This is a genomic window from Methylomonas sp. Kb3, from assembly GCF_002834115.1.
Taxonomy (GTDB): domain Bacteria; phylum Pseudomonadota; class Gammaproteobacteria; order Methylococcales; family Methylomonadaceae; genus Methylomonas; species Methylomonas defluvii.
Genome location: NZ_PIZT01000068.1, coordinates 346,029 through 461,371, shown reverse-complemented (window position 1 = coordinate 461,371; position 115,343 = coordinate 346,029). Strand labels below are relative to the sequence as shown.

Below are 115,343 nucleotides of genomic sequence, written 5' to 3'. Positions count from 1 at the left end.
GGGAAGGACTTGAATGTCGGTGGTTATCAAGCACCGACATTCGTTTAAATAAGCCTGTATGCGCAAGCTAAAGCTCCCTTGGAAACGGCGTGTTTGTGGTCAGCGAAAGTCCTGAAGGGATAAAAGCAGGACAACGGCCGAGCAAACAGTATTGCGGGTTATAAAACCAGCAACGTTTCAACGCCGTTGTTGAAGGGAACCGAGGGTGCGCCATTGCACCGGGTAAATTCCAGCACGGATTGTGCCAGCGCTTTGAATGCAGGCTGACCTAGCTTTTTGTTGCCAACCTCAGCAACCCAAACCCGCATCGCGCACCAAAACGGACTGCCACCGCACCAAAACATGAAAACACCAATCTGAGACAAGCCCGGAGACAGATACGAAGCCAGTATCAGCAATCCGCTTCCCGCAACCGGCCACTCGCGGCTATTTTCAGCAAAAACATCGAGTAGCGGCTATGCTTCGCCGACGATTATCCAGCATCTAATTCCATCGCCCTATTTAGCCGAGCCTATGCCATCGTCGTCGCTTAATAAAAAACTGGTTCTTACTTACAGCGCTTGGAGACAACTGCTTGCTCTACTGGGATTTGCGCTGGCCTGCCTAATGGCTTGGGCGGGATTTCTAAGTAATTTTTTCATCGTCGAAGTTAGTTTTATTTTATTCGGCGCTTATGCCGCTTGGGCGCTGCTTGGCATCGTATCGACTCAATCGATTACGCTGTATCCCGACAAAATCGTCAAACGCAGCTGGATCGGCGAAACCACCATTCCAACCCATGCCTTGCTGGTGACTGATAGCCAGGATCAAGGAAATGCGAAATCCTGGCGCTTTTTTCACGGCTCTAACAAAAACCAACGCGAGTCCATTCAAATAGCAGGCAATTTTTTGTCTCCAGAGCTGCGACTATGGGTGGATTCGTATCGACGTAACATCTATCGGCTTGGCAGTTTCTCCAGCAGCCCGTTGAGCAGCAATAGCGCCGTCTGCGTGGAGTTCGATAAAGCGGTGTCATCCTTTCGTTTCATGGCCGTGCTGACCGGCGTCTATCTGCTGGTGTACGTGATTTATGCAACGATGCTGCACTGGCAATATCCGCTATTTGCCGGTTACGCGCCCCAATTGCCGGCCTGGCCGGTGCGCTTGTTGTTTGTTGCCATCGCCTTGGCGGCCTATCCGCTATTGCAAACGCTAGCCAAGCCGCCCATCGGCGTTTCGAACTATACGGTGCGCGTCGCACAGGCCCATCAGCGAGCCTTCCGTTCCGCATTGATAGCCAATGGCGTGGCCTGGTTGGGCTTACCGCTGTTTCTGCTGTGCGGTAACCGGCTGGATTTTTATCTGCTGTTGTCGATAGGCGCTCTTTATCACTACGACTTTTATCCTCGGCTATCCACCTGGGAAAGCGTGTTGCAAGCCGCACCGGAAACCCGGCCGGTGCAAGCGGCAGTCCCTCGGCGTTCCATGCAGGTATCCTTGGCGTTATTGGGCGGCTTATCGCTAGCCAATTATCACGGGAACCCGGACGATTTTCGGATCCGCCAACAAGATTGCGTCGACGACCAGGGCAATCCTATTGAATGCCGAAGCAGCGGTGGCCACGGCGGCGGCTCGAGCTCCCGTTATAGCGGCAACGGCAGCCCGGACAGCCATAGTTCGGTCAGGCGCGGCGGCTTTGGCTTCTTCGGCGGTTCGCACAGTTCTTTCGGCGGCTAAGCATGCAACGGATCGAACTAAGGCCCCGCGCCGATTGGCAGCAGCGGGTGGAAGCCGTGGGGATGAATTATCACACCCTGGACGGCGATGTTTATTGGGACGAATCGGCCTGTTACCGGTTCACGGCCAGCCAGATCGATATGCTCGACGACGTCACCGCCGAATTACATGCACTGTGTCTACAAGCCGTGCAGGCCATCATCGACCGCAAGTTATTCAAGCGATTGTTGATTCCGGATTGGGCCGTGCCTTATATCGTCGACTCCTGGGAACGCCGCGAACCCAGCGTTTACGGCCGCTTCGATCTGGCCTGGGACGGCAGCGGCCAACCCAAATTGCTGGAATACAACGCCGACACGCCCACCGCACTGCTGGAAGCCGGCGTGGTGCAATGGTTCTGGTTGCGGGATTGCTATCCGGACGCCGATCAATTTAATTCGATACACGAAAAACTGCTCGGCTTTTGGCAAGATTACCGGCAGCGCCAGCCCAGCCTGCATTTTGCCGGCGTCGATAGCAGCGACGAGGACAGCGGCAACTTGGAATATCTGCGCGATACCGCCGTGCAAGCCGGCCTGCAAACCCAACGTCTGGCTATCGAACAAATCGGCTGGGACGCCAGCGGGCACCGCTTTGTTGATCTGAACCAAGCCACGATTCGCGCATTGTTCAAGCTTTATCCCTGGGAATGGCTGTTGCAAGAAGAGTTTGGCCCTTACCTGCCGCAAGCCCAACCGGCGATGCTGGAACCGCCCTGGAAACTACTGCTCAGCAACAAAGGCCTGTTGCCTATTTTGTGGGAGCTGTTTCCCGGCCACCCCAATCTGCTGGAGGCCAGTTTCGCCGACCGACCGCTACTGGGCGATTATGTACGCAAGCCGCTGTATTCCCGGGAAGGCGCCAATATCCAGATTCGCCGGGGCGCCAGCCTCGTCGAAACCGGCGGCAGTTACGGGGGCGAGTCCTGCATTTATCAACGCTATACCCCGCTGCCCGAGTTTGGCGGCAATTTCCCGGTGATCGGCTCCTGGATCATCGCCGATCAACCCGCCGGCATCGGCATCCGTGAAGACAAAACCGAAATCACCGGCAACAATAGCCGCTTCATCCCGCATTATTTCGTCGAGAATTGACTATGGAATCGCTAGACCTCTCTCACATCCTGGCCGGCGCCAACGGCTTTTTTCTGCATTTCATCGCGGCCGCCGCGCTAACCGGCGCGTTTGCTTTTTGTTATCTGTGGATTACGCCGTACGCGGAATTTAAACTAATCCGCGAGGGTAAAACCGCGCCGGCCGTGGCGTTTAGCGCCGCGCTGCTGGGCTTTGTGTTGGCGCTGTCCGGCGCCGTCGCCAACAGCGTGTCGTTTATCGATATGTTGATTTGGGCCGGTATTGCTTTATTTTTGCAAGTGCTGGTATTTGTTGGACTGCGGCTGGCTTTCGCGGACCTGTGCAAACGCATTGCCGACGACGAACTGGGACCCGCCATCGTCCTGGCCGGCTTCGCGCTCGCGGCGGGCTTATTAAGCGCGGCCTGCATGACTTATTAACGCCGTGACTGCCAGCAAACGCATCTTAATCGTCGAAGACGAACCGGCGATTGCCGACACCTTGATTTATGTGCTGAACAGCAGCGGTTACCGAACCGAGCACGTCGGATTACTGCAAACCGCCTTGGTCAGATTGCAATCCACCGAGTTCTCTTTGGTGATTCTCGATGTCGGCCTGCCGGACGGTAACGGCTTTGACTTGTGCCGGCAGTTGCGTCGATTTTCGGATATTCCGGTGATTTTTCTGACCGCGCACGGCGACGAAATCGACCGTATCGTCGGCTTGGAAATCGGTGCCGACGACTATGTGACCAAGCCGTTTAGTCCGCGCGAAGTGGCGGCCAGAGTTGGCGTAATTCTGCGCCGACTTGGTACAGCGGATACTAATAAGCCAGCAGCGCCGCCTAACGCCCAGTTTGATTTGGATAGCCAAGCCGGCCGCATCCGCTATTACGGGCAATTGCTGGATTTGACCCGTTACGAATTTTTGTTGCTGAAACTATTCATCGAACACCCCGAGCGGATTTTCTCCCGCGAACAACTGTTGGAAAGAATCTGGCAAGACCCCGGCGATGTGTTCGACCGCACCGTCGATACCCACATCAAAACCCTGCGTGCCAAACTGCGCTTGGCCGCCGCCAACCAAGACCCGATACGCACGCATCGCGGCCTGGGTTATAGCTTGCAAAGCCGATGAAGTTATCGGTACGGCTGTTTTTAGGTTATTTCCTGCTGGTGGCCGTGACCGGGCAACTGGTGCTGTTACTGGTGGTGAAGCAGATCGACCCCGGCGTGCGCACCGCGCTGGAAGCCAGTTTGGTCGATACCGCCAACCTGCTGGCCGAACTGGCCGCGCCGGATTTGCGGCAAGGCAGCATCGCCGACGGCCATTTCGCTCAAGCGGTCAAGCGCTACAGCAAGCGGCCGGTATCCGCGACCATCTTCGGCTTTCCGAAACAAACGCTGGATTACCGGGTTTACGTCACCGACGCGGCCGGCATCGTCCAATTTGATTCGGCGGGAACGGCAATCGGCGAAAACTACTCGCGCTGGAACGATGTGTATCTAACCCTGCAAGGCCAATACGGCGCGCGTTCCTCGCAGGCCAATCCCGGCGATAAGGCCAGCTCGACCATGCATGTCGCGGCGCCGGTGCGCTACGGCGATAAATTGATAGGTGTGGTTACCGTCGCCTACCCCACCGCCCTGCTGCAACCCATTGTCGACGCCAGCAAGCATGCCATACAACGCGGGGCCTTCTGGTTGTTCGGCGGCGCTTTACTATTCGGCGCGGTTTTCAACTGGCGCTTGACCCGCGCCATCGAGCTATTGGTCCGTTATGCGCGCAGCATCGCGTCCGGCGGCAAAGCCAGCCCGCCCAAATTGCGCAGCGTCGAATTGTCCACACTGGCACACGCCTTGGAAAGCATGCGCCAGGAACTGGAAGGCAAACAATACGTCGAACGATACGTACAAACCTTGACTCATGAAATGAAAAGCCCGCTGGCCGCCATTCGTGGCGCGGCCGAATTGCTGGAAGAACCGCTGCCGGATGCCAACCGCCGCCGCTTCGCCGCCAATGCCCGCGAACAAGCCGAGCGCCTGGACCAGTTAATCGAACGGCTATTGGGGCTGGCGGAGTTAGAGCAGCGCCAGCAATTATCCGATCCACAACTATTGGATTTAGGTGAGATGGTCAATAGCGTCCTGGCGGAAAAAGCCCCGCAATTGCTGCAACTGCATTTGCAAACCGCCGTGTCGCTAGACGAACCGCTACCAGTGCTGGCGGAAGAGTTTTTATTGCGGCAGGCCATCTCCAATCTTTTGGATAACGCCTTGGCCTTTGCCCCTGCCGAGTCCACAATCGAAATCGACGGCCGCCGCGACGGCAAACAAATCATCTTGCGCATCCGCGACCACGGCCCAGGCATTCCTGACTACGCGCTGGCGCGAGTGTTCGAACGCTTCTACTCCCTGCCCCGCCCCAACAATGGCCGTAAGAGCACCGGCCTGGGACTGGCTTTCGTTCGAGAAGTGGCTGCGCTACATGGCGGCGAGATCAAGGTCGGCAATGCAGAGGGCGGCGGGGCGATGGCAGCGTTGAATTTGCCGGAAAGTGATTGAGAAACATTGCAATCGACGATCAATTTACCTTTGTCTGATCATCATTCCAAACTCCTGAATTCTGACTAGCCAAAGGAAGAAAAATGAAAACATCGATAATTGCAGTCGTCAATTTCAATGTCCGTATTCTCAAAACCAGCCAAGCGTGGCAAGCTGGCAAATATGATCTTTAAGGTCATAGTTTTCTGCTTGGCTGTATTGCCGATACAGGTATTTGCTTGCAGTTGTTGGGATCCAGAGCCGGAAGAGTATCTTCAAGCCAGCACATTGATTTTCAAAGGTATTGTTGAATCGGTTGAAAAAATTGTGCCGACATCCGTAGCGGACAAATATAGCATTGCCACAATACCCGATGAACTCGCATCAAGCCGCGCTAAATTTAAACTGACAACCTCCTATAAAGGACCGGAATCCAAAGAGATCGATATCGAATTTCATAACAATAGCGCGAGTTGCGGATGGGATTTTTCTGTTGGCAAGGAGGTAACCGTGTTTGCTGACGGCAATGCTCGGAATGGTTTCAAAACTAGCATGTGCATGATGTTCCCTTATGTATATTCTATTGAGCACGGCGATAATCGATATCAAAAAGCCATTGATGCTTACCGAAAAAAACGGAATTCCTTATTCTCCCTGTTACGAAACACACGTAAAAACCAAGTGTTATTACGAGAACCAGCCACCTTTTTCGTTCGAAATCAGGACTATGCTGCGGCAGAACTGGCGTTTAACCAAATACTTAAACTACGACTCAAAGACCTATCAGCCTTGGTAGGCCGGGCCGACGCCCGATACAAACAAGGCGCCTATGAACTTGCTTTGGCAGACTATCAGGCTATCCAAAAACTGGATATACAGAATAGTACTGCTCGACATGGAAAAACTTTTGCTTTGTTAAAACTTGGAAGAATTCAAGAACTTGGGGACGACAGAGACTTTAGCGGTTACGAAAATGATTTGGATCATTCGTCTTTCGCCGGCCTGAATTTGGCTGGTGCCAATTTCCGGGGCGCCAAACTTAGCAATACGGATTTCTCCGGAGCCGATTTGAGTAATGCCGATTTCTCTGAATCCGATATACATAGCTCTAATTTCAAGGGAGCGAAACTCAGTCATGCGAAATTTCGTAATCTAAAAAGCGCATCCGAAACACAATTCAATCACGCTGATCTTCGACACGCCGACTTTGGTGACACCGTTTTGTTTGCCACAAACTTCGACAACGCGATACTCGATGATGCCGATTTTTCTAGAGCCGACATGAGGCTCGCTTCCTTTGAGGGAGCTTCGATCAACAACACTAAATTGCACGGCAAACGTATGGTTTCAGCCAATCTACGCGGTTTGAAATTCGTTGATCAGGATTTATCTGGCGCGGACTTTCGAGGTGCCGATTTACGCGGCACGATCTTTCAATCCACGAATCTTAAGGGAGCTATTTTTGGCGTAGCAGAAGGGAAAATTACTAATCTACAAGACTCTGACTTGTCCAAGGCCAATCTCACCGATGTTGATTGGGGTCCCGTTATTGTCGACTGCCATACTAAGTTGCCGTATAACTTGGATATAGCAAAATTACTGGTCTTTCGTATATGGACTGGTTGCAAGGAAAATCCCCCGCGAACCGCTCCACCAACTACGTATCGCTTTCCATGGGGAATAGTACTGCAAGGTATAGATGCTTCGAATTCCTACTATGTTGACGGAGACTTGTCGAGATTTAGATTTCAGCACTCCAATTTCGACAACAGCGATTTTTCGCATGCCACGCTGATCGGTTTGGATATTCAAGGCGGAAGCTATCAAAAAGCTAACTTCGAATACGCCAATCTCACCAATGCTCATTTTACGGCAGTAAGCTTTAGCGAAGCTTCGTTTGCCCACGCCAATTTATCCAACGTCAAGTTAAGAGATGTGAATTTTTCCACAGCGAATCTGGAGGATGCGCAGCTTACAGGCCTGTGTTTCGACGTTAAGAGTAAATGGCCGGAAGGATTCGATCCGCTTGCCGCTGGCGCTAAGTTGTGCGAATAAGCTGCCGTGACCCACAACTGAGCAAAAGCCATCCGCAGTTAACGCCCCCAACGAATCCAATTCATCAAACAAACGCTCGATGCTCGCTTAGGTCCCCTCACAGCCTTTTAGGCTAGAGTGCGCGAAGTGTTCCCTAACAATTTAGCTTCTATTTGTCACGCAACCACTATCGCCAACCAGCCCTAAACATCACTTGTTTCCAGTCAGCAACAATCAAGTTTTTAACGTATATTTTCCGCATATTTGCAAAACCGGCGATCACTATCGATGGAAGACAATTACGCGATTTCCAGCCCAAAACACATGATCAATTACCTAACGGGAATCCCGCGGCGTCATTGCATTTTGTCCGCTCGCTATGCGGTTAATGATCAAGCGGTTTTAACCGTAATGTTACAAATTGACCTTAAGCAGAATGCTTTGGCGATAGACGCTCGAAAAATTAATAACACGATGGTTTGCGAGCTAATTCTCATAAGCCACAAATAAGCCGTGCAAAAAAATACCTAACAAAAAACCTGGTATATGCTTTCCTCGCTGAGTCTAACTAGCAAGACCATGCGGCCGCACTAAAAACACCCCCACAAAGTCGGCTGCAATTTTTTTAGTTCACGAGGAGAGTTTTTAATGTCATTGGATTTCGAAAAGCTGACCGTATACGGCAAATCGTTTAGCGGGTTTACCCCCGATAAGGAAGCTTTGTTGTTAGAGGTTGGGTCGCAAATTAAGCCGTATCTGGCGGCGGTAACCGACGAATTTTATCAACAGTTGAGCACCATACCGGAAACGGCTTCGTTTCTGGAAGGCCGAGTCGAGGGTTTGAAAAATACCCACCGCCTATGGATGGAAGGGCTATTCACAGGCCCCTATGATAAAGACTTTACCGCACAGATGTTCAAGGTCGGTGATGTGCATGTCAAGGTTAAGTTGCCTGTCGAATTCATGGCCGGAGCGATGACTTTGATCAATAACCGTCTTTTCACACTGATAGTTGAAACCTTTGGTGACGATAAGCAATATTGCGCTCGGACGATTGCCGCGGTTAACTCGGTAACCGGCTTTTCATTGCTGGTGATGCAGCAATCCTATCAAGCCTCGAGCCTGGCGGAAGAACTGGAAAAGTTTTTGAAAATTTCCGGCATGAGCCGCACGTTATTCACCAATCTGGCCTTGGCCTACAGAGACAAATAAGGAGATCACTATGCGCGCGGATTTATTAATATCTGTTTTGACGGAATTGAATGGTTCGTCGGCCGACATCGAAGCCAGTGGCGTGATATCGACTGATGGTTTAATGATGGCCTCGGTATTACCGGCTTCCATGGACGAAGACCGGGTAGGCGCGATGAGCGCCGCCATGTTGTCATTGGGTGACCGGACTGCGCAAGAGCTGGCGAGAGGCGAGTTGGAGCAAGTGCTGATCAAAGGCAAGGCCGGCTATGTGTTAATGACCTATGCCGGTTCTGAGGGTGTTCTCACCGTTTTAACCAAGTCATCGGCCAAATTGGGCTTGATATTTCTTGATGTTAAGCGAGCGGCGGTTCAGATCGCGGAGATGCTGTAAAGATTGAATTGGAGTGACGGGATTACGCCCGTCACCTCGATCTTACCACCGGTCAGACTGTTTTCCGCATCAGGCGGTCGATCCCCGCCTTCAAATACCTTTACCGCTCCCAGGGGGATGTCAATACCAAAGCTAGACAGATCAAGGTGCGCGCTATGCTTCCCTGACAACTTAGCCTGAATTTGTCACATCGGCACTCGCTCGTTGCTCCAGTGTCGCACCCACTAGACCTAAACGTCCCCGCCCTAAAAAGCTTAAGCCCCTACTTATTTCCAACAAGGCAACAATCCGGTTTTTAACGTATATTTTCCGCATATTTGCAAAACCGATGATCACTAGCAATGGAAAACGACTACGCGATTTTTAGCCCGAAACAGATTGTCAATTATTTAACGGAGATCCAGCAGCGTAATTGCATTTTGTCGGCTCGCTATGGCGCGGATAATCAGGCGTTTTTAACTGCGATTGTGCAAATCGACCCTAAACACAATACCTTGGCGATAGACATTGCGCCCACCCAGGAATTGACAGACCGTTTGTTACTGAGCAAGCGCGCGCATTTCTTCACACAGGTGGATGGGATTGATGCGGCTTTTCAAGGGGTGAACATCAAACTGGCGCAAAGCACGCATGGTGCGGTACTGACCATGCCCTTGCCCGATAGACTGTACTGGCGGCAACGGCGTAATTATTACCGGGTGAAAGTGCCGCAGTCGCATGCCGGCACGTATTGCCAATTCGGTTTTAAGCTAAGCGGTGCGGATGGCGAACAAATATCTGTCGTTAAAACCTTCAAACTGATCGATATTGGCTTGTGCGGACTGGCTTTATTGAATCCGGACCATGATTTGCAACAGGAATTGCTTAGTGTTGAAGTCGTCAGTTGCACCTTATTTCTGCAAGACCACGAACACCACCACGCCGACGTTGCGATGCGCGCCAAATACAGTATCGACGTCAAAACCAATACGATAAGCACTGCGCATCGCATAGGTTTTCAATTTACCGCCATTTCGCCGGCTTTTGAGAGTAGTGTGCAGATCTACATGCAATCTATCGAACGGATGCTGAAAAACATCGAGAGTCATTGAATCGGCGCTAACTCGCGCTGTTTCCGTTAATCTCCAAGTTTAGCTGGGCTCAAACTAAAAACGGCAATACCTTATTTACCAAAAGGTCCTAGGTTTGCCATTCCACCCGTTTAGACAATAGGCAATATATCGTGTCAGTCATCAGGTTATTGCTACCCGCGCAAGGGTTTGCAGAAATTAGCCTTAATCCGAAAGAATTGGAAAACCAAGGCATTGCCGTCATCACAATCGAGCCAAACACTACGGAACCGATGAATTTGTTGGCTTTAGACGTCGTCCTGATCGATGGTGACGCGGCGTTGCTAGACAATCTGGATCTGATCGATCAAATAAAAGGCATTACACCCACCTGTAAGTTTGTAGCCTTGCTTAGCCATTCCAGCGCCCATGCCCTGACGTATTTGCAGGTCGGAGTGACCGGGTTGCTGAGATGGTTTCCCGACGCGGCCAAGTTGGCTGAGATCATCCGCACGATTGTGCAGGGTGAATATTACCTGGACCAAGAGATTGCCCAATTGCTGGCCATGCGGCAAATCAAACAACAGTTAGAACCCTTTGTTTCTCTGAGCTCCCGCGAGTTTGATGTGTTTTGCCTATTAGCCGAAGGTTGTTCGTTGCAAACGGTAGCCGCGCAACTCGGTATCAGCAGTAAAACGGTCTCCAATTGCCAAACTCAAATCAAGCTGAAACTGGTTATCGACAGTCGGGACACACTGACAAAATTTGCCAATAGCCATGGCTTGATTATGCATAAAGGCGTATGATTCCCGATATTCGGGAATTTTTCCTATTTTTGCGAGGTGGTTTATGAAAAAGTCAGTGTTAGCATTATCTGTATTAGCCGGTTTTGGCATGTTGTCCGCTAATGCCTTAGCAGCCGATCAAGGCTTGGAAAATTGCATCCAAGCCGTCAAAAAAGAAAAAGCGGGTGAGCTGGTCAAACTGGAAAAGCTCAACGTAGCCGGTAAAGGCGCCTATGAACTGGAACTGCGCGACAACAACCGCCAGGAATGGGAATACATGTGCGATGCCGACAGCGGCAAGCTGACTGAAAAAGAAGCTGAAGTAGCCGACCCCAATAGCCAGGCATTCAAAAAGAATGTCAAAATCACCGAGGAAGATGCCGCGGCAATTGCGTTAAAAGCCAACCCCGGCAAGATTGAGGAAGTCGAATACGAAGTGGAGGAAAACGGCGGCTCGTCTTACGAATTCGACATCGTGAATGACAAAGGCTTAGAAACCAAAATCGAAGTGGATGCCGCCAGCGGCAAAATCATCGAAACCGCCACCGAGGAATGGGAAATCGGCGAAGAGGCTGACGAAAAACGTTAATTCCGGGGCCAGCAACTTCCACAACCCTGGCAGTTTTGGGGCTCTCACTATTAGAGCCCCAGCACCCGCCGCCGAATATACCAATTAACGCCGGGTATACCGGTGTTTTACCCCAACGGGGAAATAATCCGCATCCGCAAAGTTATGAAGGCTAATCATCGGCAGTTGTTTTTCGGCTGGGGTGTAATGGGCAAACTCGCTGTTCAGACGCAGTAGTTGTGCGCGGATAGAGGCGGCTATCGTCGGCGCCATCGCCGGTTCGGGCGCCACGCCAGGCAATAATTCCACGGCAATCTGCAGATACTTATCGCCCTCCGCATTTTCCTGAGTTTGCAATACAAACTTACCGGTCACCCAGGCCATGATCTCCGGCTGTTCCAGACCTACCGTGACGTTTTCCGGATAGATATTGGCGCCGTAGTAGGACACGGTAAAATCGGCGCGGCCGAACACATACACAAACGGCAAATTACGCGCTTGAAAACTGCTAGCCAAACCTAAATCCTCGACCGACTGCACGCCGTGCTGCCGCAAAAAATCCCACAGTTGCTCATAGCTCAGCACCCCGCCCTTGTCGGCGATGTGATAGCGCAGTAAAGGTACGCTGTTTTCGCCTGAAACCACCAGCGTGCCTTCGTGTACTTCAAAGAATCGGCTATACGGATCGTATTGCACCAGGGTGGGCAGCCGCGATTCGCCGAACAAAGCTCGGGCCGCTTCCGGTCGTTGCGCCAGCCAACGGCGAATGGCAATGCTAAGCGGCGTTTCGTTACCCAGCACGCCGCCGTCGGCGGTACCGTATAACGATGCGGAATCGAAACAAACCGACTGCGAGCCGATACGCTCGGACAGTAAGCTGCGCCATTCTTCACTGAATACTTCACCGGCAAACACAAGTTTGGGCTTGAATTGCGCCCAATTTATACCCTCGGCGGCACCGGCATCGATCACGTCTTTGACAAACGGCGGATACCCCAACAGCACGGTTTGCTCAAAGTGCGGCGCCAACTCGCGGACCACCCTAAAAATCTCGGCTTTATTATTGCCCGGCGTTGCCACCAGCAAGGGATAGCCCTTCTGCGCCAGATGCCAGCAGCAGGATGTGGTAAACAAGCCGCCCACCCAATTGCCCAAGGCAAAACACACCACCGCCAGCGTACTGCGTTTATCGGCCTGAAAACTGTCCTTGAACACTTGCTCGAAGCGCACCGCCACATCCAACTCATATGCCGCCGAACGCGGCCAGAAGGTCGGCACGCCGGTGGAGCCGGACGACACCGCAACCCTATCCACACCGATTAAACTACCGCCGAAGCAACGCGCCGGCAACGGGTAGGCTTGCATGTAGTTAGCTTTGCTGATTAACGGTAGCTTTTGAAAATCCGCGTAAGTATTAATCTGCCCTGGATCGATTTGCTGGGCTTGTAAAAACTGCCGATAAGCGGGAACCTCTGCCGCACAACGCTGAAATAGAGCCAGCATTTTTTGCTGCGGATTAAGCGCTTGATGCTTGGTAAGCTTGGTAAGCTTGGTAAGCAAGGTATCCAATGGCGTGGCCAGAAAATGTTGAAATGCTGCCGCAGAAGACGTCGTCGGTAAATCGCTCATTGCAAACCACCTGAAAAATGCTGGAAAAACCCTAAAGATATATTCTTGGATTGAATGTTTGGTAAAACGTTAATTCTGCACAACACCATGCCCATACCGATGCAAGCATTGAGATTAGACAAATCATTATCCTACCGCAACGATATGCCGATACCCGAATTAGCTGCCGGCGAAGCTTTGATTGCACTGCGCCTGGCCGGCATCTGCGCCACCGACCTGGAACTGGTGAAGGGTTATGCCGGTTTTTCCGGCATCCTCGGCCATGAATTTGTCGGTACGGTCATCGCCGTTGCCGATGACAAACACAGAGATTGGCTGAACCGGCGCGTGGTTGGTTCCATCAATATCGGCTGCAACGCCTGCGAGGTGTGCCAGCGCGACGGCCCCGAGCATTGCCTGAATCGTAAAGTGCTGGGAATACGCGGCAAAGACGGGGTATTCGCCGATTATTTCAGCCTGTCGATTGCCAACTTGTACACCGTGCCCGACGCTGTGACTGACCAAGCCGCCGTGTTTACCGAGCCGCTGGCCGCTGCTTTGCGCGTAGTAAAACAAATAGCCGCACTGCCCATCACCGACATCGCGGTCGTCGGCCCCGGCCGCTTGGGTTTGTTGATCGCCAAGGTGTTAAGTCTGGCCGGCTACCAGATCACGGTGTTGGGCCGGTCGGCGGCATCCTTGGCATTACCTAAACAGTGGCAACTGGCGACCGGCTTGACTAACGAGATTCCAGACAACAGCTTCGACTGCGTCGTCGACGCCAGCGGTCAGACCTCAGGCTTTACGCAAGCCTTGCGCATCGTCAAACCGCGCGGCACCTTGGTGTTGAAAAGCACCTTCGCGGCCGACGCGGCACTGGATTTAAGCAAAGTGGTGGTTTACGAAATCAACATCATCGGCTCCCGCTGCGGCCCCTTCGCGGACGCATTAGCGCTTCTGGCGGAAAACAAGCTGCCCGTGGAAACCATGATAGACGGCCAATACCCACTGAGCGATGGACTTGCCGCGTTCAATCACGCCGCCCAAGCCGGCGTCAGAAAAATTCTGTTACAGCCCGCACTGAATTCAGATTATTAACCCGCTTGAACTCACCAACACCGCCAGCGAGCGCAAGCTTAGAAGGCGTTAAGACGCCAGCAGCATATTATCCAAAGTCTTTTTCGCCAGCGCCGCCTGCTCGGCAGGCACGGAGACTTGGTTGACCACATGCCCGGCCGCCAGATTTTCCAGCACCCAACACAGATGCTGCGGGTCAGTGCGGAACATCGTCGAGCACATGCTTAAAGTGGGCGCCATGAAATGCACGCTTTTGCCTTGGGCTTTGCATTCCTGGTTCAGGCGATTAACCAGATTCAGTTCTGTCGCTACCAACCAACGGGTATTGGCTTCGGCTTCGCGGACGATTTTCAAAATCATTTCAGTGGAACCGATGTAATCGGATTTTTCGCACACTTCAAAACAGGCTTCCGGGTGAGATATGACGATGGTTTCCGGGTGTTTTTCCTTGAAGGCGTCGATTTGCTCCGGCTGGAAAGCTTGATGTACGGAACAATGCCCCTTCCAAAGAATAATCTTGGCATCGCGGATTTGCTGCTCGGTCAAACCGCCCTGCGGTTTGTTGAAATCCCAGGTCACCATGTGTTCCAGCGGGATGCCCATCCGGTAGCCGGTATTGCGGCCCAAATGCTGATCGGGGAAGAACAATACTTTTTCGCGTTTGGCAAAGCTCCATTTCAGGATTTTTTCGGCATTGGAAGAGGTACAGACAATACCGTCATGCTGGCCGCAAAACGCTTTTAAGTCGGCGGCGGAATTGATGTAAGTCACCGGGGTGACGGTGTTTTCCACGTCAATCACTTTCGCCAACTCGTCCCAGCATTGTTGGACTTTGACCTTATTGGCCATGTCGGCCATGGAACAACCAGCCGCCAAATCCGGCAAAATCGCGATTTGCTCCGGCCGCGACAAAATATCCGCCACTTCCGCCATGAAATGCACGCCACAAAAGACGATGTATTCGGCTTCCGATTGCGCCGCTTCCCGCGATAATTTCAATGAGTCGCCGAATATATCCGCATGTTTGAATACTTCGTCGCGTTGGTAATGATGGCCCAGAATAATGCAGCGTTTGCCGAGTTTGGTTTTGGCGGCTTCTATGCGCGCGGCACATTCGGCATCATCGAGCAGGGCGTAATCATGGATAGGTAAGGCTGCAGTCATTTTTTAACCTGAAAACAAAAAGCGAGAATTTCGAAAACTTAGGCCCGGCTTTTACAGCCGGTTCCATGGGTCATGCCGACAAAGCATGATTGAGTAAAGTGAGGCCAATCCAGCCAAAACCAAGGGTGGTGACGACAAAACTCAAAGCGGAATAGATCCGCCATATCGGCTTGGTCCAAAAATCCGGATCGAATGCCGCCACCACAAACACACCGGGATTGGTCAAGCCACCGATCACGACCAACCAACAAGCGGTGACCGGCAGCGGAACTTTTGTGCCGTAAAAGCCCAGGCAAAACAGCGCCATCAACGCAAAGTCCACATGCGCCCGAATCAGGGTTTTGTAGTCTTTTAAAAACTCGCCGTCTATGCCTTTGATCGGAAACCATTTGGCAAAAGTCATCAGCCATGCGGATAACAATATGGCGAAGATCATCAAAACGGCGCCTATCAATAATATTTCCATGATTTTTTAGTCTGTGATTGTAAAAATTAGATTGAGGTCCACGCCATTTCATTCACCAGGCCCTTATATCTTCTGGTGTCGTCAATCCCGCCTGAGCGCAAACGACGATATTCGCGGGCGGAGAAGCGGGGCCCAAACCGAAAAGTGGGCGCGCAGTTCAATATAAAGCGTGCTGAAGCAAACTCATAGCCCCAGCACCGCTTTGGTTTTGTACATATTGTAAAACCACCGGCACAAACTGGCTGACCATGGACGGATTCATACCCAAAGATTGAAACGATCCGGCTAAATTCGCCAGACTGCCGAGTTGCCCGCCCATTAACCCGCCCGCAGCGCCCAGCAACGATTGCGAGCCGGAAGCAGAAACCTGTTGCGGTACCGAGGACAAATAGCGGTCCATATCCGGTACGGCATTGCTCAATTGCGAAAAGTCACCGGGATTCATGCGTTGCTGCGCCACTGAAAAAATAGAACCCACGCCACCCAGCGCTTGCTGCGGGCTGATGCCCAATTGCCCAACCAGAATATCGATTAACCCTAATTGGTTGGCCTGCCCCACCGCACCGGCGATAGAACCTGCTGCACCATAGACGGCTGGCGACCCGCCCAAGGCAAAAGTCTGATCTGAAACCTGCTGTTGCACCGGTGCGCAAGCGCTGATGACCGCGAGAACACCGACTGCTGTAAAACCTTGCAAAACCTTCATTCTGTCGAACTCCTGAAAAACGCCGAAATACCGGACCAAGCCACATCATGGCCGCCAAAACCGGCACTGTAAATCGAAACCTGCCCAGGATACAACCTGGGCTCTTTTATCGCCGCAGGCGGACAGCCGCGGCGTCCTGTGCAAAGACGGCGTGTTATCTACCGATAACCGAGAAACTCCCCGCAAACATTGTGGGTAAAAATCGGCAATTCGCATGAATTCAGTATAATCCTGGCTTTAGCCACAAGAACAATAAAGGTAAAAATATGCTGAATATTCAAAAAACGCTCGAAGACTATTATCTTCGCTTGCAAGCCCATCCTAAATACCTGCATGTGATGACCTTGCCGCTGATGCAACGCTGGGGCGTGTTTATCGGCTTGTTTTTGCTCTCGCAAATCCTGGTATTCGGCAGCCTGTACCTTATTTTTGACAAAGTGGTGGTGATCGGCTTTCTAGCCAGCGTCCTGGCTGGATTAGCTACCGGCATCGGCGCCTTGCCGGCCTTGTTCTTTAAAAATATTTCCGACCGGCTATTCAACGGCTTGCTGGGCGCCGCAGCGGGCGTAATGCTGGCGGCCACCGCGTTTTCGCTACTGGTGCCCGGCTTGGATTACGGCGAACAAATCTGGCCCGGCAAAGGCTTGTGGATCGTATCGGCCGGCATGCTGATCGGCGCGCTGTTTTTACATTTTGCCGACAGCCGATTGCCGCATCTGCATTTTGATTCAGTCAGCGATCATTCCCTGGATTCGCTGCAAAAAATCTCTTTATTCATCATCGCCATCACCATCCATAACTTCCCGGAAGGCATGTCGGTCGGCGTCAGCTTTGGCTCCGGCGATATGAACAATGGCTTGGTGTTGTCTATTGCCATTGCATTGCAAAATTTGCCGGAAGGCCTGGCAGTCGCCCTGCCCCTAGTCGGCCTGGGTTACAACAAATGGAAAGCCGTCGCCATCGCTACGTTGACAGGTTTGGTGGAACCGGTAGGCGGTCTGTTGGGCATTACCATGGTCACGGTATTTTCGTCGATATTGCCGATTGCAATGGGGTTTGCAGCCGGTGCGATGTTGTTCGTCATCAGCGAAGAAATCATCCCGGAGACGCACGCCAAAGGCCGCTCGCGCATCGCTACATTTTCATTAATGGCCGGTTTCATCATCATGATGATCCTGGACAAAATACTGACATAAACACCGCCTAAACCAAGCGCGCCACCCAAAAAGCAGCAGCTTTTTGGGTGTTTTATCTTCCGATCAAACTCCTCAGTGCCGAATGGAATACCTAATCGCATTCATCACCCAAATAAGCACCTTAAACTTTGCGGAATTGCTCGCGACCGGCGGCACCAGCTTTGCACTGATAGCCGCCGCAGAAATCGGCGATAAAAGCCAACTGGTATGCATGACTCTGGCCTCCAAGCACAGACCGACTCCGGTGTTATTAGGAGCGATTGCCGCGTTCGCGCTGCTGAACACTTTGGCGGTGGTTTTTGGTGCGGCGATTGCGACATGGTTACCGGAATATCTGGTCGCAGCCACCGTCGCCCTGCTGTTTGCCGCATTCGGTCTGCATGCTTTGCTCAACCACGACGAAGACGATGACAACGAAGAAATCGTCGAGAAAAGCGGGCACGGCATTTTCTTTACGACCTTTTTATTGATCACCGTCGCCGAATTTGGCGATAAAACTCAATTGGCTGTCGTTGCATTCAGCAGTACCGCGCAACCGATTGCAGTGTGGCTGGGCTCGACGTTGGCGCTGGCGTTTACGTCCGCGCTGGGCGTGCTGGCTGGCCGCACCGTGTTGCAAAAAATCCCCTTGTCCTTGCTGCATAAAGCCAGCGGCGTGTTTTTCCTGATTTTATCGGCAGTTGCGGCTTATAAAGCTTACGAAAGCTTGCTGGCTGCGGGTTTGCTCCCCCAACTTTAGCCAAACTCCAGACTCGCAGCGATTCATGGCATTTCCCAATTACCGCTGGCTAGACGTTGCGGCAATACTCGGCTTGGCGGGGCTGTATTGCCTATTAGCCAAAATTGTACTGTCTTATTTCTCAGAGACCGGTAACATCACATTGGTGTGGTTTTCCGGCGGATTGGGATTGGCCGCCTTATTGCTGAAAGGCCTTCGCTATTGGCCGGGCATATTTCTGGGCGCGTTCGCCGCCGGCTTGATGGTAGACGACTCGCTCCCACTGTCTTTTGCCATTGCAACGGGCAACACACTGGAATCGGTGACAGCCGCCTACCTACTAAAACACCAACAGCGTTTTTCTTTAGACTTAACCGAGCCAGGCCACTTTATCTGGCTAACCCTAACCGGCGCCGCTTGCTCGTTGATCAGTGCAGGCATTGGCCCTTTGGCTTTACATCAGGCCGGCTTCATACCGCTAGCGGCTATGCCGCAAGCGATTTTACATTGGTGGATGGCGGATGCTTTCGGTATTGTCACGACTACGCCGATATTATTGGTTTGGCGAAATTGGCCAAAGCAATGGTTTGCTGAAAAGCGCGGCCTGGAAGCGTTGCTGCTGATCATTGTTGCCCTGTTCGCCGGCCAAGTAGTATTCCTCGAAGCTTTCCAGCCTGTCTTTGGCAAAATCGCCCGCGGTTACTGGATGTTTCTGTTTGCCATTTGGGCCGCCCTCCGTTTCAATCGTCATGGCGTGACCCTGATTTCCGGCTTGATTACCATCCAAGCGCTATTCGGTGCCGCACATCATCTAGGCTTTTTCGGCGACGATTTTGAGAAAAGCGAATTGCTGAATCTTTGGTTTTATATATTGGTACTGTCCTGGACCGGCACCACTTTGGCACTTACTCTGCACAAGCAGCAGCTGATTACCTCAGGACTGAGCGATAGCGAAAAACGTTTGAAGGCTATCATCGACTACTCGCCAGTACCCCAGGCCATTTACAACGCCGAAGGCAAGTTCACATTGCTAAATCCGGCTTTCAGCAAAGCTTTCGGTTACACCTTGGAAGACATTGAAACGCTTGACGAATGGTGGCCCAAAGCCTATCCCGACCCAGCCTACCGCCAGAACATTATGGAAACCTGGCTGGAGTTGACTGATAAATCCCGTCGCGTGCAAAGTTTCGAAACCCTCCAAGCGGAAATTCATTGCAAACACGGCGAACGGTGCACGGTGCTCGCCGGTTCGGTATCCCTGGGCGAATCGTATGTCGGAGACAATCTGGCCATTTTGTTCGATATTACCGAGCAACTAAAATCCGAAAAAGCGCTGACCGAATCCCATTTACTGTTGCAGACCATCCTGGAAACCTTACCAATCCGTGTATTCTGGAAAGACCTGAATTCTCGCTATTTGGGCTGTAACGCGCTATTTGCGGGGGATGCCGGACAATCCAGTTCCAGCGATTTAATCGGCAAGGACGACAGTCAACTGAATTGGCGAGATCAAGCCGCAAGTTACCAAGCAGATGATCGCCAGGTGATAACATCGGGGGTAGGCAAACTGGCGTATGAAGAACCCCAAACCACACCTGCCGGCAATACCATTTGGCTACGCACCTCGAAAATACCTTTGCGCAATTCCGATCATGCAATGATCGGCATTTTGGGGATCTACGAAGACATTACCGAAAACAAAGTTCGCGAAGACGCTTTAGCCCAATCGGTTTCCTTGCTAAAGGCTACGCTGGAAGCCACGGCCGACGGCATTTTGGTGGTCAGCCTGCAAGGTCAGATCGTTACTTACAATCAGCGTTTTTTTGAACTGTGGCAGCTGCCCAGCACGGCTGTTGGAGAAGATAAAGACGATATAAAACTTTTGCATTTAGCCGTTAAGCAGCTAAAAAATCCCGATGCGTTTTTCGACAAAGTTCAGGCTCTTTACAATCACCCCGCGGCAGAAAGCTACGATCTGATCGAGTTTACCGATGGCCGGATTTTTGAACGCTATTCCAAGCCACAAAGTATCGCCGACAAAATTGTCGGCCGCGTCTGGAGTTTTCGCGACATCAGTAATCAACATCGTACGGAACAAGCGCTGCAAAAGAAAGAATACTATCAACGCGCATTGCTGGATAACATTCCGCATGCGATTTGGCTAAAAGATACCGATAGCCGCCTGCTGGCCGTCAACCAGGAGTTCGCCAACGTATTTTCCGCCGTCAACCCGGAGGCGCTGGCGGGCAAAAACGATTTCGACATTGCCCCGCCGCAACTGGCCGAAAGCTACGTCGCCGATGACCGGCGCGTGATGGCTTTGCGAGACAAATTGATTGTCGAAGAGGAAATTGTCGATCGCGGCGTGCGCAAATGGTTCGAGACCTATAAAGCGCCTGTAATGGATGAGCAAGGTCAGTTACTGGGTACGGTTGGTTTTGCCCGCGACATCAGCGAGTTGCGCAAAACCGAAGAGAACCTGCGGCTGGCGGCCCTGGTTTATCACAACAGCAGTGAAGCGATGATAGTGGTGGATAGCGATAACACCATCCTCAGCGTCAACCCCGCATTTACCAAGATGACTGGGTATACGGAGGCTGAAGTTGTCGGTAAAAATCCCCATATTCTCAGTTCCGGCGAACATGATACGGGGTTTTACCGAGAATTATGGACCACGCTGCAAACGACCGGTGCGTGGCGCGGAGAAATAAAAAATCGCTGTAAGGATGGTCACTTGTTTGTCGAAGAGCTAGCCATCAACACCATTTATGATGCGGAAGGCAAGCCGCTACGCCGGGTCGCCCTGTTTTCCGACATCACTCAGCGTAAACAGTCCGAGGAACAAATTTGGCGACAAGCCAACTTCGACCCGCTCACCGGTCTGCCTAATCGGCGGATGTTCCGCGACCGCCTGGAACTGGAAATCAAAAAAGCCCACCGCATGGGCCAATTGTTTGCACTGTTGTTTATCGACCTGGACCGCTTCAAGGAAATCAACGATACGCTGGGCCACGATATGGGCGACAACTTACTGAAGGAAACCGCGCGGCGTTTACAGACCTGCGTGCGGGAGTCCGATACCGTGGCGCGCTTGGGGGGCGACGAATTCACAATTATCTTGAGCGAGTTGGACTGTATCGAAGTGTCCGAACCGATAGCTAAAAACCTGCTGCAAAAACTCAGTGCACCGTTTAGCTTGGACGGCGAACTGGCTTATGTCTCTGCGAGTATCGGCATCACGTTTTATCCAAACGACAGCACCGACTTAAGCCAATTACAAAAGAATGCCGATCAGGCCATGTACGCTGCTAAAAACCAGGGCCGTAACAACTACCATTTCTTTACCCAAGCCTTACAGGACGCGCTGGAAGCCCGCGCCGCAATGCTCGGCGACTTACGTACCGCGCTGGCCAATACGCAATTTTTGCTGTGCTATCAACCCATCGTCGACTTGCTGAGCGGCGAAGTGCATAAAGCGGAAGCCTTGCTGCGCTGGCATCACCCAAAACGTGGCTTGATTAACCCGGCAGAATTTATACCGCTAGCGGAAGAAACCGGTCTAATCAGAGAAATTGGCGATTGGGTATTCGAAACCGCGGCACGGCAAGTACAAACCTGGCGTACCACTATCAATCCCGAATTTCAAATCAGCGTCAACAAATCGCCGGTACAATTTCAAAGCCCCGAGCATGCCCCTCAAGACTGGTTCAACTATTTGAATCGACTGGGATTGTCTGGCCAAAGTATTGTGGTGGAAATCACCGAAGGCTTGCTGTTGGACGCCAATCTGTCTGTACACAATCATTTGATGGCGTTCCGCGACGCCGGCATGCAAGTCGCTATAGATGACTTCGGCACCGGGTATTCCGCATTGTCTTATCTGAAAAAATTCGACATTGATTATTTGAAAATAGACCAGTCGTTCGTGCGCAATTTAACGGAGGATTCGAACGACTTCGTACTTTGCGAAGCCATCATCGTGATGGCGCATAAATTGGGCTTGAAAGTCATCGCGGAAGGGGTGGAAACCGAGCAGCAACGCGATTTGCTGACCGCTATCGGCTGCGATTACGGTCAGGGTTATCTGTTTGCCAAACCGCTGCCGGCGGCAACATTTGAACAACAATTCGGTAAATCAGCATAGCGGACTCTCCCGCGCCCCGCCGCCGATGCAGTTATCTTTGTTATCGCACTCGCTGCCGCACAGGCGGGAGCCCAGTCAATAAAAACGCCGCTATTCGATAGACCGGCTTATACGGAAAAGCCAGACACCGATACATTGGGGGATTAATAATTCAGCATTATGGCTATTGCAGGCCGCCGCATGCTAAACCGCACTAATCACCACACCATCCGGCTTCAAGCTCAAGGTTAAGTCACCGCGCAATAAGCCCTGCAACTCCCGGCCGGCCATGTTGTAACGCCAGCCGTGCAACAACAAGCAATCCTCATCGCCGGACAGTAATTGCTCCAAATCCTTGCGGGTAGCCAAGATGATGGGATTCAGCGAGTTTTCCTCAGCACGGATTCTGACCACCGCGCTGAGTACATCCAGTATCGCTTCGTGCTGTTGGGTTTTCTTGCCAGCTTGATCCTTTTCGGCCAAGGGTTTGGGCGGACGTTGTTTGGCACTGTCGATCAATTCGCAAATCGTTTTGCCGTAACGATTGACGGTACGGTCGTTGATGTTGCGGATCTTGGCTAGATCGGCCAATGTCACGGGTTGTAATTTGCCCAGTTCCAGCAGCAAATCATCCTGCAACAACCAACTGCGCGGTTTGTTTTCTTGCTGGGCGGTACGTTCGCGCCATTCGGTAAGGCTTTGCATGATAGACAATTGCTTACCGGTCAGCTTGTTTTTGCCACGAATCTTCAACCAGGCATTTTCCGGCGAGAGTTGGTACAGCTCCGGATCGTTCAACAGCGCAAAATCACTCTCCAGCCAATTTGCACGCCCTAACTTATCCAATTGCTCGCACATGATTTTGTAAATCTTGCACAGGTAAATCACATCGTCGGCGGCATACTGAATTTGGTCCTGGCTCAAGGGCCGCTCCGACCAGTCGGTACGAGTATGCGCCTTGCTGAGATTGACGTTTAAAAAGCTGGATACCAGCATCGCATAACCCGGATTTTCCTGAAAACCCAGCAGCGGCGCGGCAATCTGCGTATCGAAAATCGGGCCCGGAATTTTGCCGGTAATCTGGTAAAAAATTTCCAGATCCTGCCGGCAGGAATGCAACACTTTGACAATATTGGGATTGTAAATCGCCTCTAACAGCGGCGTTAAATTGGCAATCGCTAACGGATCGACACAAGCCACCCAGCCCGGCGCGGCTATTTGCAGTAAACAAAACTTGGGGTAAGAGGTTTTCTCGCGAAGAAATTCGGTATCCAGGGCGATCCAGGGCTCCTGGCTGATCAGTTGGCAAAGGCTATCGAGTTGATCCGGGCGGTTGATATATTGAATAGTCATAGTCGCTATGGCAATTAACAGGGCTTGCCGAAAAACGGCGTGACTGCGTATTTTACCCCGTCGGGGCGTGATTGACTGAAATATTCCGGCATTGGCCGACCCGATGCAAATCAGGAATTTTTCCTTTTTATTGCCGACAATGGAACCCCCGGCCCTGCTTGTTTACCATGCCGCTTTTGTTTTGTATTCTCAGGTAAATTTATGAAAAAAGTTGCGCTCAGCATGCTGCCATTATTCAGCATGCTGCCTTTAGCCGAAGCCATAGCCGCGGAAGTTGCGACCAATCTGGAAGAAGTGGAAGTTGTGGCGGTAACGCCTTTACAATTCGGCGGCGTCGATATCAATAAAATTCCGGCGAATGTGCAAACAGTGTCAGCCGAGAAATTGCAGGAAGCCCAAGCCCTGTCTCTGGCGGACTACATGAACCGCTATCTCGGCAGCGTCAACATCAACGATGCGCAAAACAACCCCTTGCAACCTGATGTGCAATACCGTGGCTTCAGCGCCTCACCGCTGATGGGCTTACCGCAAGGCTTGGCAACGTACGTCAACGGTATTCGTTTCAATGAACCGTTCGGCGATATGATCAACTGGGACTTAATTCCCAATGGCGCCATCGATAATATGAGCCTGCAACCGGCATCGAACCCGGCGTTTGGTTTGAATGCGCTGGGCGGCTCGATCAACATCAACACTAAGACCGGTTTCTCGGCACCCGGCCACAGTTTCGAAGCCCAAGGTGGCTCCTGGGACCGCCATTCCGAAGAACTCACCAGCGGTTGGAACAACGGCACCTGGGGCTATTTCCTGGATGCCAAATATTTCAACGAAAAAGGCTGGCGCGCCCACTCCCCGAGCGAAGCCAAACAAGGTTTCGGTACTTTGAGTTGGCGCGGTGTGAAATCCAGCCTGGATTTAAGTATCGCCGGCAGCGACAACACCTTGCGCGGCAACGGCGCCCTACCCCAGGAAATGCTGGCATTCGGCCGCGATCAAGTATTTACGCATCCCGACATTACCCGCAACCGGATGATGCTGGTGTCGCTGGCCGGCGATACCTGGCTGAACGACCACAATCAATTATCTGGTACGATGTACTACCGCCGGAACAAGATCGGCACCTATAACGGCGATGGTAGCGAATTTGGCGAATGTATTGATGAAGGCGCTGGCGAGGACAACTTTTTGTGCGCCGAGTCCGGTGGCGAGTTGGACGATGAGGGCTTGTTCGATCTAGGCGGCAGTAATATAGCTGCCTCACCAGCGGTCGAGGGCGGCACCATCAACACCTCCAGCACACTACAGCAATCGTTCGGCTTTGCCTTGCAAAATGCTTTCGACCACAAAATATTCGGCCGCAACAACCATCTGGTAGGCGGGGCCAGTTTCGACCACGGCAACGCCCGCTATCATGCCGACACCCAGCTGGGTTCGTTAACCGCTGACCGCGGAGTGTCAGGGGGCGGGGTATTGCTGCAAGACGCCCATGTCCGCCTGACTACCGAGACCGATCATTACGGCGTATTTTTAACCGACACCTATTCCTTGACCGACAAACTGGATCTGACCGTCTCCGGCCGTTACAACCAATCCCATATTAAACTGCGCGACCATGTCGGCGACGACCTGAACGGCTCGCACTCATTCGACCGCTTCAATCCGGCGGCGGGTCTGACCTACGCCTTCATGCCGGAATTGACCTTTTTCGGTAACTACAGCGAATCGTCGCGGGTGCCGACACCGATGGAGTTAAGCTGCGCCAACCCGGACGACCCTTGCCGTTTGCCGAATGCTTTCGTATCCGATCCGCCTCTCAAACAAGTCGTCGCCAATACCTTCGAAACCGGGGTGCGCGGCCGGTTGAAAAACTTGCTGCCGGGCTACATGGACTGGAATTTGGCTTTATTCCGCACCATCAACAATAACGACATCATCTTCAAGAGCACCGGCGGGGTCGGCAGCAATGTCGGTTATTTCGACAATGTCGGTTCTACCTTACGCCAAGGTGTAGAAGTGGGATTAGCGGGTAATTTTTACGAGCGCTGGCGCTGGTCTGGCCATTACACCTATATCGATGCCAGCTTCGAAACGCCGTTTCTGGGCAGCAGCCCCAACAATCCGCTGGCGGATGGCGACGGCAATATCCAGGTACAGGCCGGCGACAAGCTACCCGGCATCCCAGCCCATCAGTTCAAGTTCAGCACCGACTTCGACATCGTCTCCGCCTGGACTCTGGGAATGGATATGAATTACAACAGCTCGCAATATCTGCGCGGCGACGAAGCCAATTTGACGGCCAAGCTGCCGGGATTCGTCGTATTTAATTTGCGTAGCGAATACCGCTTCAACAAAAACGTCGCGCTGTTCGGTAAAGTGAGCAATTTGTTCGACCGCCAATATGCCAATTTCGGCACCTGGGGCAATACCGGCGATGTCCTCGATGGCGTGGGATTGCCTGGTGATCAACAAAGCCGCTTCGTTGGGGTCGGCGCGCCGCGCGCCGCTTGGATAGGCATTCGCCTGACGATGTAGTCCAAGCCTGGGCGCAGGAAAACGGCTGAAATTAGCCGTTTTCCTCGTCCAGCTGATTGTTGTTACGGGTTTGTCTGAATTTATTCGGCTTGATGCGTTTGATATTGAGGCGATGCGGTCCTATGGACGCTTCGGTCAATAACTGAAAAATATCCGCCGGCATGCCGTCCGGTAACTCCACCAACGTATACGTATCGCGAATGTCGATCCTGCCAATGCGCTTTTTATCTACGCCAGACTCTTCGACCAATACCGCCTGAATATCGTCGCGACTGATTTGGTGCTGGCTGCCGACGGCCAGGCGATAACGCACCATTTTGCCGTTTGCATGCGGACCGCGACTGTGAGGTTGCGGTAGAGGAACCAACAATCTCGGCTGCTGAGTATGCGCGGGATACAGGTTGGGTTGGCTTAGGTAAACCAAGGCCGCGGCGCAAGTCAATAAGTCTATATCCAATTCGGCCGCTGTACGCTGAATCAGCTCCCGTTGCTGGGCCAGATCTTCTTCGCTGACTATGCGCTGCAAGCGCCTTTTAAACTTATCTTCCTTACGACTTTCGGCAGAGAAAGCGTTCATAGTGCCTTACAATCTATCCAGATCGATTTCCACAAAAGCCTCGTCACGCAAGCGCCGCAACCATAATTCGGTTTCTTCCTCGATTTTACGCTTACGGATTTCCTCGCGAATCTTGTCTTTTTTGAATTGCTCGCTGTTGTCCTGATTTTCGCGACCCAAGACCTGGATCATGTGCCAACCGAACTGGGTTTGCACCGGCTGGCTAATCTCGTTAATCGCCAACTTGTTCATCGCTTCCTCAAAAGGCGGCACTAATGCGCCCGGACCCACCCAATCCAGCGAACCACCGTTAATCGCCGACCCTTTGTCGTCGGAATGCGCACGCGCCAAATTGGCAAAATCGTCACCGTCATTGATCCGTTCTCTCAGCGCTATCAAACGCTTCTGCGCTTCGGCGTCGTCCACCAATTCATTGGTCTTGATCAGAATGTGCCTGACCTTGGTTTTGGTAACGATATGCTGTCCGGCACCCTCAGTTTCCAGCATTTTAATGATATGAAAACCGCTGGGACTGCGGATCGCTTCAGAGACATCGCCTTGATTCATCGTCGTCACGACTTCCGTAAACAGGGATGGAATCTGGCCGATGCTGCGCCAACCCAGATCGCCGCCCTTCAAGGCGTTATCGTCGTCGGAGACACTAACCGCAACTTGTTTGAAATCCTTGCCGCCGCGTAAATCGGCGATGACTTGATCGGCCTTGTCCTTGGCTTTTTGAATCGCGGTGGCCGAAGCAGCTTCCGACACCGCGATCAGAATATGCCCCAAATGATACTGGGAATTGCTCTGGCCGGCTTTGCTCTGCGTTTCCATGTAATGCAACACTTCCGCATCGGTAACTTTGACCCGCGAACCGATTTCCCGACCGCGCAGCTGATTGATGATGATTTCGTTGCGCAGATTATCTTCGAACGCTTTGTAGTCCATGCCTTGCTTGGCCAACTCGTTACGAAAACTTTCAACCGACAAGCCATTCCGGCTGGCTATATCAGCGACTGAAGCACTAAGCATTTCATCGCTGACCTGTACGCCCGATTTAGCCGCCAGTTGCCGTTGCAACTTGTCGACCACCATGCGTTCCAACACCTGTTTGCGCAGCACATATTCGGGTGGCATCGTTACGTTGTTACTCCGCAATTTACTGACGATAGCCCCGACTTCGTTATTCAGTTCGCGTTCCAGAATCACATCTTCTTCCACCACCGCCACTATCCGGTCCAACACCTGGGCCTGACCCGGAGCCATGAAAGCACACAGGAGCAAACAGAAAATCACTAACCAATTTTTTATCATGCGTTGCTTACTCAAAATAGCTGGCTTTGCGATAGCCTTTCAGGTTGGTTTGCAGGAAGGTATCGACATTGTCACCGAAGCTGGACAGACCTTTCAGTTCCAACTGTACGAAAAACGCCGTTTCCGGTTTGGTGCTAGGATCGATAAAGGCGATGGTATTGGCACCGTTGATAAAGCGCCTGCCCAAAATACGGAAGCGCCAGCAACAGTTTTCCCGCTCCACGCCAATGAAACTTTCCGTGGTTTTATCGAAATTCAAAGAGTACTGCCAGCGACCAAAGCCGTACCATTCGCCAAACAAAGGCAAGCGGAACGATACGTCAGTTTGCGAGATGGTTTGTAAGCTGTCCAAGGGGTTACGACGGTACCGATAGCCGAGGTTCACAATCTGGTTCGGTTGCATATTGTATTTTAACGCCACCTGACCGCGCGCGAAGCCGTTGGCTTCCGGATCCCACTGGGTACCGGTCATATACGACCAATGTTTGCTGAATTGGCCGCTCAGTTCTCCAACGAAATTGGAGGTATTACTGGTCTCAATCGGCTGCCCAGGCATCGTCACGGTTCTGTCCTGGAAATACATAATCTGTCCCAGACTGACTTTTAAAGGCTCCAAACCGGTATTGGAATCGATAAACCGCGAAACGGTGGCCAGCGTGATCTGATTGGCGTCCTGTATCCTGTCCCCACCGGCGAAACGATTTTCCCGGAACAAGCTGTAAAAATTGGTATCGTACAGAGCGGTATCGAAGACCGGAATATTGCTTTGATCCTTGCGTGGGATGTACAGGTAGAAGGCCTGCGGCTCCAAGGTGTGCAGATACTGCGAACCACCGAAATTAAGGTCTTTTTCGAAATTCATACCGCTGCTAACCGAGAATATCGGCAAGGTCCGGCTGATAGTACTGGGCTGCCCGGCTAAGGTTTGGTTACTCAATTGATACTGCGTGTATTGGCCGGTGATTTTCGGGATGAAATACCCGGCGCTACTTTCCAATGGCAAGCTGAGTGACGGGGCAATATTAATCCGCTGACCGTTAACCAGATCAGTGTGATAGAAATGGGTAAACTCGTTATTCATCGCCAGCGTAACCGGCAAACCTTCAAACGCATGCGCCACGTTGAAATTGACGCGAGGCAGCATATCGTAAGGCATCGCGGCATCGGGAATGGTTTTATCCACCGATTGGTAATGATATGCCCCCACCGACAAACCCAGAGCGGTGCCGGCAACAGCCCCGCCGTAACTCAGTAATGCGGTACTGGGCAAATAACTGGTATTTTGGAAACCCAAGGCATTGTTCAAGTCGTTGAAATAGGTTTTGTCGGACACATAATTCAAATCCAACAAGGAATTTAAACCCGGCAACAAGGTAGATTGATCCTTCCAGCTTGCCGAGTAACGGGCCTTGTTGACCAATTGATCGTTGGGCATATATTCCGCAGAAAACGTACCCCTGGATATATCGGTCAGATAGCGGAATTTATTGCGTAACTGCTCACCACGCTTACTCATGTAACGCGGCGTGACAATATCGTCGAAGTTGGGGGCGATATTCCAATAAAACGGCACGGAAACGTCAAAACCGTTCCGCTGCGTACTACCCCAAGTTGGCGCCAACAGGCCCGACAGGCGGCGATTGTCGGTAGGGAAGGAAATATACGGCGTGTACAACACCGGTACGCCTTTAAATTCCAGCCAAGCGTTTTTCGCTGAACCTTGTCCGCTGTCCCGGTTAATTTTCATCCGCGAAGCATGCACAATCCAGTCCTGATTGCCCGGCGCACAACTGGTAAACGCGGCATCGTTATAACGCGACAAGCCTTTACTCTCGCGATAAACCACCCCGGCGTTGCCGCGAAACGGCGCCTCCGCGACGATAAATTGCGCCTTGCGCAAGCGTGCTTCGTCTTTACCCAGGCTCAACGAGGCGGTCTCGCTGGAAAAAGCCAGCTGGTCTTCGCTGTATAACACGCTACCTTGTGCGTCCAAGGTTTCGGCAACCGTATCGTAACTGGCCTTGTCGGCAACCAAATGCTGATCCGCGCGCACCATATCCACATTACCGGCAAAATTAAGCACTTCGCCGTCGAAGACTTCCGAAAAATCGGCATTAATATCGGTAGTTGCTGCGTCGCGGACTTCGGCGGAGGTGGCTCTGATTTTGCGTTTTTTAGCACCCCACACTTCGCAGCTTTGCCAAGGATCTTTATCAAACTCGGCCCGTAAGGTTTGAAAATCCCGCTCTTGTTTGCGATCAAAGGTCGGCGTAAGCCAAGACGAACCGGACTCTTCACTGCTGCCGCCTTCGGCTACGACATGGGCCTCGCCTTTCGGATCGGCACCCACCAGATTACAGTTCCAACCGCTCTTATCATCACCGGTTTTGCATGTCCAACCGGGCACTTTGCCGGTGTTGGCATTGGCTGTCTCGATTTTGGGCTCGACTTTTTCCAGCACCGGCTTTTGATTTTCAGTGACTTTAACCCGTAACTTTTGCGGCTCGGCAACGGCTTTTTCCACCGCCTTTTCGACCACCTTAACTTTTTCCGGCTCGGGTTCCGGTTTGACCGCTTGTTGAACGGGCGCGGGCACGACGGGAACAGGCGGCTGCGCGACGGTTTCGGGCGGGGCGGGCTTGGTTTGAGCGGGCGGGGTAGGTTTAATCACTTGCGGCTGAGCGGTTGGCTCGTTACCTGCGGGTGTTTGGTTTAGACAGGTCCATTCACCATTTTTGGTTTGCTCACAATTCCACGCCGCATTATTGGCAGCAGAGGCGACGCCCGTAAAAAACAATAATGCTGAAGAAATTGTATAAAACCGATAATTCATGTCTTGGCGAATGCGGCTAAATTGACTTAGCGGAATGGAAATCGAATAAAATGCTTGTCATCATTTTACCTTAGGTTGACCCGCAATTAATAAAAATGTACGTTTCCAGCTCAGACCGCCGCTTGGCGGAGCTTGTCGATTGGCTCAATAACGACGTCGCACTTGATATACAACAAATCCCCCCGGCTTCCAGCGACGCCAGCTTCAGGCGATATTTCCGAGTTGAGCACCGGGACGGCTGCCACATTGCCATGGATGCACCACCGGACAAGGAAAATACCGAACCGTTCGTACGCATCGCCGGATTGCTGAAACCGAGCGATATTCATATCCCGAATATCTATCAACAGAATAGCCGACAAGGTTTTCTGTTGCTGGAAGACTTAGGCTCCACAAGCTTTCTCGACAGCTTACAAACCGGCGATGCAGAACTGTTGTATCGGCAAGCCATGGACAGCTTGTTCAAACTACAAACCGGCGTAAATCCGCTCGATTGCGGCTTGCCGGTTTACGACAGCGCTCTGCTCCTCCGCGAGCTAGCTATTTTTTACGAATGGTTTTTGGAAAAACTATTGGGCATTACGATTCCCCATATGCTCGCGACATCTCTCAACGCTATCTTGATCGATTCAGCAATTGAACAGCCGCAAGTCTGCGTGCACCGCGACTTCCACTCGCGCAACCTGATGGTGCTGGAACACAACTCACCGGGCGTTATCGACTTTCAAGACGCCGTCGTCGGCCCTATCAGCTACGATTTGGTGTCTCTGCTGCGCGACTGTTACATCGCTTGGCCCGAACAGCAAGTCATCAGCTGGGCCCAGCAATTTCATCAACGCCTGTTGTCAGCCGGACTGCTGAAAGCCGATTTCAATCAATTCAAACGCTGGTTCGATCTGATGGGCATGCAACGCCACCTGAAAGCTGTCGGCATTTTCGCCAGACTGCATCTGCGCGATGGAAAATCCGATTATTTGGCCGACATTCCACGCACCCTGGCTTATATCACCAGGGTTTGCGAGCTCTATCCCGAGTTAACCGAGATGCAGCGGTTTCTGCAAGAACAGGTGCTGCCGCGTGTCGAGGCATCTGCATGAAGGCAATGATTTTAGCGGCCGGGCGCGGCGAAAGAATGCGGCCCTTGACCGACCACACCCCCAAACCCTTATTGAAAGCCGCCGGTAAGGCGCTGATTGAATACACCCTGGAAAACCTGGCACACGCCGGCTTTACCGAAATCGTCATCAACATCGCCCATCTAGGCGCACAGATTAAAGACTATTGTGGATATGGTAAGCGCTGGAATGTTTCGATTGAGTATTCAGATGAAGGCGAAACCGCGCTGGAAACCGCCGGCGGCATTGCCAAGGCCCTGCCTTTGTTGGGCAATGAGCCGTTCCTGGCGCTTAACGCCGACATTATTTGCGATTATCCCTTGGCCACCTTGCGAACCCAAGCCATTGATCTGGCTCATCTGGTGATGATCAGTAATCCGCCGCATCACCCGGAAGGTGACTTTTCGCTGAATGCCGACGGTGTATTGTCGGAACAAGGCTTGAACAAACTCACCTTCAGCGGTATCGGCGTTTATCACCCCAAGCTGTTTGCCAACATCCCGGTCGCGCCGTTAAAACTGAGACCTGTGTTAAACCAAGCCATGCAACAACAGCGGATTAGCGGCGAGAAATTTTCCGGCCTGTGGATGGACATAGGCACACCGGAACGCTTGGCAGCGCTGGGTGAACAACATGCGCGCCTCAGTGGCAGACATGCCGAGGATGGCATGTATTAGAAAGGTTTGACGACGGCCAGCAAGACTATGGCGACTAAAAACAATACCGGAATCTCGTTGATCCAGCGGAAATACACATGCGAATGCCGGTTGCGATCATGCTTGAAATCCAGCAGCCACTTGCCGCAAAACACATGGTAAACCACCAGCACACCCAACAAACCCAACTTTAGATGTAGCCAACCGCTGCCGGAATATAGCATCCAGGCATAATCGCCCAACATCCACACGCCAAAGATAAAGGTACAAATCATGCCCGGCGTCATGATGCCATAGTACAGTTTGCGTTCCATCACTTTGAAGCGCTCGTTGCTGATACTGTCGTCGCTCATTGCGTGATAAACAAATAACCTGGGCAAATAAAACAAGCCGGCAAACCAAGTCACCATAAAAATCAAATGTAAGGCTTTTAACCAGAGCATGAGGTTCCCGAGACTGACTAACGTAAAATTTCGGTGGTCACCGGCGCGGGCATGCCCGGTAACGCGGTGGGAGGCGCGACAATCAGCACCCGATTACTGTTTTGTTGCGCTTGTCTTTCCAAGGCTGCCGCCTGGCGTTGTTCCGCTTCAACTTGCTGCTGCTGCGCAATCGCACTTTGCTTTAGGGCATTTGTCGATTCGGTTTGGTTTTTCAGTATCGCATCGCGTCTTTCAGCTTCCAGTTTGGCGGCTTTGGCAGCTTCCTGTTCGTTTTGCAGGGCTTCCAGCTTGGCTTTGGCCGCTGCCTCTTGTGCTTCATTGGCTTGAATATCCAACTGCACGGTCTTATCGCTGGTTTGGCAAGGTTTGGCCTGATAAATGGTTTTGCCGTCCTTGCCGATACATTTAAATACCTCCGCGCTTGCCGAGTGATAACTCAGAACCATCGCCAGCAAAATTACCACCCTCATCGCACACCTCGTCAAAACGCCATTTGCTCGGGCCATAGTTTAGGGTAAAAATTCAGTCTGTTTTCAATAGTTAGGAAAAATCCTTGCGCCAAAATAGCTTATGTCGTTTTCCGGCTAGTCAAATCGATTAGGTCCCCAGATCTTGCTCGGTCATCTCCGCCAACGCATCGCGATGTTCGCGGCGAATTAATATTAGGTTCCTGGCATACACAAAAGTACCGGGCAATTGACCCAGGATAATCACGGGATCCACTCGGTGAATACCGTAAGCCAATACGATGACCCCGCCCGACAAACTGAAATACCAAAAACTTACCGGAATCATGCTCTTCTGATGCCGCTCGCTGTGTATCCATTGCACGATAAAACGCATCATAAACAAGGTCTGGCCCACCAAACCGATGCTGAGCCAAATGATGTCATTCGAATCCATGATAGATAAATGGTGCTGCCATTTATCCGCCAAATGCGTAAAAAAATAAACGATTCCATTTTCCATGTTAACGACTCCTAAAATACGGCGGAACAAACGGGTTGAACCAGCAACTAGCCACGCTGAATCTCGCTGACAATCGGCAGGCTATGGCGTTTTTTCAACCAAACCACGCCTAGCAAATCGACGATACCAACCAGCGCCCGGTCCAAGGTTCCGTACTTCGACGTGCCAAAATTTCTCGGCCTATGATTCACTTTTACGGAAATGACATTTCCGCCCGCCATCCGGATTAACGCCGGCAAGAAACGGTGAATATGATCAAAATACGGCAAAGCCAAAAACTTATCGCGCAGGAATAACTTCAAGCCGCAACCGGTATCCGGCGTGGCGTCATGCAAAATTGACTGCCGCACCGCATTGGCAAATTTGGAGGAAAACTTGCGCCATCCGGTATCGTTGCGCTTATGCCGAAAGCCGGCCAGCATCCACAATTGGCTGTCGTTTTGCTCGCGCCAGGCCGCGATCAGATGGGGTATATCGGCCGGATCGTTCTGGCCGTCGCCGTCCAAGGTGGCAATCCATGGGTAGCGCGCTGCCGAAACGCCGGTATGCACGGCACGGCTTTGTCCGCAACTGCGTTGATGTGTCAGCACGCGCAGAGTCGGATATTGCTGCATTGCACCTTGCAGTTTTAGGCCGGTGTCATCGGTACTACCGTCGTCCACAAAAATCATTTCATAGGTTTCCCCATCGCCCAGCGCACGATGGATTTCCTCGATCAGCAATTCGACATTGTCCGTTTCATTGTGAACGGGGACTACTACAGAAATCTTCATATCTTGGTACAAGTTGAAAAAGTTGTGAATTGTATCAAACGCTTATACACGGATAAGAATTTTGTACAGGTTTGAGTTATAGGGGCTTGACGTCAGCAGCCTGCCCCGCGCGCCGAAATACCAGCCAATATTCCCGATGCGGCTGCAGGTATACGGCGTCGCTAGGCTGACTTTTTTCCAGGGAAATCAAATAACCGTCCGCATGCTGTGACGCCCAATCGGCAAGCCGTTCAGCAGGTAAAACCGGCAGCGGCTGGGTTAATCGCCCCAAGAAATTGAATTGCCCTTGGTAATTGCCAACATAGACATAAGGAATATGCTGATCGTTAAAGCTTTTCACTTTTAACGCAGCGGGTTGCAGGTCGTATGCCGGGCCGGCATAACGAAAGAAAAATATAAATCCGACAAAAATTGCCGCCACCAGCGCTGTCGAGATTGCCGCAACCGACAACGTGCGCTTAATCCAAACCAATAGCGCCAACATCACGGCAATGGCCAACACACTCAAACCCCATGCCGGCTGCACAGTCTGGACCCAGTTCAATTTTGACAAACCCGGTACCTTGGTCAGATAAACTAAAAACACCCCGATTGCGCCGAACAGCACCGGCAGCAACCACTCGCCACCCAATCTCGGCTTTTGGGTATGCACCACCACCTTGGCTACCAACAACGCAAACGCCGGCAACATCGGAATCAAATAATGAATCTGCTTGCTGGGCAACAACGAGAACGCCACAAAGGTTGATACTAGCCAAACCAGACAAAAGCGCAAACCGCGATCATTAAAAAATCGGCTGCCGCGCAAACTGCCCCAGAAATGCGGCCAGAACAACCAGGGGAACAAAAACATCGGTAAAAAAGGCAGATACCAAAACAGCGAACGGGTATGGATTTTGGTGCTGACTGCGCGATCAGCGGTCTGATGCCACAATATCGCGTTGGCGTATTGCTCGCCACCGGCAATGGCAGCCGGAATCGCCCAGACTAGGGCTATCGCGACTCCAATCAAGGCCGCGATCAACAAGCCAGCAAACCAGCGACTGAACACAATCGAACGCGGTGCCCAAACAGCAACCAAAATTGCGGTAGGGATTAGATGCAAAAAAACCACAGGCCCTTTACTTAGAATACCGAACCCCACTGCTGCCGCAACCAGTACCCAACCCTTGCGCTCATCGCCTTGCACAACCTCCAGCAAGCCGAGCATTCCCAACAGCACCCAGCTAGTCAGCAGAATATCAAACATGATAGACGTGGCGAATAAGGTCCACAGCAAGGTTGCAATCAAGACCCACGGCGCAGCCATTGCTACCGCAGTTTGCTCCGGCCAAAGTTTTTCCGCCAATTTTCGCGTCAGCAACAGATTTGCCAAAGCAGCCAACGGCCCGACCAAACTCGGCCACCACTGATTAACGCCGAATATCCACCACCCGGCTTGAATCAGCCAAAATAATAAAGGCGGTTTATGGCTGTAGGTTTCGCCATTCAAATACGGCACCAGGAAGTCGCCGCGCAGCCACATCTCCCAAGCCACACTGAGATAGCGCGTTTCATCGATGGGAATGGTCGAGCGAAAATAAACGCTTGCGGACAACAGCAGCCAAAGCGGCACAATGCCCCAGCGGTAAATCAGTTTATCGGGTATGGTCATTTTTCGAGAAAATATCGATTCGGGGCACGGGACATCCAAGCGCCCAGAATCACACCAGCGTTATGACAAAAGCTTAAGCCAATTTCATGCCAACACTATTACAGCCAACAAAGCCCGAGACATCTCAAGCCGACATCAAAAGGCCGAGAGGATCGGTTGAAACAAACCGTTAAGCGGGTTGAATTGCCCCACTCATCACAAGGGATCAGGCGGCCACTAAGCGCCACGCCAAACTCTCTCCAGCCCGTAATGGTGTAATAGTGCCAGCCGTATCGGCATAGGCTTCCGGTACCATCCAGGCTTGCTTTTCTAAAGTAACGCTCGCAGAGTTGTGCGGCAAACCGTAAAAATCCGCGCCATAAAAACTGGCAAACCCTTCCAGCTTATCCAGTGCGCCAGCCTGTTCGAAGGCTTCGGCATACAATTCCAATGCCGCATGCGCGCTGTAACAACCTGCGCAACCGCAGCTATTTTCCTTCAACCCAGTTAAATGCGGCGCGCTATCGGTACCAAGGAAAAATTTGGGATTACCGCTGGTAGCCGCTTTTATCAAGGCTTGGCGATGATGCTCGCGCTTTAAAATGGGCAAACAATAGTAATGCGGCCGAATACCGCCCGCCAAAATGGCATTGCGGTTATAGAGCAAATGCTGCGGGGTAATAGTCGCGGCGATATTCTCGGATGCAGCTTCGACAAATTGCACCGCTTCCTGGGTCGTCAGATGCTCTACAACGATGCGTAGTGCCGGAAATTGCCGGGTGAGCTTGCTTAACTTGTTATCGATAAACAGTTTTTCGCGGTCAAAAATATCGTATTCCGCATCCGTCACTTCGCCGTGGAGTAATAGTGGTACGCCGTATTGCTCCATCGCCGCAAATAAAGGATAAGCCGCTTCAATGTCGGCGACTCCGGCATCGGAATTGGTGGTTGCTCCGGCCGGATATAGCTTGAAGGCATGAACATGCTCGGCATCGGCCACCTTTTTGATTTCCTCAACAGAGGTACTTGCCGTTAGATACAAAGTCATCAAAGGCTGAAACGTGGAGTCTGGCGGCAAAGCGGCCAAAATTTCCTGCCTGTAAAGCAAAGCCTGGGCGACCGTGGTGACCGGGGGTTTCAGATTCGGCATGATAATGGCGCGACCGAACTGCCTGGCAGTATGCCCGATCACCGTTTTTAAAATACTGCCGGTTCTGACGTGCAAATGCCAATCATCAGGTTGGCGGATGGTCAATTTATCCATAATCTCCGGGCGTTTTCATTTAAAATAGCTAGTTATTCTAACATTAAGGGCCTTGAAAATTTAAAACCCCGCCCTTAGTAAGCCGATTTAAACACTTTCAACTGGAGAAGCAGATGCCTATTTACGAATACCAATGCAATGCTTGCGGACATGAACACGAAGCCCTGCAAAAACTGGGTGCAGAGCCCTTAATCGTTTGCCCGGCCTGCAATGAAGCGGAATTAAAAAAGAAAATTTCCGCAGCGGGATTTCGTTTGAAAGGCGGCGGCTGGTACGAAACCGACTTTAAAAGCGGCAACAAGAAAAACGTCGCCGGCGAAAGCAAAGCCCCGGAAAAAGCCAGCAGTTGCAGCGGCTGCCCGAACCATAACCATTAGGAATCTCATGGTAACTGCCAGTTTTCCGAAACGACTGGCACTTCCTAATTTTTACCTATCCCCGTATTTTGATTAACCCGAGAACAACTATGCGTAGCCACAAGTGTGGAGAATTGAACACCCATCATCTAGGTCAAACCGTTGCCCTGTGCGGCTGGGTTCATCGTCGCCGTGACCACGGCGGCGTTATTTTTATCGACTTGAGAGACCGCGCCGGCTTGGTGCAAGTGGTGTTCGATCCCGATATGGCCGAAAGCTTTGCGATTGCCGAACACGTGCGCAGTGAATATGTGCTGCGTATCGAAGGTATCGTCCGCGACCGACCTGAAGGCACGCATAATCCCAATATGTCCACGGGCCAAATCGAAATTCTGGGCAAACATATCGAAGTGTTGAACGAAGCGGAAACCCCGCCGTTCCCGTTGGAAAGCGACATCGAAGTCAACGAAGAGACCCGCCTGCGTTTCCGTTACATCGATCTGCGCCGCACCGCGATGCAGCAGAAAATGAAAGTGCGCCGCGATGTGACCCGCAACCTGCGTCAATATCTGGACGACCACGAATTTTTCGAAATCGAAACACCGTATCTGACCAAGGCTACGCCGGAAGGCGCGCGCGATTACATCGTACCCAGCCGTACCCACCAAAATTCGTTTTTTGCCTTGCCGCAATCACCGCAGCTTTACAAACAGTTGCTGATGATTGCCGGCATGGACCGCTATTACCAAGTCGTGCGTTGCTTCCGCGACGAGGATTTGCGGGCTGATCGCCAGCCGGAATTTACCCAGCTGGATATCGAAACGTCATTCATGAATGAACAAGAGATCATGGCGGTAATGGAAGAAATGATCCGCCGCTTGTTCAAGGACATTATCGACGTGGATTTGGGCGACCAATTCCCGGTCATGAGTTATGCCGAAGCCATGAATCGTTACGGTTCGGACCGCCCGGACCTGCGTATCCCGCTGGAACTGGTAGACATTGCCGAAGAAATGAAAGGCGTGGATTTCAAAGTCTTCTCCGGTCCCGCCAACGATCCAAACGGCCGCGTCGTGGCCATGAAATTGCCTGAAGGCGGCGACTTGAGCCGTAGCGTGATCGACGAGCTCACCAAATTTGTCGGCATTTACGGTGCAAAAGGCTTGGCTTATATCAAAGTCAACGACTTGGCGGCCGGCGTCGAAGGCTTACAGTCGCCTATCGTCAAATTCGCCCCTGCTGAAGTCTGGGCCAAAGTCATGGCGAAAGTGGGCGCTCAAAACGGCGACCTGATTTTCTTTGGTGCCGACAAAGCCGGCATCGTCAACGAAGCCATGGGCGCTCTGCGCGTTAAGCTCGGCCTGGATCGCAATTTGTTGACCGGCCCCTGGAAACCGCTTTGGGTCGTGGACTTCCCGATGTTCGCCTGGGACGAAAAAGCCCAACGCTACACCGCAATTCACCATCCGTTTACCGCACCGAGCTGCTCGGTGGAAGAATTGGTCGCCAACCCCGGCACCGCGCTGTCTCGCGCTTATGACCTGGTGTTGAACGGCACCGAAGTCGGCGGCGGCTCGATCCGGATCAACCGCACTGCGATGCAACAAACCGTATTCGACATTCTCGGCATAGGCCACGAAGAAGCCCGCGAAAAATTCGGCTTCCTGCTGGATGCCTTGAAATACGGCGCGCCTCCGCATGGCGGTATCGCCTTTGGCTTGGACCGTCTGGTGATGTTAATGACCGGCGCCAGCTCGATCCGCGACGTCATAGCGTTCCCGAAAACCCAGACTGCCGCTTGCCCATTATTCAATGCGCCGGCATTGGTCAGCGAAGAACAATTGAAAGAATTGGGTATCAGACTGCGTACCCCTGCCGGCAAAACCGAAAAGCAGGATTAAGGTAAATCTGAGGGCGGACTGTCTTGTCCGCCCTTTGTTCTTGTTAAGCTTACCACCGGATACCTTGGGAAGCAGTCATGCAAGGTATTGATATACGTCAAAAAATCCCACCAAATACTCGTTGACTTTTTTTGCCAAATTGATAAGTTAATCACGTTATTTTTATTAAATAACAGATCCTGGTTGCGGATCTTCGCATGGCATAAGGATTACCGCCCAACACTCCTAATGAGGAGGGGGATGCTATGAATAAAATAACTCCACATCTACTTCGCGATTTGAACGCCACCCTTCCTGAGGGTGCAGAGTGCTATCTGTGCGGCGCAGTCAGAAGAGCGCTACACCATTACCGCAAGGGTCGCGAACCCGTGGCCTACCTAGACAAAGATCAAGCTCTACCGGTGCTAGCCCATCGCCTTGGCCGCGGCCTTAGACGCTTTTTCGTAGACGACATACAAACAGCGCTAGATGCTGCAGACCATCCGGACCAGCAAAAAAGCTCGCTCAGCTGGCCCTACTAAATAAATCGATTAATCGTTTTTAGGGACACCTACCGACTACATCCCCCTTCGACGAAGGGGGAGTTTTTTCAAGCCTTTCAACATTGAGCCTCAAACGCGGACCGGAAAAGCCAGCACATCACTGATAGACTCGCTGCCCAGAGCAATCATCAGCAGCCGATCCAAACCAATTGCTACCCCGCTGCAATCCGGCAAACCGAATTTCAATGCCTGCAAAAATGCTTCATCTTTGCTAACTACCGGCAAGTCATGGCTTAGCCGATAAGCAATTTCCTTATCAAAACGCGCCTCCTGTTCAACAGGATCAACCAGCTCATAAAAGCCGTTGGCCAACTCCACACCGTTGATGAACACTTCAAAACGCTCACTGAGCCGAGAGTCATCGGCATTCAGGCGCGCCAGCGAAGACTGTATCGCCGGATAGCTATGCAGCAAATAAATCGTATCTTTCTCCATCGTCCGCTGGACGCAATGGCTAAAAATAAAATCCAGCCACAAGGTATGGTCGCCGCCGCATAGGTTGACAGCTTCCGGAAGCGCGTTCGCAGCTGCATAAGCTTGATAATCGCTGTTGCAAAACACCAAAGGATCCAAGCCGGTGGCATCCAAAAATAGCTGTTGGTAGCTGATTTGCCGAGTTGGCAATTCTGCATGGAAAGGCTGCAATAGCTGCTGCAACAATTCGGCGACTTCGGTCATCAATTGCCGCAAATCGTAGCCAACCCGGTACCATTCCAAAATCGTGAATTCCGGATTGTGATACCGCCCGGCTTCGCCGTTCCTAAAGGCCTTGCAGATCTGATAAATACTGCCGCTACCAGCGGCCAACAACCGTTTCATCGCGAACTCAGGCGAGGTTTGCAGAAACAGCGTGGATCGGGTGGGGGGAACGTTAAACTGACTGCTGAAAAAATCCAGCTGCGGATCGGTGCCGGTGGCTGGGCACAATAGCGGCGTCTCGACTTCCAACACATCCCGTGCCTCGAAAAAACGCCGTATCGCCGCCAGCATTTGCGCGCGAGTGCGCAAATGCGCCAGTGGGCAGCTCGGCTGCCAGCTTACCGTCACTCTTTGACGCGGGACACGTACTCGCCGGTACGGGTGTCGACTTTAATGACTTCGCCGATTTGCACAAACAAGGGTACGCGCACCACGGCACCGGATTCCAGGGTTGCCGGTTTACCGCCGCCGCCGGACGTATCGCCCTTCAGACCGGGATCGGTTTCGGTGATGGCCAATTCTACGAAATTGGGCGGGGTAACCGATAACGGCGAGTCGTTCCACAAGGTCATCGTGCAGATGTCTTGCTCTTTCAGCCATTTGATCGCATCGGACACCGCATTTTTATCGGCTTGGTACTGCTCAAATGTATCCGGCACCATGAAATGCCAGAATTCGCCATCGCTATACAGATACTGCATTTCTTTATCAACGACGTCCGCACCTTCGACGGTATCGCCGGATTTGAAGGTACGCTCGATCACCCGGCCGGTTTTCAGATTTCTGATCCTGACCCGATTGAACGCCTGCCCCTTACCCGGCTTCACAAACTCGTTTTCGATAATCGAACAAGGGTCGTTGTCCAGCATGATTTTCAAACCGCCCTTGAACTCGTTGGTGCTAAAAGTCGCCATTTTTTCCTCGTGAAACAAATAATAGTCGGACGATTATAATGGATAAGATTTTTAATCGGAAACCGGAGCAGCATTGAACACCCAAACCGCCGGCTGGCAACAGGCGCTGGCCGACGCATTTACCAGCGTCGAGGCCCTTTGTGACTATTTGAATATTTCAACAGACAGCGTGGCATTGCTGCCGGATTTCAAAGCCTTTCCGCTCCGTGTGCCGCGCGGCTTTGCTGATTGCATGCGCCGCGGCGATCCAAATGACCCCTTGCTGAGACAAGTGCTGCCGACTCAGAACGAACTGATCGACTATCCCGGCTACAGCCATGATCCGGTAGGCGACCTTGGCGCGGTCGCCGAAGCAGGTATCATTCATAAGTATCACGGCCGGGTATTATTGATCAGCACCGGCGCTTGCGCAGTGCACTGCCGGTATTGTTTTCGGCGGAATTTTCCTTATGCGGAATTGCAGTTGTCAACGCAAAAAATTCAACAAGCGCTTAGCTACATCATTAGCCATCCGGAAATCAGCGAAGTCATCCTCAGTGGCGGCGACCCCTTGCTGCTAAATGACGAAAAACTCGGCCAGCTGTTGGCACGGTTAGGTGAGATTGAACATATCAAACGTATTCGCATTCATAGCCGAGTGCCCATCGTGCTACCAATGCGCATCACCCAACCACTGCTCAACTCTTTCTCCAGCCTGTCGCAACAAGTTGTGATGGTATTTCACGCCAATCATGCGAATGAGCTGAGTGCTGCCGTTGGAGCTATTTGCGGCGATTTACGCCGCCACGGCATCACTTTATTGAACCAAAGCGTTCTGCTAAAGGGAGTTAACGATGCCGGCCGCACTCTCTGCGAACTGAGCGAAAAGCTGTTTGAACTAGGTATTTTGCCTTACTACCTGCATGTACTGGATCACGCCAGCGGCACCGGTCATTTTGAAGTCTCCGAAACCACCGCCCGGCAATTGCTCGAAGATATGCAAAGCCATCTACCCGGTTATCTGGTTCCCAAGCTGGTTAAAGAACAGGCCGGAGCAGCCTATAAAATCCCAATTTGCTGAGCACCGGACAGTTTTCCGGCGACATGGATTCACATTTACCGATACCCGGTCTAAGATTTTTCCCGTCCCTCCCGGCCAGATCCCCGACATCAGCAAACTATGACAGATAAACTTGCCAATACTGCCAATCAGATACGCCGGTTCGTGCTGGTCGCAGTGTGTTTACTGTTGATAGGTGAGATTACCGTTGTGCTCTATCAAAACATAAACGGCACGAGTGAGCTGACCAAAATATTGATAGTTTTGCTGCCCGGACTGGCTGTCTTGTTGATTTTTAGCGAACTGCTGTCAAATCGGCAAATTTTATCCTCCGGACTGACACCCATCGGCGACTTTTACGACCATCTCGCCCAATCCGCCATCGTGGTCGATAATCAGGGGATTATTCGCCATGCCAACCAGGCAGCCGCTTTGTCGGTGGGCAAGTCCCCGGCGGAATTAGTCGGACAAACCATACACGCCTGGTTTCACCCGACCCACCATGCCGAAACAGAGTGCCCCTTATGCCAACATATCATGGCCGGCAAGGCTATGCAGGCCAGCGACTTTGCCTTTCCAAATCAAACATGGCAGCAAATCTCGCTTACCCGCCTGTCCACGCAGAACACCAGCGAATTAATTCAGTTCCATATCGACATCACGCCGCGAAAACAAATTGAAGAACAATTGGCCCTGGTCATAGACGGCGCCCAGCTAGGCTACTGGGATTGGAATTATCTAAGCGGCGAACATTCAGTGAATCAACGTTGGCTGGACATGTTGGGACTAAGTCATGACGAATTGGATAACTATGTCAGCGACTGGGACAAACGCCTGCATCCGGACGACAGACAACGAGTGAAACAGTTCGTTGCCAAACATATAGCCTCCGACCGCCCCTATGTCGTGGAATTTCGCATGCGCCATAAACTCGGCCATTGGGTATGGATACAAGGTTCCGGCGCCGTTGTCGCGTACGATCCGGTCAGCGGTGGTCCAAGTCGGCTATGTGGCACGCACCAAGACATCAGCGTGCGGAAGCAGTCGGAGCATAATCTGCAACGCGCGTATCAAATTATCAGCCAGAGCGCGGCAGTGGTATTGAAATGGAATAATTCCGAAGGATTACCGATAGAATTCGCCACTGAGAACGCCCGCCAGCTATTCGGCTACAGCGTCGAACAATTGATTACCGGCAATCTGTTTTATCTCAACCTGATCCATCCCGACGATGTCGGGGTTTTCCTTCGCGAGATCGCCACCTGCCGCAACGATCCGGACTGTTCCGAAATAGCGCATCAACCCTATCGGATCGTCGCCCAAAACGGCGGCATAAAATGGGTGCAAGACCGCAAGATGGTGGTGCGCAACGAGCAAGGCAAGATTATCGACTATCAGGGTCTGGTGAGTGACATCACTCAGCAGCGTCAGCAATCCAGTGTGATTAGGAATATCGTCTCCAGCAACCTGCCGCAAAGTGCCACGTCGCTGCTGGATAATCTGACGCTATTGACCGTGGAAACCCTGGGAGCCGATTTTGCATTAATTGCCGAAACAACGGGCAATGGGCGTGCCCGTAGCCTATCGCTTTGCGCAAAAGGCAAAATTGTCGGTAACCGCGAATTCAGCCTAGATAATTCGCCTTGCCGCGAGGTGGCCGCCGGCACTATTTGTTGTGTCGAACACGACGCAGCGGAACGATTCCCCGACGCCGACTGGCTGCGACGCCAACAAATTCAAGGTTATCTGGGCATTCCATTACACGACAAACAACAAAATAGTTTCGGATTTATCTCGGTATCCTACTGTCGGCCGATTCCCGATACTACCTTTGCCACAGACACCCTGAAATTATTCGCGTTGCAAATTACCGCCGAACTGGAACGCAGCCGTGCCATCAATGCACTGCAAGACCAAAAACAGCGCTTACTGGATGCGCAAAGTATTTCCCATATCGGCGATTGGCATTGGCATTTGCCGGGCAATCACTTTAGCTGGTCGGACGAAATGTATCGGATCACCGCAACCAGTAAAGCGGTTTTTACCCCCAACTTTTCCAGCATTTTAAGCACGCTGATTCATCCGGACGACCAAAGCTTTTTCAAAACATCGATGCAAAACGCGATCAGTAGCGGCAGTCTCGATTTCAGACATCGGATAGTGCTCGGTAACGACCAAATTCGTCATGTCCACCAACGCGGACAAGTTATTCGCGACGTTAATGACAAACCCACTGGCGTTCAAGGCACCATGCAAGACATCACCGACCGGCTGCAAACCGAGCAACGGCTGTTGGAAGCCAAGCAGCAGGCAGAACAGGCAACACGGGTAAAATCGGAATTTCTCGCCAATATGAGCCACGAAATCCGCACGCCGATGAATGCCATTATCGGCTTGGTTGAATTATGTCTGAACAGCAGTATCTCCGCCAAACAGCGCGACTACCTGGAAAGAGTGGAAACCGCGTCACGCTCGTTGATGACCATCATTGACGACATTCTGGACTTTTCCAAAATGGAAGCCGGAAAAATGCAACTGGAATCCGTACCTTTTCTATTGGAAGAAATGCTGGATAAGGTATTTTCCACGATGTCGGAACTTTGCGCCAGCAAAGGCATAGCCTTGATTCGCCCACCTAAGACGCTAACTTTTCTCCCGGTGATCGGCGACCCGCAACGGCTAAGGCAAATTTTTATCAATCTGATCGGGAATGCGATCAAATTTACCGAACATGGAGAGGTAAGAGTCACGCTCACCGAACTTAAGCGCTCTGCGCAACAGACTTGTTTGCAGTTTAGTATCAGCGATACCGGCATCGGCATGAATGCAGAAAAACAAGCCAAACTATTCCAGGCGTTCAGCCAAGGCGACAGTAGCGTCACACGTCATTACGGCGGCACGGGCTTGGGCCTGATCATTTCCAAACAATTGGTAGAACAAATGGGCGGAACGATAAGCGTCGCCAGCCAAGAAAACCTGGGCTCGACATTTACCTTTAGCGTCAAACTGGGCATCACCAGCGTTGCTTCGATACGCAACGCGCAATACCAACAAAAGCTCCCCCTCGATAGCGGGAAATTGCAACATATCAGCGGCGCCCGAGTATTGCTGGTTGAAGACAACGAAGTGAATCGAATTGTGGCCATCGAGTTGCTGGAACAAGCACATTTGCAAGTCGACGTGGCCGAAAACGGCGAAATCGCCTTGGGCAAACTGCAACAAACCACTTACGACTGCGTGCTAATGGATGTGCAAATGCCGGTGATGGATGGCTATCAAACCACCAAACAACTGCGAACACTCCCCGGCTGTCAAACCTTGCCGGTCATAGCGATGACCGCTAACGCAATGAGTAATGATCGCAACAAATGCTTTCAAGCCGATATGGACGATTTCATCAGCAAACCGATATTACCGGAAACGCTTTACGCCACGCTGGCAAAATGGATTAAACCGCGAGCCGACGGGATACCCCAGACCGATCCCAACAGCGAACAGTTGGAAAGCAATCCGCTTCCTTATCTGTATGGCATAGACACCTCGGCCGGCTTACAACATACGGCCGGGAATCTTGCCGTCTATCGAAAAGTGTTACTAAAATTTGCTGAAAACCATGCGGATACCATGAACGAAATCGGCCAAGCCTTCATACATAACCAGCACGACAAGGCCTATCAATTAGTCCATACTTTGAAAGGCTTAGTCGGCTCCCTCGGAGCGTTACAATTGCAAAGCCACTTAGTACGGCTGGAAGAGTCGCTAATCGATTTCCGCGCCAATATTGCCGACGTCCCGTATATCGATAGTAATATTGCCGCCACAACACTGGAGATGAGCAAGGTTATCAGCAGCATCAACAGTAATTTGGCCAACAGCGAAAGCCACGGCGACGGTGAACTGCGCTACTCGACACTGGAAACTCGGCAACAACTAGCCATATTGATTGATAAACTGCAAACCTTCGATTCCGACTCGGACCAGCAACTTGAGCGGATTATGCGCCATATCGATGATAAAGCTCTGCTGCAAATCTTATTGCCCATCAAAAAACAAATTGCCAATTACCAGTTTGTAGATGCCGCGCAAGCTCTCAACCACATACTGGAACATCGGATATAGGAAAATGGAAAGTAGAAACACGCATACCATTCTGGCCGTGGATGATAGCCCGGAAAATCTGGATCTTATCAAGAATATTCTCGAACCCCATTACACGGTAAAAGTAGCCGTGCATAGCGAACTGGCGTTACATATCGCCACCAGCCAGCTTCCTGATCTGATCCTACTGGACATCATGCTGGACGACATGGATGGTTATGAAATATGCCACCAGCTCAAGTCGTCGGATAAAACCCGCAATATTCCGATTATTTTTCTGACCGCTAAACACTCGGAAGAAGATGAGGTACACGGTTTCCGAATCGGCGGTAGCGACTACATCACCAAACCGTTTTCGCCATCGATTGTTTTAGCAAGAGTACGCACTCAAATACAGCTAAAAACTAAATCCGATTTATTGGAAAAACTGGCATCGTTGGATGGACTGACCGAGATACCCAACCGCAGAGCGTTTGACGCCGCCCTGGAACGCCAATGGAACCAGTCCAAACGCACCGGCATGCCGCTCTCGTTGTTAATTGCCGATATTGACAATTTCAAACAATTTAACGACTACTTTGGCCACCCTATGGGCGACGAGTGCCTGAAACGGGTGGCGCGTGCCTTGCAAACAATTACCCACAGACCCGAAGACTTGGTAGCCAGATTGGGCGGTGAAGAGTTCGCCATCCTGCTTCCCAACACCGACAGCATAGGCGCCCTGATGCGTGCCGAGCAGTACCGCGAAGCCATAGAGAATCTGAAAATACGGCACACACAGAACAATCCCAACAATTTCGTGACCATATCCCTCGGGGTTGCGACGCTACAGGCCCACACGTTCGACGACGTTGCCAGTTTATTGAAAGCAGCGGACGATGCGTTATATCAGGCCAAGCATCAAGGGCGGAATCGTATCTGCGCGAATAACTTGTCCAACGGCAGGTAGTTTAGAGATCTGCGCGTCGTTCCCGTTTCGGAAAGCGTCTATAATCCCCGCTAATACACTCGATACCTTATTACCTCGGCTTTTTGTTTATGCATCTTTACCTCGACTTTAATGCTTCCTATCTTGCCGCGTTTGTAATGGGTTTATTCAGCAGCCTGCATTGCATAGGCATGTGCGGCTCCATTATCGGTACCCTGACTTACAGCCTGAAACCCGAACTTCGTAACGATAAGCGCCGTCTGTTCGGCATCGTGCTCAATTACAACATCGGCCGGGTTCTCAGCTACGCGATGGCCGGTGCCTTGGTTGGCGTGCTAGAGGCCTTCTTAACTTTACCTTTTGCTCAAGGTCAAGCGCACAGATTTTTGCAACTCCTCTCCGCCGTGGTGATGGCGGGTGCAGGGCTTTACCTTGGCGGCTGGTTTCCGTACTTTGCCTATATAGAAAAAATGGGCGCGCGCTTCTGGAAACTGATCGAACCATTCGGCCGCCGATTGATTCCGGTACAAAACCGCACCCAAGCTTTATTGTTTGGTATGGTGTGGGGCTGGCTACCCTGTGGCCTGATTTATACGGCATTGGCACTAGCAGTTACCACGGGGAGCATTACCCACAGCGCGCTCACGATGTTAGCATTTGGATTGGGCACTTTACCTGCCGTAATGGGTGTCGGTATAATGACCTCATTACTGGCGAGGCTTTCGAAAATCCGGCACTTTAAACACGCGGTGGCAGCCTTGTTTATTATCTTTGCGCTATTGGCAGCCTTCCCATGGCTCTATCCGATGCGCGTTGAACACATCATGACGTTTTGAGAGGTTTTACAGTGGATAACTTCGATCCTATTATTGGACAATCTCCCGCAATCGAAGCATTGATTCGCAGCGCTCGTATCGTTGCGGCGACCGACGTTACCGTGCTGATCAAAGGCGAAACCGGCACGGGAAAAGAAGTACTGGCAACGGCCATTCAAAAGGATAGCCCGCGCGCAAATAAACCTTTCATTGCCTTAAATTGCGCAGCACTCCCTGAGGGTCTGGTTGAATCAGAAATATTCGGCCATAAGAAAGGCGCTTTTACCGGCGCAGTATCGGACAAGCAAGGTTTGTTTCAGGCAGCCGATGGCGGCACATTGTTTCTGGACGAAATCAATTCTTTACCCTTGGGAATCCAGGCGAAACTTTTGCGCTTTCTGGAGTCGGGAGAATGTTTACCCGTTGGCGGCACCAAACCCTACATGGTGAATGTGCGCGTGATTGCTGCCTCCAATGCCGACCTCACCAAGCTGATAGAAAACGGTCAATTTCGTCAGGACTTGTATTTCCGCTTAAATGTAGTGCCGCTGGAATTGCCGGCATTGCATCAGCGCACCGAAGATATAGAAATACTGGCGAAACACTTTTTCACACACTTCTCGGCCGCACATTCCCTGGAACCCCCTACTTTCAGTAGACAAGCCATAAAAACGCTGCGCAGCTACAAATGGCCGGGCAATGTACGTGAATTGCGCAATCTTTGCGAAAGACTAAGTATTCTGCTGGCGGGCAAAGTAATCGAGCCGGAAAATCTGCCCCACGAATTTAACCGCAGCGCAATAACAGTCAGCTCGGACTTTACTTTGCCGGAGTTGGGTCTACAACTAGATGCACTGGAAGCAGATATGATTCTGCAAGCTTTGAACAGAACCAAGGGCAATCGCAGCAAATCGGCGCGCTTATTGGGCATTTCCAGAGACACCTTGCTTTACCGGATTCAAAAGCACGGCTTGGCAACACACTAAGCCATACGGTTTACCGGGGGCTGCATGGTTCAGCCCCAACCTGCACTTAAACAGCTCGCCGCCTGACCCACTGCACAGTAACATTATCGCTTTTACCTTGAGCGCGTAATACCGCCATTTTTGCCATCTTCTGCAACTCCGGCTTTCCGCTGCGCTCTTGCGATAACGCCAACAATTCCTGTTCCTTTACAAACTCCCAAAAACCGTCGCTACAGAGCAGAAAGGTTTCGCCGCATTTCATCGGTGGGAAACAGGCAATATCCACCGCAGGCGTACTCAACACATTGATGCTTCGCGTGAGCTTATGCTGGTCGGGATGAACCCCCATCTCCCATTCGCTGATTTTTCCCTCGTTAAACAGTTGTTGGGGCACCGAATGATCTTTTGTACGCCATAGGACTTGCTCGGAATTGATCCGATAAACTCGCGAATCTCCGCAATGCGCCACTATCGCTCGCTCCTGGTCCAGATACAGAATTGCGCAGGTGGTGTGGGCATCGCTTGCAAACGGATCGTCGGCAAATAGTTCACTCATATTCCTAACAGCTTCCGCAATCCAAGCAGCCATGACCGTTTCTGCCTTCACTGAGGCTATATGAGCATGATATTTTTCCGCCAGAGCAATCAAGCTACGGCAAAAAAATTGTGACGCTTTTTCGCCGGAGTAATGTCCGCCTAATCCGTCAGCGACCACAAATAATGCGTAATCAGCGCACACCCGGTGCGCCATGCAATCCTGATTGACCTCGCGATTGCCTATCGAAGTTAATTGATAAAACTCGAGTTCGTTCTGCATTACATCAACCGTGTAAACGCGACTCCCGCATGACGCGCTTCATATCCCTGACCGCGCTACCCAAGCCGGAAAACAACGCTTGCGCAATCAAGGAATGACCAATATTTAGCTCAACAATCTGCTCAATCCGGCAAATAGCCTCCACATTGGCGATATTCAAGCCGTGGCCGGCATTCACTTGCAATCCTGCTTGGTGCGCGTAAGCCGCAGCCGTGCGGATTCGTTGCAATTCTTGCTCCCGCTCTAGTTTACTTGCAGCATCGGCATAGCGGCCGGTATGTAACTCCACCACCGGCGCCCCCACCTGAACCGCCGCATCGATTTGCCGACAATCCGGATCGATAAACAAGGAGACTTCTATATTCGCATCCGCCAATTGTTGGCAGGCAGAACGCATCTTATCCGCAGCGCCCGCCACATCCAGACCACCTTCAGTCGTCAATTCCTCTCGGCGCTCCGGTACCAAACAACAAGCTTGCGGCTCTACTTTAACCGCAAACGCCAACATGGCTTCTGTCACGGCCATCTCCAGATTCAACCGGGTGTGCAACATATCCTTTAACAAATAAATATCTCTGTCCTGAATATGCCGCCTGTCTTCGCGCAAATGCGCGGTAATACCGTCGGCACCGGCTTGCTCGGCGATCAGCGCAGCCTGCACAGGCTCGGGATAACGAGTACCTCTAGCCTGGCGCAAGGTCGCAACATGGTCGATGTTGACACCTAATAAGATGATTTGTTTTTCCATTGAATATGAGTCCGCAAGCGGATGAGAAAGAGGGATGAAAGACGGTCAATCCATCCTGACCTTTGTCTTTCGCCTATAAATACTTAATAATTTTTGCCAGGACATCCCTGCTTTTCAGCTGTCTGCCTTGCAAATGTCCATCCAGCATTTTTCTGAAGAGCAGCTTGGCTTCGAGCAGCGCGCGGCCTTCCAACGGAGCCCTTGCGGCCAATATTGACAAGGTTTCACCACCAATCAAACCTTCGTTATCCGCGACCATGCCGAAATCAGCTAAAAAATTGTAGCGCTGACCTATCTTGATGGGATTACCGTTAGCTTCCGAATCCATCGCAACGGCGTAGCCAGCTTCTTGCAATAAATCCAGTTCAAAATAACGCAGAGTCTGCTCGATACATTCACCAAGCAATAAACCACTCAAGCAGCGCTCGTAGCAGCTAAATATCTCGGGCTGGGGATCGTCTTTGTGCACGAATAGTTGCACCAGCTCGTTCACATAAAATCCGCAGTAAAGCGCCAAGCGCTCTAAAGGGTAGCTGTCGACGTATTCCACCTGGGACAGAATTTTTAGTTCGTTTTTATCGATAAACGACAGCCGCAAGGCACTGAAAGGCAATAATAATCCGGCTATTTTCGACTTTTCCTTACGCACACCCTTGGCAAGCATGGACATCACGCCAAAATCCCGCGTGAAAACCTCTAACAATACACTGGTTTCCCGGTATGGCCGATGCTGCAGAACAAAACCCGGCTGTAAATAAACGGCCAAGCCGCTCATTAATGGCCAAAATCGCTAAAACCTAAACTCTGTAAGGCGCGCTCGTTATCCGACCAACCCTTTTTCACTTTAACCCACAATTCCAGATAGACTTTTTGGGCGATCAATTTTTCAATATCGACTCGCGCTTCGCTACCGACTTTTTTAAGCATTTCGCCTTGTTTACCGATGACGATGCTTTTTTGGCTGTCCCGCTCTACCAAAATCGCCGCGTATATTTTGCAAAGCTCCGGAAACTCCTCGTAGCGTTCGATTTCCACGGTCAGTGCATAAGGTAATTCGTCACCCAAACGCCGGGTCAGTTTTTCGCGAATAATTTCAGCGGCAAAAAAGCGCTCCGGCCTGTCGGTGATTTGATCTTCCGGATAAATGAGCTCGGCCTCGGGCAGCAACGCCATAATGTGCTGTTCCAGCAGCTCAAGATTGGTATTTTTCAAGGCCGAAACCGGCACGATATGCTGAAACGGATATTTTTGCTGGGCCTCGGCGAAGAACTTCAGCACCGCATCCTTATCCTTGATTTTATCGACCTTGTTGATCGCCAAGATAACCGGCAGTCCGGCTTGCTCGAGTTTTTTGAAAATCTTCTCGTCGTAGTCGTGCCAATACAAGCCGTCCAACAACCAAATCACGACATCGACTCCCAGCAAGGTGCTGTCCGCAGTCTTATTCAGATAACGATTCAATACCTTTTTTTCGTCGCTGTGCATGCCCGGTGTGTCCATGAAGATGGCTTGACCAGCGGCTGTCGTCTTGATACCCAGAATTCGGTGCCGGGTAGTTTGCGGTTTTCTTGAGGTGATACTGAGTTTCTGACCCAGTAAATGATTCATCAGCGTCGATTTGCCGACATTGGGCCTACCGATTAAAGCAACATATCCGCAGTTCATTTATCCCTGGATTGTAAAAAATTTAACATATTTTCGGCAGCAGCCTGCTCGGCCTTTTTTCTGGAAATACCCACGCCGTTGCGCGTTTCCGGTGTTAATGCGATGGTGCATTTCACTTCAAAGGTTTGGGCATGATCCGCGCCGGACATGCTGACCAATTCGTAAATCGGCAAGGGTTTACGGCTGGCTTGCATCAACTCCTGCAAACGAGTTTTCGGGTCTTTGGTCCAATCGTCTACTTTCAGCGCGGCCAGCTTGTCATCGAATAATCGCAATATCCACTGCTGACAAACCTCAACGCCTTGGTCTTTCAGCAAGGCCCCCATGATGGCTTCCAACGCATCCGACAAAATCGAATCTCTACGGAAACCGCCGCTTTTCAGTTCGCCGGAACCGAGAATCAGATAATCACCGATATTGTGCTGCCTGGCCACTTCCGCCAGCGAATTCTGATTGACCAAACTGGCCCGCAGCCGACTTAAGGCGCCCTCTCCCGCCTCGGGGAACAGTTCGTATAGTTTTTGGGCGATCACGAAGCCCAGCACGGAATCGCCCAAATATTCGAGACGCTCGTTGTTTCTGGCCCCCATGCTGCGATGAGTCAAAGCCATCGTAAATAAGCTGGGATCGTTAAACCTTAAACCCAACTTGCCGGCAAGAATTTCAGGTTTCTTAATCACTTGTTGCCAGCTTCGAATCCCTCGTGGAACTCAACCAACACACTCAAATTCCCCATGATGGGTTCTACACGCTCATAGTCTATGTCAACCCGTACATAGCCGGGTTGCGCGACAATTTTGATATTGTCATTGGTGACGTGCTCTACATAATTCATATCAAAGCGTTTTTCCAAGCTACCCTTTATATCAGACTTAGTTTTAGTCACTATATCGGTAGTGTTTTCCACCGCTTTCAAGGCGTTTACCACCCGGCTATGATTGATGTAAATCGGCGCTATTTTTAGAATCAATAAGGTAAAAAAACCAATTAACGCCAAAATAAAGGCAATGGACAGAAAGGTTAAACCGCGTTGTTTTTTTAATGATGACGGCATAACACTACCCCCGAGAAAAATTAGAAATAAACCGACGACTGTTGAGAGTCCACCGCAATAAGCATTGTTTTTTCGGATTATCTTGCAGCAAACCGCTCAACGCAGCACTGTGCCTAGCCGGTCGAAAGCAATACCGTTATTTTGCCAGTCCCAATTCATCCAGATAAAAAAGGCTCTACCAACCAGATTAGCTTCCGGTACCGTACCCCAATAACGACTGTCATTACTGTTATCGCGGTTATCGCCCATGACGAAATACTGACCCTGCGGCACGACGAACACATCCTCTACGGACGAAGCCCCGTGACTTACCAGGATGGAATGCTCAACCCCCAACAAATCCTCTTCCAGCCGCTCGGCACCGCTCATATTGCTGCCCTGCCCGACGCCTTGATAACGCCCAAGCGACACTTGCTTGGCGGGTACGCCGTTGACGTAAAGCTTTTTGTCAAAGTAAGCGACGCGGTCGCCCGGCAAACCTATCACTCGTTTGATGTAATCGACTTCCGGCTGTTTCGGAAACCTGAACACCACGATATCGCCGCGCTTGGGCTCACCCATTTCTATAACCTTGGTGTTCAGCACCGGTAAGCGCACCCCATAACTGAATTTATTCACCAAAATAAAATCACCGACCAACAATGTCGGCATCATCGATCCCGAGGGAATCCGGAAAGGTTCGAACAGAAACGAGCGCAGCAACAATACGATCAACACTACCGGAAAAAACGAACGGGCATATTCGACCAGTAGCGGCTCGTTCTCAGTAGGATAAGGCAGATTGGCCCGCTTCAGATATAAGCTATAGCCACCCCAGACTACGCCGGTGACAAAACTGGCTACCACCAGAAAAAATGAAAAATCGTAATCCATAATTGATCGTTATTACTCTTTATTGACCTGCAACACCGCCAGGAAGGCTTCCTGTGGAATCTCGATACTACCCACCTGCTTCATGCGTTTCTTACCGGCTTTCTGTTTTTCCAGCAGCTTTTTCTTGCGGGTAATGTCTCCACCATAACATTTGGCTGTGACATTTTTGCGCATGGCTTTGACCGTAGAGCGGGCGATGACTTTTGCGCCAATGGCCGCCTGGATCGCCACTTCGTACATCTGCCGCGGAATCAGATCTTTCATCTTATCGACTAAATCTCGACCACGGTTCTGACTCAAATCCCGATGCACAATAATAGACAAGGCATCGACTTTGTCGCCGTTGATCAAAACGTCCAGCTTAACCAGCGGCGCAGGCTCGAAGCGCAAAAATTCGTAATCGAAAGACGCATAGCCGCGGCTGCAGGATTTCAAACGGTCAAAAAAGTCCAGTACCACTTCGCTCATCGGTAGTTCGTAGCTCAAGGAGACCTGGCTACCGGCGTATTGCATGTTTTTTTGGATACCGCGTTTTTCGATACACAGATTGATCACGTTACCCAAGTAGGCCTGCGGCACCAGAATATTGGCCTGAATAATCGGTTCGCGAATCTCGACAATGGTGCCGACGTCCGGCAGCTTAGCCGGATTGTCGACCATAACGACCTCGCCGCCATGGGTTTCCACTTCGTAAATAACAGTCGGCGCGGTGGTAATCAGATCGATGTTGTATTCGCGCTCCAGCCGTTCCTGGACGATCTCCATATGCAACATGCCTAGGAAGCCGCAACGAAAGCCAAAACCCAGCGCTTGCGAGGTTTCCGGCTCGTAATTGAGTGCCGAGTCGTTCAGGCGCAATTTATCCAACGCTTCGCGCATAGCGCCGAAATCGTCGGAACTGACCGGATACAAACCAGCAAACACCCGCGGCTGGACTTTTTCAAACCCCGGCAGTACTTCGCTGGCGGGATTGTCGGTAGCCGTAATGGTGTCTCCGACCGGCGCGCCGAAAATGTCCTTGATGCCGGCGACAATGAATCCCACCTCACCGGTGTTGAGTTGCTGCTTTTCCAATTGTTTGGGGGTATAAACGCCCAATTTATCAACCAGAAATGACTTTCCGGTCGACATGACGGTAATTTTTTGCTTTTTCCGCAAACTACCGTTGACGATGCGCACCAAGGACACCACGCCCAGATAGTTGTCGAACCAGGAATCGATGATTAAAGCCTGTAACGGCGCATTTTCATCACCCGCTGGCGGCGGAATCTTTTGAATCAGTTGATCCAGCACGGCTTCGACACCAATGCCGGTCTTCGCGCTGATCTTCAAAGCTTCATCGGCCGGAATGCCGATCACATTCTCGATTTCTTCCATCACCCGCTCGGGCTCAGCTGACGGCAAATCGATCTTGTTCAAGACCGGCACGACTTCCAAACCTTGTTCGATGGCGGTGTAGCAGTTAGCGACGCTTTGCGCTTCGACGCCTTGAGCCGCATCGACGACCAGCAAGGCGCCCTCGCAAGCCGCCAGCGAACGCGAAACTTCATAGGAAAAATCCACGTGGCCTGGCGTGTCGATAAAGTTCAGCTGATAGGTGACGCCGTCACTGGCCTTGTAATCCAGGGTGACGCTTTGCGCCTTGATGGTAATGCCGCGTTCCCGTTCCAGATCCATGGAATCGAGTACCTGCGCCTCCATTTCCCGGTCGCTTAAGCCGCCACAAATTTGAATGAATCGGTCTGCCAATGTCGATTTCCCGTGATCGATATGGGCAATGATGGAGAAATTTCTGATATTTTTTTGATCCACTTAGCTTCTAGTTAATTCGTTAGGTTTACAGAATAAATGCGGCGGCGGCCCTGCCCCCGCGAGGTACTGCTTTAGGCGGCCTTGGCCAGTATTTGTCTGAATTGCGCGACGGTTTCTGCAGTCAGCGGTTGCCGCTGGTTGTCCCAGACCACGCCGTCAAGTTCGTCGGCCAACGTATCGATGGTTTCCATGAAATCGTCGAATACCGCCAAGGGCGCATCGACCTCGCGCGGTTGCATAAAAAACACGATGCCAGGGCAATAAAAATCTTGTAGCCCGGTGTCCGGGAAAGTACCAGGGTCAACCATGCTGGCGACTGCGAAATCGACCATGCGATTGGCATCCACCCGCTCGAATACCCGCACACTGCCATAGCGCAAGCCCACACGTTCGAAAGCCTCGAACAGATCTTCGCCATTAAAGCCTTGATCCGCCCGAGCAACGATGCTGAACTCGATCAAAGCCGGCAATTCCAAACGCCGCGAATTAGCCAAGGTTGCGGCTTGTTTTTTCTCGACATCCTTGCGCAAAGCATCGGCAGAAGGTTTTGGGCTGGGCTTGATGGCTTGATCGTCTAACAGAGCATCTCCATCAACCAACTCGTTGCCTAACGCAAATACATCCATCTCATCGTCGTCTTCCTCGACCGAAAACTCGTCAACCACTCGGTCGTCGTAAGAGTCCTCGTCGTAATAATCGTCAGGGGTGCGTCTTTCTCGCAACGACTTGACGAAATGCCACAACACCATGCCGATCATCACCAGCACGCCGATCAAAATAATCACGACTCTTAATAATTCTTTATCCATTAGCTTTCTGCCATGCTCACTGCTTCATCAATATCAACCGCCACCATTCTGGATACTCCAGGCTCCTTCATGGTAACACCTGCCAGATGTTTTGCAATTTCCATTGTGACTTTGTTGTGCGAAATATACAAAAACTGTACGGTTGCCGACATGTCTTCCACCATCTGCGAAAAGCGCACGACATTAGCATCGTCGAGCGGCGCGTCCACTTCATCCAGCAAACAGAATGGCGCCGGATTCAGTTCAAAAATAGAAAAAACCAAGGCCACCGCCGTCAAGGCCTTTTCGCCACCGGATAACAAATGTATCGAACTGTTCCGCTTGCCGGGCGGCCGGGCAATGATGTTGACGCCGGCTTCCAGCAAATCGTCTTCGGTGAGCTCCAGATAAGCCTGGCCACCGCCGAACAAACGCGGAAATTTTTCTTTCAAGCCACTATTGATCTTGTCGAAAGTCTCTTTAAAGCGTTGGCGGCTTTCCTTGTCGATCTTACTGATGGCCTGATCCAAAGTATTTAAGGCATCGACCAAATCGTCATGCTGCTCGTTTAAAAATTTCATCCGTTCGGATTGGGTTTTGAACTCTTCGATGGCAGTCAGATTGATGGATCCCAGCCGCTCGATTTGATCAGTCAGCTCGTCGACGGCATTTTTCCACTTCGTTTCGCTCGCGCCTTCGGTTAGATTAGTTAGAATAGCCTCCGGATCGGCATCAACCTCGGTCAATTGCTCCGCAATCGTTTGCTGTCGCACCCGGCTATCCTGTTGCTCGAAACGCACCTGATCCAAGGCTTCTTTTTGCTTTTCCAAGGAACGCTGAGTCTGTGAATATTGCTCGGCCAACTGACTGACCGTCTGCTCGCTAGCCTGCTGAGCCTGGCGCTCGGACTGCAGGTTGTCCTCGAATTCGGCTTTTCTCTCCAACAACTCTTCCAATTGCATTTTCTCATCGTCGAGCGGCGCCAATGAAAAGTGCAACTTGTTTTCCAGTTCGGCGATACGATCAGCCGATTGCTGATGCTGCAATTGCAAACGCTCAATCTGTTTGGCGGTCAGCACTTCCGAAGACTTCAGCGATTCGATCTGCGCATGCAAGCGGTGCAAGTGCCGGCGCGCTTCATCGACCGAGGCATCGGTGTTTTGCTGTTGCGCTTGAATCTGTTGATTCAATTGCTCCAATTCGGTTTTCTTGTCGCCCAAATCGCCCAAGGCCTGCTCGGCGTCCTGCTTGATCATTTCCGCTTCGGAAATGCTTTCGGCATTTTCCGCCAGATGCAGGCTGATTTCTTCGATCTCGTGATCAAGCTGTTCCAGACGGCGCTTTTGCTGCTCGAAACGCGCCGACTGCGCGCTGTATTCGGCGCTCTTCGCGGAAAACTCGGCGCTGAGCAACTTTTCCTTTTGTTGATATTGCTCTCGATTGTTTTCGGCGGCCTTCAACTCCTGTTCGGAGTTGGCCAATTGCTCTTCGTCTTCGGCTATAGCCATCTGCAATTCGCTTTGCCGCTGTTTCAGTTCGCGCAGCTCCTTTTCCCTATGCAATACCCCGGCCTTGCTGTCGCTCCCGCGGCTAATTTTGATCCAGTCCTTGCCCAGCCAGGTGCCGTCGGCCAATACCACCGACTCGTGCGCCTGCAGATGCATTTGCCGGGCTTGTTGCATCGTTTCCGCGCAATAAATGCCGCTTAACAGGCTGGATAAATCCCAGAGACTGCGCAACTTACTCGCCAATGCGACGGTGTCCGCACTCGCTCCGGCGGGGTCAGCGTGCGTTTCAAACACCACCAAAGATTGTTTGGTTAAATCCTGCAACTCGCCCAATATGGAATCGGCGCTATCCACACAGATCGCTTCCAGATAACTGCCCAACACCGTTTCCACGGCGGTTTCCCAGCCTTCCTCGGCATCCAGAAACTCAGCCAAGCGCGGTTGTTGCTCCAAGCCCACCTGCTCAAGCCAGACGCCCAACTCTTTTTTATCCTTACCCATCGCGTGCTGCTGCAACAATTCCAAGGAACTGATCTTACCGTTGACCTTTTGCAACTCGGCGCGATTGGCGTGCAGGCTGTCGTGAAGTTGTTTGATGGCCGGCCGTAATTCTGCGATGCGTTGCAGCACAACCTCCAGTTGCTGCTGTAATTGCTCGCGTTCGGCTTCGATCAACTCGATGCTGCTATCCAGCGTCTCCAACTCCAGCTGCAACTGGGTATCGGCCAGGCCACCGCGTTCGCCGTTTAATTTGTCCAGTCGGGACTGCAACTGCCGATTCTGGTTTTCTAATTGCACCAGCTTGGTCCGCTGCACTTCGGCTTGTTCGCGATAACCGGCGTTCTCGGCTAGAAAGGCTTCCCACTGCTGCTGCCATTGTTGTTTTTGCAGATGCGCGTCTTGTTGGATACCCAGCAAGTCTTCCTCGCGTTCGCGGGCGACAATCATGGTTTCTTCGGCTTCCAACAAGGTCTGGCGAATTTCCTCCAGCTGCTGCCGGTCCTGCTCGCATTCGGATTGCGCCTGCTCGGCTTGCAGTTTCAAGCGATTGATTTCGGCCAGGGTTTCTTCGTGACTTTTTTGGTTGTGCTTGATGGTCTGTTCCAGCCTACTGACTTCGGCGACCACCGCATAATATTCTGCTTGAGTGCTGTCCAGATGCTGTTGCTGGGCTTTCTGTTCACCGCGTTTCAGCTCCATGGCTTTTTCAGTATCACGCAGCAACACGAACAGTCGATTGTGCTCGGCGGCGATACTTTGCAGTTTTTCTTCCAGCTTCTGCGCAGAGCGTTGGAAATTTTGCCAGCGCATTGCCAGCAACTCTTGCTTGTATTGGCGTTCCTGCTTTTTCAGCTCGGTGTATTTCTCGGCCTTTTCCGCTTGCTTGGCCAAATTCTTGATTTGCTTTTCGACCTCGTCACGCAAATCGTTCAGCCGCTCCAGATTCTCGCGGGTATGGCGCATGCGGGTTTCGGTTTCCGAACGCCGTTCCTTATACTTGGAAACGCCAGCCGCTTCCTCGATATGGATACGCAAATCTTCCGGTTTGGCTTCCACCATCCGGGAAATCGTGCCCTGCTCGATAATCGCATAACTACGCGAACCAAGGCCCGTCCCCAAGAACAAATCGGTGATGTCTTTGCGCCGACATTTGGAGCCGTTCAGCATGAACAGCGACTGACCATCGCGGCTAACCTGGCGTTTAATGGAAATGGTGGCGTACTGCGAATATTCGCCGCCTGCCTTGCCTTCGCTGTTGTCGAATACCAGTTCCACAGAGGCCATACTGACCGGCTTGCGGCCCGACGAGCCGTTGAAAATCACGTCGGCCATATTGCCGCCGCGCAAATGCTTAGCCGAACTCTCCCCCATCACCCAACGCACCGCGTCGATGATATTGGATTTGCCGCAACCGTTGGGGCCGACAATCGCCGTCAGATTGCCGTTGATCGGTATCGTGGTGGGATCGACAAAGGATTTAAAACCCGAAAGTTTGATTTTTTCCAGCTTCATGCCTGGTTAGAGACGCTCAAGGACGTTTACAAAGCCGGCTATTATCTTCGAAATGCCATTTCGATTCGAATGGAATTTAAATCCGCTTAACACTACGCCTTAAACTGAACGAAGCATTTGGTCTCGAAAATCAATGTGTAAAAACATTGCTGTTGTCGCTTGACCAACCACAGCTGTGCGCCTGGCAGCAAACGCTAGCAGCCTTTAACAAAGTCGATCTCAAATTTTGCACATGTAGCGGCTTTGCTTGCAAACATTGCCTCTTTACGCTTTTTTTACACGGCTAAAAATACAATCCGTAGATCGTCCAAAGTCGCCGGAAACCAAGCAATTTTGAGGCATCTTCATTTATCTCGTTAACCGGAGAACGCATGCTGCGGGTTGTCTATCTATTTGGATTAGTGTCGCTGATATTTCCCGGCCCCGGATTTGCCGAGTCGGCGACGCCGCAGTCGTTTCATCTTGGTCTTACTCAGCATTGGGTTGGCTACTTTTCGCTGGTCGTGATGATCATCGCGTATATCTCCGCGATGCTCGAAGATGTGACCAATCTGCGCAAATCCAAACCAATGCTGCTGGCAGCGGCATTGATCTGGTTTGTCATCGTCCTGGCGTATCAACAACACGGCGACAGTTTACCGGCAACTACCGCTTTTAAGGCGAACTTGCAGACTTACATCGAATTGCTGCTATTCATCATGGTATCGATGACTTATCTGAACGCCATGGAGGATATGGGCATTTTCGATGCGCTGAAGATTTGGCTGGTCAGTAAAGACCTCAGCTATCGACGACTATTTTGGATAACGGGATTTTTAGTTTTTCTAATTTCCTGTATCGTCAACGGCTTAACCGCCGGCTTGTTGATGGGCGCTGTCGTGGTAGCCGTTGGCAAAAACAGTCCGCGTTTTATCTCACTGGGCTGTTTGAACATCGTGATTGCCACCAATGCCGGCGGCACATTTAGCCCGTTGGGCGGCATATCGACGCTGTTTGTTTGGCAACATGGCATGCTGGGTTTTACCGAGTTTTTTAAATTGTTCGTACCTTGTCTCGTCAACTTTTTGGTACCAGCCGCAGCTATGCATTTTGCACTACCCAAAGACAAACCCATTATCGAACCCCAGCAAATTTTGTTACCACGCGGGGCCAAACGCATCATATTCCTGTTCGGCGTCACCATCAGCTTGGCGGTTGGTTTTGATATGGCGTTGGGATTACCGGCGGCAGCCGGCATGATGGCAGGTCTATCCTTGTTACAATTCTTTTATTTCTATTTGCAAAAATCCGATAAGCCAAGTAATCCGCAACAGTCGGAGTTTTCGCTATTTTTCGGCGGTGGCGATTTGCATTCGCTGTCTATTGAAGCCAAGCGCCTGGATGTTTTCGATAAAGTGGGCCGACTGGAATGGGATACTTTACTGTTCTTCTACGGCGCGATGATGGGCATCGGTGGCCTAGGCTTCATAGGCTATCTTGATGCGATTTCACAGGTGCTATACGGGCAATTCAGCCCGACTCTGGCGAATGTCATGATCGGTTTATCGTCAGCATTCGTCGATAACGGCACTTTGATGTTCGCCGTGTTAACCATGCATCCCGATATTCCGCAAGGACAATGGCTGTTGCTGACCTTGACGTTGGGCGTTGGCGGCAGCCTGCTGGCAATTGGCTCCGCACCAGGCATCGGTTTAATGGGCCAAGCCAAAGGACAATATACGTTCGGCAGCCATATGAAATGGTGTCCGGTAATCCTGTTGGCATACTTTGCCAGTATCGGCACTCATATGCTGGTCAATGCAGGGTCTTTCTGACCAGCAGAAGCCTTAAACGGATTGATGAAATTATCTGGCGTTTTCGGCTCCAGCCCGAACTTAGCGAGAAACGAGCGTTTCATCGGCCATGCCTGGGGTTTAGCCGCGCCCTTCATTTGCACGCTGATCGATTGGCCTTTGCGCGACCTATTGGGACCGGCCAGCATCCTGATGACTTACTTGCTGGGCGTATTTCTGGTCGCCAGCCGCTATGGTCGCAGCGCGTCCATCGTCGCCTCGCTACTCAGCGCGCCAACCTTTGCCTTTTATTTTGCCCGGCCAATTTTCTCGTTTGCGATTAGCGACCTGGAAAATATCGTCGGCTTGGCGGTAATGATCATTGTCGCGAACGTCACCGGCAGCTTGCTTGAAAAATCACGCTTGCAAGCCGAGTTAGCCAAACAACGTGAATCGCATACTAATGCGCTCTATCGATTGAGTCGTGACCTGTCCGCGGCCCAGGATCACAACGCCGTTGCCCGTATCGCGGCCGAACATATCGACAATGAATTTGGTACGGATTCGGTGCTGCTGATTGCCGATACCGAAAACGGCCTGCAAATACAGACAAATCAGGTGTTACCCGTTTCACTGCACAACATCGATCTTGCTCTGGCACAAGGGGCCTTCGAGAAAGGCGAAGTCAGACAGCAGCACCCTTTAAGCTATTACCCGCTGCACGGATCTAGTGCCGTGCAAGGTGTGTTAACCATCCTACAAACTGAAGCATTGGTCAGACAATCGCCGGAAGTAAACACCTTCTGCCATTTAATCGCGCAAACCTTGGAGCGATTTCAGCTAGCCGCTCAAGCCCGCGAGGCCAATCTGCAAGCCGAAACTGAAGCCTTGCGCAATGCGTTGTTAAGCTCCATTTCCCATGACCTACGCACGCCTTTGACCCGCATCATTGGTGCGGTCGGCACCGCTATCGAGAATGATGCCGGTTTATCAGCCATGGAACGCCAAGAGTTGAATCAATCGGTATTGGAAGAAGCGCAACGCATGTCGGAGTTGACCGGCAAAATTCTGGATATGGCCCGCTTGAGCAGCGGTCAGATCATTTTGCACCGCAGTTGGAACGCCATTGAAGAAATCGTCGGCAGTGCCTTGAACCGCCTGGATAAACACTTACAGGACAGACCGGTACGCACGCTGCTGCCGGATAGCTTGCCGCTATTGTGGATCGACGCGGTACTGATGGAACAGGTACTGGTCAATCTGATCGAAAACGCGGTTAAGTATACGTCGCCGGGCAGCCCCATTGACATCGAAGCGATAGCGCTGCCGAAGCGCTTCCGCTTAAGCATAACGGATTACGGCCCTGGCATTGCCAAACATCAACAAACCCGGATTTTCGAGAAGTTTTATCGCGGCGCCACCGAAACCCAGCAAAACGGGGTTGGCCTGGGGCTGGCATTGTGCAAGGCTATCGTCGAGGCGCATGGCGGGCTTATTCAAGCCGATAACCGCGCCGGCAAAGGTGCGGAATTTAGCATCGAACTACCCCTGCATGCGCCGCCGCTGCTTGCAGAATCAGAAGCGCTTGGGAGCGTGGCATGACAGCAATCCCCCTGATTCTACTGATAGAAGACGACGCACAAACCCGACGCTTCCTAAAAACCAGCCTCACCCATCGCGGTTGGTCTACAATCAAAGCCGACTGCGGCAAATCGGGGCTGGCAATGCTGAATAGCGAACATCCCGACCTGGTGATCCTGGACCTGGGGTTACCTGACATGGACGGTATAGCGGTCACCCGTCGCCTGAGGCAATTGTCGGATTTGCCCATCCTGATCTTGTCGGCGCGCAGCCAGGAACAAAACAAGATCCTGGCACTAGATGCCGGTGCCGACGATTACTTGACCAAACCCTTCGGTAGCGGCGAATTGCACGCTCGTCTGCAAGCCTTGATGCGTCGGGTCGCTCGCAGCCGTAGCAACCTAGAGGTATTCGAAACCGGTCTATTGAAGGTGGATTTGACGCGTCGGAAAGTATTCGTTGCCGACAACGAAGTACGCATCACCCCTATCGAATATCGATTGCTCGGCATTCTGATACGCCATGCCGGCGTCGTGGTGACTCATCGACAACTCCTGCAGGAAGTGTGGGGCGCGGAACACATCCACGATCAACATTATCTGCGTATTTACATGGGACAATTGCGCCACAAACTAGAAGTCAATCCGGCGCGGCCACGTTATTTGCTGACCGAAGTCGGCGTGGGCTATCGCATGGCGATTGATGATACCGATATAGAGTAACCGTTCGAGAGAACCTGACGGCAAAGAACCTTGCCTCTTTGTAGGCCGAGAACGGTAGACGATAGAAACGGCTTCGTTTTTGTCGCCAGCGACTGTTCCGAGACTTCTGTCAATCGGGGGAGAGATGAGAATTGGTATTGAATTATCAGGATGTAAGGGAGCCAGCCAAAAGACTGGCCCCTGTTTGCAGAAACTGCTGCAAGAAACGTAGCGAGCCTAGTTCAATAATGCGCTTAAGTTGGCGCGCGATCTGTTGGCGACAGCGGATTGGGCTTGAACTGGATTGTTTTGAATGTCCGAGATTAACTTCCCAACCACCTCTTGCGCCTGCTCCGGACTGTTGATTCTGGCCTGACTGTCGCTATTTTGTCCGCTGGCAGCCTGCGCTAATTTCAAAGACTCCTGGGACAAACTGACTGTGTCGCTTGGGCTTGGCTCGGTTCTCTCGACCTGATTTTGCGAATTACTTGCCTTTCTGCGCTCAGCCAATTCTTCAATCGCGCCGGCTTTTTGCTCTCTGGATACGCCTTGGCTAGCCAAGGTACTTTGGTTTGGGTATGTAGTGTTGATTTCCATCGTCGACTCCCCTGCAAATTGAACTTACATCTTAACGGTTTTTACGATTCGCCTTAACGACTAGTTTACATCATTCGCCGTAAGTTGTTGACAATTCCACCCGTTAATTGTTTCGGCCGATTCAGGAGAACCAAACCCGAACCTATACACAACCGCCAACGCAAAAATAACAAGATAACTCCTTGAGTTTAAATGCTTAATACGTTACCGCATCTTAGCTGGTAAAATATTGCCAGACTTAACCGGCGGACATCCCATTCGCTACTCCGGAATCCCTAACAACGCAAATCAAGCAATGACTACAAAACCCAGCGCAGACCTCACCACATTCGAAAATCCCAGGCCGGCGCGCGACTTCACGATTCGCATCGACATCCCGGAATTTACCTGTTTGTGCCCGATGACCGGCCAACCCGACTTCGCCAAACTGGTTCTGGAATACGTACCCAACACATTGTGCGTCGAGCTCAAATCCTTAAAGCTGTACATGTGGACTTTTCGCGAGCGCGGCGCCTTTCATGAAGCGGTCACCAACGAGATTTTGGATCATATTGTCGCGGCGATTTCACCCAATTTCATGCGCTTGCGCGCCGAATTCAATGTGCGCGGCGGCATTTACACCACCGTGATCGCCGAGCATCGCGACCCAAGCTGGCAAGCACCCGAATTGGTCAATCTGCCTTAAATCGCCGTGAGCGGCAGAACCTTCTATAACAGCGACATTGCCGTCGCGCTACAGTACGACGGCAAAAATGCGCCGAAAGTTACCGCTAAAGGCGAAGGCTTTACCGCTCAACAAATTCTGGCCATCGCCGAAAAACACGGCGTACCGCTGCAAAACGAACCGGAGCTGGCGCGAATTTTGGCGCAAGTCCCGCTCGGCGAGGAAATCCCCCAACAACTTTATATTGCTGTCGCCGAAGTCATCGCCTTTGCGTATTTCATCAGCGGCAAAACCCCCGATTCCGAATCATGAATTTAAAAGAAATTGTTACCGTGCTGCCGCAATACGCATTGCCGCACCACGCGCTGTCCGGCTTGATGTCCAAACTGACCCATTGCCAAAACAAAACCTGGAAAAACCTGTTTATCAAATCCATCGTACAGATGTACGGCGTGAATATGCAGGAAGCCAAGTTTCAAGACCTGGATCACTATCCTAGCTTTAATGATTTTTTTACCCGCGAATTAAAAGACGGTGCCAGACAAATTGCCTCAGCAGCCGACGCCATAGCCTGCCCGGCGGACGGAGCGGTCAGCCAAGCCGGACCGATCAGTAACGGTCGAATTTTCCAAGCCAAAGGCCACGACTATAGCGCGCTGGAATTGCTGGGCGGCGATGCCGAACGGGCACAGGCCTTTGCAAATGGTTCCTTCGCCACCATTTACTTATCGCCGAAGGATTACCACCGCCTGCATATGCCCTTAACCGGCACTTTGAAAGAAATGGTGCATATTCCCGGCCGACTATTCAGCGTGAATAACACCACAGTTGGCGCCGTGCCGAATCTGTTCGCGCGCAACGAACGTGTAGCCTGTATTTTTGACACTGACGCCGGACCAATGGCTTTGATTCTGGTGGGCGCGATTTTCGTGTCCAGCGTCGAAACCGTCTGGCATGGTGTAGTAACGCCACCGAGCATCAGCGCACCCAGAACTTGGCGTTATCAAGAAGACGCGCCGACGCTTGAAAAAGGCGTGGAAATGGGCCGGTTCAATATGGGCTCGACTATTATCGTCTTGTTCGGTAAAGAAAAAACCGCCTGGAACGAAGACTTGACCGCCGGCAAAGCGGTACAACTGGGCGAGGCAATCGGCCGAACGCTAGCATAAACCGGGCAAATCGACAGCGTAATGTGATAAGCACTGCTAGTGTGGCATAATGCGCGCCTGTCCGCCCGGCCGGACCATTAAAACGACGATAACAATAAGAGGATTACCATGAGTTTCTTGATTTCTGATGCGCTGGCCCAAACAGCGCCCACCGCCGTACAACCCGGTTTTGAAGGCATGCTGTTCCCGTTGGGCATTCTGATATTTTTCTATTTCCTGTTCATCCGCCCGCAATCCAAGCGCAACAAGGAACAAAAACAAATGCTGGCTGCGCTAGGTAAAGGCGCGGAAGTGGTCACCACCGGCGGCATTCTAGGTAAAGTGGCCGAACTGGACGACAACTTCGTCAAATTGGAAGTATCCGATAACAGCTTTATTCAAGTACAGCGCCATGCCATCGCCAACATGATGCCCAAAGGCACTTACAAAACCTTGAACAGCAAAAGAACCAAAGAATAAGTTTGCTTTAACCCTGCGATATCCCCCGCTTTTATTCGCAACAGCCTGGCTGTCACTGCTTTTAATGGAATAACCATGCAAAATCATTTCCCTGTCTGGAAAAACATCCTAGTAATTTTCGTGCTGTTGGTCGGTACGATTTACGCGTTGCCTAATCTGTACGGCAACGACCCGGCAGTGCAATTGGCTTCGTCCAGCCCGACGCCATTGCAGCAGTCTCAGGCTGACGCAGTCGCCGCCAGCATCAAAAACGCTGGTTTTACGCTGAAAAGCTTCGAATTTGCCGACGGCAAAATTCTGGCGCGCTTCAACAATACCGACGAACAAATGAAAGCGGCGGACATATTGCGCGAACAAATGTCCGGCAAAGCGACAGTCGCCTTAAATTTAGCGCCTGCCACCCCTGCTTGGCTGCGCGCTTTCGGTGCAAACCCTATGCATCTTGGCTTGGACTTACGCGGCGGCGTGCATTTCCTGTTGGAAGTGGATATGGACAGCGCGCTGAAACAAGCGGAAGAGCGCTATACCAACGATATTCGCTCGGCCTTCCGCGATGCAAAAGTTCGGTATCAATCAGTTTCGAAGGAAGCTGGCGGCATCAAAGTCGTGCTGCCTAACGAAGAATCCAGAGTTGCCGCCACGGAAGTACTCAACAAAGATTTCCGCACACTGGATTTAGTGGAAAGCGGTCCGAATGAATTTACGTTGAACATCCCCGAACGTAACCTGCGCGAAATCAAGAAAGCGGCGCTGGGCCAAAACATTACCACGCTGCGTAACCGGGTCAACGAACTGGGCGTAGCCGAGCCTATCATTCAGCAACAAGGCGACAGCCGCATCGTCGTGCAATTACCCGGCGTACAAGACACTACCCGCGCGAAAGAATTGTTAGGCACCACAGCAACACTGGAATACCGTTTAGTGGACGTGGAGCATGATGTGCAGTCGGCCCTGGGCGGTCACGAACCTATCGGCAGCCGTTTGTATAAAGACAAAAACGGCGCTCCGGTGCTGTTGAAACGCGCGGTTATCGTTACCGGCGACCAGATCACCGATGCGTCATCAGGCTTGGATCAAGACGGTTCACCTGCCGTATTCATCACGCTGGATGGCGTCGGCGCCAAGAAGATGGGCAAGATGACCCAGGAAAATATCGGCAAGCCGATGGCTGTGGTGTTCATTGAATACAAATCCGAAACCCGGGTCGTTAACGGCGAGAAAGTCCAACATAAGGAAAAAGTCGAAAAAGTCATCAGCGTCGCCACCATCCGCGACAGTTTCAGCAAACGCTTCCAAACCACCGGCCTGGATAGCCCTGAAGAAGCCCGCACCTTGGCCTTATTACTCAGAGCCGGCGCCTTGGCCGCTCCGGTTGAAATCGTCGAAGAACGCACCGTCGGCCCCAGTTTGGGTCAGGAAAATATCGATCAAGGCATGATGTCGATTACCGCCGGCTTCCTGCTGGTCGTGTTTTTCATGGTCGCTTATTACCGCGCGTTCGGCTTGATCGCCAACTTTGCTTTGTTGTTCAATGTCGTACTGTTGATCTCCATCATGTCCGTTTTGCAAGCCACCCTGACCCTACCAGGCATGGCCGGTATCGTCTTGACTGTGGGTATGGCGGTGGACGCCAACGTACTGATCAACGAACGGATCCGCGAGGAACTGCGTAATGGCTTGAGCCGGCAGGCCAGTATTTACGTCGGTTACGAAAAAGCGTTTGCGACCATTCTCGACTCCAACGTCACTCACTTCATCGTCGCAGTATTGTTGTTCGGTTTTGGCACGGGCCCGGTTAAGGGTTTCGCGCTGGTATTGATGATTGGGATTGCTACCTCGGTATTTACCGCGGTCACCGGCACCCGGATGTTGGTCAACTGGTTCTACGGCAACGATCATCGCACCGATAAAATTTCCATCTAGCCAAAAAATTGAGGCTCGGCGCAGCACAAACCGGGCCTATTCAGCCGTTTCGGAAAAGCACTATTCGGCAGGGCGTTTCTCAACACCCTGCCTGACAAGATATAATGCGTAATTAATTTTTCAATCACTATCCTCACTGGAGTTACACAATGGCAATCGAACGTACTTTCTCAATCATCAAGCCTGATGCAGTCGCTAAAAATGTGATTGGGGAAATTGTCAGCCGCTTCGAAAAAAACGGCCTGCGCATCGTCGCATCCAAAATGCTGCAACTGAGCCAAGAGCAAGCCGAAGGCTTTTATGCCGAGCATAAAGAACGCGGTTTTTTCAAAGACTTGGTCAGCTTCATGACCTCCGGCCCGGTCGTTGTGCAAGTATTGGAAGGCGAAAATGCGGTTCTGAAAAACCGTGAATTGATGGGCGCCACCAATCCTAAAGAAGCCGCTCCCGGCACCATTCGCGCCGACTTCGCGGTCAGCATCGACGAAAACGCCGTACACGGTTCCGATGCACCGGAATCTGCTGCGAGAGAAATCGCTTACTTCTTCTCTGCTGATGAACTCTGCGACCGTATCCGCTAAGCCAGCATTGATTAATCTGCTGGATTTCGACAGAAAAGGCTTGCAAGCCTTTTTTGTCGAGCTCGGCGAAAAGCCGTTTCGCGCCACTCAGGTGCTGAAATGGATTTATCAGGAAGGCATCTCCGATTTCGACGAGATGACCAACCTGAGCAAATCGCTGCGCAGTCATTTAAAAGAACACTGCCAGATCAAAGTCCCGGAAATCGTCGCCGAACAATTGGCGTCCGACGGCACTTGCAAGTGGGCGGTGCAGATGCACTGCGGCAATCGGGTGGAGACCGTTTACATCCCGGAAGAACGCCGCGCCACACTATGCGTGTCCTCGCAAGTGGGCTGCGCACTCGCCTGCACCTTTTGCTCGACCGCCAAACAAGGCTTCAACCGCAACCTGTCCACCGCCGAAATCATCGGCCAGCTCTACCTGGCACAGCAAAGACTGGGTCCGGAACGCCGCATCACCAATGTGGTGATGATGGGTATGGGCGAGCCGCTGCTGAACTTCGATAACGTCGTGGCAGCAATGAATTTAATGATGGATGACTTTTGCTACGGCCTGTCCAAACGCCGCGTCACCATCAGCACTTCCGGCATCGTGCCAGCCATGAAGCGCCTGAACGAAGTCTGCGATGTCAGCGTCGCCGTATCGTTACATGCTCCGCATGACGCATTACGCGACCAACTGGTACCGATCAACGTCAAATATCCGCTGAAAGAATTGATGGAGGCCTGCCGCGAGTACGCCAAAACCGGCCCGCGCAAGCACATCACGTTTGAATACGTGATGCTGGACGGTATCAACGATAGCCCGGAAGATGCGCGCACCCTGGTCAAACTATTGAAAACCGTGCCGTCCAAACTGAATTTGATTCCTTTCAATCCGTTTCCGCAATCGCACTATCGCTGCTCCAGTAACGCCGCCATCCTGAAGTTTCGGGATATTCTGCATAATGCCGGCATCGTTACCACCGTCCGCAAGACCCGCGGCGAAGACATCGACGCAGCTTGCGGGCAATTGGTCGGTCAGGTACAAGACAAGAGCCGCAGACATTTAAAGCTGCAAGCGCAAGGACTCTCCCATGGCCAATAGGCGAACAGCTTGCGGATTCGTGCTGATCGGTTTATTGCTGGGTGCCTGCGGCTTACTGCCGGAGACCCGCGACACGATGAGCAATGCCGAAAAAGCCAAGCTCAATTTACAGATGGGCGCCCGCTATCTGGATATGGGCATGCTCGAAGTCGCCAAGGAAAAGCTGGAAACCGCAGTGCGACTGGATTCCAGCAACCCGGAAACCCATAACGCCCTAGCGGTATTCTACGAGCGTATCAAACAAACTGAAGCGGCCAGCGAGAGCTACCAAACAGCCTTGAGTAAAGACCCGGATAACTTCAGCATCAAGAACAACTACGGCCGTTTTTTGTGCGAGCAAGGCAAATTCGACAAAGGCATAGCCTTGCTGCAAGATTCGATGGCATCGCCAATGAACAACCGACCCTGGTTTGCATTAACCAATCTGGGCGTTTGTTACGTTAAGCAGAACGACATGCAGCGCGCCGAAGAGTATTTTCGCCAAGCCTTGCAATCTCAGCCCGATTACTCGCCGGCCTTGCAGGAGATGCAGCGCATCAGCTATCAGAATGGTCAGTTCATGTCGGCCAGGGCGTTTCTGGAGCGCTACCTGGGCGTTGCTAAACACACCCCGGAAACGCTGTGGATCGCGTTTCAAACCGAACGGGCGCTGGGTAACAGCAAAATATCCGAAGAATACCGCGAGCAATTGATTAGCTCTTTTCCTGCTTCCAAAGAAGCACAACAAGTCAAAACCGCGATCAGCAAATAATCCGGCAACAAATAAGATCATGGCAAAACAACAACAGGCTATCCAAGCCATCCGCGGCATGCACGACATCCTTCCCGAGCAATCGCCTTATTGGCAATGGCTGGAAGGCCAAGCCAGACAAGTACTGGGCGCCTACGGCTATCAGGAAATTCGTCTGCCCATCGTCGAAAAAACCGAGCTGTTCAAACGCTCGATCGGCGAAGTCACCGACATCGTCGAAAAAGAAATGTACACCTTCGACGACCGCAACGGCGATTCGTTAACCCTCCGCCCTGAAGGCACCGCCGGCTGTCTACGCGCTTGCCTGGAACACGGTTTATTGCACAACCAAAGCCACCGTCTGTGGTACTACGGCCCCATGTTCCGCCACGAACGCCCACAAAAAGGCCGTTACCGCCAATTTTATCAATTAGGTGTGGAAACCTACGGGATGCCCGGCCCGGACATCGACGCGGAAATCATCGCGCTGACCGACCGGCTTTGGAAGCAACTGGGCATCCGCGACAAAGTCGAGCTGCAAATCAATTCCCTGGGTACCAGCGAAGAACGTCTGGCTTATCGCGGCAAACTGGTCGAATATTTCCAACAACATCTGGCAGTTTTAGACGAAGACAGCTTGCGCCGCCTGGAAACCAATCCGCTACGCATCCTGGATAGTAAAAATCCGGATATGCAGGCTATGTTGCAACAGGCGCCGGTGTTGCTTGAGCATCTGGGCGAAGAAAGTTTGGCGCATTTCAATAGTCTGAAAGCCACGCTGGACGATCTGGGTATTACCTACCAACTGAATACTCGCTTGGTGCGCGGCTTGGATTATTACGGTAAGACCGTATTCGAATGGGTCACAGAGCACTTGGGCTCCCAAGGCACCATCTGCGCTGGTGGCCGCTACGACGGTTTGATCGAACAGCTGGGCGGCAAGGCTAATCATGCCATCGGCTTTGCGATGGGCATGGAGCGCATCCTGGCCTTACTTGAATTACTGGATAATGTCCCAGTCGCAGCTAGCACCGATGTCTACATGATTCGCGTCGGCACCAACGCCGAAGCAGCCGGCATGCGCTTGGCGGAACGCATTCGCGATGCGCTTCCCGGCTTGAAATTGCAAGTCAATTGCGGCGGCGGCAGCTTCAAGAGCCAGTTTAAAAAAGCCGATAAGTCCGGTGCCGAGTACGCCATCATCATTGGCGACGACGAAGCCCAACGCGGCGAAGTGGCCTTGAAACCCTTGCGCATCGACGCTGAGCAAAGCACACACAATCACGACCAGCTCCTGCAAACCCTGCAAGACTGGCACCGCCGATAATCCCTTATAACCTGCTAATAGAAGAGAACTACCGTGGCAATTTACGATACCGAAGAAGAACAACTGGAACAGTTGAAAAAATGGTGGGAAGCCAATCAGACTTCATTGATCGCCGGTGTTGTCACCGCAATAGTATTGGTGAGCGGCTGGAATCTCTGGCAAAACCACCAACTGGAAAAACGCGCCCAAGCCTCGCAAATGTACCAACAATTGTTGGATAGCGCGGCCAAGGACAACAGCGAATCCACCGAAAAACTGGCGGAACGCTTGCCTATCGAATTTCCGGGCACCGCTTACGCCCACTATGCCGGCCTGCAATTGGCCAAAAGCAAAGTGCAAAAAGGCGATCTGGAAGGCGCTAAAGCGATTCTGGAAAAGTCCATCAAGGAAGCCGACAGCGATGAGTTGAGACATGTTGCCCGTCTACGCCTGATTCAACTGATGCTGGCTACCGGCCAATACGAACAAGGTTTGCAACTGATCGCTGCGGTCGATCCGGCCAAATCCGAAGGCTTTTCTGCCAGTTACGACGAATTGCAGGGCGACCTGTACGTGGCGCTGGACCGCTTGGACGAAGCCCGTAGCGCGTACCAAAGCGCAATCAGAACCGGTCAAGCCACCCCGCTGACGCAGTTCAAGCTGGACGACGTCGCAACGCCTGGCAACGCTGCCACGGCGGCTGCCAATTAAGCCCACGCCAACGGATACACGCTTTAGCATGTTAATCAGGAACATCAGATACCGCTCACTTCTCCCGCTGCTTGCCTGCCTGCCGATGCTAGCCGGCTGCGCGGGCTTGGATGCCGGACGCGACTTTATCTCGGGCTTAACGGAATATATCACCGGCGACGACGACAACGCCGATCCGCCGGCCGCCTTGCAGGAATATACCCCGGAAGTGCAAGTCGAGGTGCTGTGGAAGGAATCAATCGGTAATGGCGCGGATGAAAAATATCTGAAACTGATACCGGCAGTCGCCGAAGGCACTGTATACGTCGGCGACAACAAAGGCCATTTGCAGGCGCGTGGCGCCGGCAACGGTAGTCTGAGCTGGGAAAACAACACCGATTACAGCTTCTCAGCCGGCCCCGGTCTGGGGGTGCATACCGTGGTAATGGGTACCAGCACCGGCGAAGTCATAGGTTTTGACAAACCAACGGCGAACAGCGCTGGAAAATCGATGTACCCAGCGAAGTATTGGCGACTCCGGTGGTGAGTCACGGTATTGTCATCGTCCGGACCACCGACGGCAAAATCATCGGCCTCAAAGAAGATAATGGCGCGCAACTCTGGACCTTCGAACACAGCGTACCGGCCCTGAGCATCCGCGGCACCGGCGCGCCCATCATTGTCGACGACAACGTGATCGCCGGCTCGGCTAATGGCAAGCTGGAAGCCCTGCAATTGAAAGACGGCAAATCCATCTGGGAAGCCACTATCGCGATACCCAGCGGTCGGTCCGAAGTCGAACGCTTGGTCGATCTCGATGTCGATCCGGTCGCGGCACGCGGCGCCATTTATATTGCCGGCTTCACCGGCGGCGCGTCTTCGGTCTCCGAAGTGGACGGCGATGTGCTGTGGCGCAACGAAGCGGTGTCTTCCTACACCGGCCTGAGCCTGGATTACCGTTACCTTTATGTCAGCGATACCCAAAGCCATGTCTGGCAGCTCGATCAACGCAGCGGCGCCTCACTGTGGAAACAAAAAGACTTACACAACCGCCAATTGACGGCAGCGGTGGTTTATCAAAATTATGTCGTAGTCGGCGATTTCGAAGGTTATGTACATTGGCTGTCCAATAGCGACGGCCGCCAATTGGGCCGGATTCAGGTCAGTAAAGCGGCAATAGAAGCCAAGCCGGTAGTCGTGGACGATACGGTTTTCATTTACGCCAAAGACGGCACCCTGGCCGCTTTGAGAGCAAAATAAATTCATGTTACCTGTTATCGCCCTAGTGGGCCGCCCCAATGTGGGCAAATCTACGCTATTTAATTACTTGACGCGCAGTCGCGAAGCATTAGTTGCCGATTATCCCGGCCTGACCCGCGACCGCCAGTACGGTCGGGTCAAACGCGGCGAGCGCGACTGTCTGGTAGTCGATACCGGCGGTATCACTGACGAACAGGAAGGCATAGACGTCTTCGCCAAAAAGCAGGTGGAAATTGCGCTGCAGGAAGCCGACGTGGTGTTCTTCCTGGTCGACGCCCGCGACGGTTTGAACGCCACCGACGAAGCGATTGCCGATATGCTGCGCAAGCTGGGCAAACCGGTGGTGCTGGTGGTGAATAAAGTCGACGGCATCGACAGCAATACCGTGACCAACGATTTTTATGCTCTGGCGCTGGGCGAACCCATCGGGATTGCCGCTACCCACGGTCGCAATGTCCACGACTTACTGGATCGTATTGACGAGTTATTGCCGGTAGTCGAGGACGAATTCGAAGAGCAGGATCCGGGTATCGCCATTGCCATCGTCGGCCGTCCTAACGTCGGCAAATCGACTTTAGTGAATCGGCTGCTCGGCGAAGAGCGTGTAGTGGTGTTCGACGAAGCCGGCACGACCCGCGACAGTATCTATATTCCGTTCGAACGCAACGGCCAGAAATTTACCTTAATCGATACCGCCGGCATGCGCCGCCGCTCCCGGGTATCGCTGACCGTGGAAAAATTCAGCATCATCAAATCGCTACAAGCCATCGAGAAAGCCCATGTGGTGATTTATTTGATCGACGCCCGCGAAGGCGTCACCGATCAGGATGCGCACATTTTGGGCTTGGTGTTGGAAGCCGGCCGGGCTTTGATTATTGGTTTGAACAAATGGGACGGCCTGAACGCCGAACACCGCGATTTCGTGAAAAAGCAAATCGAGATCAAATTGTCGTTTTTGGATTTTGCCGAAAAGCATCCGATCTCAGCGCTGCACGGCAGCGGCGTCGGCAAGTTGTTCGACGTGGTGCATACCCTGTACGACTCGGCTATGACCGACATGTCAACGCCCTTGCTGACCCGGATTTTGACCGACGCGCTGGCCGCGCATCAGCCGCCGCTGGTCGGTGGTCGCCGCATCAAATTGAAGTACGCACATCAGGGCGGCCGAAATCCACCGGTTGTCGTGATCCACGGCACCCAGACCGATGCCCTGCCCGGTGCATACAAACGCTATTTGATGAATTATTTCCGCGATCAGTTGCGGCTGACAGGCACGCCGATACGCTTGGTATTCAAATCGCCGGAGAACCCGTTTCAGGGTCAGAAAAACCCGCTAAGCGACCGCCAGATGAAAAAACGCAAGCGCCTGATCGATTTCAGCAAACGCAAAAAATAAAAACACCCAGGGAGCAACACATGGCAACCATCACTTTCCAAGGCAAACCGATCAACACCATCGGCGATTTACCGACGATAGGTACGCAAGCGCCGGATTTCCAATTAACCAATCGTAAAATGCAGGACGTGGGTTTGGCTGAATTTGCCGGCAAACGTAAAGTGTTGAACATAGTCCCCAGCCTGGATACGCCGACCTGCGCTACCTCGACCCGCAAATTCAACGAAAAAGCCGCGCATTTGCATAATACCGTGGTGTTGGTGGTATCGGCTGACCTACCCTTCGCGCAAGTGCGGTTTTGCGAAGTCGAAGGCATCAAACACGTCGTGCCGCTCTCGACCTTCCGTTCCAGCTTCGCCCACGATTACGGCGTCGAGCTGTTGGACAGCATCCTGGCAGGCTTGACCGCCCGCGCTATCGTCATCATCGACGAAAACGACAAAGTGGTCTACACCCAGTTGGTTAGTGAAATTGCCGACGAGCCTGACTACGTCAGTGCCTTGGCCGCCCTGCATTAACCGTATCCATAGCGCCGAGTTCTGATATTCAACTCGGCGCGAAGCAACAAGCTAAAGTCTAAGATTTTTCTAAATCTCCGGAATCATGAAGCCGTCGCTTGGCGTTCAGCCTGATCGTACATCGCGCCAAATAGCTGAATAACGACATAAATCATGGTTCTGGCAGTACGAACCGCATCAGGATCCGCCGGGCTGTCGGCAACATAGGCGCTGATGGCATCATCCATGAATTTAACCAAGCCGGCTTGCGAATCGCTCTCGGTCAGGCGCTCGGTAAATCGATTCTGAAATTTGTCGCGAAACTTCGTATCCATCTTGTTGCCAGGCATGAATGCCTGCAACTCCGCATCGAGTAAGGCGGCCGTATTCTGTAACCATTCCATGTTCAATACCCTTTGGTCCGGCAAATCGCCGAAGGCATGCCGGAATACACAAATCACATCGAAACAAAGATCCATGAACAGATTTGCCAAATCTTTATCCTTGTCGGCAATCAAAGCCGAAAACACGCCAAAAATCGTTTGCGCCAACGCGCTCTGCTCGGTTTGGAATTGCTGAAGTATGCTGCGGCCGGCATTTTCATCCTGGCTTTTGGCGTATTGCAGGGCCTGATACAGCTCTCGGTCGGTTAATTCACGCATCGTCGGTTCTAACTAAGTTCGATAAATATCCAGGCGATATATTATCAAGCCCATGCCTGATAAAGGATATTTATAGTATATGGCCCATTGAACCGGCCTTTAAATATCCTCGCCTTCCATGGTGAAAATCAGGCATTTTCAGAAATTTTCTTCAGTTAACCAGGGTATGGCCGCGTTGACGCATGCAGGTTTTAAATGCCCGTTTAAAGCTTTCGTTCGCTTTATAGCCTTCCCACAACCCCGCGGGGATAGCCAATATTGCACCACCGGCTGCGCCGGTGGCGGCGCTGCCGGCTATCGCACCGACTGCCGCGCCGCCCGCGGCACCGGTAACCGCGCCGACACCGGCGCCCATGCCGATTTCCTTGGTAATATCCGAAGCTTGTTCCGCTAGCGACTTGCACTCCACCATATCGCGTTGCGTGGTTTGCGGCTGTTGGTCCAAGCGCGGATCGATGATCGGATGCCAGCCACTCATGGATGCGCAGCCGCTGGTTAATGTGGCAAGTAGCAACATACTGCCGAAATATTTTTGTGTCATTTTTCCTCCAAAAGGCATGTTTAAATTGTTAGCTAAAATCTCATCATTGCTGTTTGAAATATTGAGTGACTGGTGCTGCGGAGGATTGCTCCGGCACGCATTAGAGTGGATAAAGTTGCGAGATATTGCTGCCTATGGGTATGTACCATTCCTTAAAATCTATCGGCAGCTCGAGTAGGGGCGCGGTGATGCAGTGTTTTAAAAGACCGTCAATGGCAACATAGATGCCGCCGCCGATGTGTTTTTCGCCAAGCTGTTGATTTATAGCAGTATTCGAGTCGCGCATATTCACTCCGTCAGTTGTTCACTTGCGAAAAATTCTAAGTTTGGCGACTTAAAATCTACTTAAGCTTTGATTAGAATCCGGTTAAAACGCCGCCGGCTGCTCAGCACACACGAATCGGCGTCATGTTCGGACAGGCTTTGCAAAACCCGCTTAAACAGGCAGTATGTTCCAATGAAAACCCTCACCCAACTCCATGCAGATATCGACACGCGGGTAAAAATCATCCGCGACAACCAACCCGATTGGCTATGCCGCCAGGGTTGCGACGGCTGTTGCCGCAGGCTTGCCGCAGTACCCAAGATCACCGCGAATGAATGGCATTGTCTGCAACAAGGCCTGATGGCCTTACCGCCGGAGCAATTTCGGAAAATCGGTGGGGAGATAGCCGCTCTGGCCGGCCAAATAGCGCGCCCGGTCATCTGCCCGCTGCTGGACAAAGCCAATGGCGCTTGCCTGGTCTATGCACACCGCCCTATCGCTTGCCGAACTTACGGTTTTTATGTTCAGCGCGATCAGGGGCTGTACTGTAAAGACATCGAAGCGCGCGTAAGTGATGGCGCGCTGAGCGAAGTGGTGTGGGGCAACCATGACGGCATTGATCATCGGTTACTTGCGCTAGGCGAGTCGCGCGAATTGCCGGAGTGGTTTGCGGATTGGCAGCGGGATGCTGATTGAATCGAGGCTATAGCCCCGACACGCAGAGGTTTGTTTTTGATAATAAAAAGACCTAACACGCCGCTCAAAGAGTAGCAGTCGCCAGTCCGCAGAGCGGAGGCTCCGCGACTCATACCGCTCAACGAACCGAGCCGACTCAGTAAGCCCTATAGCGCGCCTGGGATTGCCCGGAACAGACGCGCCTCCGCCATCATTCAGCAGCCGGCGAATGATGGCTATCGTGATCAGGTATGCCTGGATTGCCGTGGTCCTCGGCTTGGGCATCGAACCATTCATGCAGGGCCTGAACGAATTGGGGGTATTCGGTAGAAAAATGAATCTGTCCGCCGTTATCCAAAGCTTGATATTGAACTTTAATATCATCGACTTTTGCCTTTTTTAACTGCGCCAGCCCCGGCATTTCCGCACCATGCAAACGTTCCGTCGCCGCATAATTGCCCGCCTGGTATTGTTCCGCCCTTTTTTGCAAATGCCCCTGAATTAATTTGATTTGCGAGGCATTGTCCGCGGATTTGATCACCACATGCTGGACACCGCCGTGCACCGTTTTGGTAAAGGTTTGTACCGTCCCCTGCACCGCGTACGGCACTATTGTCTGTAACTGTTCTTGATTGATGGGTTTGGCAGGCGCATGCTCAATAGCTTGCACGACGATCAGGCATTGTAAAATACCCAGTGTTATCAATAGGTAGTGTTTCATGGCGATACTCCGAGTAGATTGACATTCATCCTGAACACTGAATTTTTTATCCGGTCGATTAATACCGTTCGGACCCGTTGGAGAAGATCCCTAATTGGCCCAGATAAACATAGCGGGAGCGGGATGCCGGTAATCAATAGAGCCGGATTTGCCACTCAGTGATTCGCTGGCTCCGTTCTTCATACACAAAATGCGTTTTAGCAAAATCCTCAAGCTTTCCATTGCAGGAATTGATCGAGGCGCTCGACGTTATCAGGTAAAAACACATGTACCTGGTTCCGGCCTTTTTCCTTGGCTCTGTAGCAAGCGCTATCGGCGTTACTTAAAAACTCCCCGACATCCCGAACGGTACACGTCACCGCAGCCACTCCAATGCTGGCGCTCACGGTAAATTCAGCATCACCCCAGTTAAATTTGAAATTGCGCAGGCTATTGCATAGTTCATGGGCGATATTGCGCGCTTGATCAAGTGTGGTGTGTTCCAGCAACAACGCAAACTCGTCGCCGCCCAATCGGGCCAGCGTGTCGCGTTGCCGCAGTTTGGAGGACAAAACGGTACTGATTCTGCGCAGTAATTCATCCCCTGCCGCTTGTCCACAGGTATCGTTGACCTGCTTAAAATGATCCAGATCGAGATAACAAAGCGCATGGTGAAAATAGCCGGGGCGGGCGCTAGCCAATACCCTTGCCACCCGTTGTTCAAAAGCTGTCCGATTAACCAGCCCGGTCAAGGGGTCGTGGCTGGCCTGATAGGCCAAACTCTGCCGTTTGGTTTGAGATGCCGACATATCCCAAAACACCAGCACCAAGCTATCGACAAATCCATCCAACGCGACCGGATAAAACGAATATTCGACCGGAAATGACCGGCCATCCTTGCGTTTAAAATTAGCGGTACTCCGCTGAGCGATGATGTCGCGGGCCATATCAGGCAACTTGAGCGCTTCCAGCGCTAAGATCAAATCCCCGGCTATCATGGCAACGATGTCCTGTCCCAGCACGTCTATCTCGGCGTAACCCAAAACCTGCAACGCGGCCCGGTTAACGAAGCTGCAACGGCCATCCACATCAAGACCGACAATTCCTTCGCCGGCCGAATCCAGCAGTAAGCGAAAGCGCCTCTCGCTGTTGCGCGCCTCGGTATTGGCGTGTTTGAGCTTCACCAAAGTGGTGTCAAGACTGGCATTGGCAGACTTGAGGATGGCGCATTGTTTTTCCAGTTGTTCCGTACGCCTAAACACCAACTCCTCCAAACGTTGCCGGTAATAGCTCAGCTCCTGTTCGGTTTCTTTGTCTTTGGTAATATCAATCAAGACACCTTGCAAAAACAAACTTTCGCCGGCTTCATTCCGCACTACATTGGCTTCGTCGAGAAACCAGCGATGGCTTCCATCCTGTTTACGTAATCGGTATTCGCACCGCAGCGGCGCATGATGTTTATAAGTATAGGCATAGGCCTCTACCGCCACTGCCAGATCGTCCGGGTGCACCCGCTTCAGTATGCCTTGCGGGTCATCAAGCCAATCTTGCTCGGGCAAGCCCAATTGAGCAATTTGCGGACTGACATATAACAGCTTTACCGGCGTTTCCAACGATGTGACATAAGTGATCACCGGCATTTGTTCCACCAAGGCCCGGTACTTAGCTTCCGCCTCACGCAATTGCGCCAGGGTTTCGGTTTTCTCCGCCAGCAGGTGCTGTCCCTGCAACTCTCGGCTGACTTCAGTGGGCGATGCGGCGTCCGCGTTGCTGGCGCAGTTGTTAGATTGGACCGTGACAAAGGCCGCATCTTCGGATTCTATCGGCATCAGGATGGAGACATTAGCCTGTTTGACCGTTTCCACTTGATTGGCGATGTAGCCGGCATCTAGCATATCCGGTGATTGCCAATTCCCGCGCACTTGTTCGGGCTGGCGGTCTTCGGCGAGTTTAAGACCGTGATGACTGGGTTCTCCCTCGCAAAACGCCGCATCATGATCCCGAAACGCCGCCAGAGAGTGTTTGTTCGCCATCCGGCTGGCTGGATCGTGGTCTATAACAAGTGAGCAGCTATGGGCTTTGGCTGATGCAGTGTTCATAAAATCGCCCCCTATCGGTGACTGGGTTTCAATAGCCGGACTGACCAGATAAAACCACGGGGCGATATTTCAGCGCCGGTAGACTTGATCAGCCAAATGCGTAGCGTCTCCTGAGATCTTTGGCATGTCCATAAGTGGTAATGGCGGTAATAGGTTTGGACAGCGGCGACGGATTGGCACTGACAGCAAGCAGCCGAGCAAACTCGTTTTTGATGATCGGATAACACTCGCAACTTTGCGCTTCCAGGCCGGCGCGCTCCAGCACGCTGATTTGACCACGGCAATACCGAATTACCCCGGCTTGCTGTAATTTCCCGGCAACCTCGGTGATGCCTTCGCGGCGCACGCCCAACAGACTGGCGATGGATTGCTGCGTTATTGCTATCTCGCTCCCGCTCTGCCGGTCCAGGATCATCAACAGCCAACGCGAGAATTGTTGTTCAATGGAATGATGCCGCTTGCAAGCCGCTATTTGCGTCATATGCGTCAGTAGTGCCTGGGTATAGCGGAGTAACACACCTTGCAGCCCACTGTGCTGTCCGCCTATCCGCCCAATTTCCTCATCAACCAGACTCCTGCGCAAACGATAGGCGTAGCCCGGCATCACTACTAAGGCTTGATACGGTATGGATTCACCGCCCATGAACAGCGATATACCCAGCATGCCTTCGTTGCCAATCAAAGCCAGTTCGCGGGAGGCTCCATTCTCAGTAAAGTAAAGCTCCGCTATCACGCCGGTCACAGGGAAGTAGACATAACGCAAAGACTCATCCGGTTCACAAAGCGCGTCGCCACACTCCATTTCAACCCGTTCCAGTAAACTTGAAACACGGGCATACTCGGGTTCAGGCAGCATAGCGAGAAGCTGGTTTTGTCTTGGATGGTCCAATTCACTCATCAGTTATTTCCGGATTGTTTGGCGAGGGGTAAATCAAGTATTCATATTGCTGAAACGGTAAAGCCATACCAACATAGCGCGTTTTAACACAGCCGCTATCCGCTAAAAATACGTACTGCTACTTAGATTGAAGATAAGATTGACAGGGCTAATTTTTCGCCAGCATACTTCCGCGCGACCTGGGGCAAGAAGCCAACTCTAGGCAGAGATTTTCACAAACTAAGGCCGGCTATTTCGGCTTATGCCCGGGTTAAGACCCGGTTGCCAACTCCCGCTGTTGCCGAAACAGGGCTTCTCGGCTAGCCACATCCGTATAATAGGGCTTGTGTTACAACCATCGAAAGAATGCCTGAAGCGGTCTAAATTCTGTCCAAAATAGAAGATGTCTCATGACTGACGAGCGCTGTAAGTCTGCACACCCTGACAATACTGTTCGACAAAAAGCTCAGAACAGACACCCAAACTCAAGCAAAACCAACTGTTCCCTGGATGCTCCGGAGAAAATTTTGCATGAGCTGCAAGTACGACTGCTTGAATTAGAAACCCAAAATCAATCGCTGATTCAGGCGCGAGACCGCTTCCAGCATCTTTACGATTTCGCCCCGCACGCCTGCCTCACACTCAGCCCGGACCAGCGAATATCTACCATCAACTTTGCGGCCGCCGCCTTATTGGGTGGTGAGCGTCAACACTTAATTGGCCGTCATTTTTCAAGCTTGATTGCCGATCAAAGCCGCGACTTTTGGCAACGGCATTTATCGCAGATTCAGCAACGTAGCGAAATTCAGCCTTGCGAATTGCCAATGCTGCGTGACGATAACGCTGCATTTCCTGCCAGACTCGACTGCCTGATGCTCACCGGTCTCGCCGACCAGCCGGAACTGCACATTACCCTCACCGATCTCAGTCGACAATCACAAACAGAATCATCTGTGCAGGCGCAAAGCCCGGCACTGTCCGCGGCACTTATACAAGCCGCGCGGGATGCCATTGTCTGCATAGACGCAAAACACCGTGTCGTATTATGCAATCCCGCAGCCGGCAAGTTGTTCGGCTGCCGCGCGGATCAAGCCATTGGCGACGCTATCGAACGCTTTATTCCGGCTGGTTTTCCGGCCATTTATTTAGCACCAACAGGCGATAGCGATCATCAGTCTAAAGAACTTCGCACAGTAACCGGTTTGCGCGCTAACGGCGAAGAGTTTCTTATAGAAGCCGTGATTTCCGAGATCGACACTAACCAGCAAACCTTGTATTGCCTTGTCCTGCGCGATGCAGACGGACGCAGCCCACTACCAGCCGAACATCATTTACAGGATCAGCTGTCCAAAGTGGCGGCTTCCGTACCCGGCGTTATTTGCTCTTTTCGTTTGGCTGCGGATGGCTCAGCCAGCATGCCTTATGCCAGTCAGGCGCTTGAATCTTTGTACGGACTGCCGCCCGAAGCGGTAGCCGAGGACTTTAGTCCGGTATTTGCCAGGGTGCATCCCGACGACATCAAACTGATCAGCGAAACCATCAGCGAATCGGCGCGCAGCCTGACGCCTTGGCGCGACACCTTTCGCTACCAACACCCTAGTAAAGGCGAAATCTGGATAGAAGGTCATTCCATGCCGATGCGGGAACAGGGCGGCAGCATTTTGTGGCATGGCTATCTCCAAGATATTACCGCGCGAAAACAGGCTGAATCGGTCTATCGCGACCAGGATAGGGAACTGCAACTGATCATGGATGCCACGCCGGCGCTGATCGCCTATTTGGATGTCGATTTTCGCTATGTACGGGTCAATGCGACATATGAACACTGGTTCGGCATCTCTCCGGAACAGGTTATCGGCCGCACCGTGCCGGAAATTCTGGGTGGCGCGGCCTGGGACATAGTCCGCCCTTATCTGGAGCGGGCTTTGGCGGGCGAGCCGGTTAGTTTTGACCAGCAAATTCCTTATGGCAACGGCAAACCCCGCTGGGTGCATGCGACCTATATTCCCAATGCCGATGAAGCCGGCAGGTTGAAAGGTATTGTGGTGCATGTGATCGACATCGAAGAGCGCAAACTGTCCGAGCAGAAAATTGCCCTATTGAACCAACGCTTGGAACGCCGTCTGGAGGAAATGCAGGTTATTTACAACACGGTACCCATTGGACTCGCCATCGCCAATGACAATAGCGGACAACATATCCGCGGAAATCGGGCGAATGAGCAGATGCTGGGCCTGCCCCCCACCTCGGAACTTTCACTATCGAGCCCAACCCCGCCGGCCATCACAGTATTGCAAAACGGCTATCCGCTGGCCGCTGAAGATCTGCCGATTCAGCGTGCTTGCCGGGGAGAAGTGGTGAGCGACGAGACGCTGGATATAGTCCGCCCGGACGGGAAAGTGATTACCGTGGTGTCCAATGCATCGCCCTTGCTGGACAATAATGGGCAGCCGCGCGGGGCCGTTGGCGCATTTTTGGACATTACACCGCTGAAAGTCGCTGATGACGCCCTGCGCCGTAACGAGGCTTTCGTACGCTGCGTTCTGAATTCGCTGCCCGCACATGTGGCAGTACTGGATGATAGCGGCTTGGTGACGACGGTCAACGCGCCCTGGGATTGCTTTGCTATCGAGAACGGCGGTTCGTCCAGTCAATTGTCGGAAGGCGCCAACTACCTTGAAGTTTGCCGGCGCTCGTCGGCGGCAGGCGACCGGGACGCACAGAAGGCTTTGACCGGCCTTGAAAGCCTGATAGCGGGCCATCAACAGGAATTTATGATGGAATATCCCTGTCGAACCGCGCTGGGTGAGCTTTGGTTTATGATGCATGCCAAACGCATTACCCAAGGTTTCCAGGGCATGATTATTACCCATGTAGACATTACCGAACTGAAACGCACCCACGCGGAATTGCGGCATACCGAGACCCGCCTGGCACTGATCATCGACGAAGTGAACGCCGGTTATTGGGACTGGGATTTGGTCTCGCAAACCTTATTTCTCTCGCCGGAATGGAAACGGCAAATCGGTTTTGACGACCATGAAATGCAGAACCGCTGGGAGGAATGGGAATCTCGATTGCATCCGGATGATCGGGCATGGGTCCTGGCAAGCACCAAAGACTACCTGTCCGGGCATGTATCCGCTTACGAACTGGAATTCCGCTTACGCCACAAGAATGGCTCCTACCGCTGGATCCATTCGCGCGGCAGCTTATTGAATGATAAAAATAATCGGCCTTATCGATTGCTGGGCATCAATTTCGACATCACCGACTATAAACTAACCCGGGAATTGAGCGAACGCCGAAATCGGATGGAACAGTCATTTCGAGTATCGTTGGCGACGCAGACGATAGCGGCGATTGCCCACGAATTAAACCAACCCCTGGCCGCTATTTCCTCTTATGCCGACGTGGCGTTGCGCCTCTACCAATCGGAAAAACCGGATTCCCAAAAACTCAACCACGTACTGGAAGCCTGTGTGCAACAAGCTCAGCGTGCCGGCGAAGTCATCAGACAATTATTTAGCCATTTGAATAAAACCGAGGCCGTCGGTGAACGGGTCGATATTAACTTTCTCGTGACAGAAGCCTGCGCGTTTATAAAAAACGACAAAACCCTAGACACTTTAAACATAGAACTGGACCTTGCCGCCGACTTACCGCAGACCACGGTCAATGCGCTGCAAATTCAAAAGGTGCTGGTCAATCTGATCATTAATGGTCTGGAAGCGATGCAGGAACACGGTAAGCTCGCCGAGGTATTACGCATTACCACCGGCCGATACGCCGACGATCCTGATATGGCGGTAGTCTGTGTTTGTGACAGCGGCAAAGGCCTGACGGACGCCACTGCCCTGAAAATGCTGTTTCAACCCTTTTACTCGACTAAACCCGCGGGGCTGGGAATGGGCTTGGCCATCAGCCGCGCCTTGATCCAAGCCCATGGCGGCCAACTGTGGGCGGAGCGGAATGTCGGCGACGGCCTTAGCCTGTTCTTTACCTTACCGTTTGCGAAATGAATACTCAGCCCTGCGTATTCGTGGTGGACGACGACGATGCGGTCCGCGACAGCTTGGGTTTGGTATTTGAAACCGCGGGCCTCCCGTATCAAACATTTGCCAGTGCCGAGTGCTTTCTGGAAAGCTATTCTCCGGTGCAACCAGGCTGTCTGGTGCTGGATGTCAACATGCCGGGTCTGGATGGTCACGAACTGCAAGCCGAACTTATTCGCCGCCACATCCAGCTTCCCATTATTTTCCTGACCGCCTATGGCGACATACCGATGACAGTGCGCGCGATGAAGGCGGGAGCTGTTGATTTTCTGACCAAACCGGTCAGCACCGAACTATTGCTCGACAGAGTACAGGCCGCGCTACAGCTTGAAGTCAACACTCACGCACAGGCCATAAAAGGGCAAGCGCAGTGTAATCGGCTAAGCGGGCTGACGTCACGCGAACTTGAGATTATGGGGATGGTGGTGGCTGGTCTAACCAACAAAGAAATAGCCAGGCGTTTGGGGATTAGTCACCGCACTGTTGAAATCCACCGCGCCAAGGTGATGGAGAAAACCGGCGCGCCGAATCTGCTGGAACTCGCCCGCATCTATGCGGCCTGCCGGCTTTGAGTGTCTCTATCCCGTTACCCCGCGCACTTCACTACCCTTGTTTCTATGCCGGCGGAAGGCCGATAGCCCCAAATGCACGTTATTAATTGAGCTGATGAATATTACTAATTTAACAAATCCTGTTTTTTGACTTACCGTATGCCGGCGTCAAGTAAAACCCCATATACAAGACCCGTTAGCAATACCAAATCCGAAAATAGGTGTAACGATGGCTAGAGAAAAACTGACTACTGCTCAAATAAATCTGCTGAATAAATGCCCTAAGGAATGGGCTGTCGTACCGGTTGGATCCACTAATAAAACATTGATTGCGCTGATGAAAAAAGGCTTGGTCGATTCGCGGCTATTAATCAATACATTGTTCCCTGAGTTGTCCAGGTGCGAATGGCGCATAGCGCCCTAACCGCCAAAACAATAAAAAGCGCTTGCAGGCCTGCGTTGTTCGGCGGAATAAGACATAGCCAAAAATGTCTCCCGGATTTTTGGATCGCCGTCCAAATGCTGGTGATGACTGATCCTGCCTCGGTTACCGGGAACTTTGTCCAGTAAAATGACATCCGAAAACTAAGTTTGATTGAGCATTTGGGCCGGTACATTTAAAATCCCTACCTACATACTCAGATTTTCTTGAGAAGCTTATTATTTTGGTCGAATGTTATTTAGGTCGTATTTTTTTTACATCAATTCGCCGGTTGTCCTCTACAGCATGCGTGTATGCGGCGGCATAGGTCAGTGGTAACCACTATGATGACTAGCGATGATTCGGCACGCCGCCGAGGGGCGCGCCGTCAGCAAGAACGCCGGACTAATCCGTTCGCCTTCAACTCAGCGGAGTGGATCGCTTTCGTTCAGCAACAATATGTGCTGTGGCCAAAACAAGACCGGCGGGTTTTGGATCGCCGGCGGGCCGAGCGCCGCGAGATTGATCGTCGCGCCGGACTGCGCGACGCGGAGCGGGAAATCCCGTTTCAACGCACTCGCTGGTTTTCCGCAGAACACATCCTCGACGACGAGGAAAAGCAAATGATCCAAGCGTTATTCGCCGAAGAAGAGTAAGCGGCCCGGCTGCCGGCATCAACGCAACACGATGTCCGCCGGATGCCGCACCTGCACGGCAAAACGCTGTTTCGAGCGCCTCACCCACCCCCTCACTTCCACATCCTTACCTACATAGGTTTCCAGCGGCGGAAACAAGCCGGCCGATATTGGCTCGACACTGATGGATACCGCATCGGAGAATTGCAGGTAGCTGTGTTTCGCTGTGTTTTTGAGCGCGCGGATGCGTCCGGTTAAGCGTTTCCAACCCTGGTAATTACCCTCATCGAGCAGTTCCGCCGCCAGCGGCGCGTAGGCTTGGTCCCCCCAAATCCCTAATTTGGCTTGCTCGGCACTGCGCTGAGCCGACAGCAAGCTGTCGAGATATTTGAAATTCGGCGGAAAAATGTTAACCGTGGCCAATCCGCGTTTCACCAATTCCAGGTTGATATGCTCCTTGTCCTCGGTAAACACGTAGGCCAAAGTGCGCTGATATTTGTCCTGTTTTTCCACATCGCCTTGCAGGAATACCTTCTGATGCTCCAACTTTTGCTTCAACCAGGCCTTGGCCTGCTCGCCGCCGGCTTCTGCTGACTTGTTACGGCCGGCAACCTCCGGGGTATTGATCCCTAAAAAACGGACTTTCCGGCCGTCGCTTAGTAAGATAGTATCGCCATCGAACACCTTTTCTACCCGGTAATACGCGACGCCGGGATTGATGCTTACAACTTTGGCGTTTTCATTGCCATGATCAGCATAATGGCGGCGACCTTGCGGATCGGTCCATTGATAGACTTCGGCAGATAGCAAAGCCGGCAATATCGCCAACAGCCAGAGACAGTGTTTAGTGCTTTTCTTCATTTTTTTCGATCACCATGACTAACCAACAGATTATCGCCGCTACGCAGGCTTGGCTAAAAACTTTTGTTATTGAATACAATATTTGCCCGTTTGCCCGCCGCGAGCAGGAGAAAGGCAGTATTCGCTATCAGGTCGTGTCGAGCAACAGCATTGAGGATAGCCTGGAAGCGGTCATTGCCGAGTGCGTGCATCTCGATTCCGAGCCCGACACCGAAACCACCTTGCTGATATTTAATGAGGCGTTTGCCGACTTCGAAGATTTCCTGGATTTGCTGGCTATCGCGGAGCAATTGCTGATCGATCAAGGCTACGAAGGCATCTACCAATTGGCTAGTTTTCACCCGGACTATTGCTTTGCGCAAACGCCGACAAACAACCCCAGCAATTACACCAACCGTTCCCCCTACCCCATGCTGCATCTGATTCGCGAAGACAGCATCGAAAAAGCCGTCGCCAGTCATCCCGACCCGGAGGGTATTCCCGAGCGCAATATAGCGCTGACCCGTGAATTGGGCCTGGAAAAATTGCGGGCGATTGTCAATGCCTGCTACCAACAGTAGCGAAAACCTTTACCCGTATGCGTTCGGTTTTCTCGTTTCAAGATTAGCCGAGTTCTGATACGGCAAAGCGGCGGCGCAAAATAAGTCTTTCGAATTGTTGTTACGTTAGGATTGCATAGAGCCGTTCACGATGGAACTCGACTCGCGCCGGTTTATGCGCGGCCATCTCAGCGGCTCGCTTTGAGTCCTCGGCTTTTTAGCAATTGCCGAATTTAGGTGATAATTTATAGCCGGGAGTGGGCACATGAAACAACGTTTTCCAAGAATATCGGCATTTGGGTTGGCAATCGCCGCTGGCTTGGTCGGTATCTTGGGATTTGTGGCGCTGATGGGCTTGAGCCTGCAGCAAGAGCGCGATAACCACATAGAACACGCGCGTATCGAAACAGCAAATATCGCTCTGGTTCTGGAGGGGCATGCGCTGGCCACCCTACAAAAAATCGATCTGATTCTGAAAGATCTTCAGGGGCATATTCGACCCGAGGACATGCGCAGCAGCCAATTCGATAACGCCGTTGAAAACCATGCTATGCAAGCCTTGCTGCAGGAAAAGGCCAACGATATTCAGCAAGCGGCGGTGATCGAGATCGGCGGAATCCAGATATTCAATACCAACGGCGATTGTATCTACAGTTCTATCGATGCTCAGCCAGCCATCGATGTCGCCGACAAAGAAAGCTTTCAATTTCATAGGGATCATCGCCAGACTGGCTTACACATTTCCCCGCCGGAAATATCACGTACTCTGGGCATCTGGCATATCTCCCTGACCCGGCGTATCGATTTTCCCGACGGTGGCTTTGCCGGATACGTTAACGTCATCGTGCAATTGAGTTCGTTCGAAAGTTTTTACGCGACGTTGAACCTTGGCGAGCACGGCGCGGTGTTACTCCGCGACGAGCACATGAGGCTTTGGGCTCGCCATCCGCATCTGGAAGCCAATCTAGGCAAAACCATGCCTAACCACCCCCTGCACCAATACATCGCCCAGGGCATAACCCACGGCTCCTATCTACAGCCCGGCCCGGGCGATGGCGTTAAACGCCTCTATAGTTTTCGGCGGGTCGGCGATTATCCTTTGTACGTGCTGGCCGCCATCGCCGAACAGGACTATCTGGCCGAATGGCGGAAACATTTGGCCTGGTACGGCACGGCCGGACTCGTCATTTTGATCGCTTCGTTAGTGTTAGCCTTGGTTGCGCGGCACAGCCGTTTGAAATGGCAGAACGACGAAAGAAATTACCGCTACATTATCGAGAATGCACCGGTCGGTATTTTTCAGAGAAATTTTGCAGGTCAGTTTAGCTTTCTGAATCTCACTTTGGCACGCCAATTGGATTGCGACTCCGTCGATACTTTTCTGCAACGTTATGTGCCGGCCGAGAAGCTGTGGGCCGATCTCGATCAATTGAAGTTGTTTTATCAATTGCTGCGGACAAATAAAGAGGTACGCGGCTTTGAAGCACAAGCGGTGCTCGTAACCGGGCAAACCAAATGGTTCTCGATGTCCGCTTATCTGGATGAAGAAAGCGGACAGATCAACGGTTTTACGCTCGACATTACCGAACGTAAGCAAGTCGAAGAGCAGCTCAAAACATCGGAAGAGCGTCTGCGCTTGACGATGGATGTGGCGCAAATCGGCATTTTCGATTGGGACGTCAAAAAGGACAGTTTCGAGATGTCACCGATTTATTTCACGATGCTAGGCTATCAAGCAAAACCCGGCCCCGGTGATCGTAACGAATGGCTGGAGCGCCTCCATCCCGACGACAGAGCCGGCATCGCCGAAAAAATTGCGGCCGTACTGTCGAAACGCGCCAATGCCTACAGTTACGAAGCCAGGATGCGCCATGCCAACGGCAGCTATCGCTGGATCAGTGTTAAAGCATTCTGCGTGCAGCGCGGCGAAGACGGCATGGTTAGCCGTATCCTGGGCATACGTATGGACATCACCGACAGCAAACGGTACGAAGTCGAATTGGAGCACTACAAAAATCATCTCGAACACCTAGTAAACGAGCGCACGACGGAGTTGTTGGACGCCAGGAAACAAGCCGAAAGTGCCAATCTGGCCAAATCCGATTTCTTAGCGAACATGAGCCACGAGATACGTACCCCGATGAACGCCATCATCGGCCTGACGCAACTGGCACTGGATACCGAGCTGAACCGGAAGCAACACGATTACCTCAGCAAGGTATTGAATTCATCGCGAGCCTTGCTGGGTATTCTGAATGACATTCTCGATTACTCAAAAATCGAAGCCGGGCGCATAGACATTGAGGCCATCGAATTCAGCTTGGAAGACATACTGCGGGCGACGGCAGACTTGTTCTCCATCCGTGCCGATGAAAAAGGCCTAGAGCTGTTCATCGATATAGCACAGGATGTGCCCGATCAGTTGCAGGGCGACCCGCTCCGCCTCAGCCAAATCATTAACAACCTGGTCGGCAACGCCATTAAATTCACCCATCAAGGCGAAGTCCACCTTCGCGTCGAGACGCAGGAAAGAACGGACAATGCCATACGTCTGCGTTTTGCGGTAAGAGATACCGGCATCGGCATCACGGCCGAACAAGCCGGCCAACTGTTTCAGCCTTTCGCGCAGGCCGACGCCGGCATCACCCGCAAATTCGGCGGCACCGGCTTGGGGCTAACGATCTCGAAACGCCTGGTGGAATTGATGGCGGGAGAAATCACCCTGGAGAGCGAACCCGAATCCGGCAGTACCTTTGCCTTTACGGTTAGACTAGGCCTGCCGGCCGGTATTTCGTCCAGCGAGCAGACACCGGGCTGGCGTTTGCAGGGTTTATGCCCCATGCGCACCCTGGTGGTCGACGATCAGGAAACCTCGCTGACGATACTGCGCTCGATTTTGGAAAGTTGGCAATTCGAAGTGGCGACGGCTGATTCGGGCGAAACAGGTTTACGCTTGTTCGCCGAAGCGGAGCGATGCGGAAAACCCTTTGAGCTGTTGTTATTGGATTGGAAAATGCCCGGCATGAACGGTCTGGAACTAGCCGAGACCATAGCCCATGACGAACATAACAGCCGGCCGCCAATATCCATCATGATCACGGCTTATGAGCGCGAGGCGCTGGCCAAGTCGGCGGGCAACATTCCAGTGGACGCGATCATCGCCAAGCCGGTCACACCCTCCAACCTGCTCAACACCCTGGTTCAACTGCAACGAAACGAAACCAGCCAGCCTGTTCCCGCCGCCGAAGTATTCAACGCCACCCGAACCACGCTGGCAGCTATCCGCGGCGCGCGGATTTTGCTGGTCGAGGATAATCAACTCAATCAACAGGTGGCACAGGAATTTCTGATTAAAGGCGGCTTGGCGGTCAAGACTGCCAACAATGGCCTGGAGGCCTTGGCATGCCTGGAGAAATCCCATTTCGATGCGGTGTTGATGGACCTGCATATGCCGGTGCTGGATGGCCTGGAGGCCGCCCGCAAGATTCGCCAATTGCCGGCGTTAAAGGAATTGCCCATCATTGCCATGACTGCTGCGGCGATGAATCAAGATAAAGAGGCCTGCGTAGCGGCCGGCATGAATGACCACATCGCCAAGCCGGTCGAACCGGAAGAACTCGCCAATGCGCTGGCGAGGTGGATCAAGCCCAAACCCGCTACGGCGCAGCAGGAAAAAGCTGCCGACATTCGCCCGGATACCAAGGCGATTGCCCAACTCGAGAGCAATCTGCCAGGCGTGGCGGTGCAAGCGGCTTTGGCCCGGCTGGGAGGCAACATCGCCCTTTACCGGCGCCTATTGCTGGCGTTTGCCGAGCAGTATCGGAACGCTGCAACGCTATTGCACCAACGGCTTGCCGATGGCGATTCGGAGCAACTGTTTTTACTCGCTCACAGCCTGAAAGGCGAGGCCGGCAATTTAGGCCTCGGCGCGCTTCAAGCCTCGGCCGACCGACTGTGCCGGATGCTCAAAAGCGGAGAGGAGAGAAATTTGACGGCGCAAACGGAACTACTTGCTCAGGAATGCGAGGCGGCCCTCCTGTTATTGAGTCAGTCATTGGAAGATGCTGACGATAGGCGGCTTGCCTTATCGGTTAATTCAGAAAAACAGTTTAAACATGCCAATCTGCTGCCCGACCTACAGAAATTGCTTCGCCAATTGAAAACTAAGAATCTGGATGCCCGGTATTCGGTCACCGATCTCGCCCACAAGATAGGCGATCATGAACTCGCCTTGGAATTTGCGGAAATTGCGCAAGCGACACAAGAATTGCGCTACGATGCAGCATTGATTGCATTAGAGAAACTCTTAGAGGGCAATAGCTGGACAGACCATGAATAGCCAAGATAAACGACCGAAAATACTGATCGTAGACGACTCCTTAAATAACATCGAGGTGTTGAGCAACATCTTGGGCAAGGGATACAGCACCCGCTTTGCCAGCGATGGCTCCGAGGCTTTGGCGCTGATCGGCCGCGACGCGCCGGACCTGATATTACTGGATGTCGTCATGCCGGGCATCGACGGCTTCGAGGTTTGTAAGCAACTTAAAGCCAACCTCGCGACTCGTGATATTCCGGTGATTTTTCTGACCAGCTTGGATAGCGCCGTGGACGAGGAGTGCGGTCTGTCACTGGGCGCCGAGGATTTTATTCATAAACCGGCATCCGCGCCGGTGGTGTTGGCCCGGGTCCGTAATCATCTGGCCCTGGCCACCACCAGGCGCGAGCTGAAACAGCATAACGACAATCTTGAGCAATTGGTGGCCGAGCGCACGGCAGAGTTATTTCGCAAAGATCGGCAGCTGATCGCCGCGCAAAGCTCCATCATCGCGGCTTTTTGTGCCTTGGCGGAGGTCAGGGACAACGAGACCGGCAACCATATACGCCGTACCCAACGATACGTGCAGTTGTTGGCCGAACGGTTGCGCACCAATGCTCGCTATAGTCTCACCGATGGCGACATCGAACTGTTGTTTAAATCCGCGCCTCTGCACGACATCGGCAAGGTTGCCATTCCCGATGCGATACTGCTTAAGCCGGGAAAACTATCGCCGGATGAATGGACGATTATGAAAACGCACTGCGCGGAGGGAAGGTCTGCCATCTTGTCGGCGGCGCGGGATTTTGGCGACAGTGACTGGTCGTTTTTAAATTACGCGGTGGAGATCGCTTATTGCCACCATGAAAGATGGGATGGCGCCGGTTATCCGCAAGGGCTTTCCGGAGAGCAAATCCCGCTGAGCGCCCGTTTGATGGCAGTCGCCGACGTTTACGACGCACTGATCAGCAAACGGGTTTATAAAGAAGCGTATCCCCACGAAGAAGCGGTGCGGCTGATCGCTAAAGGCCGGGGAACGCACTTCGATCCGGATGTCACCGATGCCTTTTTGGCTATCGCCGAGGCATTCGATGAAACCGCTCAGCGCTACCAGGATGTCGGCGACGCCAAGCCTGCCATGGAAACCAAAGCGCATTCGCTATCAGCTAAATCCTGAAAGACATAGCAAGGTTCATCTTGCCGGTACAACAAACAACCTGGACGGAAAAACCCGATTAATGCCAGCGTGCATCAAATAGCTTGCTTTCATCCCCTATCCGCGGACAAAAACGGATTGGCTATATGGAAAACCGCGCAGATGGACAGTCTGACTCATTCAGACCTAAAACCCCGCTAAGCCTTGGTGCCCGCAGGGTATTAAAGTTTGGACGGCCTAATAACTTATGAGTAGTAATCAAAGTCCTCTTTTTTCTCTATCTTGAAGCCCGGCTCCACATTAATTTCAACATCCTTGATTCTGGTTTTTTCCGGGGCCGGCGTAGCGCGTACCTCCTCCATAAACGCCTTGAACCAAGGGGCATTAATCACGCCGGCCATATCGTCGTCTTGCAATATATTTTGTTCGTCGGGCAAACTACCAAATTCCCTGGCGGTTTGCAGTGCGGCCAAGCAGGCGTCGTTATCGCCGCGTAATGCATAAACGCAGGCCAGATTGTAAGCTGCGCTGCCTTTTTGAATGGCGCAGGCCTTCTCGAAAAAATCTTCCGCCAAATCGTAAAGGTCGGGCTTCGCCGCCTCGGCACTGATGCGGGCCAATTCCATAAATGCTACGCCGCCGTCTATCGCCGCCCCCAAATAGTTAGGCGAAATCAATAAGCAAAAAGAAAACTTGGAAATGGCATCTTCGTAAATTTCAATAGCGGCTTTCGGTTCTTGAGTCCGGGCTTCGTGTAATAGCCCAAATCCCCAGTGATACAGCGCTTCGGAGACGATCAAATGGTCGGCAATGACATTAGCAAAGCCTTGATACGCACCCTTGTATAGTTGCTCGGCTTTGCTGCCTTCGCTTTTACGGGCCTGGGCAACTTGCTTGATCGCCGCGTCCAGGGTGGAACGCTTTTTAAATGAACTCAATAGCGACATCGATGAATCCTCACTTCTGTTTTATAAACCGGGTTACGATAAAATAGCTGGGCATACTACAACATCCCAACCGGAAAATGTTAATGAACGACTCTCTCCCCGATCTGGAAAAAGCCAAGGTGAATTTGGAAACCTCGTCCATTCCCTGGGCCGAGTTGCAACGTTTTTTCGCGGCCGGCCTGGCAATCTCGGTTGCAAAGGAACTGGATCTGGTAGAAGTAGCTTATCAGTTCTCGCGCGACAACAAGGCGCAAGTTGAGCAATGGCTGGAAGCCGGCCTAATCGGTCATGTTTCGGATCGACAGGCCGGCGAATGGATCAGTGCCAACAGTTCGGTGTGGGCTGTGGTGGTCAGGCCCTGGGTGTTAGTTCAGGCAAATACTTGCGCGCCAGCCAGTAATCCACACTGACAAACCGGCCGCCGCCCAGGAAAAACAAAGCCAGCAACATGACGAAATAGGTGGCGGCAAACTCAATCCCGTTATTCAGTATCACCAAGGCGCCGTTCTCGGTCAGCCATTGATAGTCGCCCTGCACCTGTAAAATTTCCTTGGCCCGCTCCAGTCGCTCAATCGCGCCTATCGTGCGCTCGGTGGCAAAAATGCCGCTACCGGCCGCAATGGCCAACCAGCCATTTTGGAGATGCGCGCTGACCGCTGCGACCACCATGATGATCATCAATGGCAAAGTGATAGGCCGGGTGGCAAAACCTAACAGTAAAAACAAGGCGCCGACGATTTCAAATAGCGCGACCAGAAACACCAACACATATGGCGCCGGCAAACCCAAGCCCCATTCAGCATTACCAAACCACTCGGCCGTGTCGGAAAAATTGGCAAATTTTTTGGTACCCGCCATCCAAAATACCGGTGCCAAATACAGCCGCAGCAACAGCGGCGCCAAAAAATCCACGCATTTAGCAGTATCGCAACTGCGTTGCGACAGTTGCATAATCCCCGGTAGTTTATCGATAACCACCGCCATTAACGCAGTAAAAGACGTATTATTCATATTCATTCCCCTCCCCCAATTTTTTATTATGTACCCGCTTTTATGAACATCAGCAGTTCGTGCATTTTTACAGACATTCCAGCTCAGTTGCCAATAGAATTATGCCAAACCTTGTTTAGCAAGCCTACTATTCGCATCGAGCGCATCGTTTCCAAGGGCCATTGCAGCCCCGAAAACGAGTGGTACGATCAAAATCAGGACGAATGGGTGATGTTGTTACAAGGCGAAGCCAGACTGACATTTGCCCAATCCGCACCAGTCGATCTTAAGCCCGGCGACTATCTGCTGATTCCAGCGCATTGCCGGCATAGGGTGGATTGGACCCATCCGGACATTGAGTCGATATGGCTGGCAATCCATATGTTCGCAGAGCCGGTTGCGGAATAAACCGGCATTCGGGGAGAGACGAATGCCGTGCCCATGACCGGGCACGACAAATCAAATTGATTAGCGGGGCTTGGCCGTTTGCGCACGCGGTTTGCGCGAATTCGGCGCGCGTTTAGCCGACTCCCCTGCCCGGCCATTATGCGGCCGTCTGGCCGCCGGCTTGTTCGGCTGAGCCGGTTTCGGCTGCGGCTTGCTATTGGTCGCAGCCAAAGATACCCTCGGATAGCCGGTATCGTCGACTCGCGGAATCTGCCTTTTCAACAGTTTTTCGATGGCAGCCAACAAGTACGCCTCTTCCGGATCAACCAGCGAAATTGCCTGCCCTTCGGCGCCAGCTCGGCCGGTACGGCCGATACGATGCACATAATCTTCCGCAACTTGCGGCAAATCGAAGTTCACCACATGCGGTAATTGATCGATGTCCAGGCCGCGCGCGGCAATGTCGGTGGCAATCAAGGCGGTAATGCTGCCATTTTTGAAGTCTTCCAAAGCCCGCACCCGAGCACCCTGGCTTTTATCACCGTGCAAGGCCGCGCAACGGATGCCATCCTTGATCAACTGCTTGGCCAAACGATCCGCGCCATGCTTGGTGCGGACGAACACCAACACCAGCTGCCAATGGCCGTTGCCTATCAGGTAGGACAGCAATTCGCGCTTGTATTCACGGTTAATGCCATACACCAGTTGCGAAACGGTATCGGCCGCGGCATTGCGCTTGGCAACAGCGATTTCAACTGGATCAGTGAGGATTTGTTCGGCCAGTGCGCTAATTTCCGGGGCATAGGTCGCCGAGAACAGCAGGTTCTGGCGTTTATTCGGCAGCAAAGCGATGATTCGACGAATATCGCGGATAAACCCCATATCCAGCATTCGGTCGGCTTCATCGAGTACGAAATGCTCAACCTTTGACAAATCCAGATGTTGTTGCTGAATCAAATCCAGCAAACGGCCGGGCGTGGCAACGACAATATCGGTGCCGCGCTGGATCTTCTGAATCTGCGGGTTGATACTGACGCCGCCAAAAATCGCCTCGGCAAAAAAAGGTAAATGCTTGCCATAGGTTCTGACGCTTTCATAAACCTGCATCGCCAATTCGCGGGTCGGTGTCAAAATCAATACCCGAACCGGACGCGGCTTTTGCGGAACCGGCTGTCCTTGCAACAGCTGCAGGAGAGGCAAGGTAAATCCGGCAGTTTTGCCGGTGCCGGTTTGCGCGCCGGCCAGCACATCGCGGCCTTGCAAAATGACCGGAATAGCCTGCGCCTGAATCGGTGTGGGAGTTTCATAGCCTTGTTCGGCAACCGCCTTAAGAAGCTGCTCGGACAAACCCAATTCTGAAAATAACATGCAATAACCTTATTTTATGCCCGCAATTAACGGGTGTATGAATAGAAAAGATATGGCATGATGGGCACGCCACAGTAGCAAAAACTGACTTTGCACCTACACTAAATCCTCAATAGCATTACCGCGATTCTTCAGCAGAGGCCACAACACATGAGTTTCGAAAAACGAATTCACCGTAGAGTAAAACCTAGAGGCCTGCAGGCCGGCATTATTTTCAATAGCAGAACACCCCGGGAAATTTCGCTGAATGCGGAAATCCTGGACATCAGCTATAGCGGCATCCGGGTTAAGCTTCAAGACCCCATCAGTCCCGATGTTGCCGGCAAAGTTAAAATCACCATGGTATTGCCTGAATCCAGAACGCCGTTCAGTGTACACGGCATTCTGAAACATCAACATGTCGATTCGGAATGCGGCTTACACTACGTAGACCACGTGGAAGGTTCTATCGACGATCTGATGTTTGAATGCGTGGAACTGGACGACACCACCGTGCTGATCAAAACCGCTTAATCGTCATCCCGGCACAAAACGGCACCTGCTCGCCGTAAATCGCTGTCGGCAAGTTAGCTGGTAATCACAAACCGCACCGCATCCAGCCGCAACTGAGTTTCCTGTATACTTTCGTGCGAGAGCATGGTCATCTCCTTGAGTTGCTCTATTTCCTGCTCCTTGATGCCGGGATTGATCTTTTTCAGCCGCACCAGTCGTTTGATTTCCCCGGTTAGCGTGGCTATCATCAGATTACTGCTTTCCGCTATCAACTTCTGCATTTGCGCACCCGCCAACTGCTCCGCGACTTTGATCATATCCTGAATATGCTGACGTTGGCTGTTCAAAAACTGGCTGATTTGCGCCTTATCGAAGCTATCGCCGGTCTCCACTAAGCTGTCGTGGCTAATAACAGCCGTTAGATCCTTTTTATTTTGATCGACCAAAACGCGCAGCGGCGTGTGCGGTAAAAATCGGCCGATTTGCAATTCGGCGGGCGCACTGCATTCGGCAACAAACAACAACTCCAACAGGAATTGGCCGGCTTTGAGTTGCGGATGTTTGACCACGCTGACCGCGGCATTGCCGGTCTCGCTGGATAACACCAAATCCATGGCCGACAATACCATGGGATGCTCGGCGGTCAAAAACTGCATGTCTTCCCTGGCCAGCGCGATGTCTCGGTTGATCGTTACCGTCAGGCCGTCGTCTTGCAGCATCGGAAAATGGGCGATGCGCAGATTTTCGCTGGGCCAGAGGATATGACAATCGCGCGAATGGTCTTCAACATCGACGCCATAACAGTCGAACATCGCTTCCATAAACGGCCACAAACTACCGTCGCGTTCGCCGGCACTGATCTCTTCCACGAGGCGCGCGGCTTCTTGCGGCCGGCAAGAATTTAGCTCCAACAGCAAATCGCGGCCTTTATGCAATTCCTCTTCAACCTGACTGTTCAGAGCCTTGGTCTTGGCGATCAAAGCCTCGACTGCCGCCGCATCGCGGCTGAGCAATGCACTGTCACGAGCATCGCCTAGCAACTTCAAGACTTGTGCGGCACCCGAACAATTATGCCGGAATGCGTCCAGGCCCTCGTCGTACCAACGGAATAATACGTGCTGAGTACTATCTAGCAGATAAGGGATATGAATTTGAATCACATGCTTTTGGCCGATTCGATCCAGACGACCGATACGCTGCTGCAACAAATCCGGATTTTCCGGCAGGTCAAACAAAAACAGATGGCGCACGAATTGAAAATTGCGCCCTTCACTGCCGATCTCGGAACAAATCAACACTTGCGCCCGGCTCTCTTCGTCGGCGAAAAATGCCGCCGCCCTATCCCGCTCGACGATACTCATGCCTTCATGAAACACCGCGGCGGTATGCCCGACGTGCTGCCGTAACAATTGCTCCAGCTGGATCGCGGTTTCCGCACGTTTGCAGATTAATAAGGCCTTTTCGTCGCCCAAGGCCTTCAACTGCGCAACCAGCCAATGCAGATAAGGGCTGTTGGCTAAGTCCGTCGTGTCTTCACCTTGCAGCGGATAAGCATGGCGCTGACGATCCGGAAAACCCTGCACGGTTTGTCGAGAGTTTCTGAACAAAATCCGGCCGGTGCCATGATGATCGAGCAACAACTTGATCAACTCTTCCCGTGCATTCGCTTCGCTGTCGTTAACCTGTTGCAGCAGTTTGTCGACATTGTCCTGTTTTAATAAAACTTTCAATTGCTCCTGCTGTTCGGCATCCAGCGCTTCGCCGGAAATCAGCAAATTGGCAAGTCTGGCTACCGGCTCAAACTGGCTTTCTTCGCGCAGGAATTCTTCAAAACGGTAAAAACGATCCGGATCGAGCAAGCGCAAACGCGCAAAATGACTTTCCTTACCTAATTGCTCGGGCGTAGCGGTCAACAGAATCAGGCCGGGAGATGCCAATGCCAATTGCTCGACAAATAAATAGTCGGCACTGGGTGCGTCTTCGCTCCACTCCAGATGATGCGCTTCGTCAACCACCACCAGATCCCAACCTGCATCCAAAGCTTGTTGCTGGCGATGCGGAGAATCGGCAAAGAAGCGCTGGCTACACAGCACTAATTGCTCGCTGAGAAACGGGTTCTCGTCGGGGCTGGCAAAGCAACGGCTTTCGTCGAAAATGCTGAAGCGCAGATTGAAGCGGCGCAGCATCTCCACCAACCATTGATGCAACAGACTTTCCGGTACCAAAATCAACACCCGCTTGCTTAAGCCGTTAATCAAGCGATGTTGGATGATTAAACCGGCTTCGATGGTTTTACCCAAACCCACTTCGTCGGCCAGCATAATGCGCGGCAAGGCGCGGCTGGCGGCTTGATGGGCGATATACAGCTGATGCGGAATCAGCGAAGCCCGCGCACCCTGCAAACCTTTGGTCGCGGCTTGCTGATGCTGTTGCTGGCGCCGCCAGGTTTCGTAACGCAATAAAAACCAGGCCGTCGGGTCGAATTGCCCAGTAAACAAACGATCTTGCGGTTTGTTGAACTGAATATGATGGTTAAGCTCCATCTCATCAATTTGTTGCAGCTGACCGTCTTCATCGATACCGATGTAAGTCAACAAACCATTGTGTTGTTGCACCTGTTGCACGCTAATCTTGGCGTAATCCGCCGATTCGATCACGTCGCCTTCGTTGAACTGCACCCGGGTCAACGGCGCGTTATCTCTGGCGTAAACCCGGCGGTCGCCGGTCGCTAAAAATAGCACGGTGACACGGTTAAACTCGGTGTCTATGACCATACCCAAACCGAGTTCCGATTCGGTATTACTAATCCAGCGTTGGCCGGGAATAAACTCATTCATGTTTTGATTCTTGGAAATTTGATTCGACTTTAATAGCGCCGTGTAAAGCGGCTGGGATGATATGAAAAGCCGATTAATTCATGATTAATTGGTCGAGGAAAAAGCATCGAGAATTTCAGCAACGCTTGAAAACATGGTTAAATTTAGCAGAACACGCCTATTTTCAATGCACTAAAACTCATCATTTTCAGGAATGCCATGGCAAAGCCCGTCACCCCCTTGTTAGCCGCCGATATTTTGATCGAACTGATCGACCACCCCCAGCGTCCTTTCGTGTTGATAGAGCGGAAATATCCGCCCTATGGCTGGGCAGTACCCGGCGGGTTTGTCGATGTCGGCGAAACGATTGAGCACGCGGCCATCCGCGAAGCCAAGGAAGAAACCTGTCTGGATGTACAACTAACCGTACTACTGGGCCTTTACTCCAATCCGCAACGCGACCCACGCAACCACACCGTCACCGCCGTCTACCTGGCGAAAGCCCATGGCACACCGATGGCGGCCGACGATGCTAAAAACTTTGGTTTATTCAATTTCGACAATCTGCCCAGCCTGTTGGCTTTCGATCACGCTCAGGTTATCGCGGATTACCGGCATTATAAACTGACTGGCGAGGTAACGCCTCTACGAATATAAGACCTAGCTTATTCAGCGGCGTGCAGACAAGATTTAAGACCTGATTAGCCTTTCAGACCCAACACATCCTGCATATCGAACAGTCCATTCGGTTTGTCCGCCAACCAAGCCGCAGCTCTTACCGCACCGTTGGCGAAGGTCATACGGCTGCTGGCTTTATGGGTAATTTCCACCCGCTCGCCATCGTCGGCAAACATGACCGTGTGCTCGCCGACAATATCGCCGGCCCGAATCGTGGAAAAGCCGATGGTTTTGCGGTCGCGCGCGCCGGTATCGCCTTCGCGGCCATAGATTGCGCAGTCTTTCAAATCGCGTCCCAAGGCTGCAGCGACTACCTCGCCCATCCGCAACGCGGTTCCGGATGGTGCATCCACTTTGTGACGGTGATGTGCTTCAATCACTTCGATGTCCGTGTAATCGCCCATCACCTTGGCAGTCATCTCCAGCAACTTTAAAGACAGATTGACGCCGACGCTGAAATTGGGCGCGATGACTATTGCCACATCCTGTGCAGCCCTAGTAATCGCGGCTTTTTGCGCATCGCTATAACCGGTAGTACCGATCACAACCTTTTTCCCTGCTTGGCGGCAGATTTCGATGTAATCCATCGACGCATCGGGCCGGGTGAAATCGATCAATACGTCAAATTTATTAGTCAGAGCAGCCAAGTCGTCGCAGACCTGAATACCTGCCGCCGACACACCGGCAAGTTCACCGGCATCCTTGCCCAGCGCCAAGCTATCCGGGCGGGATACCGCCACCGTCAACTCGGCGTTTTCCGCCGCCAACGCGGCTTTCAGCAAACATAAACCCATACGCCCGGAAGCGCCTACTACCGCGATCCGCACCATGGCTTACCCTGTTAATTTGTCGAAGAAGTTTTTCACGCCATCCATCCAGCCATGCTCTTGCGGACTGTGGTGTTTGCCGCCGCCGGATAATGATTCGCCCAACTTCTCGATCATGGCTTTTTGATCTTTGGTTAGATGTACCGGGGTTTCCAATTGCACCTTGCACAACAGATCGCCGACAGCACCGCCCCGGACCGGTTTCACACCTTTGCCGCGCAAACGGAACATGCGTCCGGTTTGGGTTTCCGGCGGAATTTTCAACATGACCTTGCCGTCCAGCGTAGGTACTTCCAGTTCACCACCCAAACAAGCCATCGGGAAACTGATCGGCACTTCGCAATACAAATTAGCACCGTCGCGGGTGAAAATCGGGTGATCCTTGACCTGCACTTGTACATATAAGTCCCCAGCCGGACCGCCGTTCGCACCCGCCTCGCCCTCGCCGGCCAAACGAATCCGGTCGCCGGTATCCACGCCGGCTGGCACTTTGACGTTGAGTGTTTTGGTTTCCTGCACCCGACCCTGGCCGTAACATTTTGGGCAAGGATCCTTGATTTGCTTGCCGGTGCCGCGGCACGTAGGACAGGTTTGTTGCACCGAGAAAAAACCTTGTTGCATCCTGACTTGGCCGTGACCATGACAGGTGTTACAGGTGACCGGGCTGCTACCTTTTTTGGCGCCGCTGCCGTTACACTCGGTGCAAGCCACCAGCACCGGTACCTTGACTGTCGCTTCGGTTCCACCGACGGCCTCTTCGAGCGTCAGTTCCAGGTTGTAACGCAAATCGGCGCCGCGTTGCACGCTGCTGCGCTGCTGCCGACCGCCACCGAAAATATCGCCGAACACATCACCGAAAATATCGCTAAAATTCTCCGCCCCGCTAAAGCCGCCGCGCCCGCCACCCATCGACGAATCGACGCCGGCATGACCGAATTGATCGTAAGCCGCGCGTTTTTTCGGGTCGGACAAAATCTCGTAGGCTTCCTTGACCAGCTTGAATTTTTTCTCCGCTTCTTCCGGATTATCCTTGTTTCTGTCGGGATGAAATTTCATCGCCATCTTGCGATAGCTCTTCTTGATTTCGGCTTCGCTCGCGTTGCGATCCAGTTCCAGCAGTTTGTAAAAGTCTTCTTTTGCGGCCATTTTAATTAGTGAGTTTTTATTACTTTTTATTGAACATTATTCAATCAGTTAAAACGTTCAGAGATATTTTCCAACAATCGTTTACCATGAATCACAGCGACGACGGTAATTTGCATTTCATCAATCTTATAAACCAGCCGATAGCTGTATACAAACCGTTCTCTGATATTTTTATCGCCAACTTCAGGCACAATTCTGCCTGTTTCCACTGCCTCTGGAATTCGCTTTGCAGTACCCAACACCTTACGGACAACCGAACGGGCGTAAAACAAGGAATCTCTGGCTATATAGTCTCTAATAGAATTTAAATCTTCGATAGCTTCCGGAGACCAGCTTAATCTTCGAGCCATTTTTCAAACTGCTTTTCGACTTCGTCATGAGGGATAACGCCTTCGGTTTCCGCCCTAGTTATTCCCTGCTGGATTTTAGCGATGACATACAAATGGTATTGAATATCTTCATAACTGCTTTCTTCAGGCAGCCTATTCAATAATTCTTTGACTTCCGTAACAGCAGTATGCATATCTACCTCGCAAAAACAAAAAGGTACGCGGTGCGTACCTTACGTGACTCATCCGATAAATTTTCCAAACTTAGCAGCAAATTGTGAGCAAGTTTTGCTCGGCCTGATGGAGGAAGATGTAGCGCTTCGCTTTCGATTATTGACGTGTCCATAATTTTTCCGTAAAAATCGAGTTAAATTTCAAGAATGCAATATGTTAGGCGTACGCAGCATATACTAGCCTTAGACGCCGGAATTCTAATAATTTGGTAATAAAACAAATAACACACCAAATATCAATCTGATAACATGAAAAAAAGCAATCCCAACTGCAACAATTTGTGCCAAATAAATTTTCCAATTTTTTTGGCACAGACTTATAGATCTCCAGAAACAAATCAGGCCTGTTGAGTAGATTAAAAACTCAAAAAGTCCAAAAGGTATTGATAATGCAGGGTGCAACAAGTATCCATATGCAAACAAATTGGCATGACCATAAATCTTACCCAAAACCCTAACAATTACTATTGGAAGAACAACCAATAATAAAAATGCTAAACGTGGCGACAAATCTCCATTCCATGCACGAATAAACCAAATCATAAACAAATACTCAACCCGGTAACTCATAAGGCGGAAGCCGCTGGGCGTTCCGCCTTATCAAGAGCAAAGGCGGATCGGCTTACGCCATCCGCCCTACACCTTACTTCTTATCGTCCTTAACCTCTTCAAATTCCGCATCGACCACGTTGTGATCATGCTCGGCGGCAGCTTCAGAGGCGCCTGCGGCATGTCCGGCCTCGGCACCGCCTTCCGCACCTTTTTGTGCATATACGCGCTCGGCTAATTTGCCGGATAACTCGGTCAAGGCATGAGTTTTAGCTTCAATCGCCTCTTTATCGTCGGATTTGAGCACCGCTTGCAGGTCTTTGATCGCCGATTCAATCGCCGATTTTTCGTCGCTAGCTACTTGATCGCCCAGTTCTTTCAGCGATTTTTCGGTGGCGTGGATCATGCCTTCCGCAGAGTTACGCGCGGACACCAGTTCTTTCAGTTTGCGATCTTCGTCGGCGTGCGCTTCGGCGTCCTTGATCATGCGTTCAACTTCGTCGTCCGACAAACCGCTGGAGGCTTTAATCACGATGGATTGTTTTTTGCCGGTGGCTTTGTCTTTCGCCGATACGTTCAAGATACCGTTGGCATCAATGTCGAACGACACTTCAATTTGCGGAATACCGCGCGGTGCCGGCGGGATGTCTTGCAAGTCAAACCGCCCCAAGGATTTATTACCGGCAGCGACTTCCCGCTCACCCTGCAACACGTGTACGGTCACGGCAGTTTGGTTATCGTCCGCAGTCGAGAAGGTTTGCGAAGCATTGGTCGGGATCGTGGTGTTTTTCTCGATCAATTTGGTCATCACGCCGCCTAGGGTTTCGATACCCAAAGACAGTGGTGTTACGTCCAACAACAGTACGTCTTTAACGTCGCCGCCCAATACACCGGCTTGGATTGCCGCACCTAAAGCTACCGCCTCGTCAGGGTTAACGTCTTTACGTGGCTCTTTACCGAACAACTCTTTAACGAAGGCTTGGACTTTCGGCATGCGGGTTTGACCGCCAACCAGAATTACGTCGTTGATTTTCGAGGTCGAAATACCGGCGTCTTTAATCGCTTGCAAGCAAGGGCCTTTGGTTCTTTCGATCAGTTCGTCAACCAGCGATTCCAGTTTGGCGCGCGTCAGTTTGACATTTAAATGTTTCGGACCGGATGCGTCGGCGGTGATGTACGGCAGATTGATGTCGGTTTGCTCAGCTGACGACAATTCGATTTTGGCTTTTTCTGCCGCTTCTTTCAGACGTTGCAGCGCCAATGGATCGTTGTGCAGATCGATACCACTGTCGCGTTTAAATTCGCCGGCCAGGAAATCGATGATGCGCAAGTCAAAGTCCTCACCGCCCAAGAAAGTATCGCCGTTGGTGGCTAATACTTCGAACTGATGCTCGCCTTCGATTTCAGCGATTTCGATGATGGAAATATCGAAAGTACCGCCACCCAAGTCATAGACCGCGATGGTGGTGTCGCCTTTGGGTTTGTCCATACCAAACGCCAACGCCGCCGCGGTCGGCTCGTTGATGATGCGTTTGACGTCCAGACCGGCGATACGACCGGCGTCTTTGGTCGCTTGACGTTGTGAATCGTTAAAGTAAGCCGGTACGGTGATGACCGCTTCGGTGACTTCTTCACCCAGGAACGCTTCGGCGTCTTTTTTCAGTTTCATCAACACGCGGGATGACACTTCCGGCGGCGCCATTTTCTTACCGTGGCATTCCACCCAAGCGTCGCCGTTGTTGGCTTCCATAATTTTGTAAGGCACCATTTTGATGTCTTTTTGTACCGCGTCTTCTTTAAAACGGCGGCCGATCAAACGTTTGATCGCGAACAAAGTGTTTTCAGGGTTGGTAACCGCCTGCCGTTTGGCGGACTGGCCGACCAATACTTCATTGTCGCCGGTAAAAGCGATGATGGAAGGCGTGGTGCGCGCGCCTTCGCTGTTTTCGATAACCCGCGCGGTGCCGTTTTCCAGGACTGCGACGCAGGAGTTGGTGGTTCCTAAATCGATGCCGATCATTTTGCCCATTGATATTCTCCAGACTTGAATTGGTAATAAATTAAAAAGTTGTTAGCGATATGCGGTTGATCGTCTTAATTTCAAGCCTGCTCATCGATTTTTGCGCTATCTGCAGGTTTGTCGTCGGCTTTCGCCACTACCACCATGGCAGGGCGCAATAAACGGCCGTTCAACACATAGCCTTTTTGGAAGACGTTTAACACGGTATTGGGTTGGGCGGTGGCACTTGGCTGCATGACCATCGCCTGGTGCAATTCCGGATTGAATGCTTGACCGATGGGGTCGACAGTTTCGATATTAAACTTGGCAAATACCGACTCGAATTGCTTGATGGTCAATTCACTGCCTTCGCGTAGTTTCACTATCTCCGGGCTATCGCCGGTTGCCGCTTGCAGGCCTAATTCCAAACTATCCAGAACACTCAGCAATTCTTTCGCAAATTTGGCCAGACCGTATTTGCGTTCGTCGTCCAAGTCTTTTTGCACGCGCTTTTTTAAATTTTCCATCTCGGCCATGGTGCGGATGGCTTTATCCAGGTTGGCAGCAGCCAGTTGCTGAGCTTGCTCCAATTGTTCCTGTAAGGCTTCCACAGTGACTGGGGCGGCGCCAGATGCTTCGGTTGGCTGTTCGTCGGCGTCGATTGGCTTGGTCTGTTCCAAAACTTCGGCGATCAAATCGCTATCCGATTGGGGTTCGTGGCTAGATTGCTGATGACTCATTACTTACTCCATGGTTCTAAATTTTTTAGTTGGCCTAACGATAGGGCCATTTATTTGGGATTCAAGGCCGCGCCCAATAATTTTGCCGTCACATCCACGAACGGAATCACTTTTTCATACGCCATGCGGGTGGGGCCGATCACGCCCAACACCCCCACCACTTCGTCATTCACCGAATAAGGCGCCGTCACCAGGCTGCAATGATCGAATGCGCTATAGCCGGACTCTTCACCGATAAAAATCTGCACGCCTTCGGCCTGTAGACACTGATCCAATAAATGAATGACGCCGCGCTTTTGGCTAAAAGCTTCGAACAACTGTTTGAGTCGTTCCATATCCGACAACTCGGAAAAGCCCATTAGATTGGTTTCGCCGCTCAACACATAGTCGTCGTTGGGTTGTTCGCTGAAGGTCAGCTGCGCCATGTTCACCGCGTCCATCATGCCTTGATTGACCTGCCGCTGATCGAGCTCCATCTCCCGCACCACCAAATCGCGAATTTTCGCCAAGCTGCGGCCGGAATAAACCGAATTCAAATAGTTGGCTGCCTGTTGTAATTCCGCAGAACTGAATTGCTTATGGGTATGAATGATTTTATTGTGCACTTCCTGGTCGTCGGTGACGAAAATCACCAACACCCGAGTATTGGACATAGGCAGAAATTCGATGTGCCGCAAGGTGACGCTTTCTCTGCGCGGCAAAGTCACCACGCCGGCCATCCGCGTTACGTCCGACAATAATTTGGAAGCCTTATTCAACACGTCACTGGCTTTATCGGCCTCCCCTTTCAGGCCATGTTGCAGTTGGTCCAATTCGCTGGATGCCAAAGGCTTGACGGTTAACAAACTGTCGACAAATAAACGATAGCCGCTCACGGTCGGGACTCGGCCGGCGGATGTGTGCGGGGAATGGATCAAACCCATCTCTTCCAGATCCGCCATCACATTGCGAATGCTGGCGGGGCTCAGCTTTAACTGCGGATCTTTAGATAACAAACGCGAACCAACAGGCTGACCGTCCTGAATATAACGCTCAACCAAGGTTTTTAATAAATACAGCGATCTTTCGTTTAAATCTTGTCCGCCAGCCACGTCATCCCCCAAATTCCGTTAGCACTCGATATTGGTGAGTGCCAGACAGCAAAGCTATCAGCTGGGTTCGGCCTTGTCAACGGCTTGAACAGGTTATGAATAAACTAAGCGCAGCCAGCACAATCAAGGGCTGGGATTGAATATCCGAAGCCCCCGTGTCGTGGAGAACGGATCGATGGGCAGTTTGTTCCAGAATTACGATTTTTAGATGTATCTTCGATATTGCCCAACAACCGGCAATAAAAAACCCTGCAAGTCTTACGACTTGGCAGGGTTCTGATTCGATCTAGCGTTTGCTTATCCGGACTGTATGGCAGGAACGCAAACAGACAATAAACCGCAACCGCCAGTGGTCTCAAGCCCCCATTTGGGAGAAAGACAACACATAGTAGCTATAGTAGGCAACGACAAAAAACAACAATACATTCAATAACTTTTCTACTCTGCTGTATTGCTCTTGTTGATATTTTTTACCATTTTTTATTCTCATTTTGTCCTCCTGTCGCATGAGTCATCCAAAAATTCAAAACCGGTTAATTGATTGGCGGTAGCTGATTAACGGCTCATACTGTTGCCGATCCAGGCGCCGGCGGCGGCACCGATGCCGGCTCCCAACGGGTCGCCTCTACTCATCTCGTAACCCGCCGCACTGCCTAACGCGCCGCCTACCAAGCCCTGAGTGGAGCGTTGGTCGTATCTGTCGTAGCGCGGCGCGGGCGGCGGTGCCGGGACGTACTGCGTAACCCGCCCCGGCACATACACCCGCTCGACCTCGACGTACCGGTCATGGTGGTGATGTTTGTGATGACCTCGTCCATGCCCATCTGCCATCGCTAACGGCGAAATCAACAGACTGATTACAACGACACTTGCCACTCTAAACATAAATCCCCTTTATCGAGAATAATTTATCTATGACTTGATTCTAGAGAGCAATGTTTAAGTCTTGATTAGGAAAAGATTAAGAACAGATGAAGACAACAAAGTCGGCGCTTACATTGCCAATTTTTGTGAACTGTGCACGCTAAGCGAGGGCTATAAACTACCAATAGCCATTACTCCGGATATTCGCAAACCGAATATCCGGAGCAGATTGCGCCGGAGGCGACAGTCAATCGCATTAGAAGCTGTAAGACACCTCCCCATAAACGGTGCGGCCGGCTTGTTGATAAAAAGAGGAATATTCCCGATCCAACAGATTATTCACAGAAAACGACAGATCGATATTTTTCGTCGCTTGATAAGCAATACGGGTATCGACCAGAAAATAAGGGTCGTAACTCCCTGGGACGCCGGCCCTTTGATCCAGGTTTTGGTCGTTCGTATACTGCTGGCTGACATAGCGCCCGATAATGCCACCGCTCCACTGCTCATATTTGACATCCAAGCCGCCACTGAACATGGTCTCCGGCAACAACACCATCTGCTTGCCAACCGACAGCGGATTCGCCTCGTTCTTGGTAATTATTGAGTCGTTTAAGGTGTAGGTTCCGGTAAAATGCAGCCAGTCCCAATACAATTTCTGCCTTAATTTGGCCTCCACGCCTTCAACCTCCGCTTCACCCGCATTTTGCCGCTCCTGAAGCCGATTGGTTGCGCTTAATGTCGTATCTTTACGGTAAATCAAATCAGAAATGTAATGGTGAAAATACGAGGCGGCAATCGTTGTACCTTCAATGGGGGTGGCCTCTCCGCCTACTTCCCATGAATACATGGTTTCCGGTTTCAGATTCGGCCCGGCTTGCGTCAAGGTAAAAACACTGCCGCTAGCCGTTTGTGATGTCGAATACAAATCCGAGTTGGTGGGTGGACGAAATGCCCAACCGGTTGAAGCAAACAGCTTGCAGCCATCCGCCGGCAACCAGGTCAAACTGAATTTGGGATTAAATTGCGACACGGAACGTTCGCTGTATGTTTGCGTCAGGTTAGTGGTGGTACCCGTGGAAGTGACAGTAGCCTTTTGTACGATGGAACCGGAAGTTGACCAGTCGTCATAACGCACGCCAAGATGAGCAATCAAGTTTTTACGCAGCCAAATTTCGTCCTGAATAAAGGCGGAGTAAATACTCGACTCGCCCTTGCCATCGTAAACAGTATTCGTCACTGAGGACCAATCTTGCCAATTACTCAAGGCCAAACGTTTTTGGCCTTCCAAATTGTTGTGGTTTGCGCCAAAACCGACCGTGACAAAGTTACGTTGATCCCACAAAAACGGGAAGCGCAATGCCACGTTACCGTCGATCCGCTGGCTAGGCGTGACGGTTAACTGGCCTCTGCCGCCGCTTAAGGTATCGTCGAACGCCGCACTGTTTGGGCTAGGCGAATAAGTCTCGTGATCCATGTATTGAAAATCGACATTCAATTTCACGTCATGCCCAAAATCATGTTTCAGGTGCGCAAAATAGCGCCGCGTATCTTCCACAGAGGGCAGGAAATGCAAGAACTGCTGTTCGTAGACGGAAAGACGTTGGCCATTCAAATTCAAGTTGTTGCTTTGTGCCAGGCCGGCCACGCCGGCGACTGAATTGACAGTGGGGTTTCCGTTAGCGATTGCAATTGGCGAGCCTCCGGCAGTGGTCAAATAACTGTTAAACGTCCCTGCGCTGGTTTCGCTGCGGCTCCAGCTCATACCGCCATCAATCTCGGTGCTATCAGTCAAATCGTAATAGAGATGCAAGGAAGCGGTGTTCTGCTCCCAAGGGCGATCCCCTTTGTCGCCTATGATGTAGGTCGAGCCACCTTGGGTGGTTGCGGTCGGAATGGCACCGAATACCGGTGTCGCGGCGTTTCTTAACGCGGTAGCCGTATTCGCTCTGACTACCGGATTCGGTATCACGCTAGCCGGTGGCGTAAAGCTAACCGGCGAAGCCGTCACGTAATCCGACACCGCCCAGTTATCGCTATCCATGTGGTTGAAGGTCACGGAAATCCCCACTCCGTTTTCGAAACGATCCCGGTAACGGCCTTTGATGCCCCATTGATCAACAGCCGCGCCACCGGCACCAAATGACAGACGTCCTTCGCGCTTAGTGGGGACTTTGGAGATCACATTCAGTACACCGCCCATCGCGCCACTACCGTACAGCGCTGAAAAGGGTCCAGGGACATATTCCACTTGCTGAGCGTCGTCCATATTCAGAATGTTCCAATCGACGCTGCCATTATTGGGCAGATTCACCGGCAAGCCGTCAACCAGGAACAGTGATCGATTGGTACCACTGACACCATGAAATGCTGAGGAACTTAAGCTGGAGCCTGGCATACTCGTACCATAAGCACTACCCCGCAAATATATCCCCGGCACGTCCTTCAACGCATCACCAATCCGTTGGGTCAGGCGGTTTTCGGTATTTTCGGTGGTGATGACACTGACATTGGCCGGCGCCATCGATGCACTGATTTCCGAGCGCGTGGCGGTCACCACCATCGTGCCCAGCGACTCATCGTTGCTGGCCGGATTGTCGGTGTTAGCGGTTTCGGCTGGCCCCACGACGCTTTGATCGCTATCTTCTGCCAGGATTTGATTGCTGTAAGCCAAATTGGTCAGGGCCAGCAGCGTTATTACGTGTAAACGAGACAAAGTCGATTCCTCCGGTAATGCACCTTATAAAAAAACGGCGCTTCATGGTAATGTTAGATTTATTTTTAATTCTTCTTACATCAAGAACAGGCCCCTACTTGAATTTCCCCCCTGAGGCGCCACGCTACTATTCATATCGAGCCTACGTGAGCCCCCTAAAATCCCTGTGGCCATCATCCCAACGAAAACGGGGATGATGGCTGCCGAATTTCCTGAGTTACCGCCCTCGCTGTAACAAGGAGGCCAGGGTTTTTCCAGCCAAGCGCTAGGCTTTGTCCTTCCGCTGTTCCCAACTGCCGTGCCAATAACCGGCAACAAACAACAGCAAGATCGCAAAACTCAACCACCAGCTCTGCGCCGAACTCGAGGTTTGTTGCTGTTCAGTGCTTTCGCTGGCGGCTTTTTTCTCTTCCATCTCATAGCCTTCCAGAGGCTTGGCGGCATCCGGCGCGGCTTGTGCTTGAGCCTGCGGTTGCTGAGCGGCTGGCGGCTGTTGAGATTGAGTGGGCTGCGGTGGCGTTTGAGCCGCTGCGGGTGCCGGTGGCTGCGCTTGCGCACCCGGCGCGGCTGCCTTGGCGGCTTTGCCCGCATCCTGCTGCTCTGCGAGCTTGGTGATTTCCGGGCTACTGCAGGTGTCCTTATTACAGGCCACGCCGGCCTTGGCGATCACTTCCCGGTTGACCTGTTCCAGCTTGGCTTTCACGGCCGGATCGGCTTTCCAATAGCCTTTATTCACCGCCACCAACATCCGATCCACCATGGCCTGATAGGCCAGCAAGTTGTCGGCTTGCTCGAACTTTTTCTGGATGTCCAGCTGGTATTTGTCCTCGACGTAGGTCTCGTACATGGCTTGCCATTTCTCGGCGCCGACCGCTTCTGGCACCGTCACCTGCCAGCCCCACAGGTTTTCCGCCACCATGTTGATGAAACGCGCCCCGGAGTAACCTTCTTTCAACATCGACTCGATCCATTTCGGG

General features: G+C 52.0%; 104 protein-coding genes (1 of these 104 only partly in view). 54 read left to right on the top strand and 50 right to left on the bottom strand.

All coding sequences use genetic code 11. From position 1 onward, the window contains the following. Window positions 1–513: 513 nt before the first annotated feature. The 11 genes from CWO84_RS20930 to CWO84_RS20875 all read left to right on the top strand — a co-directional run bounded on the left by CWO84_RS20930 (window position 514) and on the right by CWO84_RS20875 (window position 11,413). Window positions 514–1,716, top strand: a complete 1,203-nt coding sequence (locus CWO84_RS20930) for a hypothetical protein (protein ID WP_101054966.1) — start codon at window positions 514–516, stop codon at window positions 1,714–1,716. Window positions 1,717–1,718: 2 nt separating this feature from the next. Beyond that, window positions 1,719–2,849: a glutathionylspermidine synthase family protein gene (locus CWO84_RS20925; protein ID WP_101054964.1), complete on the top strand. Its 1,131-nt coding sequence runs from the start codon at window positions 1,719–1,721 to the stop codon at window positions 2,847–2,849. 2 nt (window positions 2,850–2,851) lie between these two features. Further along, complete coding sequence (locus tag CWO84_RS20920) at window positions 2,852–3,268, top strand: DUF350 domain-containing protein (RefSeq protein WP_051669659.1); 417 nt, start codon at window positions 2,852–2,854, stop codon at window positions 3,266–3,268. Window positions 3,269–3,272: 4 nt separating this feature from the next. Then, window positions 3,273–3,965, top strand: coding sequence for a two-component system response regulator CreB (gene creB / locus CWO84_RS20915; RefSeq protein ID WP_101054962.1), 693 nt, complete (start codon window positions 3,273–3,275; stop codon window positions 3,963–3,965). Next, complete coding sequence (gene creC / locus CWO84_RS20910) at window positions 3,962–5,392, top strand: two-component system sensor histidine kinase CreC (protein WP_033155495.1); 1,431 nt, start codon at window positions 3,962–3,964, stop codon at window positions 5,390–5,392. The genes creB and creC overlap by 4 nt, the downstream gene beginning before the upstream one ends. Before the next feature lie 117 nt (window positions 5,393–5,509). Then, window positions 5,510–7,426 carry a pentapeptide repeat-containing protein gene (locus CWO84_RS20905; protein ID WP_033155496.1) on the top strand — a complete coding sequence of 639 codons (1,917 nt, stop codon included), beginning with the start codon at window positions 5,510–5,512 and terminating at the stop codon, window positions 7,424–7,426. Between the two features lie 627 nt (window positions 7,427–8,053). Beyond that, window positions 8,054–8,617, top strand: coding sequence for a protoglobin domain-containing protein (locus CWO84_RS20895; RefSeq protein WP_033155498.1), 564 nt, complete (start codon window positions 8,054–8,056; stop codon window positions 8,615–8,617). A gap of 10 nt (window positions 8,618–8,627) precedes the next feature. Then, window positions 8,628–8,990 carry a roadblock/LC7 domain-containing protein gene (locus CWO84_RS20890; RefSeq protein WP_033155499.1) on the top strand — a complete coding sequence of 121 codons (363 nt, stop codon included), beginning with the start codon at window positions 8,628–8,630 and terminating at the stop codon, window positions 8,988–8,990. Between the two features lie 341 nt (window positions 8,991–9,331). Further along, a complete protein-coding gene (locus CWO84_RS20885; RefSeq protein ID WP_033155500.1) occupies window positions 9,332–10,081 on the top strand; it encodes a flagellar brake protein in 750 nt (249 codons plus the stop codon). A 131-nt stretch (window positions 10,082–10,212) separates the two neighbouring features. Beyond that, the gene (locus CWO84_RS20880; RefSeq protein WP_051669661.1) at window positions 10,213–10,845 is read left to right on the top strand and encodes a response regulator transcription factor; all 633 of its coding nucleotides are present in this window, start codon (window positions 10,213–10,215) and stop codon (window positions 10,843–10,845) included. A 43-nt stretch (window positions 10,846–10,888) separates the two neighbouring features. After that, entirely contained in the window at window positions 10,889–11,413 is a 525-nt protein-coding gene (locus CWO84_RS20875; RefSeq protein ID WP_033155501.1) for a PepSY domain-containing protein, read from the top strand. A gap of 84 nt (window positions 11,414–11,497) precedes the next feature. Here CWO84_RS20875 and CWO84_RS20870 read toward each other — a convergent pair whose 3' ends face one another. Continuing rightward, complete coding sequence (locus CWO84_RS20870; protein WP_101054960.1) at window positions 11,498–13,021, bottom strand: phenylacetate--CoA ligase family protein; 1,524 nt, start codon at window positions 13,019–13,021, stop codon at window positions 11,498–11,500. A gap of 54 nt (window positions 13,022–13,075) precedes the next feature. Between CWO84_RS20870 and CWO84_RS20865 the strand changes: the two genes are divergently transcribed. Further along, window positions 13,076–14,098, top strand: coding sequence for a Zn-dependent alcohol dehydrogenase (locus tag CWO84_RS20865; protein ID WP_051669663.1), 1,023 nt, complete (start codon window positions 13,076–13,078; stop codon window positions 14,096–14,098). Between the two features lie 48 nt (window positions 14,099–14,146). Here the strand turns inward: CWO84_RS20865 and nadA are convergent, their stop codons facing one another. The 3 genes from nadA to CWO84_RS20850 form a co-directional block, all read right to left on the bottom strand. Beyond that, window positions 14,147–15,241, bottom strand: a complete 1,095-nt coding sequence (gene nadA, locus CWO84_RS20860; protein WP_033155503.1) for a quinolinate synthase NadA — start codon at window positions 15,239–15,241, stop codon at window positions 14,147–14,149. Window positions 15,242–15,311: 70 nt separating this feature from the next. Beyond that, entirely contained in the window at window positions 15,312–15,707 is a 396-nt protein-coding gene (locus CWO84_RS20855) for a hypothetical protein (RefSeq protein ID WP_033155504.1), read from the bottom strand. Between the two features lie 157 nt (window positions 15,708–15,864). Beyond that, complete coding sequence (locus CWO84_RS20850; RefSeq protein WP_033155505.1) at window positions 15,865–16,413, bottom strand: DUF2780 domain-containing protein; 549 nt, start codon at window positions 16,411–16,413, stop codon at window positions 15,865–15,867. 266 nt (window positions 16,414–16,679) lie between these two features. Here CWO84_RS20850 and CWO84_RS20845 point away from each other — a divergent pair, with 266 nt between their 5' ends. From CWO84_RS20845 to CWO84_RS20835, 3 genes are all read left to right on the top strand, one after another. Beyond that, on the top strand, window positions 16,680–17,609 hold the full coding sequence (locus CWO84_RS20845) for a ZIP family metal transporter (RefSeq protein ID WP_033155506.1): 930 nt from the start codon (window positions 16,680–16,682) through the stop codon (window positions 17,607–17,609). An 82-nt stretch (window positions 17,610–17,691) separates the two neighbouring features. Beyond that, a complete protein-coding gene (locus CWO84_RS20840) occupies window positions 17,692–18,348 on the top strand; it encodes a TMEM165/GDT1 family protein (RefSeq protein WP_033155507.1) in 657 nt (218 codons plus the stop codon). Between the two features lie 25 nt (window positions 18,349–18,373). Further along, on the top strand, window positions 18,374–22,471 hold the full coding sequence (locus tag CWO84_RS20835; protein WP_101054958.1) for an EAL domain-containing protein: 4,098 nt from the start codon (window positions 18,374–18,376) through the stop codon (window positions 22,469–22,471). Window positions 22,472–22,654: 183 nt separating this feature from the next. Here the strand turns inward: CWO84_RS20835 and rnd are convergent, their stop codons facing one another. Further along, entirely contained in the window at window positions 22,655–23,803 is a 1,149-nt protein-coding gene (rnd, locus tag CWO84_RS20830; protein ID WP_101054956.1) for a ribonuclease D, read from the bottom strand. A gap of 201 nt (window positions 23,804–24,004) precedes the next feature. Between rnd and CWO84_RS20825 the strand changes: the two genes are divergently transcribed. Continuing rightward, on the top strand, window positions 24,005–26,335 hold the full coding sequence (locus CWO84_RS20825) for a TonB-dependent receptor (protein WP_101054954.1): 2,331 nt from the start codon (window positions 24,005–24,007) through the stop codon (window positions 26,333–26,335). A gap of 31 nt (window positions 26,336–26,366) precedes the next feature. On the opposite strand, the gene CWO84_RS20820 is transcribed toward CWO84_RS20825, so the two are convergent. The 3 genes from CWO84_RS20820 to lptD are packed head-to-tail and all read right to left on the bottom strand — an operon-like array spanning window position 26,367 to window position 30,876. Further along, complete coding sequence (locus CWO84_RS20820) at window positions 26,367–26,912, bottom strand: DbpA RNA binding domain-containing protein (RefSeq protein ID WP_033155511.1); 546 nt, start codon at window positions 26,910–26,912, stop codon at window positions 26,367–26,369. Window positions 26,913–26,918: 6 nt separating this feature from the next. After that, on the bottom strand, window positions 26,919–28,205 hold the full coding sequence (locus CWO84_RS20815; protein WP_101054952.1) for a peptidylprolyl isomerase: 1,287 nt from the start codon (window positions 28,203–28,205) through the stop codon (window positions 26,919–26,921). Between the two features lie 7 nt (window positions 28,206–28,212). Then, window positions 28,213–30,876: an LPS assembly protein LptD gene (gene lptD / locus CWO84_RS20810; RefSeq protein WP_240618109.1), complete on the bottom strand. Its 2,664-nt coding sequence runs from the start codon at window positions 30,874–30,876 to the stop codon at window positions 28,213–28,215. A 257-nt stretch (window positions 30,877–31,133) separates the two neighbouring features. Between lptD and CWO84_RS20805 the strand changes: the two genes are divergently transcribed. Continuing rightward, complete coding sequence (locus CWO84_RS20805) at window positions 31,134–32,135, top strand: phosphotransferase (protein WP_101054948.1); 1,002 nt, start codon at window positions 31,134–31,136, stop codon at window positions 32,133–32,135. Then, window positions 32,132–32,830 (top strand): N-acetylmuramate alpha-1-phosphate uridylyltransferase MurU, encoded by a 699-nt coding sequence (murU, locus tag CWO84_RS20800; protein ID WP_101054946.1) that lies wholly within the window; start codon window positions 32,132–32,134, stop codon window positions 32,828–32,830. The genes CWO84_RS20805 and murU overlap by 4 nt, the downstream gene beginning before the upstream one ends. Here the strand turns inward: murU and hemJ are convergent. The 6 genes from hemJ to pyrC all read right to left on the bottom strand — a co-directional run bounded on the left by hemJ (window position 32,827) and on the right by pyrC (window position 37,891). Then, window positions 32,827–33,252 carry a protoporphyrinogen oxidase HemJ gene (gene hemJ, locus CWO84_RS20795; RefSeq protein WP_101054944.1) on the bottom strand — a complete coding sequence of 142 codons (426 nt, stop codon included), beginning with the start codon at window positions 33,250–33,252 and terminating at the stop codon, window positions 32,827–32,829. The genes murU and hemJ overlap by 4 nt on opposite strands. A gap of 17 nt (window positions 33,253–33,269) precedes the next feature. Beyond that, on the bottom strand, window positions 33,270–33,722 hold the full coding sequence (locus CWO84_RS20790) for a DUF4124 domain-containing protein (RefSeq protein ID WP_033155517.1): 453 nt from the start codon (window positions 33,720–33,722) through the stop codon (window positions 33,270–33,272). 127 nt (window positions 33,723–33,849) lie between these two features. After that, window positions 33,850–34,221 carry a lipid-A-disaccharide synthase N-terminal domain-containing protein gene (locus CWO84_RS20785; protein WP_033155518.1) on the bottom strand — a complete coding sequence of 124 codons (372 nt, stop codon included), beginning with the start codon at window positions 34,219–34,221 and terminating at the stop codon, window positions 33,850–33,852. A 47-nt stretch (window positions 34,222–34,268) separates the two neighbouring features. After that, window positions 34,269–34,994, bottom strand: a complete 726-nt coding sequence (locus CWO84_RS20780) for a glycosyltransferase family 2 protein (RefSeq protein ID WP_101054942.1) — start codon at window positions 34,992–34,994, stop codon at window positions 34,269–34,271. Window positions 34,995–35,070: 76 nt separating this feature from the next. Next, window positions 35,071–36,648: a glycosyltransferase family 39 protein gene (locus tag CWO84_RS20775; RefSeq protein WP_101054940.1), complete on the bottom strand. Its 1,578-nt coding sequence runs from the start codon at window positions 36,646–36,648 to the stop codon at window positions 35,071–35,073. Window positions 36,649–36,853: 205 nt separating this feature from the next. Then, window positions 36,854–37,891 carry a dihydroorotase gene (pyrC, locus tag CWO84_RS20770; RefSeq protein WP_101054938.1) on the bottom strand — a complete coding sequence of 346 codons (1,038 nt, stop codon included), beginning with the start codon at window positions 37,889–37,891 and terminating at the stop codon, window positions 36,854–36,856. A 113-nt stretch (window positions 37,892–38,004) separates the two neighbouring features. Here pyrC and CWO84_RS20765 point away from each other — a divergent pair, with 113 nt between their 5' ends. The 3 genes from CWO84_RS20765 (at window position 38,005) to CWO84_RS20755 (ending at window position 40,669) form a co-directional block, all read left to right on the top strand. Next, complete coding sequence (locus CWO84_RS20765; RefSeq protein WP_026603920.1) at window positions 38,005–38,268, top strand: FmdB family zinc ribbon protein; 264 nt, start codon at window positions 38,005–38,007, stop codon at window positions 38,266–38,268. Between the two features lie 89 nt (window positions 38,269–38,357). After that, the gene (gene aspS / locus CWO84_RS20760) at window positions 38,358–40,148 is read left to right on the top strand and encodes an aspartate--tRNA ligase (protein WP_101054936.1); all 1,791 of its coding nucleotides are present in this window, start codon (window positions 38,358–38,360) and stop codon (window positions 40,146–40,148) included. 245 nt (window positions 40,149–40,393) lie between these two features. Beyond that, a complete protein-coding gene (locus CWO84_RS20755) occupies window positions 40,394–40,669 on the top strand; it encodes a hypothetical protein (RefSeq protein ID WP_101054934.1) in 276 nt (91 codons plus the stop codon). 90 nt (window positions 40,670–40,759) lie between these two features. On the opposite strand, the gene epmA is transcribed toward CWO84_RS20755, so the two are convergent. Further along, window positions 40,760–41,737 (bottom strand): EF-P lysine aminoacylase EpmA, encoded by a 978-nt coding sequence (gene epmA / locus CWO84_RS20750; protein ID WP_101054932.1) that lies wholly within the window; start codon window positions 41,735–41,737, stop codon window positions 40,760–40,762. Continuing rightward, window positions 41,734–42,303, bottom strand: coding sequence for an elongation factor P (gene efp / locus CWO84_RS20745; RefSeq protein WP_033155525.1), 570 nt, complete (start codon window positions 42,301–42,303; stop codon window positions 41,734–41,736). Before efp ends, epmA begins: the two co-directional genes overlap by 4 nt. 73 nt (window positions 42,304–42,376) lie before the next feature. On the opposite strand from efp, the gene epmB reads away from it, so the two are divergent. The 5 genes from epmB to CWO84_RS20720 all read left to right on the top strand — a co-directional run bounded on the left by epmB (window position 42,377) and on the right by CWO84_RS20720 (window position 50,169). Further along, window positions 42,377–43,363 (top strand): EF-P beta-lysylation protein EpmB, encoded by a 987-nt coding sequence (gene epmB / locus CWO84_RS20740; protein ID WP_101054930.1) that lies wholly within the window; start codon window positions 42,377–42,379, stop codon window positions 43,361–43,363. Between the two features lie 99 nt (window positions 43,364–43,462). Continuing rightward, window positions 43,463–47,461, top strand: coding sequence for a PAS domain-containing protein (locus CWO84_RS20735; RefSeq protein WP_101054928.1), 3,999 nt, complete (start codon window positions 43,463–43,465; stop codon window positions 47,459–47,461). Between the two features lie 4 nt (window positions 47,462–47,465). Next, window positions 47,466–48,389 (top strand): diguanylate cyclase, encoded by a 924-nt coding sequence (locus CWO84_RS20730; protein ID WP_033155528.1) that lies wholly within the window; start codon window positions 47,466–47,468, stop codon window positions 48,387–48,389. Between the two features lie 89 nt (window positions 48,390–48,478). Continuing rightward, a complete protein-coding gene (locus tag CWO84_RS20725) occupies window positions 48,479–49,204 on the top strand; it encodes a sulfite exporter TauE/SafE family protein (RefSeq protein ID WP_020485298.1) in 726 nt (241 codons plus the stop codon). A gap of 11 nt (window positions 49,205–49,215) precedes the next feature. Further along, complete coding sequence (locus tag CWO84_RS20720; protein ID WP_033155529.1) at window positions 49,216–50,169, top strand: sigma-54 dependent transcriptional regulator; 954 nt, start codon at window positions 49,216–49,218, stop codon at window positions 50,167–50,169. 46 nt (window positions 50,170–50,215) lie between these two features. Here the strand turns inward: CWO84_RS20720 and CWO84_RS20715 are convergent, their stop codons facing one another. The 10 genes from CWO84_RS20715 to smc form a co-directional block, all read right to left on the bottom strand. Then, entirely contained in the window at window positions 50,216–50,965 is a 750-nt protein-coding gene (locus tag CWO84_RS20715) for a PP2C family serine/threonine-protein phosphatase (RefSeq protein ID WP_101054926.1), read from the bottom strand. Between the two features lie 4 nt (window positions 50,966–50,969). Beyond that, complete coding sequence (gene pdxJ, locus CWO84_RS20710) at window positions 50,970–51,713, bottom strand: pyridoxine 5'-phosphate synthase (RefSeq protein WP_101054924.1); 744 nt, start codon at window positions 51,711–51,713, stop codon at window positions 50,970–50,972. Window positions 51,714–51,786: 73 nt separating this feature from the next. After that, window positions 51,787–52,488 (bottom strand): DNA repair protein RecO, encoded by a 702-nt coding sequence (gene recO, locus CWO84_RS20705; RefSeq protein WP_101054922.1) that lies wholly within the window; start codon window positions 52,486–52,488, stop codon window positions 51,787–51,789. Beyond that, window positions 52,488–53,378: a GTPase Era gene (era, locus tag CWO84_RS20700; RefSeq protein ID WP_101054920.1), complete on the bottom strand. Its 891-nt coding sequence runs from the start codon at window positions 53,376–53,378 to the stop codon at window positions 52,488–52,490. The genes recO and era overlap by 1 nt, the downstream gene beginning before the upstream one ends. Continuing rightward, on the bottom strand, window positions 53,375–54,058 hold the full coding sequence (gene rnc, locus CWO84_RS20695) for a ribonuclease III (protein WP_033155534.1): 684 nt from the start codon (window positions 54,056–54,058) through the stop codon (window positions 53,375–53,377). Before rnc ends, era begins: the two co-directional genes overlap by 4 nt. Next, a complete protein-coding gene (locus CWO84_RS20690; RefSeq protein ID WP_033155535.1) occupies window positions 54,055–54,432 on the bottom strand; it encodes a DUF4845 domain-containing protein in 378 nt (125 codons plus the stop codon). The genes rnc and CWO84_RS20690 overlap by 4 nt, the downstream gene beginning before the upstream one ends. 96 nt (window positions 54,433–54,528) lie before the next feature. Beyond that, window positions 54,529–55,305, bottom strand: coding sequence for a signal peptidase I (lepB, locus tag CWO84_RS20685; protein WP_033155536.1), 777 nt, complete (start codon window positions 55,303–55,305; stop codon window positions 54,529–54,531). 12 nt (window positions 55,306–55,317) lie between these two features. After that, a complete protein-coding gene (lepA, locus tag CWO84_RS20680) occupies window positions 55,318–57,117 on the bottom strand; it encodes a translation elongation factor 4 (RefSeq protein ID WP_101054918.1) in 1,800 nt (599 codons plus the stop codon). A gap of 71 nt (window positions 57,118–57,188) precedes the next feature. Then, entirely contained in the window at window positions 57,189–57,926 is a 738-nt protein-coding gene (locus tag CWO84_RS20675; RefSeq protein WP_033155538.1) for a cell division protein ZipA C-terminal FtsZ-binding domain-containing protein, read from the bottom strand. Next, window positions 57,926–61,426 carry a chromosome segregation protein SMC gene (smc, locus tag CWO84_RS20670; RefSeq protein ID WP_101054916.1) on the bottom strand — a complete coding sequence of 1,167 codons (3,501 nt, stop codon included), beginning with the start codon at window positions 61,424–61,426 and terminating at the stop codon, window positions 57,926–57,928. Before smc ends, CWO84_RS20675 begins: the two co-directional genes overlap by 1 nt. 371 nt (window positions 61,427–61,797) lie before the next feature. Between smc and nhaD the strand changes: the two genes are divergently transcribed. Genes nhaD through CWO84_RS20655 form a run of 3 tightly spaced genes read left to right on the top strand, consistent with a single transcriptional unit; the run spans window position 61,798 to window position 65,501 of the window. Further along, window positions 61,798–63,240 (top strand): sodium:proton antiporter NhaD, encoded by a 1,443-nt coding sequence (gene nhaD / locus CWO84_RS20665; protein ID WP_033155540.1) that lies wholly within the window; start codon window positions 61,798–61,800, stop codon window positions 63,238–63,240. A gap of 24 nt (window positions 63,241–63,264) precedes the next feature. Then, complete coding sequence (locus CWO84_RS20660; RefSeq protein WP_033155541.1) at window positions 63,265–64,800, top strand: ATP-binding protein; 1,536 nt, start codon at window positions 63,265–63,267, stop codon at window positions 64,798–64,800. Then, entirely contained in the window at window positions 64,797–65,501 is a 705-nt protein-coding gene (locus CWO84_RS20655) for a response regulator (protein ID WP_033155542.1), read from the top strand. The genes CWO84_RS20660 and CWO84_RS20655 overlap by 4 nt, the downstream gene beginning before the upstream one ends. Before the next feature lie 216 nt (window positions 65,502–65,717). Here the strand turns inward: CWO84_RS20655 and CWO84_RS20650 are convergent, their stop codons facing one another. Next, a complete protein-coding gene (locus CWO84_RS20650; protein ID WP_033155543.1) occupies window positions 65,718–66,077 on the bottom strand; it encodes a hypothetical protein in 360 nt (119 codons plus the stop codon). Between the two features lie 295 nt (window positions 66,078–66,372). Between CWO84_RS20650 and queF the strand changes: the two genes are divergently transcribed. The 14 genes from queF to tpx all read left to right on the top strand — a co-directional run bounded on the left by queF (window position 66,373) and on the right by tpx (window position 77,860). After that, the gene (gene queF / locus CWO84_RS20645) at window positions 66,373–66,762 is read left to right on the top strand and encodes a preQ(1) synthase (RefSeq protein WP_020485282.1); all 390 of its coding nucleotides are present in this window, start codon (window positions 66,373–66,375) and stop codon (window positions 66,760–66,762) included. Window positions 66,763–66,768: 6 nt separating this feature from the next. Continuing rightward, a complete protein-coding gene (locus tag CWO84_RS20640; RefSeq protein WP_026603899.1) occupies window positions 66,769–67,053 on the top strand; it encodes an EscU/YscU/HrcU family type III secretion system export apparatus switch protein in 285 nt (94 codons plus the stop codon). Next, the gene (gene asd / locus CWO84_RS20635) at window positions 67,050–67,910 is read left to right on the top strand and encodes an archaetidylserine decarboxylase (RefSeq protein WP_101054914.1); all 861 of its coding nucleotides are present in this window, start codon (window positions 67,050–67,052) and stop codon (window positions 67,908–67,910) included. The genes CWO84_RS20640 and asd overlap by 4 nt, the downstream gene beginning before the upstream one ends. 108 nt (window positions 67,911–68,018) lie before the next feature. Next, the gene (gene yajC, locus CWO84_RS20630) at window positions 68,019–68,369 is read left to right on the top strand and encodes a preprotein translocase subunit YajC (protein ID WP_020485279.1); all 351 of its coding nucleotides are present in this window, start codon (window positions 68,019–68,021) and stop codon (window positions 68,367–68,369) included. A gap of 75 nt (window positions 68,370–68,444) precedes the next feature. Then, window positions 68,445–70,292: a protein translocase subunit SecD gene (secD, locus tag CWO84_RS20625; RefSeq protein WP_101054912.1), complete on the top strand. Its 1,848-nt coding sequence runs from the start codon at window positions 68,445–68,447 to the stop codon at window positions 70,290–70,292. A 149-nt stretch (window positions 70,293–70,441) separates the two neighbouring features. Next, entirely contained in the window at window positions 70,442–70,873 is a 432-nt protein-coding gene (gene ndk / locus CWO84_RS20620; RefSeq protein ID WP_026603896.1) for a nucleoside-diphosphate kinase, read from the top strand. Beyond that, on the top strand, window positions 70,848–71,960 hold the full coding sequence (locus CWO84_RS20615; protein WP_020485276.1) for a bifunctional tRNA (adenosine(37)-C2)-methyltransferase TrmG/ribosomal RNA large subunit methyltransferase RlmN: 1,113 nt from the start codon (window positions 70,848–70,850) through the stop codon (window positions 71,958–71,960). Before ndk ends, CWO84_RS20615 begins: the two co-directional genes overlap by 26 nt. Then, a complete protein-coding gene (pilW, locus tag CWO84_RS20610; RefSeq protein WP_101054909.1) occupies window positions 71,950–72,711 on the top strand; it encodes a type IV pilus biogenesis/stability protein PilW in 762 nt (253 codons plus the stop codon). The genes CWO84_RS20615 and pilW overlap by 11 nt, the downstream gene beginning before the upstream one ends. Window positions 72,712–72,730: 19 nt before the next feature. Then, the gene (gene hisS, locus CWO84_RS20605; protein ID WP_101054906.1) at window positions 72,731–74,017 is read left to right on the top strand and encodes a histidine--tRNA ligase; all 1,287 of its coding nucleotides are present in this window, start codon (window positions 72,731–72,733) and stop codon (window positions 74,015–74,017) included. Window positions 74,018–74,050: 33 nt separating this feature from the next. After that, window positions 74,051–74,707: a tetratricopeptide repeat protein gene (locus CWO84_RS20600; RefSeq protein WP_033155551.1), complete on the top strand. Its 657-nt coding sequence runs from the start codon at window positions 74,051–74,053 to the stop codon at window positions 74,705–74,707. A gap of 85 nt (window positions 74,708–74,792) precedes the next feature. Beyond that, on the top strand, window positions 74,793–75,233 hold the full coding sequence (locus tag CWO84_RS25265) for a hypothetical protein (RefSeq protein WP_346426972.1): 441 nt from the start codon (window positions 74,793–74,795) through the stop codon (window positions 75,231–75,233). Beyond that, window positions 75,227–75,946 (top strand): PQQ-binding-like beta-propeller repeat protein, encoded by a 720-nt coding sequence (locus CWO84_RS25260; protein ID WP_346426974.1) that lies wholly within the window; start codon window positions 75,227–75,229, stop codon window positions 75,944–75,946. The genes CWO84_RS25265 and CWO84_RS25260 overlap by 7 nt, the downstream gene beginning before the upstream one ends. A gap of 4 nt (window positions 75,947–75,950) precedes the next feature. Further along, window positions 75,951–77,342, top strand: coding sequence for a ribosome biogenesis GTPase Der (gene der, locus CWO84_RS20590; protein ID WP_033155553.1), 1,392 nt, complete (start codon window positions 75,951–75,953; stop codon window positions 77,340–77,342). Window positions 77,343–77,362: 20 nt separating this feature from the next. Next, the gene (gene tpx / locus CWO84_RS20585) at window positions 77,363–77,860 is read left to right on the top strand and encodes a thiol peroxidase (RefSeq protein ID WP_033155554.1); all 498 of its coding nucleotides are present in this window, start codon (window positions 77,363–77,365) and stop codon (window positions 77,858–77,860) included. Between the two features lie 83 nt (window positions 77,861–77,943). On the opposite strand, the gene CWO84_RS20580 is transcribed toward tpx, so the two are convergent. The 3 genes from CWO84_RS20580 to CWO84_RS20570 all read right to left on the bottom strand — a co-directional run bounded on the left by CWO84_RS20580 (window position 77,944) and on the right by CWO84_RS20570 (window position 79,328). Then, window positions 77,944–78,501: a hypothetical protein gene (locus tag CWO84_RS20580; protein ID WP_101054903.1), complete on the bottom strand. Its 558-nt coding sequence runs from the start codon at window positions 78,499–78,501 to the stop codon at window positions 77,944–77,946. Window positions 78,502–78,652: 151 nt separating this feature from the next. Further along, on the bottom strand, window positions 78,653–79,042 hold the full coding sequence (locus tag CWO84_RS24060; RefSeq protein WP_033155556.1) for a glycine zipper family protein: 390 nt from the start codon (window positions 79,040–79,042) through the stop codon (window positions 78,653–78,655). A gap of 100 nt (window positions 79,043–79,142) precedes the next feature. Next, the gene (locus CWO84_RS20570) at window positions 79,143–79,328 is read right to left on the bottom strand and encodes a hypothetical protein (RefSeq protein WP_033155557.1); all 186 of its coding nucleotides are present in this window, start codon (window positions 79,326–79,328) and stop codon (window positions 79,143–79,145) included. Window positions 79,329–79,499: 171 nt separating this feature from the next. Here CWO84_RS20570 and CWO84_RS20565 point away from each other — a divergent pair, with 171 nt between their 5' ends. Continuing rightward, window positions 79,500–80,003, top strand: coding sequence for a YkgJ family cysteine cluster protein (locus CWO84_RS20565; RefSeq protein ID WP_033155558.1), 504 nt, complete (start codon window positions 79,500–79,502; stop codon window positions 80,001–80,003). A 190-nt stretch (window positions 80,004–80,193) separates the two neighbouring features. Here CWO84_RS20565 and CWO84_RS20560 read toward each other — a convergent pair whose 3' ends face one another. From CWO84_RS20560 to CWO84_RS20550, 3 genes are all read right to left on the bottom strand, one after another. Continuing rightward, complete coding sequence (locus CWO84_RS20560; RefSeq protein ID WP_033155559.1) at window positions 80,194–80,703, bottom strand: hypothetical protein; 510 nt, start codon at window positions 80,701–80,703, stop codon at window positions 80,194–80,196. 209 nt (window positions 80,704–80,912) lie between these two features. Further along, window positions 80,913–82,781, bottom strand: coding sequence for a bifunctional diguanylate cyclase/phosphodiesterase (locus CWO84_RS20555; protein ID WP_101054901.1), 1,869 nt, complete (start codon window positions 82,779–82,781; stop codon window positions 80,913–80,915). Between the two features lie 88 nt (window positions 82,782–82,869). Further along, a complete protein-coding gene (locus CWO84_RS20550) occupies window positions 82,870–83,679 on the bottom strand; it encodes a Crp/Fnr family transcriptional regulator (protein WP_033155560.1) in 810 nt (269 codons plus the stop codon). 506 nt (window positions 83,680–84,185) lie between these two features. On the opposite strand from CWO84_RS20550, the gene CWO84_RS20545 reads away from it, so the two are divergent. The 3 genes from CWO84_RS20545 to CWO84_RS20535 all read left to right on the top strand — a co-directional run bounded on the left by CWO84_RS20545 (window position 84,186) and on the right by CWO84_RS20535 (window position 89,341). Then, window positions 84,186–87,680 (top strand): PAS domain S-box protein, encoded by a 3,495-nt coding sequence (locus tag CWO84_RS20545; RefSeq protein WP_165786389.1) that lies wholly within the window; start codon window positions 84,186–84,188, stop codon window positions 87,678–87,680. After that, window positions 87,677–88,285, top strand: a complete 609-nt coding sequence (locus CWO84_RS20540; protein ID WP_101054895.1) for a response regulator — start codon at window positions 87,677–87,679, stop codon at window positions 88,283–88,285. The genes CWO84_RS20545 and CWO84_RS20540 overlap by 4 nt, the downstream gene beginning before the upstream one ends. A gap of 744 nt (window positions 88,286–89,029) precedes the next feature. Beyond that, window positions 89,030–89,341: a hypothetical protein gene (locus CWO84_RS20535; RefSeq protein WP_051669669.1), complete on the top strand. Its 312-nt coding sequence runs from the start codon at window positions 89,030–89,032 to the stop codon at window positions 89,339–89,341. A gap of 18 nt (window positions 89,342–89,359) precedes the next feature. Here the strand turns inward: CWO84_RS20535 and CWO84_RS20530 are convergent, their stop codons facing one another. Beyond that, window positions 89,360–90,181 (bottom strand): thermonuclease family protein, encoded by an 822-nt coding sequence (locus CWO84_RS20530; protein ID WP_101054893.1) that lies wholly within the window; start codon window positions 90,179–90,181, stop codon window positions 89,360–89,362. Between the two features lie 14 nt (window positions 90,182–90,195). Between CWO84_RS20530 and CWO84_RS20525 the strand changes: the two genes are divergently transcribed. The 3 genes from CWO84_RS20525 (at window position 90,196) to CWO84_RS20515 (ending at window position 96,215) form a co-directional block, all read left to right on the top strand. After that, entirely contained in the window at window positions 90,196–90,741 is a 546-nt protein-coding gene (locus tag CWO84_RS20525) for a DUF1415 domain-containing protein (RefSeq protein WP_101054890.1), read from the top strand. Window positions 90,742–90,985: 244 nt separating this feature from the next. Then, on the top strand, window positions 90,986–95,059 hold the full coding sequence (locus CWO84_RS20520) for a response regulator (protein ID WP_101054887.1): 4,074 nt from the start codon (window positions 90,986–90,988) through the stop codon (window positions 95,057–95,059). Continuing rightward, complete coding sequence (locus CWO84_RS20515; protein ID WP_101054884.1) at window positions 95,052–96,215, top strand: two-component system response regulator; 1,164 nt, start codon at window positions 95,052–95,054, stop codon at window positions 96,213–96,215. The genes CWO84_RS20520 and CWO84_RS20515 overlap by 8 nt, the downstream gene beginning before the upstream one ends. A gap of 224 nt (window positions 96,216–96,439) precedes the next feature. Here CWO84_RS20515 and CWO84_RS20510 read toward each other — a convergent pair whose 3' ends face one another. Next, on the bottom strand, window positions 96,440–97,141 hold the full coding sequence (locus CWO84_RS20510; protein WP_101054881.1) for a hypothetical protein: 702 nt from the start codon (window positions 97,139–97,141) through the stop codon (window positions 96,440–96,442). Between the two features lie 83 nt (window positions 97,142–97,224). On the opposite strand from CWO84_RS20510, the gene CWO84_RS20505 reads away from it, so the two are divergent. After that, window positions 97,225–97,551 (top strand): DUF2288 domain-containing protein, encoded by a 327-nt coding sequence (locus CWO84_RS20505; RefSeq protein ID WP_101054878.1) that lies wholly within the window; start codon window positions 97,225–97,227, stop codon window positions 97,549–97,551. On the opposite strand, the gene CWO84_RS20500 is transcribed toward CWO84_RS20505, so the two are convergent. After that, entirely contained in the window at window positions 97,493–98,152 is a 660-nt protein-coding gene (locus CWO84_RS20500) for a DoxX family protein (RefSeq protein WP_240618108.1), read from the bottom strand. The genes CWO84_RS20505 and CWO84_RS20500 overlap by 59 nt on opposite strands. 42 nt (window positions 98,153–98,194) lie before the next feature. On the opposite strand from CWO84_RS20500, the gene CWO84_RS20495 reads away from it, so the two are divergent. After that, entirely contained in the window at window positions 98,195–98,539 is a 345-nt protein-coding gene (locus tag CWO84_RS20495; RefSeq protein ID WP_101054874.1) for a cupin domain-containing protein, read from the top strand. Window positions 98,540–98,599: 60 nt separating this feature from the next. On the opposite strand, the gene CWO84_RS20490 is transcribed toward CWO84_RS20495, so the two are convergent. Then, a complete protein-coding gene (locus CWO84_RS20490; protein ID WP_101054871.1) occupies window positions 98,600–99,886 on the bottom strand; it encodes a DEAD/DEAH box helicase in 1,287 nt (428 codons plus the stop codon). A 150-nt stretch (window positions 99,887–100,036) separates the two neighbouring features. Here CWO84_RS20490 and CWO84_RS20485 point away from each other — a divergent pair, with 150 nt between their 5' ends. Further along, the gene (locus tag CWO84_RS20485) at window positions 100,037–100,399 is read left to right on the top strand and encodes a PilZ domain-containing protein (protein WP_101054868.1); all 363 of its coding nucleotides are present in this window, start codon (window positions 100,037–100,039) and stop codon (window positions 100,397–100,399) included. Window positions 100,400–100,452: 53 nt separating this feature from the next. Here CWO84_RS20485 and rapA read toward each other — a convergent pair whose 3' ends face one another. Continuing rightward, window positions 100,453–103,215: an RNA polymerase-associated protein RapA gene (gene rapA / locus CWO84_RS20480; RefSeq protein WP_101054865.1), complete on the bottom strand. Its 2,763-nt coding sequence runs from the start codon at window positions 103,213–103,215 to the stop codon at window positions 100,453–100,455. A 198-nt stretch (window positions 103,216–103,413) separates the two neighbouring features. Here rapA and CWO84_RS20475 point away from each other — a divergent pair, with 198 nt between their 5' ends. After that, complete coding sequence (locus CWO84_RS20475; protein WP_101054863.1) at window positions 103,414–103,851, top strand: NUDIX hydrolase; 438 nt, start codon at window positions 103,414–103,416, stop codon at window positions 103,849–103,851. A 44-nt stretch (window positions 103,852–103,895) separates the two neighbouring features. On the opposite strand, the gene dapB is transcribed toward CWO84_RS20475, so the two are convergent. From dapB to CWO84_RS20425, 12 genes are all read right to left on the bottom strand, one after another. Then, window positions 103,896–104,702 (bottom strand): 4-hydroxy-tetrahydrodipicolinate reductase, encoded by an 807-nt coding sequence (gene dapB / locus CWO84_RS20470; RefSeq protein ID WP_101054860.1) that lies wholly within the window; start codon window positions 104,700–104,702, stop codon window positions 103,896–103,898. Between the two features lie 3 nt (window positions 104,703–104,705). Continuing rightward, complete coding sequence (gene dnaJ, locus CWO84_RS20465) at window positions 104,706–105,845, bottom strand: molecular chaperone DnaJ (protein WP_101054857.1); 1,140 nt, start codon at window positions 105,843–105,845, stop codon at window positions 104,706–104,708. 44 nt (window positions 105,846–105,889) lie between these two features. Continuing rightward, a complete protein-coding gene (locus tag CWO84_RS20460) occupies window positions 105,890–106,195 on the bottom strand; it encodes a type II toxin-antitoxin system RelE/ParE family toxin (protein WP_101054854.1) in 306 nt (101 codons plus the stop codon). Continuing rightward, window positions 106,180–106,368 carry a hypothetical protein gene (locus tag CWO84_RS20455; protein ID WP_101054851.1) on the bottom strand — a complete coding sequence of 63 codons (189 nt, stop codon included), beginning with the start codon at window positions 106,366–106,368 and terminating at the stop codon, window positions 106,180–106,182. The genes CWO84_RS20460 and CWO84_RS20455 overlap by 16 nt, the downstream gene beginning before the upstream one ends. A 237-nt stretch (window positions 106,369–106,605) precedes the next feature. Next, entirely contained in the window at window positions 106,606–106,950 is a 345-nt protein-coding gene (locus CWO84_RS24230) for a hypothetical protein (protein ID WP_133120723.1), read from the bottom strand. A gap of 100 nt (window positions 106,951–107,050) precedes the next feature. Beyond that, on the bottom strand, window positions 107,051–108,985 hold the full coding sequence (gene dnaK, locus CWO84_RS20450) for a molecular chaperone DnaK (RefSeq protein ID WP_101054846.1): 1,935 nt from the start codon (window positions 108,983–108,985) through the stop codon (window positions 107,051–107,053). Window positions 108,986–109,056: 71 nt separating this feature from the next. Then, window positions 109,057–109,695, bottom strand: a complete 639-nt coding sequence (gene grpE, locus CWO84_RS20445; protein WP_101054843.1) for a nucleotide exchange factor GrpE — start codon at window positions 109,693–109,695, stop codon at window positions 109,057–109,059. A gap of 50 nt (window positions 109,696–109,745) precedes the next feature. Continuing rightward, window positions 109,746–110,786: a heat-inducible transcriptional repressor HrcA gene (hrcA, locus tag CWO84_RS20440; protein ID WP_101054840.1), complete on the bottom strand. Its 1,041-nt coding sequence runs from the start codon at window positions 110,784–110,786 to the stop codon at window positions 109,746–109,748. A gap of 355 nt (window positions 110,787–111,141) precedes the next feature. Continuing rightward, the gene (locus CWO84_RS25195) at window positions 111,142–111,276 is read right to left on the bottom strand and encodes a hypothetical protein (RefSeq protein WP_256438894.1); all 135 of its coding nucleotides are present in this window, start codon (window positions 111,274–111,276) and stop codon (window positions 111,142–111,144) included. Between the two features lie 65 nt (window positions 111,277–111,341). Continuing rightward, window positions 111,342–111,671 carry a glycine zipper 2TM domain-containing protein gene (locus CWO84_RS20435; RefSeq protein ID WP_033155580.1) on the bottom strand — a complete coding sequence of 110 codons (330 nt, stop codon included), beginning with the start codon at window positions 111,669–111,671 and terminating at the stop codon, window positions 111,342–111,344. 235 nt (window positions 111,672–111,906) lie between these two features. Next, window positions 111,907–114,366 (bottom strand): TonB-dependent receptor, encoded by a 2,460-nt coding sequence (locus CWO84_RS20430; RefSeq protein ID WP_033155581.1) that lies wholly within the window; start codon window positions 114,364–114,366, stop codon window positions 111,907–111,909. A gap of 265 nt (window positions 114,367–114,631) precedes the next feature. After that, window positions 114,632–115,343: the end of a cobaltochelatase subunit CobN gene (locus CWO84_RS20425; protein WP_240618107.1), read on the bottom strand. It continues 3,242 nt past the right edge of the window; only the last 712 of its 3,954 coding nucleotides appear in the window; the start codon falls outside the window, past its right edge; its stop codon occupies window positions 114,632–114,634.

What these genes read in the sequence shown, in the direction of transcription:
- CWO84_RS20930 (WP_101054966.1), top strand. Translation starts at nt 514, where the DNA reads ATGCCATCGTCGTCGCTTAATAAAAAACTGGTTCTTACTTACAGCGCT.
- CWO84_RS20925 (WP_101054964.1), top strand. Translation starts at nt 1,719, where the DNA reads ATGCAACGGATCGAACTAAGGCCCCGCGCCGATTGGCAGCAGCGGGTG.
- CWO84_RS20920 (WP_051669659.1), top strand. Translation starts at nt 2,852, where the DNA reads ATGGAATCGCTAGACCTCTCTCACATCCTGGCCGGCGCCAACGGCTTT.
- creC (WP_033155495.1), top strand. Translation starts at nt 3,962, where the DNA reads ATGAAGTTATCGGTACGGCTGTTTTTAGGTTATTTCCTGCTGGTGGCC.
- CWO84_RS20905 (WP_033155496.1), top strand. Translation starts at nt 5,510, where the DNA reads ATGTCCGTATTCTCAAAACCAGCCAAGCGTGGCAAGCTGGCAAATATG.
- CWO84_RS20895 (WP_033155498.1), top strand. Translation starts at nt 8,054, where the DNA reads ATGTCATTGGATTTCGAAAAGCTGACCGTATACGGCAAATCGTTTAGC.
- CWO84_RS20890 (WP_033155499.1), top strand. Translation starts at nt 8,628, where the DNA reads ATGCGCGCGGATTTATTAATATCTGTTTTGACGGAATTGAATGGTTCG.
- CWO84_RS20885 (WP_033155500.1), top strand. Translation starts at nt 9,332, where the DNA reads ATGGAAAACGACTACGCGATTTTTAGCCCGAAACAGATTGTCAATTAT.
- CWO84_RS20875 (WP_033155501.1), top strand. Translation starts at nt 10,889, where the DNA reads ATGAAAAAGTCAGTGTTAGCATTATCTGTATTAGCCGGTTTTGGCATG.
- CWO84_RS20870 (WP_101054960.1), bottom strand. Translation starts at nt 13,021, where the DNA reads ATGAGCGATTTACCGACGACGTCTTCTGCGGCAGCATTTCAACATTTT.
- CWO84_RS20865 (WP_051669663.1), top strand. Translation starts at nt 13,076, where the DNA reads ATGTTTGGTAAAACGTTAATTCTGCACAACACCATGCCCATACCGATG.
- nadA (WP_033155503.1), bottom strand. Translation starts at nt 15,241, where the DNA reads ATGACTGCAGCCTTACCTATCCATGATTACGCCCTGCTCGATGATGCC.
- CWO84_RS20855 (WP_033155504.1), bottom strand. Translation starts at nt 15,707, where the DNA reads ATGGAAATATTATTGATAGGCGCCGTTTTGATGATCTTCGCCATATTG.
- CWO84_RS20850 (WP_033155505.1), bottom strand. Translation starts at nt 16,413, where the DNA reads ATGAAGGTTTTGCAAGGTTTTACAGCAGTCGGTGTTCTCGCGGTCATC.
- CWO84_RS20845 (WP_033155506.1), top strand. Translation starts at nt 16,680, where the DNA reads ATGCTGAATATTCAAAAAACGCTCGAAGACTATTATCTTCGCTTGCAA.
- CWO84_RS20840 (WP_033155507.1), top strand. Translation starts at nt 17,692, where the DNA reads ATGGAATACCTAATCGCATTCATCACCCAAATAAGCACCTTAAACTTT.
- CWO84_RS20835 (WP_101054958.1), top strand. Translation starts at nt 18,374, where the DNA reads ATGGCATTTCCCAATTACCGCTGGCTAGACGTTGCGGCAATACTCGGC.
- rnd (WP_101054956.1), bottom strand. Translation starts at nt 23,803, where the DNA reads ATGACTATTCAATATATCAACCGCCCGGATCAACTCGATAGCCTTTGC.
- CWO84_RS20825 (WP_101054954.1), top strand. Translation starts at nt 24,005, where the DNA reads ATGAAAAAAGTTGCGCTCAGCATGCTGCCATTATTCAGCATGCTGCCT.
- CWO84_RS20820 (WP_033155511.1), bottom strand. Translation starts at nt 26,912, where the DNA reads ATGAACGCTTTCTCTGCCGAAAGTCGTAAGGAAGATAAGTTTAAAAGG.
- CWO84_RS20815 (WP_101054952.1), bottom strand. Translation starts at nt 28,205, where the DNA reads ATGATAAAAAATTGGTTAGTGATTTTCTGTTTGCTCCTGTGTGCTTTC.
- CWO84_RS20805 (WP_101054948.1), top strand. Translation starts at nt 31,134, where the DNA reads ATGTACGTTTCCAGCTCAGACCGCCGCTTGGCGGAGCTTGTCGATTGG.
- murU (WP_101054946.1), top strand. Translation starts at nt 32,132, where the DNA reads ATGAAGGCAATGATTTTAGCGGCCGGGCGCGGCGAAAGAATGCGGCCC.
- hemJ (WP_101054944.1), bottom strand. Translation starts at nt 33,252, where the DNA reads ATGCTCTGGTTAAAAGCCTTACATTTGATTTTTATGGTGACTTGGTTT.
- CWO84_RS20790 (WP_033155517.1), bottom strand. Translation starts at nt 33,722, where the DNA reads ATGAGGGTGGTAATTTTGCTGGCGATGGTTCTGAGTTATCACTCGGCA.
- CWO84_RS20785 (WP_033155518.1), bottom strand. Translation starts at nt 34,221, where the DNA reads ATGGAAAATGGAATCGTTTATTTTTTTACGCATTTGGCGGATAAATGG.
- CWO84_RS20780 (WP_101054942.1), bottom strand. Translation starts at nt 34,994, where the DNA reads ATGAAGATTTCTGTAGTAGTCCCCGTTCACAATGAAACGGACAATGTC.
- CWO84_RS20775 (WP_101054940.1), bottom strand. Translation starts at nt 36,648, where the DNA reads ATGACCATACCCGATAAACTGATTTACCGCTGGGGCATTGTGCCGCTT.
- pyrC (WP_101054938.1), bottom strand. Translation starts at nt 37,891, where the DNA reads ATGGATAAATTGACCATCCGCCAACCTGATGATTGGCATTTGCACGTC.
- CWO84_RS20765 (WP_026603920.1), top strand. Translation starts at nt 38,005, where the DNA reads ATGCCTATTTACGAATACCAATGCAATGCTTGCGGACATGAACACGAA.
- aspS (WP_101054936.1), top strand. Translation starts at nt 38,358, where the DNA reads ATGCGTAGCCACAAGTGTGGAGAATTGAACACCCATCATCTAGGTCAA.
- CWO84_RS20755 (WP_101054934.1), top strand. Translation starts at nt 40,394, where the DNA reads ATGAATAAAATAACTCCACATCTACTTCGCGATTTGAACGCCACCCTT.
- efp (WP_033155525.1), bottom strand. Translation starts at nt 42,303, where the DNA reads ATGGCGACTTTTAGCACCAACGAGTTCAAGGGCGGTTTGAAAATCATG.
- CWO84_RS20735 (WP_101054928.1), top strand. Translation starts at nt 43,463, where the DNA reads ATGACAGATAAACTTGCCAATACTGCCAATCAGATACGCCGGTTCGTG.
- CWO84_RS20730 (WP_033155528.1), top strand. Translation starts at nt 47,466, where the DNA reads ATGGAAAGTAGAAACACGCATACCATTCTGGCCGTGGATGATAGCCCG.
- CWO84_RS20725 (WP_020485298.1), top strand. Translation starts at nt 48,479, where the DNA reads ATGCATCTTTACCTCGACTTTAATGCTTCCTATCTTGCCGCGTTTGTA.
- CWO84_RS20715 (WP_101054926.1), bottom strand. Translation starts at nt 50,965, where the DNA reads ATGCAGAACGAACTCGAGTTTTATCAATTAACTTCGATAGGCAATCGC.
- pdxJ (WP_101054924.1), bottom strand. Translation starts at nt 51,713, where the DNA reads ATGGAAAAACAAATCATCTTATTAGGTGTCAACATCGACCATGTTGCG.
- recO (WP_101054922.1), bottom strand. Translation starts at nt 52,488, where the DNA reads ATGAGCGGCTTGGCCGTTTATTTACAGCCGGGTTTTGTTCTGCAGCAT.
- era (WP_101054920.1), bottom strand. Translation starts at nt 53,378, where the DNA reads ATGAACTGCGGATATGTTGCTTTAATCGGTAGGCCCAATGTCGGCAAA.
- CWO84_RS20690 (WP_033155535.1), bottom strand. Translation starts at nt 54,432, where the DNA reads ATGCCGTCATCATTAAAAAAACAACGCGGTTTAACCTTTCTGTCCATT.
- lepB (WP_033155536.1), bottom strand. Translation starts at nt 55,305, where the DNA reads ATGGATTACGATTTTTCATTTTTTCTGGTGGTAGCCAGTTTTGTCACC.
- CWO84_RS20675 (WP_033155538.1), bottom strand. Translation starts at nt 57,926, where the DNA reads ATGGATAAAGAATTATTAAGAGTCGTGATTATTTTGATCGGCGTGCTG.
- smc (WP_101054916.1), bottom strand. Translation starts at nt 61,426, where the DNA reads ATGAAGCTGGAAAAAATCAAACTTTCGGGTTTTAAATCCTTTGTCGAT.
- nhaD (WP_033155540.1), top strand. Translation starts at nt 61,798, where the DNA reads ATGCTGCGGGTTGTCTATCTATTTGGATTAGTGTCGCTGATATTTCCC.
- CWO84_RS20660 (WP_033155541.1), top strand. Translation starts at nt 63,265, where the DNA reads ATGAAATTATCTGGCGTTTTCGGCTCCAGCCCGAACTTAGCGAGAAAC.
- CWO84_RS20655 (WP_033155542.1), top strand. Translation starts at nt 64,797, where the DNA reads ATGACAGCAATCCCCCTGATTCTACTGATAGAAGACGACGCACAAACC.
- CWO84_RS20650 (WP_033155543.1), bottom strand. Translation starts at nt 66,077, where the DNA reads ATGGAAATCAACACTACATACCCAAACCAAAGTACCTTGGCTAGCCAA.
- queF (WP_020485282.1), top strand. Translation starts at nt 66,373, where the DNA reads ATGACTACAAAACCCAGCGCAGACCTCACCACATTCGAAAATCCCAGG.
- asd (WP_101054914.1), top strand. Translation starts at nt 67,050, where the DNA reads ATGAATTTAAAAGAAATTGTTACCGTGCTGCCGCAATACGCATTGCCG.
- yajC (WP_020485279.1), top strand. Translation starts at nt 68,019, where the DNA reads ATGAGTTTCTTGATTTCTGATGCGCTGGCCCAAACAGCGCCCACCGCC.
- secD (WP_101054912.1), top strand. Translation starts at nt 68,445, where the DNA reads ATGCAAAATCATTTCCCTGTCTGGAAAAACATCCTAGTAATTTTCGTG.
- ndk (WP_026603896.1), top strand. Translation starts at nt 70,442, where the DNA reads ATGGCAATCGAACGTACTTTCTCAATCATCAAGCCTGATGCAGTCGCT.
- CWO84_RS20615 (WP_020485276.1), top strand. Translation starts at nt 70,848, where the DNA reads ATGAACTCTGCGACCGTATCCGCTAAGCCAGCATTGATTAATCTGCTG.
- pilW (WP_101054909.1), top strand. Translation starts at nt 71,950, where the DNA reads ATGGCCAATAGGCGAACAGCTTGCGGATTCGTGCTGATCGGTTTATTG.
- hisS (WP_101054906.1), top strand. Translation starts at nt 72,731, where the DNA reads ATGGCAAAACAACAACAGGCTATCCAAGCCATCCGCGGCATGCACGAC.
- CWO84_RS25265 (WP_346426972.1), top strand. Translation starts at nt 74,793, where the DNA reads ATGCTAGCCGGCTGCGCGGGCTTGGATGCCGGACGCGACTTTATCTCG.
- der (WP_033155553.1), top strand. Translation starts at nt 75,951, where the DNA reads ATGTTACCTGTTATCGCCCTAGTGGGCCGCCCCAATGTGGGCAAATCT.
- tpx (WP_033155554.1), top strand. Translation starts at nt 77,363, where the DNA reads ATGGCAACCATCACTTTCCAAGGCAAACCGATCAACACCATCGGCGAT.
- CWO84_RS20580 (WP_101054903.1), bottom strand. Translation starts at nt 78,501, where the DNA reads ATGCGTGAATTAACCGACCGAGAGCTGTATCAGGCCCTGCAATACGCC.
- CWO84_RS24060 (WP_033155556.1), bottom strand. Translation starts at nt 79,042, where the DNA reads ATGACACAAAAATATTTCGGCAGTATGTTGCTACTTGCCACATTAACC.
- CWO84_RS20570 (WP_033155557.1), bottom strand. Translation starts at nt 79,328, where the DNA reads ATGCGCGACTCGAATACTGCTATAAATCAACAGCTTGGCGAAAAACAC.
- CWO84_RS20565 (WP_033155558.1), top strand. Translation starts at nt 79,500, where the DNA reads ATGAAAACCCTCACCCAACTCCATGCAGATATCGACACGCGGGTAAAA.
- CWO84_RS20560 (WP_033155559.1), bottom strand. Translation starts at nt 80,703, where the DNA reads ATGAAACACTACCTATTGATAACACTGGGTATTTTACAATGCCTGATC.
- CWO84_RS20555 (WP_101054901.1), bottom strand. Translation starts at nt 82,781, where the DNA reads ATGAACACTGCATCAGCCAAAGCCCATAGCTGCTCACTTGTTATAGAC.
- CWO84_RS20550 (WP_033155560.1), bottom strand. Translation starts at nt 83,679, where the DNA reads ATGAGTGAATTGGACCATCCAAGACAAAACCAGCTTCTCGCTATGCTG.
- CWO84_RS20540 (WP_101054895.1), top strand. Translation starts at nt 87,677, where the DNA reads ATGAATACTCAGCCCTGCGTATTCGTGGTGGACGACGACGATGCGGTC.
- CWO84_RS20535 (WP_051669669.1), top strand. Translation starts at nt 89,030, where the DNA reads ATGATGACTAGCGATGATTCGGCACGCCGCCGAGGGGCGCGCCGTCAG.
- CWO84_RS20530 (WP_101054893.1), bottom strand. Translation starts at nt 90,181, where the DNA reads ATGAAGAAAAGCACTAAACACTGTCTCTGGCTGTTGGCGATATTGCCG.
- CWO84_RS20525 (WP_101054890.1), top strand. Translation starts at nt 90,196, where the DNA reads ATGACTAACCAACAGATTATCGCCGCTACGCAGGCTTGGCTAAAAACT.
- CWO84_RS20520 (WP_101054887.1), top strand. Translation starts at nt 90,986, where the DNA reads ATGAAACAACGTTTTCCAAGAATATCGGCATTTGGGTTGGCAATCGCC.
- CWO84_RS20515 (WP_101054884.1), top strand. Translation starts at nt 95,052, where the DNA reads ATGAATAGCCAAGATAAACGACCGAAAATACTGATCGTAGACGACTCC.
- CWO84_RS20510 (WP_101054881.1), bottom strand. Translation starts at nt 97,141, where the DNA reads ATGTCGCTATTGAGTTCATTTAAAAAGCGTTCCACCCTGGACGCGGCG.
- CWO84_RS20505 (WP_101054878.1), top strand. Translation starts at nt 97,225, where the DNA reads ATGAACGACTCTCTCCCCGATCTGGAAAAAGCCAAGGTGAATTTGGAA.
- CWO84_RS20500 (WP_240618108.1), bottom strand. Translation starts at nt 98,152, where the DNA reads ATGAATAATACGTCTTTTACTGCGTTAATGGCGGTGGTTATCGATAAA.
- CWO84_RS20495 (WP_101054874.1), top strand. Translation starts at nt 98,195, where the DNA reads ATGAACATCAGCAGTTCGTGCATTTTTACAGACATTCCAGCTCAGTTG.
- CWO84_RS20490 (WP_101054871.1), bottom strand. Translation starts at nt 99,886, where the DNA reads ATGTTATTTTCAGAATTGGGTTTGTCCGAGCAGCTTCTTAAGGCGGTT.
- CWO84_RS20485 (WP_101054868.1), top strand. Translation starts at nt 100,037, where the DNA reads ATGAGTTTCGAAAAACGAATTCACCGTAGAGTAAAACCTAGAGGCCTG.
- rapA (WP_101054865.1), bottom strand. Translation starts at nt 103,215, where the DNA reads ATGAATGAGTTTATTCCCGGCCAACGCTGGATTAGTAATACCGAATCG.
- CWO84_RS20475 (WP_101054863.1), top strand. Translation starts at nt 103,414, where the DNA reads ATGGCAAAGCCCGTCACCCCCTTGTTAGCCGCCGATATTTTGATCGAA.
- dapB (WP_101054860.1), bottom strand. Translation starts at nt 104,702, where the DNA reads ATGGTGCGGATCGCGGTAGTAGGCGCTTCCGGGCGTATGGGTTTATGT.
- dnaJ (WP_101054857.1), bottom strand. Translation starts at nt 105,845, where the DNA reads ATGGCCGCAAAAGAAGACTTTTACAAACTGCTGGAACTGGATCGCAAC.
- CWO84_RS20460 (WP_101054854.1), bottom strand. Translation starts at nt 106,195, where the DNA reads ATGGCTCGAAGATTAAGCTGGTCTCCGGAAGCTATCGAAGATTTAAAT.
- CWO84_RS20455 (WP_101054851.1), bottom strand. Translation starts at nt 106,368, where the DNA reads ATGCATACTGCTGTTACGGAAGTCAAAGAATTATTGAATAGGCTGCCT.
- CWO84_RS24230 (WP_133120723.1), bottom strand. Translation starts at nt 106,950, where the DNA reads ATGATTTGGTTTATTCGTGCATGGAATGGAGATTTGTCGCCACGTTTA.
- dnaK (WP_101054846.1), bottom strand. Translation starts at nt 108,985, where the DNA reads ATGGGCAAAATGATCGGCATCGATTTAGGAACCACCAACTCCTGCGTC.
- grpE (WP_101054843.1), bottom strand. Translation starts at nt 109,695, where the DNA reads ATGAGTCATCAGCAATCTAGCCACGAACCCCAATCGGATAGCGATTTG.
- CWO84_RS25195 (WP_256438894.1), bottom strand. Translation starts at nt 111,276, where the DNA reads ATGAGAATAAAAAATGGTAAAAAATATCAACAAGAGCAATACAGCAGA.
- CWO84_RS20435 (WP_033155580.1), bottom strand. Translation starts at nt 111,671, where the DNA reads ATGTTTAGAGTGGCAAGTGTCGTTGTAATCAGTCTGTTGATTTCGCCG.